This is a genomic window from Streptomyces albiflavescens (genome assembly GCF_014645835.1).
Classification (GTDB): Bacteria; Actinomycetota; Actinomycetes; order Streptomycetales; family Streptomycetaceae; genus Streptomyces; species Streptomyces albiflavescens.
In genome coordinates this window covers 2,490-117,832 of sequence record NZ_BMMM01000023.1, presented here as the reverse complement: position 1 = coordinate 117,832, position 115,343 = coordinate 2,490, and the positions used below count along the sequence as shown (strand labels likewise).

Below are 115,343 nucleotides of genomic sequence, written 5' to 3'. Positions count from 1 at the left end.
TCGCGGGGCGCTACCGCCTGCTGTCGCCCTTGGGCGAGGGCGGCATGGGAACGGTGTGGCGCGCCCGCGACGAAGTGCTGCAGCGCGAGGTCGCCGTCAAGGAGGTCCGCGCCCCGGCCGGGCTTCCGGCGCACGAGGTCGAGCGGATGTACGCGCGGCTGGAACGCGAGGCCTGGGCCGCCGCCCGTGTCTCGAACCGCAATGTCGTGACGGTGTACGACGTGGCCACCGAGGAGGGCCGGCCCTGGATCGTGATGGAGCTGATCCGTGGCCTCGCCCTCTCCGATCTGCTGGACGCCGAGGGCCCGCTGCCTCCGCAGCGCGCCGCGCACATCGGCGCCGAGGTGCTCGCCGCACTGCGTGCCGCGCACGAGGCGGGGGTCCTGCACCGCGACGTGAAGCCCGGCAACGTCCTGATGGCGAACGACGGACGGATCGTCCTCACGGACTTCGGTATCGCGATGGTCGAGGGAAGTTCCGCGCTGACGATGACCGGCGAGGTCATCGGCTCGCCCGAATTCCTGGCTCCGGAGCGTGCATTGGGCCGCACGCCCGGACCCGAGTCGGACCTGTGGTCCCTCGGGGTGCTCCTGTACGCGGCCGTCGAGGGAAACTCGCCCTTCCGTCAGAACACTCCGCTGAGCACACTGCGGGCCATCGTCGACGAGCCGCTTCCGGCGCCCCTCCGTGCGGGCCCTCTCGGCTCCGTGATCGAGGGGCTGCTCGCCAAGGACCCGGCTGAGCGGCTGGGCGCCGAACAGGCCGAGCACGAACTGCGGATCATCGCCGCGGGCGGCACGCCGCCGACCTCGACCGTGGGCGTGCCGTCCCCCGCCCCCTTCGACGCGGAGACGCGCGCGGCTTTCCCCCAGCCTCCGCCCCGACCCACGCCGCAGCCCGGATTCGGGCCGGCCTCGGCCACCCTGCCCGCGACCACGACCACCTCCGAGCCCGCCCGCAACCGCCGCGCCGCAGTCGTCCTGATCGCGGGCATGCTCGCGCTCGCGCTCGCCCTCGGCGGACTGACGTACGCCCTGCTGAACCGCGACAGCGGAGGCGGCGGCAACAGCGGGAGCGGCAGCACCGGCAACAGCGGCGGCACCAACAACGGTTCCAGCGGTGGCAATTCCGGTGGAGGACACACCAACAGCGGGAGCGGCAACACCGGTACGGTCGGCGGAACTCCGTCCACCACCCGTCCCGGCGGGGGGCATTCGACCACCACCCCACCCGCACAGTCCGTGCAGGTCACGGTCACGGGTCAGCGCACCGACTACTCCGGTGCCTGCCCACCGCCCGCCGCCCAGGCGCCCGCCTTCACCGCGACCTTCACGGTGGGCCGCGTACCGGTGGACGTCGAGTACCGCTGGGTGACGAAGACGGGGGATGTCACCGACCCGGGCTGGAAGACGCTCTCGTTCCCCGCCGACGGCGGCAGGACCCAGCAGAAGACGGTCGTGGCGACGACGTACGACACGAGCGGGACCTTCGAGAACGAGATCAGCGTGGAGGTCCGCAGTCCCGTCCACGTGACGTCCAACTCCGTGCCGTTCACGATCACTTGCGCGACGGAGACCCCGACGGACGAGGCCTCCGCCTCCACGTCACCCTAGGTGGATGATCAGGCCGTGCCGCTGAAGACCGGCAGATACCCGCCGGAATGGCCGGCCGCGGTCGGGTGGTACGACTCGCCGATGTTCAGCCAGTTGAGGCTGTGCAGCCAGGCGTTGCTGGAGCAGATCTCATGGCCGGTGAAGGTACCCCTGACGTCGCCGAAGGTGAAGCCGTGGTCGGCGGCGCGCTTGGCGATCGCGCTGTCCAGGTAGTCGGCCGCACCGTTGATCGCGGACCGTTTGGTCTCCGAGAGGCCTGCCACGCAGGAGCCGCTCAGCTTGTAGAAGCGGGGGTAGCCGATGACGACCACATGGGCGGCCGGGGCTTTGGCGCTGATCGCCGAGTAGACGGTGTCGAGTTGGCCGGGGAGCGTCGAGTCGACGTATGCCTTCGCCGTGGCGATCCGCGCGAGGCAGGAGCTGTCGGACTGGAGCACACACGTCGTCATGACGTCGGAGAAGCCGGCGTCGTTGCCGCCGATGGTGATCGAGACGAGGCCGGTGGAGGAGCTGAGCGGGCCCAGCTGGTTCGCCATGACATCACCGGTACGAGCGCCCGAGCAGGCGGTGAAGTCGAAGGACGAGGGCGAGTGGGCGGCGGCCCAGAGGTAGGGGTAAGCCTTCGTGCTGCGCTTGCAGTCGCCGCTGGAGCTGAGATAACTGCCCGCGCCGACACCGGAGGAGTAGGAGTCGCCGAGGGCCACATAGCCGGTGGCCGCGGCGGTTTGGGACGCCTGCGCCGTCGCCGCCCCGGTGAGGGCGAAGCCGACGGCGAGGAGGAGTGAGGTCACGTATGCCGTAATTCGGGAACGTCTCATGGAACCTCCCTTTAGCAGGATCTCTGCCACAACTGTCGTAGCAGCTACGCGTGTTGACAGGAAGTGTCCATGCCAAGACTTTCGGCCCTCACCGGTTCCCACCCTGCGCATTGGTCATGGATTTACTGACGCGTTCATGACAGCGCAGCGCCAAGGCGAACAGGCTGCTGAAGATCGTGTCGGAATGCGCGAACTCGCTTGATCTGGACGACAGTTCCCCGGAGGCAACCGGTGCCTCCGCGGAACACACGTTCAAGGAAGGCCATGAACCCGCAAGAGCGTCATCCGCGTCTTGACTACCCCGGACCGCTGCGCGACATTGAAGCCTGGCATCCGGCGCTTCAGGGGGCAAAGTCGCCAATGCAGACCATACGTATCAAGACACCTTCATCAGGCGAGGGGGAGCGGTCGGGACAGGATCCGGGGAGGGACCTGTTGCCGCTGCTCGCGGGCGCCGCGACCGTGGTCGCGGTGGTCGGCGCGGTCCTCGCACTCGCCGACGTGGACTCACCGCTGCGCGCACCGTTCACGCTGTTCTTCCTGCTCGCGGCGCCGTCGGTCGCCATCGCGGCCGCGCTGCGCGGGCTGGAACCGTTCGGCCGCAGCCTGGCATCGGTCGCGGGCGCGGTCGTCGTCAACATGCTGGTGGCCCAGGGCATGCTGGCCGTGCACCGCTGGTCGGCCCGCGGCGGGATCGCGGCCGTGACCGCGATCAGCTCCGTCATTCTCCTGCTGGTGCTGGTACGGCGCATGCGCGGCCGGACGGCGGGAACACGGGCCTCCTGAGGTGGACATCAGCGTGTACCGCCCCGGCGAGCTGAGCGCGGCCGACCGGGCGGCCTGGACCGCTTTCCAGTCGAAGGCCCATCTGAACGGCTCGCCCGGGCTGGCGAACCCGTTCCTGTCCCCCGAGTTCACGCTCGCGGTGGGCCGCTGCAGACGCGGCGTGCGGATCGCAGTCGTGCGCGAGGACGACGAGCCCGCTGCCTTCTTCCCGTTCCGGAGAACCACCACCGGCGTCGGACGGGCCGTCGGCCTCGGCATCTCCGACTGCCAGGGTCTTGTGCACCGCCCCGGTTTCACCTGGGAAGCGCACGACCTGCTGCGGGCCTGCGGGCTCGCCGTCTGGGAGTTCGACCATCTGGTGGAAGGCCAGGAGCCGTTCGAAGCGGGAGCCTCCGGCACCTTCCCGTCCCCGGTCGTGGATCTCGACCAGGGCTACGAAACGTATCTGCGCCGGCTGCGCGCCAAGTCGCCGAAGTTCACCCGGACGACGCTCGCCAAGGAGCGCAGGCTCGGCCGGGACGCCGGCGGGCTGCGCTACGTGCACGACGAGCGCGACCCGGCGGTGCTGCGCACGCTGACCGACTGGAAGTCCGCGCAGTACCGCAGGACCGGGCGCAGCGACCGCTTCGCGCACTCCTGGATCAGCCACCTGGTCCAGCAGCTCTACCACACCCGCCGCGAACCCTTCGCGGGGATCCTGTCGGTGCTGTACGCGGACGGCAAGCCGGTCGCCGCACACTTCGGGCTGCGGACCGAAAGGGTCATGGCGTGCTGGTTTCCGGCGTACGACCCGTCGTTCGCGAAATACTCCCCCGGCCTGATCCTGCATTTACGCATGGCCGAGGCGGCCGCTGCCGACGGAATTGCGTACATGGATCTTGGGCGGGGCCGGAAGGATTACAAGGACTCCCTCAAGACACGGGATCTCTCCGTGTCCGAGGGGTGGGTGACACGACGTCATCCCGTCGCATTCGGGCACCGGGCGCACCGCGCCCCTGCCCGGGCACTGCGCAATGCGGTGCTGTCTCGGCCGGAGCTGTTCGAGCCGGCCGACAGGATCCTCAAACGGATGGGGAAAATCCGTTCGAGGCGAGAGGTAACGGCCATACCAACAAAAACGTGAGGGCTCGTTCCAGGTCTTGCCATAGGGACGCAATCGTCAATACCGTCATACATCTCACCCGCATCGGTCCATCTTGCTCGTGCGATCTAGGGGAGGGCTCAAGATCGCGAAGACGGTCCGGCGCGGGGCGCGGTAGGGGGGTGCCGTGCTCGGTGACCACATCTGTGCCGAGTCGTGCCGCGTGACCGGCTTCCGCTTTCCCGAAAGCCGGCCAGCTTTGCCAGCTCACCCGGCAGACACGGAGATCCATTTCGTCATGCCGTAAGTGAGAACCCCCCTTTCGAACCGGACAAAGAGCCGGACTGCCCAGGGGCGGGCGGTCCGCCGGACGAGAGGGACCAGACTCATGAGCTCAGTCCTGCGCCCAGCCATTTCGGGCCAAGATCCGTTAATGGCCAACAAGTACCGGCCCATCTCCTCTCACCTGGCCATTACGCCACCGGTGAGTGTCGTGATTCCTGCCATGAATGAGGCCGAGAATCTCCCGTACGTCTTCAAGACCCTTCCCGGCTGGATTCACGAAGTGGTTCTTGTGGACGGCAATTCCACCGACAACACCGTCGAAGTGGCCCGCGAACTGTGGCCGGACGTCAAGGTCGTCGAACAGCGCGGAAAGGGCAAGGGCGACGCCCTGATCACCGGATTCGAGGCGTGCACCGGCGACATCATCGTGATGGTCGACGCGGACGGCTCGGCCGACGGCAACGAGATCGTGTCGTACGTCTCCGCGCTGGTGTCCGGGGCGGACTTCGCCAAGGGCTCCCGCTTCGCCAACGGCGGCGGCACGTCCGACATGACGCCGATCCGCAAGCTCGGCAACCACGTGCTGTGCGCGGCCGTCAACGCCAAGTTCGGCGCCCGCTACACCGATCTCTGCTATGGATACAACGCGTTCTGGCGGCACTGCCTCGACAAGATCGACCTCGACTGCACCGGCTTCGAGGTCGAGACCCTGATGAACATCCGGGTGGTCAAGGCGGGCCTGAAGGTGCAGGAGATACCCAGCCACGAGTACCTCCGCATCCACGGCACCAGCAATCTGCGTGCCGTGCGGGACGGGTTCCGGGTGCTCAAGGTGATCCTCAAGGAGCGCTCCAACCGGCGCGCGCTGCGCCGCAGGCCGCACGCCGCGCAACTCGACTCGGGCCAGGGAGAGGTGTCTTGAGCAAGCCGGACATCTCCGTGGTGGTCTGCGTCTACACCGAGGACCGCTGGGAGGACATCCTCGCGGCGGTCTCCTCGGTGCGGGCGCAGTCCCTGCCCGCCCTGGAGACGCTCCTGGTCGTGGACCACAACGCCACGCTCCTGGAGCGGCTGACCAGGGAGTACAAGGAGACCGACGGGGTGCGGGTGCTCGCCAACGCGGGCCCCCGTGGTCTGTCCGCGGGCCGCAACACCGGGATCGCCGCCTCGCGCGGCGAGATCATCGCGTTCCTCGACGACGACGCCGTGGCCGAGCGGGACTGGCTGCGGCACTTCGCCGCGGGGTACAGGGACCCGCGGGTCATGGCCGTCGGCGGCCGCACGATGCCGATCTGGGCGTCGGGCCGCCGCCCGGCCTGGTTCCCCGAGGAGTTCGACTGGGTGGTGGGCTGCACGTACAAGGGGCTGCCGCCGGGCCGCGTGCAGGTCCGCAACGTCCTCGGCGGAAACGCTTCCTTCCGTCGTACGGCGTTCGACGCGGCGGGCGGCTTCGCGACCGGCATCGGCCGCGATGGCGACAAGCGCCCGCTCGGCTGCGAGGAGACGGAGCTGTGCATCCGCCTCACCCGCGCCCGACCGGACGCGATCCTGCTGATCGACGACCGTGCGGTCATCCATCACCGGGTACCCGAGGTGCGGGAGCACTTCGGGTACTTCCGCACGCGCGCGTACGCCGAGGGCCTGTCCAAGGCGCTCGTCGCCCGAAGTGTCGGCTCCGACAAGGGACTGGAGTCGGAGCGCCGCTATGCGACCCGCATCCTGCCCGCCGGGGTCGCGCGCGGGCTGCGTGACGCGGTGCTCGCCCGTCCGGGCGGCGCGGGCCGCGCGGGCGCCATCGTCGCCGGGGTTCTCACGGCGGCCGGTGGGTACGTACTCGGGAGCGTCCGGGCACGCAGGGGTGGCGCCACCTTCTCCGTGGTGGAGATCGAGGGGGTCCCGGACGACGAGGGGGCTTCAGCATGAGCGAACCTGTGCCGATTCTCATGTACCACTCGATCGCGACCGCGCCCAATGACGCGACCCGCGCACTCTCCGTCGCGCCCGAGGCCTTCGCCGAGCAGATGGCGCTGCTCGACGACAGGGGCTTCACCCCGGTCGACACGGCTCGGCTGGCGGCCGGTTGGCGATCCGGGGGCCCGCTGCCGACGCGTCCCGTCCTGATCACCTTCGACGACGGCTACGAGGGCGTGCACCGGCACGGCCTGCCCGTGCTCGCCAAGCACGGCTTCGCCTCCACGCTGTTCGTCTCGACGGGGTGGATCAAGGGCGCGAACGACACCGGGGGCGGCCTCGACACCATGCTGGACTGGGACCAGGTGCGCAAGCTCGCCGAGGAGCAGGTGGAGATCGGCGGGCACAGCCACACGCACCCGCAGATGGACCAGCTCGCCGACGACGCGCTCTGGTTCGAGCTGCTGCGCTGCAAGGAGATCATCGCCGACGAACTGGGCGCCCGCCCCATGTCGTTCGCGTACCCGTACGGCTACTCCAGCCGCCGGGTGCGCCGTACGGTGCGCGAGGCGGGGTTCGCCCAGTCGCTCGCCGTCGGCAACGGTCTGGCACGGCGCCGTCAGGGCCCGTACGCCCTGCAACGCGTCACGGTGCGCCGCAGCACCGGTATCGAGGAGTTCTCGCGCCTTGTCGAAGGCCGCGGGATCGCCCGCAACTTCGCCCGGGACCGCGCCCTCACCAAGGGGTACGCCATGGTCCGAAGAGCACGACAGGTCCGCCGGAAGGCCATCCGTTCCCGTGTCTGACACGACGACCACAACCCAGGCTTCCACACCCACGACCGAGGCACCCGAGCAGCGGTCGGGGCGCCGCCTCCGCCTGCCCGGCAGGAGCCGCAAGGGTGCCGGAGGGGGCAACCAGCTGTTCCGCAACGCCTACGCCCTGATGCTCAACACCGGGATCTCCGCGGTGCTCGGGCTCGGCTACTGGCTGGTCGCCGCCCGCTACTACTCCGAGTCGGCGGTCGGCCAGGGTTCCGCCGCGATCGCCGCGATGAAGCTCCTCGCGGGCCTCACCGCGGTGACGCTGACGGGCGCCCTGGCCCGCTTCATCCCCGTCGCAGGGCGCGCCACCGGACGCCTCATCTTCCGTACGTACGCGGGCAGTTCGGTGGTCGTGGCACTGGCCGCCGTGGTCTTTCTGCTCACCCTGAACCTGTGGGGACCCTCGTACCGCTTTCTGCACGGCCCGCTCAACGGCCTCGGCTTCGTCCTCGCCGTCGTCGCCTGGTCGCTGCTGACGCTCCAGGACGGTGTACTGACCGGGCTGCGCAGCGCGCTGTGGGTGCCGGTGGGCAACACCGTGTTCTCCGCCGTCAAGCTGATGCTGCTCGTGGGTCTCGCCGCCGCGATCCCCACCACGGGCGTCTTCGTGTCGTGGGTCGCGGCGATCGCCCTGTCGGTGGTCCCGCTCGGCCTGCTGGTCTTCCGACGGCTGGTCCCCCGGCACATCAAGGCGACCGAGGGGCACGCGAAACCGCCCTCCTTCAAGGAGATCGGGCGTTTCCTCGCCGGCGACTACACCGGCTCCCTCTTCTCGCTCGCCGTGGTCTATCTCGTCCCGGTGATCGTCGCCTCACAGGTCAGCTCCACCGACAACGCGTACTTCTACATCACCACCACGATCGGCGGCACGGTCAACCTGCTCGCCATCAACATGGGCGCCTCACTGACCGTCGAGGGCTCGCACGACCCGGCGCGCCTGGCCGCCAACACCCGGGCCGCGCTCAAGCGGATGGCCCGGATCATGCTGCCGGTGTGCGGGCTGCTGTTCCTCGGCGCCCCGTTCATCCTGCACGTCTTCGGCGACGGCTACGCGCACGCGGCGACCCCGCTGCTGCGCTGGTTCGCCGTCGGCGCGGTGCTTCGGGTCGTCATGGAGACGTACTTCGCGGTGCTGCGCGCCCAGAGCCGCACCTCCGGACTCGCCTATCTGCAGGGCCTGTTGTGCGTGCTGGTGCTGGGTCTCACGGTGATCCTGCTGCCGCGCATGGGCCTGACCGGCGCGGGCGTCGCCGAGATCTCCAGTCTCGCGGTGATCGTGGCGATCGCCGCGCCCAAGCTGTACAAGATCGTGCGGACCGCGCCGCCCGCGAATGTCCCCGAGGACGCGGCGCCGGACGGGGACCTCGCCGACCTGGGGGCGCGCGAGGTCCCCGCCACGAAGAGCGGTCCTTCCTGGGCGAAGAAGCTGGACGCCGACACCCTCGCACTCGGCATCCACGTCGACTTCGACCACCTGGAGCGCAGGCCGGACGTACGACCGGGACCGGGCACGCCGCCCACCGGGACACCCGCGGTACGGCCGGACCACCGCCCGACATGGGCGCTGCGGCCGCAGGTGGGACTGCCGGTCGAGGCGCGGGAGCCCGGTTCGGAGGCCAGCCTGGGCCCGTCCGAGGCGCCGGAGGTGGACGCTCCCTTTGAAACCGGCGACCGGGAGAGCGCTCCCACAGGGGCGTGGGCCGTGACATCAAGCGGCTCCGCCGCGGGGGCGCAACCGGCCACCGAGCAGCCGCAGCCGACCATCGACACACCCCTGTCCTTCCGCGAACGCCTACGGCACCCGTCCAAACCGGGTGTCGTCCTCGGCTGTCTGCTGATCTCCGCACTCCTCCTCTACTGGGTCCCCGCGCTGGGCCTCGACGACGGCTCCCTCGCCCGCATGGGCGGCCTCGGCCTGATCTCGGTCCTGCCGTTGCCGACCCTGGTCGGGGCCGCGTTGCTGATCACGGTCTTCGCCTCGCTGCTCTGGATGAACCGCGAGCACAAGGGACTCCTGCTCATCACCCTGCTCGCCACCGTGGTCTCGCTGCACGCGCTCCCGGCGGTGATCGAGACCGAGCCACGGTTCGCCACGGCCTGGCAGCACCTCGGGTTCCTCGACTACATCGACCGGACGGGCTCGGCCGTACCCGACCTGGACGCCCGCTGGAGCTGGCCCGGCTTCTTCGCCGCGGCCGCGTTCATCGCGAAGGCCTGCGGAGTCACCGACCTCACCGAGGTCATCCGCTGGTGGCCGCTGGCCATCCAGCTCCTCTACCTGGCTCCCCTGTTCCTGCTCGTGCGCTCGATGCGGGCGAGCTGGCGGGCCAAGTGGACCGGCATCTGGATCTTCGTGCTCAGCGGCTGGGTCGGACAGGACTACTTCTCGCCGCAGGGCTTCACGTATCTGCTCTATCTGGTCTTTGTGGCGATCCTGCTCGTGTGGTTCCGGGCGCCGCGCGTGCTGTGGACGAAGGCGCGCCCCGGCGAAGTGGAGGTCGAGCCGACGAACCGCCGTCAGCGGGCCGTCCTCCTCATGATCCTGACAGGGCTGTTCGCGGCGACCGTCCCGGCACACCAGCTCACGCCGTTCGTGATGCTGGGCGTCCTCACGGTCCTCGTCCTCATCGGCCGCTCCGAACTGCGCGGTCTGCCGATCCTGTTCGCCGTGCTGGTCTCGGTCTGGATCTCTTTCATGGCCGAGCCGTACTGGTCGGGGCACTTCGACGACCTGTTCGGCGGAGTCGGCGGAGTCGGCGGCAATGTGTCGTCGTCCGTCTCCGGCCGCATCCAGGGCGGCAGTTCCACTCACAAGCTCGTGCTCTACACGCGCGTGCTGCTGGCCGGCGGCGTGATGGCCTTCGCCTGCTGGGGCTGGTGGCGCCGACGCGACCACAAGTACCGCGAGCGCTCGCTGCTCGTGCTCACCTTCGTCCCGTTCCTGGGCTTCGGCATGCAGTCCTACGGCGGCGAAATGGCCCTGCGCGTCTTCATGTTCGCGCTCCCGGGTGCGGCCCTGCTCGCCGGTCTCGCCCTCTTCCCGCGCACCGGCGTCACCGCGAAGGAGCGCGAGAAGGACCGGGTGAGTCTCGCCCCACTCGCGGCCCTCATGGCCGGGCTGCTCCTCATGGGCGGCTTCCTGGTGGCCCGTTGGGGAAACGAGCCGTTCGAGCGGATCAGGCCCGGCGAGGTCACGGCCATGAACTACGTGTACGAGCACGACGATCCGACCGTACGGCTGCTGTGGCTGAGCAACGACACGGTCAACAACGTGACGCCCGCGATGCCGTGGGGCGCCAAGGACATGGAGAAGGTGCAGTACGTGCCCACGCTGGCGCCCGCCGACCCGGTCCTGGTGTCCGGGCTCGTCAAGGCGCTCAAGGACGCGGGCCCGAACTCGTATCTGATGATCAACCGCAGTCAGGTGGTCTACCTCGAAATGGACGTGGGCTATTCGGCGAGCTGGGAGCCGAGGCTGATCACCAATCTCGACGACCGGCAGGAGCTGAAGAAGGTCCTCGTCAACGACGACGTGACGATGTACACGCTGCGCAAGCAGCCCGCGGGCAAGGTCCCGAAGGCCGATCCGGGGGCCATCGGACCCCAGGTGACCTGGACGCCGTGGTCGGTCGTCGGCGGTCTGGCGGCGATCGCGCTCATCGTGCTGCTGACGGCACGCGAGGTCGTACGGGTCGCGGTGCGGCCGAGCGTGCGGCAGCTGCGCTGGCTGCAGAGCAGCTTCTGGTTCTCGCTGCCGCTGCTGGCGGTGTTGCTGGCATCGATGGTGCAGCGGTTCCTGACGATGAAGTAGGGCGCACTGCCCGAGTACCGAAGTGGCTCACCCGGTGACCCCGCTCACCGAGTGAGCCACTTCACCTCGTACGCCCGCATCTCGAACCGCTTGCCGTCCACCTTGGCGCTGATCGAGCGGTCCAGGGTGTTGACCACGAGGGCGACCTTGTCGGTGGCGAGGACGCGGACGTTGGGCACGTCGTCGGCGGCGACGGGCACGGTCTCGTACGTGGTCCCGGGCAAGAACTCCTTGCTGAAGCGGGACACCAGGTCGTACATGGGGAGTGTCGTCCCCCCGTCGGCGCTGTCGGTCGGTGTCCACAGGCAGCCCGCGCAGTCGGAGCCCTTCTCCTCCTCCGGGTTCCAGTAGAAGCCGGAAGAGGCGCCGCCCTTGACCATCGCGATCATTCCGGCGGCCTGCACGGCGGCACGACGGGTCTCGGACCAGCCCTTACGGTCGTCGTTGCCGTCGGCCGGTTCGACGTAGTACTCGGCCCACCACAGCGGCAGGTCGTGCGTCTGCTCGCGCACCCACTTGCCGACGGCCGTGAGCTTGTCGGTGGCCGCGAACTCGTTGGGCAGCATGTCGTCGTCGTTGGTGTAGCTGGAGCCGTCCACGACGACGAAGTCGGCGCCCGCCTTGTTCTTGTTCCAGTACGCGAAGGCGTCGAGGACGCGCTGGTCCATGGCACCCCAGGTGCCCTTCACGGTGGTGGACGCGTTTTCCGTCTGGCGCGGGTCGAAGCTGTCCATGACCAGGTAGGGGCCGCCCACCATGATGTCCTTGTTGACCTTCTTCAGCGCCTTGTAGACCAGGTTGTAGAGCTCGGTGTAGCCCTCGTAGTCCCAGCGGGCCTTGCTGTCGTTCCAGAAGCCCTTGAACTCGTTCCAGACGATGAAGTGCCGTACGTCCGGATAGCGCTTGGCGACGGTCGCGGCGAGCGCGGCGAAGTCCTTGTAGTGGGCGCGGTCCGGGGCGGTCTCCAGGGCGGCCTGGCTCCAGTCGGTGACGCCGGACTTGCCGCCCTTCATCCAGTCCGGGGAGCAGCACAGGGTGACGGTCGGGGTGCCGCCGGACTTGCGGATGAAATCGATACGGCGGTCCATCTCGGAGAAGTCGTAACGCCCCTTGGACGGCTCGGGGTTGCCCGCGCCCCAGCCCATGATGTGCTGGTTCTGCGGCAGCGACTGCTTCTCCAGCAGCCCCTCGACGCGCTCGGTGGCGGCGTCGGCGCCCTCGTCGGCGCTGAACTGGGTGTGGGTGAAGCCCCAGCCCACCTCCGGCCGCGGTGTGTCGGGCGGGGTGACCGGTGTGCCGTGCACCTTGTCCCCGTCGCGGGTCGTGCCCGCGGTGCTCCCGCCGTCTCCCGGCAGGGTGTTGAGCAGGGTCACGACCAGGGCCAGAGCGGCCACACCGACACCGAGCAGCGCGGTGAGCCGCCACCGTCGCGCCCCCGAATTCCACCCATGACGTCCCATCATGGGCAACAGTAACGGCGGGGATCGGCCGTAGGACAGAGCCCGTAACACCACAGCCCTGTAACAGGACGGAGGGGATACACCGGAATCGGTGGACGACAGCCGACACACGGGACGCACTGCGGAAACCGGGTGCACGGGGCGCCCGCGTGACGGATCATGGCGACATGTCTGCGAACCCACACGACGCTCTGCCGATCCGGCTCAACGTCGACGACAGCGACTCGCCGTCGGACGTCGTCGACGCGCTGTTCCTCGGCCGCTTCGCGACGGGCGAGCAGCCGCACTCGCACGCGGCGAACATCGACCGCGTACGGTCCGGGGCGACCCTGCTCCCGCCGGGCGCACGCGTGCTGCGCTCCGCCCGTGACGACGACCGCAGCGCGACCCTCGCCGAGGGCGACGGCTGGACCCTCCTGGTGTCCCGCTGGAACCGCGGCGCCGACGTCACCGTGACCGCGACCAGCCAGGAGCTGGCCGAGAAGGTGCTCACCCAGGCGACCGACGGTGCGGCGGACGAGCCGGAGCCGCAGCCGGAGAACGTGACGATGGGGTTCTGGTACGTGTCGCCGCGCCGGGGCCCGCACCGCACGACACGCCAGATCTCGGCGGGTACGTGGGAAGAGGTCCGCCCCAACTACACGGCGCCGGTGGCGGACGCGATGGACCGCCTGATGAAGACGACGCCGGAGGACATCGCGGGCCGACTGCTGCTGTTGCACGGGCCGCCGGGCACCGGCAAGACCTCCGCGCTGCGGACGCTCGCCCGCTCCTGGCGCGACTGGTGCCAGGTCGACTGCGTCCTGGATCCCGAGCGGCTGTTCTCGGACGTCGGCTATCTCATGGACATCGCGATCGGCGAGGAGGACGGCAACGGGAAGGGACGCTGGCGACTGCTCCTGCTCGAGGACTGCGACGAGCTGATCCGCGGTGAGGCCAAGCACACCGCCGGTCAGGCGCTCTCGCGCCTGCTCAACCTCACGGACGGGCTGCTGGGCCAGGGCCGCAATGTGCTGGTGGGCGTCACCACCAACGAGGACCTGGAGCGGCTCCACCCGGCCGTCGTCCGCCCCGGCCGTTGCCTGGCCCGCATCGAGGTCGGCCCGCTGACCCGTCGCGAGGCGGTGAACTGGCTTGGCACCGAAGAGGGCGTCTCGCGCGAGGGCGCGACCTTGGCGGAGCTGTACGCGCTGCGCCGGGGGACGACTCCCACGTCGGTACCGGACCAGCGCGAGGGTGCGGACGCGGGGTTGTATTTGTAGCCTCGCGTCCGATCCATGGCGCCGCGTCCGATCCATGGTCCCGCGTCCGATCCATGGTCCCGCGTCCGATCCATGGTCCCGCGTCCGATCCGTGGCTCCGCGTCCGATCCGTGGCCCCCGTCCGCCCGCCTCCGGTGCTTTGATGGAGGTATGACCCTGTACGTGGGCACGTCGGGGTGGCAGTACAAGGACTGGCGCGGTGTCCTCTACCCGGACCGGCTGCCCCAGCGGCTCTGGCTGGAGGAGTACGCGGCGCGATTCGCGACCGTCGAGATCAACAACGCCTTCTACCGGCTGCCGTCGCGGCAGAACTTCGAGGTCTGGCGGGAGCGCACGCCTCCGGACTTCGTCGTCGCCATCAAGGCGAGCCGTTATCTGACCCACATCAAGCGGCTGCGCGACCCGGCGGAGCCGGTGAACCGCCTGATGACCCACGCGGCCGGGCTGGGCGACCGGCTCGGCCCGGTGCTGCTCCAGCTCCCGCCCACGCTGCGCGCCGACCCCGCGCTTCTCGACGACTGTCTCGCCCAGTTCCCGTCCGGTACGCGGATCGCGGTCGAACCGCGCCACGACTCCTGGTGGACGCCCGAGGTGCGCGAGGTGCTGGAGTCACGGGGCGCCGCCCTCTGCTGGGCCGACGTTCTGTCCCGCCCGGTGACCCCCCTGTGGCGGACCACCGACTGGGGCTACGTCCGCTTCCACCAGGGCCGCGCCCTGCGGTGGCCGCATTACGGCCTGCGGTCCCTGACGACCTGGATACAGCGCATCGCGGACACCTGGCCGGACGACCACGAGGTCTACACGTACTTCAACAACGATCCGCATGCGGCGGCCGTCCAGGACGCGGTGACGTTCGCCCGGGCGGCGAGGGCGGCGGGCCTGACGGTGACGCGCACGCCGGGCCACATGCCGGCGTCGTGAGGTGACGCCAGCCCTTCACTCGGCGCGAGTCTTCTTCCGCCTCTTTCCGCCCCTTTCCGTCTCTCCGTCTCTCCGCCTCTTTCCGCCTCGACGGCGTTCCCGGCACGGCGGCGTTCCCGGCACGGCGGCGTTCCCGGCGGTGCCGACATCGGTGTCGGCATCGGTCCGGCCGAGGCGGCAACACCCTCCTATCCCCCGTAAACCGCCCGCAGGGCATCCCGTACGGCGTCGAGCGCGGCCGACTCGGTGAGGCCGAGACGGCGCGCCCGCTCGGCGTAGGCCTGTGCGGCGGTCGCGGCCTCGCGTGACGCGGCGTCGCCGGCGGCGGCCACGAACGTTCCGTTGCGCCCCCGCGTCTCGATCACCCCGTCCGCCTCCAGGGCCCGGTACGCCTTGGCGACGGTGTTGGCCGCGAGGCCGAGCGACTCGGCAAGGCCGCGCACCGTGGGCAGCTTGTAGCCGACCGGCAGCACGCCGGACCGGGCCTGCTCGGAAATCTGGGCGCGCACCTGCTCGTACGGTGCGGCTCCCTCAGCGATGTGGATCTTCAGGGTCACGCAGCGATTGTCCCGTACCCAACGGAAAATGAGAGGCATCCGCACACGACCCACGCGTAGCGTGCGGCTCCATGACAGTGATCGTTCGCGAACTGCGCCGCGGAGACCGGACGGACGCCGAGGCCTTCGCCCGCATCCGTCACCTGGCCCTCCCCTTCATGCTCTTCACCGCCGAGTCCGTCGCCTACGACCTGGAGCACGCCCACCCCGACTCCCACTACCAGCCACTGCTGGCCGAGGAGAACGGCGAGCCCGTCGGCACGGCGCAGGTGGGCGTCGTGTACGACAGCCCGGAGTCCGGCCAGGCGTACGTCAATGTCTATGTGCACCCGGAGCGGACGGGACGCGGCGCGGGCACGCTGCTGGCGCGGGCCGCCGAGGAGCGGCTGAGCGCCCTGGACGCGACCAGGCTGCACGCCTGGGTCCTGGACGAACCCGGGAACCGTGCCTTCGCGGAGAAGCACGGCTACCGCTCCGCCCGCTCCGCGCACTTCCTCCGTCTCGACCTGGCGAACGGCACCCTGCCGCCCCTCCAGTCCCCGCCGCCCGGCGTGGAGCTGCGCACCGCCGCGGACTTCGCCGACGATCCGCGCCCGCTGTTCCATCTGGACGCGGAGACGCTGCTGGACGAACCGAGCGATGTCGACCGCGAGTTCACGGACTACGAGGCCTGGCTGACGGAAACCTGGCGCCACCCCCTCCTGAGCCATGAACTGACCTCGGTCGCCGTGGTCGACGGCCGACCCGCCGCGTTCAGCGCGGCCCGTACCGACGGCGGCACCCGCTATGGCACGGTGATGACGGGCACCGCGCGCGCCTTCCGGGGCCGCGCCCTCGCCAAGCTCGCCAAGAACGACTCCCTGCACCGCGCCCGCTCGGCCGGCTTCACTGAGGCGTTCACGGGCAACGACACCGGAAACGGGCCGATGCTGGCGATCAACAAGTGGTTCGGATACGAGATCTGCGCGACGGAGGTGAAGTATGTCCGCGACCTCGGCTGACACCCCGGCCTCGTGGGAGGTCGTCCTCGTCAAGTACGGCCGTACCAAGATCAGTTACCCCGCCGAGCTGCTCGCCGACGACGGGACGCGGGTCACCGTACGTGCGCCATGGGCGGGCGAGGGCGCACGCGACTTCGGCTTCGTACGGTTCGAACGGGGCGATGTCTTCACCGAGTACTACTGGCGGGACCGGTGGTACTCGGTGAAGGAGGTCCGTGACAGCGAGGGCGTGCTGAAGGGCTGGTACTGCGACGTCACCCGACCGGCCACCGTCTCCGGTGGCGAGCTGGTCGTGGAGGATCTCGACCTGGACCTGTGGCGCTCGGCCGACGGCAGCACCGTACTCCGCCTGGACGAGGACGAGTTCGCGGCGAGCGGCCTGGCGACGACCGATCCGGAGGCCGCGACCGCCGCCGAGAACGCCCTGGACGAACTCGAACGGCTGGCCCGCGAGGGCGACTTCGAGGCGCTGCTGACCTAGGGGTTTCTGATGGGTGCCCACCTTCCCGCCGTACGCGGGGCGGGGGGAAGGTGCCGACGGGCCCCGGACCCCCGTCGTGTCACTCGACGGTGGCCACCACCGCGTACCGCTCGTCCTCGACCTCCCGGCCCCACAGCCGCGCGTCGGCCGACAGCGGCTCCACACGGAGGTGGGACACCAGAGGGTCGAGGAAGGCGGTCAGCCGGTCGGCCGGTATGCCGACCGGGCTCACAGTCCCCCAGACGCCCTCGACGAGGACGAGTCGCCCTCCTGGACGGAGCAACTCGCGCCAGTGCCGCAGGACGCGCTCGGGGTCCGGCAGTGCCCACAGCACATGGCGGCAGAGCAGCAGGTCGAACCGTTGCTCACCGATGGGCGGTGTCACCGCGTCACCGACCAGGAACACCGCGTCACGGCCGGCCAGCTTCGCGCGCGCGAGGTCGACCATGCGCGGCGAGCGGTCGACCCCGGTGACCCGGTGGCCCCGCTCGGACGCGAGCAGCGACAGGCTGCCGGTGCCGCAGCCCAGGTCGAGGACGTCGGCCGGACGCTCCGGCAGCCACGCCCGCATCCGGGCCGCCCAGGCCTCCCTCACAACGGGGTCGCGCAGGCCGTGGTCGGGCTCCTCGTCGAACGTGACGGACTCCGCGTCCCAGTTGACGCCGACCCCCGGATTCATGTCACTGTTACTCGCCATGCGCCCCAGGGTGACACCCGCCACTGACAGTCGATTCGTGACAGCCGCCACAGACAGATCCCGACCGATGAGGAACTCTCCCGGAAAGGGTCTACCTCCGTACACAACGGAACCCGGTAGGCACAAGGAGGCAGCCATGCGCCGCGTGACCGTGCAGAAGCCCCTGAGGAAGTCGGACTCCCGCCGTGTGCGGGACAAGGCCGACGAGCGTCCGGCCGAGCGCCCGGAGGTCCGAAAGGACATCGCGCGAACGTGGTGGCCGGACGGCTGAGCCGCCACGACCACCACCGGAACCAGGACCAGAGCCGGAACCGGAACGGTCAGACCAGCCGCTTGCGATAGTGGATCCGGTCGTAGGGACCGTCGACGCGCCGCTCGACCACCTCGTACCCGTACCTCGGGTAGATCTTCTGGTTCTCCCACATCAGCGCGTTCGTCAGGAGCCTGATCTCGGGCAGTCCGAGCGCACGCGCGCGTGCGTCCACGAAGTGCAGCAGCCGGCGCCCGATGCCCGTGCCATGGGCGTCGGGGTGGACGGCGATGATGTCGAGGTACAGGTGATCCTCGCGCTCCTCGACCACCACGAGCCCCGTCACCGGCTCCCCCGTCACGAACACGTGCCCCGCGGCCACGTTCGCCGCGTGATCCGCCTCCATGGGCGCCGGAACAAGCCCGATGCGCGCGATGTAGGGATGGAACGCGGCGTCGATCACGGCCTTCACGACCGACACATCGGCGGCGGCGGCCGACCGGATCTCCTCGTCTGTCATACCGCGAACGCTACCTACCTGATCGACGTGCGGGCGACGTACTGCCGTCGCTACCGCCCCGCCGCCCGCGTCCCCGCGGCGGGACAACGTCCGATGTCCCGGGTCCGGCTGGTGTCCGGCCACGCATCCGTGTTCCACCAACAGCGCAGTTGCGCTGCTCACCCGGCCACGGGGCGCAGGACCGGCCCCGTGATGGACATGTCCCCGCCGAACTGGACGACCTGTGAAACGGTCACGTCCTCGAAGCTGATCGTGCGGGTGGGAACAGCGGGGTGGGAGAGCCACGAGGGAAGCGCGTCGGGGGTGACGGTGACGCTGCGGTCCGCCGGGAGTGGGGCGCCGCCCAGGCCGGTGACTGTGCCGGACAGCTTCCGCATGTACAGGGTCACCACGCCCTCGCCGCTGACCGTGGATGTGCTCCCGGGCTTGGTCCGCAGGCGCGTCGCCGCGCCGCGGCGGCCCGCCGTCAGATCGAGGCCGCCGATGTCCAGCGAACGTGCGGTGAACTTCAGCATCCGCTCGGCCCCGGCCCCGGTCCGCACGGTGACCACGCCGCGGAAGGTGCTGTCGTGGAGCACGAGTCTGCCGGCGCGCAGTACCGAGGGGACGCCCGCCGGGCGGGCCGGCGGGCGGTCGACCGGCGTGCCGGGGACTGCTGATGCCTGGGAGGTGCGGACGGTGCCCGAGATGAGCAGCGTGTTCGAGGCGACGGGTGCGGAGAGGTGCAGGATCACAGGCAGGGCGGTCACTGCCAGCGCACCGGCGAGGGGCCGCTTCAGGCGGCCGACCATGCGGGTCCGAGGCACGGTGCTGCTCGCGTGACAGGGCCCTGGCTCCTGTCCACCCGCGGTATGTCCGGTCGGGTCGTCACTTCCCACTCTGGTCCTCACTCACCGGGACGGCTGTGGATGCACGGTTCACTGCGGGCGGCGCCTCGGCGGTGCCCGTGGGCGGAGTCCAGGCGCAGGCCAGGGAGCCGCCGATCAAGCCGGAGAGCAGACCGAAGAACAGGCCCCCGAAGTTCGCGACGGGAAACGAGATGAGGGCGAGCAGCAGGGCCGCGACCCCCGCGAACACGCGCACCTGCTGGTGGAACCAGAGACACATGCCCAGGACCACGAGCAGAGTCCCAATGATCACGGAGCCGGCGCCGGCCGTGGTCGACAGTGCCAGTGGGATCCCCCCGAGATGCAGGTGCGCGTACGGGAAGTACATGATGGGCAGGCCCGCCACGGAGGTGAACAGCCCTGCCCAGAAGGGTCGTTCACCCCGCCATCTCCTGAATCTCCGTCGGGAGCCGGTGGCGATGACGCGCAGTTCGGGACGTCTGCCGAAGAATTCGAAGAACACGTACGTTTTCCTGATGAGCGGCGGGCGGAAGCATACGGTCAGTGGGTACGCACGCGCGTGCACCCTGGCAATGGGTCAGAAGCATTCGTGCCGGCCTTGCTTGACCTGCACATCGAGGTCAGGAAGGTTGAACGTACTGGCCGCAACCGCGACCTCGGTCGCGCGCACGTCGATCAGGGTTGCCGACACCGCCTGCTGTGCGAAGACATTGGGATCGAAGAACCGCGAGTCCCTGTCCCCAGGGCTGATCGGTCCCTTGCTGATCGCTCCCGCCGCCACGCCGATGTCGATGTCGTCGAAGTTCGCCTGCCCGACCGACACGGACGTCGTGTCGAGGAACAGGTTCGTCGCCCGGCTCCGTTCACCGGCGGTGGTTCTCAGCGTGTAGGGGCCCAGCAGCGGGACCGGGACCACCACGGACTGGCACAGCCCGTCGAGCGTCGCACGGCGGGCTCCAATGACCACGACCGGCACGAGGGTGCCCTTCTTGGCCACGTCCACCAAGGGGTAGATGCTCAGACCACGGATGTCCAGAGTGTCCGCGGCGACCTGGAACTTCTGGCCGGAGATGAGGAACGAAGCGGCCAGCGCTCCTTGCGCCATGCCGATACCGAGAGCCGCGGCGGCCACGATGCCCGGGGCGAGCACGGCGGCGAAACGCTTCCAGCGGGTCCTGCCGGAGCGGTACGACATCCCGTCTCCTCCACTCATGGGGTAGGCCCGCTGATGCCAGGCACGGGCAGGCCGAGCGCCTGTGTCTGGTGACGGATCCTAGGCTTCCGGGTGCGTCAAACGACGGCACGTCAGGTAAGCCATACAGGTGACGTGTGGTCCGTTGGGGCTTTCGGATGACGCGCGGTGTTGTGCCGGGGCGGTGTCCGGCCTGCCGAGCACCGCCGCGTGGGCGGACCCCCGGGAGCCCGCGGCGGACGCCAGAGGCTGTCCCAGGTCGTCGATGACCCGCACACCCCGGAAATCCTCCCGGCCCAGCGCGAGACGGCTACCTCGATACGGGCCAGTGACAGGTAGTCGACCGACGCGTCATACGCATGATCACCGATGACGAGGCCCACCGAAATGGCGCATTCTCGCCGAGGCGGATCAGACCCGCATCTTTTGTCGTCGAGGCCGGCCGACGCACGGCACTCATCACCCACGCCACCCCTGCCGAAGGGCCCCCCGAGCGAGGAGCGTCAACTGCCCTGCCCGACCGGCTCCCCAGGTCGCGCGCGATCAGCCGGCCCACGCTGGGTGACGAGCCCGCGCACAGGTCAGGGCTCAGGTGTCTGAGCTCTCTCGCCATTGCCCTTCCTGAGCCCCCCGTTAGCCCCGCCTTAGGAAGAACCTTTTCTTTCAGATTGTCGCGCAGCGCAAGATGATGGCGAGCACACCACAGGGCGGCAGACAGAGCGCGGAAGTCTATGGACGCCTCCGGAACCGTCGTCCTTTGGGTTGGTCCGCATCGCTGCCAATCACCGGCGATGCGGGCGCCGGCCCATGCTGAGCATCAGCCCACCCGTGCCTCAGCATTGCTGGGCCGGCTGCCCGGGCCCCTGTGTCGCCAGACCATCCTTGCGCCAGTCCTTCCGCGGCGGCCTGCCGGGCGGGGGGAATTGCTGGTGGCCGTCGTCCGGGAGGGGGCGTCAGGCCGCCGACCGAGTGGAGCCGAACCGGACATTGGTCCGCGCTAGTGACACTCGGCAGGCTCGCGCGCGCCTGCCGAGAGAAAGTACGGGAAGTGGCCGTCGACGGGACAACTCCCTTCCCCAGCCACGTTTTGGCGGATCTTCGGGGAGCCGCAGTTGCCCACGCCGTGCTGCCCGCGTGCGCCCAGACGCACCCGACCATCGCAGGAGGCCACGCATGCGAGGACCCGTCACCGCCCGCGCCCCAGCGGCGAGATGTCTGCACCGGACGGCACGCGTGACCGCGTCCGCCGCGCTGCTGTTACCACTGTTGAGTACGGGGCCCCTGGGCAGTTCCCAGACGGCATTCGTGACACGGCTGCAGCGCGCCTTCGCCGACGCCGCCGCCGAGTACCGGGTGCCGCAGAGCGTGCTCCTCGGCGTGTCGTACATGCAGTCCCGGTGGGACGCGCACGTCGGTGCCCCGAGCGTCAGCGGCGGCTACGGGCCGATGCACCTCACCGACACGCGCGCAGCCCTGGCCGGGGCGCCCCACGACGGCACCGCCCACGATGCGGCACGAAGGCCCACGGCGGCGGCAGGCGCGCCGACGACGAAGGGCGGACTCCCCGACCAGCTGACGACCCTGGAGCGGGCGGCCCGGCTCCTGGGTGTCCCGGCGAGTAGGCTCCGCACGGACGCCGCCGAGAACGTACGCGGTGGGGCCGCGCTGCTGGCGAAGACGCAGCGGCAGCTCGGCAGGCCGCAGGACGCCGATCCGGCCGGCTGGTGGGGCGCGGTGGCGCGCTTCTCGGGCTCGGACGACAGCCTGACGGCGGCGACGTTCGCGAACAATGTCTTCGAGGTGATCCGCGAAGGCGCCCGCCGCACCACGGACACCGGGCAGCAGGTCAGCCTCGGGGCGAGCCCCGGCGTGCGGCCCGACGCCGAGCAAGTGAAGGCGCTGCGTCTTGAGGCGAATGCCCGGAACAACGCCAAGAACGGTGTTGAGTGCCCGGAGACCCTCGCATGCGACTGGATCCCCGCCCCGCACGAGGAGTTCGCCGAGGGCCGGTTCGGCAATCACGACGTCGCCAACCGCCCACTGGACCAAAAGATCCAGTACATCATCATCCACGACACCGAAGCCCTCGGCGAATCCATGATCAAGACGGTGCAGGACCCGGCTGAGGCGTCCTGGCACTACACGATCCGCTCCCGGGACGGTCACACGATCCAGCACGTCAAGACCAAGGATGTGGGCTGGCACTCCGGGAACCAGTTCGTCAACGCCAAGTCGATCGGCATCGAGCACGAGGGATTCCTTGCGCAGCCGGACACCTGGTACACGGAGCAGATGTACCGCTCGTCGGCCCGACTGGTGCGGTACCTGGCCAAGAAATACGACATTCCACTGGACCGCCAGCACATCCTGGGCCATGACAACGTGCCCGGCCCGGTGGCCTCCACTATCCCGGACATGCACCAGGACCCGGGACCGTACTGGGACTGGCGTCACTACTTCGCGCTCCTCGGTGCGCCGCTGCGCGCCACGGCAGGAGCGAACAGCGACCTGGTAACCGTCCTGCCGGACTTCGGCACGAACCGGACGCCGTACACGGGCTGCACTGCCGACGGCAAGCCGTGCGCGCCGCACGGCTCCGCCGCGGTCCGCCTGTACACCGAGCCGAGCGAGGATGCCCCGCTCGTCCAGGACTCCGGAAGACACCCGGATGGTGAGGACTCGACGACTGGCGTCTACGACATCGGGTCGCGTATCTCCACCGGCCAGCAGTACGCGGTGGCCGAGCGGCGCGGGGACTGGACGGCCATCTGGTACCTGGGCCAGAAAGCATGGTTCAGAAATCCGTCATCACGGCCGACGGCCGTCGGCGCCGCCGGCCTGATGGTGACCCCGAAGCCCGGCCTGAGCGACGTACCGGTCTACGGGCGCGCCAACCCGGAGGAGTCGGCGTACCCCGCGGACGTCCCCTTTCAGCCCGACTCACCGCTTCCCTACGAGCTCCTCGCGGGCCAGCGATACGCCACCCAGGGCAGCACGACCGGCGCGTACTTCGACCCGTCCAACTTCGACAGCACGTCCCCCGACCGCTTCGTCAAGGGAGGCAACCTCTACTACCAAATCCAGTTCGGCCACCGCCTCGCCTTCGTCCGGGCAACGGACGTGGACGTGGTGCACGCCGGCCAGTAGAGCCACTGCTCCCTCAGCCCTGGGGCGAGCACGCGACGCCGAAGGCGGCCCCCGCCGGAACGGGCAGCGCAAAGGGTGACGGTCGGCGTTCCTACCGCGCCTGTTTCCGCTGGTCGCTGGCTGCCTCGGTGGCGGTGGTCGGGCTGCTGGTCGACGGCGCCATCGCTGGGATTGTCCTGCTGACGGGGGCAGGCGCCGCTTTCGTCGCCCTCATCTGGGTGTCACTGACGCTGCGGGTGATCCGTCTTGAGCCCGCCTGCCCGCTCCCGATGGCGGGCCCGGGTGGCCGCAGAAGTGGCACCACCAGTTATGCCCCTGCGGCCAGTGTCCTGGGCCGGCCTTCCGCCCCGTCCACATCCTGCACCGCCCGGTCGTGAACTCGCTGGGACAGGGAAGGAGCTGTCAGGCGCAGGGTATCCAGCTCCGTGGCGAACGCGCTCAGCAGTTCGCTCGTGATCAGTTCCGGATCTCCGGCGAGGGCGACTTCCATCCGGCGCCGGATACGGCCGTACTCGAGGACGGCCTGCCGGTGCTGTTCGGTTAGCTGGGGATAGCCGAGAAAGGACTGCAAAGCAGCCAGCACCGCGGCCAGCACGCTGAGCAGCCCGGCGAGAATCTGCAGCGTCAGGGCCGGCGACTCGTTAAGCGTGGCGAAGATTGCCGTCCCGACTACCGCCGAAAGCGTCAAGGAGGCGACCCCGTACTGGCGGCTGCGCTTGTGGAACGACGAAGCGGACCGCTCATGGGCGACATGGAAGATGCGGACATTCCTGTGCCAGTCCGCAAGCGTCTGACGGGCCGCCGCCCCTGGTTTCGGCCTTCTACCCAGCGCGCGCATGGGAACAACGTAGATCCGCGCCACGGCCGACGCATGCGGGCCCAGAACGCGCCGCCGTCCGCCTGGAGCCGGGCCAAGCCCTCAGCAGGGCCGGGTTGCTCCCTGCGGAGGCAACTGTGCGGGCAAGGGCCCCGTCTTCCGCTCTCAAACGCTTGACCCCGAGTGTTGCTGTCAGGCTGTTTCCCCCAGACGTCCCCCGACAGCGGGGGCTGCAGAGCAAACCGCAGGCCGCAGCGGGTGAACGGAGCCCGCTGTAAATCTGCCGACTCGGCCTCTCTCAGGCCTAGGCATGACGGGTGGGCTGCGGAGAGACCCCGCGTGGCCGACCGGGAGCCAATCCGGGAGCCATTCCGGGAGCCAACCAAGGCAACTCACCGCGGACGCTTGCGGACAACCACGGACGGTTCCGCAGCTCGCCCGCAGGTGAGACGGGACTCTGCAACCGCCCTTCCTGAGCCCCCCGTTAGCCCCGCCTTAACAGCGCCATAAGGATCTCCATCACCCGCCTCCAGCAGGCGATTTCACGGTTTCTTGGGGCTAACTTGCTGATCGCCCCCCATGGGTTCGCCGGATGCCCGAAGGACCGTTTCGAGGAGTTCCCCCATGTCTGCTCGCCGCAAGGCCGCCGCCGTCGCCGTCGGCATCGTCCCCCTCGCCCTGACCGCGCTGGCCGCCGCGCCCGCGTCCGCGCACGGCACGATGGGTGACCCGGTCAGCCGGGTGTCCCAGTGTTATGCGGAGGGTCCCGAGAGCCCCAAGTCGGACGCCTGCAAGGCGGCCGTCGCGGCGGGTGGCACACAGGCGCTCTACGACTGGAACGGGATCCGGATCGGCGACGCGAACGGGCAGCACCAGGCGCTGATACCGGACGGCAAGCTGTGCAGCGCCAACAACGACGAGTTCAAGGGGCTCGACCTGGCGCGCGCCGACTGGCCCACGACCGGCGTGAGCAGCGGCTCGTACACCTTCAAATACCGGGTGACCGCCCCGCACAAGGGCACCTTCAAGGTGTACATCACCAAGGCGGGCTACGACCCGTCCCAGCCGCTCGGCTGGGACGACCTGGACCTCGAGCACCCGGTCGCCACGGCCACCGACCCGGTCGCCTCGGGCGGCTTCTACACCTTCTCCGGAACGCTCCCGGAGCGCTCGGGCAAGCAGCTCCTGTACGCGATCTGGCAGCGCTCGGACAGCCCGGAGGCGTTCTACTCCTGCTCGGATGTGGCCTTCGGCGGAAGCGGCAACGCAGGCAGCGGCGGTACGGGGAGCAGTCCCTCCCCCGCCCCGACCGCCTCCGCACCCTCCGAGGAGCAGATCGAGGACGGTGCCGACAAGTCGACCGTCGAACACCACGGGCACGGTGACGACGACTCCAGTACATCGGCGGAGCCGACGACGGCCGCGAGCACCGAGAGCGCCGCCGCGGCCGGCACGGACACGGTGAACCGGCCGAAGACGGACGGTTCCTCGCAGAACCTCGCCGAGACGGGCGGCGACTCCTCGACGTCGTACATCGCGATCGGCGGGGCGACCGCCCTGGCGCTCGGTGCCGCGGCGCTGTTCGCCTCGGTCCGGCGGCGGGCGATGTCGGGCGGCCGCCACGGCCGCTAGCGGGCAAAACTCCGGGGTCTGTCCGGCGGCTCAGGCCGGACAGACCCCGGCGGCGTGCTCAGCTGAACACGGACGCGCAGGTGGTCGCGGTGGCATGCGCCGGATCGAGGGCGTTGGCCACCTCGTGGAACGCGATCCGGTCGAGGAGACCGATCGCCACGTGCTCGGAGAGGTCGACCGAGCACAGGTTCTGCAGCAGGACGTTGTGTACGTCGGAGCCGGTGAGGAACTGGGAGCTGTACGGCGTGGCCACCTCGTCGTACTTGGTGGCGATGACCGTGTAGTGGACGCCCGCGACGGTGTCGCCGCCGGCGTTGAGCTTGGTCAGGAACTCGGATCCGGCGATCTGGTCCGCGAGTCCCGGAGTGGCCGCCGAGAGCAGATCCTCGGCGCCCGGGAAGTACGGCAGCAGGTTGGCAAGACCGCTGAGGGTGGCGCCGTGGTTGTCGGGCGCGATGCCGACGAGCGTGTTCACCTTGGGGGCTCCGCCGAGGAACTTGAGGTAGTAGCGGGGCATCATGCCGCCCTGTGAGTGACCGACGAGGTCGGCCTTGGCGGCGCCGGTCGAGGCGAGCACCTTGTCGACGAATGTCTGGAGCTGTTCGGCCGACTTGTCGATGGGGCCGAGCCCGTTGAAGAGCGGGACGCCGGGCAGTTGCCCGTAGTCGAGGGAGTAGACGCAGTATCCGCGGTCGACCAGGTAGGGCGCGAGGGCCAGCCAGTTGTCGACGGAGTTCCCGAAGGTGCCGTGGACGAGGACGACGGGGCGGGGGTGGGTGGCGGAGGGCTTGCAGGAGTAGTTGTTCCAGCCACTGCTGGGGGCGGAATCGGCGCGGGCGGTGGCGGCGGGGACGACGGCGACTGCGGCGGTCAGGAGCAGCGCGGCCAGGGGTCTGAGCACTCGTTTCCAGGGCAGCATCGGGTGATCTCCTTGCGGCTCAAGGGAGTTGCGACGACATACGCCCTGTGATCCGGATCACGAGGATGCTGTTCACTCCTCAAGTTACGGATGAGTAGCTCAAGTGTGAAGTTACGCGTCAGTAAAAACTTCCAGTGATAGTCAAGAGTCTTGACACTTACCGCTGAACCGTCACCAGGCGGGCCTGATCGGACCATAGGGTGCAATGCGCAGCAACTGCGCTCGCAACACGCGCACTTCACCCTCACCGAGCAGCTCGACCCACGGCCGAACGGCCTCCGCCGCGGCTTCCTCCGCGGCGCGCGTGCAGGCCCACCCGAGTTCGGTGAGCACGATCAGCCGGGCACGCGCGTCCCCGGGATGCGGCCGCCGCTCGACATACCCCTTGCGCACCAGCTCATCGACGAGCTGACTCGCCGCCTGCTTGGTGACCCCGAGATGGGCGGCGAGGTCGGTGACCGTCGCACCGTCCGGGGCGAGCCGCGTGAACGCGAAGCCGTGCGCGGGCCGCACCCCCTCGAACCCCCGGGCGACCACGCCCTCGTGAATGCGTTGGGTCAGCTCACCGGCGACGGCGAGCAGCGCGGCGGACAGCGCTATGGCCTCGGAGTTCTGCACGCATGCATTGAAACACCTTGACGAATTGGTCAAGCTGCTTGACCATAGAGGCCGCAGACTTAGTCAAGCAACTTGACCATCTGTCTTGGTCATCCACCTCGGTCATCCACCTCGGCTATCCGCCTTGGCTATCCACCTCGGCTATCCGCCTTGGTCATCCACCTCGGCTATCCGCCTTGGTTGTCCACGTCGACCGTCTACGTCGGAGGCACCCTTGCCCGTCATCCGCTCGTCCGAAGCCGTCGTCCACGAGATCCACGGCGCCCGTTTCGTCTCGTACGCCACTCCGCTCAGCGGCAGCAAGGAGCTGTGCGCCTGGCGCGGTGAGATACCCGCGGGGCACCAGGCCCCCGTGCACACCGTCAACCGCGAGGAGATCTTCCATCTGCTCTCCGGCGAACTGCTGATCACGCTCGACGGCCGCGCCGAGCGCATCACCGCGGGCGACACAGTGATCATCAACCCGGGCGCCACCCTCGGCGTCGAGAACCCGACCCAGGAGACCGCGATCTCCTGGGTCACCACCTCCATCGGCCTTCAGGCGGAGCTGGCCGACGGTTCGGTCCTCACTCCGCCGTGGGCGAACTGACCGGACCGTCCTGGAGAGCGAGCTCGGAGCGGGTCAGTTCGAGCAGCCGTCCCATCCAGTTCCGTCCACGGCTGTCGCGGTCGTCTCGCCAGTGCGGCGATTCCGAGTGACTCGTGTAGCTGATCCGCGCGTCCCCCGTGCCGAGCAGGACCGCCGCGAGTTCGGGGTGCTGGGTGAACTTCGCGCGCAGCAGCCCGGCCATCACGGCGAGCCGCACCTCGGGCCAGTCGGCCCGCCGTGCGGCCCGGCCGCCGAGGTCATGGGCCTCGTCGCCCGACGCAGCCTCCCGGATACGCCTCCGGTCGGCGGCGTCGGCCGCCGACAGGGACCAGTACCCGTGCAGTACGGACGGGTACGTCTCACCGGCGAAGGCGATCTCCACGGGGTGGTCGTTGCGCAGTACGAAAAGGCCCGGCTCCGCAGGCCGGTTCCGTGGAAAGTGGACCTCGTTCGAGATGAGCGCCGGCCGCCCGGCCCCTGTCGGGTCGTCGGCGTACCGGACGACCCGCTGTTCCTTCTGGCGCCGGACACGCTCGTCCGTGCGGCGGAAGTAGTCGAGGGCCCCTTGGCGCAGTTCCGCCGTGACCACCGGGCCGTCCCCGTCGACCGCCTCGCCCATGTCCGTCACCAGGATGCGCAGCGGGCGGTCCTGGAGGTCCATGTCGCCCAGGACGTAGATGCGGAGGTGCGGCGGCACCGCCAGATAGGCGTCCCGCAGGGCGGCCCGGTGGGGTTCGGTCGGTTCTCGCTGGTAGCGCTGGATCGCGTCATGACACCGCTGGGCAGCGGTCGGCCGACCACTCAACTCCTCGATCAAGTCGGCGACTTCGAGGAGGAATCCGTCGGGGGTCAGCGGTTCGCTGCTGCGGGAGGCCCACTTGGACGGTTCGGCGGGACGGGCCGGGGCGTCGGGCCTGGTCACCGAGATTCGGCCCGAGGCCAGCAGCTTCTCCAGACCGGCCAGGTCGGTCGGTTCGTCGCAGCGGACCGCTCCGTCCGCGAAGACGACCAGATCCACGACGACGTACTCGTCGCCCCACCGCTCCCAGACGTGACACCAGGTCCCGTCGATTCTCTCTCCGTCCACGATCCGATACGTCGGTCTCCGCCAGCTCATGGCAGCACGCTATCCCCCATGCCCGTACGGACGTTCACGCGGCCAGGGTGCCCGGCCCGATCACATGCGGGCCGAACTTCGCCCGGGCTCTGTCCGCGACCTCCTCGATCCGGCGGGCCTTCTCGTCCACCGGGTCGAAGGTGAGCTGGTAAGAGGCCTGTTCGGCGGGGGTCAGGCCCTCGGCGCGCAGGGCGATCGCGCGGACTCGGGCGCGCTGGAGGCCAAGTGCCTCGTACATGCGGTACGCGGTGTCGGTGAGCGTCGACGAATGGGCGGTGGGCTCCTTGAGCGTACGGCTGCGGGTGGTGGAGGAGCGGTCGGCGTAGCGGACGGTGAGGGTCAGCGTGCGGCAGACCTTCTCCAGGGCGCGCAGCCGGGTACCCAGCTCCTCGGCGGCAGAGAGCAGGGCGCGGCGGTGCCGGGACGGGTCCAACTCATCGCGGGAGAAGGGGCGTTCGGTGGCGAGGGAGCGTGAGGTGGCGTTCGGGACCACTCTGCCCCGGTCGATGCCGGACGCCTTCTCGTGCAGCTCGCGGCCGGCCCGGGCGCCGGTGAGGCGCTGCAGTGTGGACAGAGGTGCGGCGGCGACCTTGCCGATGGTGTCGAGGCCGTACTCGCACAGGGTGCGGGCGGTGGCGCCGCCGACTCCGGGCAGCGCGGCGACGGGCCGCTCGGCGAGGAACTCCGCGACGGCGTCCGGCTCTTCGGGCACCACGCGGGTCACCCCGGGCGCGGCGTCCCGCAGGGCCATCCGCGCGAGCATCGGCCCCGGCCCGGCACCGATCACGCAGTCGATCCCGTACAGCGCGAGCGCCCGCACCCGGATCAGCGAGGCGAACTCCACGGCACCGCGCCCGAAGTACCGTTCGGCGCCGCGCAGATCCAGCAGCGCGCCGTCGGGCGGCAGCGCCTCGATGACGGGCGTGAACTCCTCAAGGAGTCCGAGGAGTTGAGGCAAGGCCGCCTCGTACATCGGAGGCAGCTGGAAACGTACGCAGAGGATGGTCATCCCGCACTCCCCGGACTCTGGTGCCACAACTTCTTTCCTCCCGCGGGCCCTTCGCCCGCGGGGCGCAGATCGGCCCAGGGGTGCATCTCGTACCCCGTGGGCATGCGGATCGTCCGGCCCGCAGCCGGATCGCCGCCATCGGGCTTCTCGGCCTTCGCCGCCTTCTCGGCCTTCGCCGCTTTCTCGGGCTTCTCGGGCTTCTCGGGCACGGGCTCCGCCAGCCGCGCCGCCACCACGTCAAGGCCGCCCTCGGCACGCAGCTCGACCAGCTCGGCGAGGTTCCAGGCCGCCGCGCCCACCACGCTGAGGCTGCGCGGGCCCCGGCGCTGCACCACCCCGCGCACCAGCAGCAGCCAGGAGTGGAAGACGGTGTGGGCACAGGCGTCGTGCGAGTCGTCGAAGAAGGCGAGGTCGACCAGGCCGGTGCCGTCGTCCAGGGTGGTGAAGATGACGCGCTTGCCGGAGCGGATCGGCGGGGTCTGGGTGGCCGCCTTGGCGCCCGCGACCAGGACCGTCTCACCGTGCCGCGCCTCCCGCAGCCTGCGCGCCGTGACCACGCCCAGCTCCCCCAGGAACTCCCGGTGGTCGTCCATCAGATTGCGCGAGGCGTCCATGGAGAGCACGCCCAGCTCGGCGCTGAGCCGCTCCGCCGAGGAGAGGTCGGGCAGCCCGGCGGAGGCGGTCTTCCGCCCTCCGGCCAGGGGGAGTTGCCCCCCGCCCGCACCCCGGGAACCCCGGTGCAGCTCGGTCAAGTGCAGTTGCAGATCACGTCGGTTGGCACCGAAGGAATCCAGCGCACCGACCTGCGCGAGCCGCTGTGCGAGCGGCCGGCTCGGCCGGGCCCGCTCCCAGAAGTCGAGCAGCGAGGCGTACGGCTGCCCGTCCGCGATCCGCGCGGCCTCGGCCTCACTGATGCCGTGCACGTCGGAGAGCGCCAAGCGCACTCCCCACACCCCGGATTCAGACACCAGTTCGATACGGTGTGCGACCGCCGACCGATTCACGTCCAACGGCAGGATCGGCACCCCCCGCCGCCGCGCGTCCGCGAGCAGCAGCCGCTTCGGGTACATCCCGGGGTCATGCGTGAGCAACCCCGCGTAGAAAGCCGCCGGGTGATGGGCCTTCAGCCACGCCGACTGGTACGTCGGCACGGCGAAGGCCACCGCGTGCGCCTTGCAGAAGCCGTACGACCCGAAGGCCTCGACGATCTCCCAGGTGCGCGCGATGGTCTCGGCGTCGTACCCCTTCGCCGCCGCGTGCTGGGCGAACCAGAAGCGGATCCGCCCCTGCGACTCGGGGTCGGAGAGCCCGCGGCGGACCCGGTCCGCCTCGTCACGCCCGCAGCCGGTCATGATGTCGACGATGTCGATGATCTGCTCGTGGAAGACGACGACTCCGTACGTCTCCCTCAGCGGCCCCTCCAGGTCCGGGTGCGGATAGCGGATCGGCGCCCGCCCGTGCCGTGCCTCGATGAACGGCCGCACCATGTCGGCGGCGACCGGCCCCGGGCGGAAGAGCGAGATGTCGACGACGAGGTCGTGGAAGGTCGCGGGCTGAAGCCGTCCGACCAGGTCCCGCTGCCCCGGCGACTCGATCTGGAAGCAGCCCAGCGTCTCGGTGGACTGGATGAGCCGATACGTCGCCGGGTCGCCCGGCGGTACCGCGTCGATGTCCGGCCGTTCCCCCGTGGCCCGCTCCACCTCGGCCACCGCGTGCGCCATCGCGGACTGCATCCGCACGCCCAGTACGTCGAGCTTGAGCAGCCCGAGGTCCTCGACGTCCTCCTTGTCGAACTGCGACATGGGGAAGCCCTCGCCGCTGGTCGGCATGACCGGCGTACGGGCGAGCAGGGAGGCGTCGGAGAGCAGCACCCCGCACGGGTGCATGGCGATGCCGCGCGGGAGCGCGTCGAGGGCCTCGACCAGCTCCCACAGCTTCCCGTACCGCTCCTTCTCCCCCGCCAGCTCTCTCAGCTCGGGCAGCTCGTCCATCGCCGCGCGGGCATCGCGGGCCCGGATGTGCGGGAAGGACTTGGCGATCCGGTCGATGTCGGCCGGGTCCATGGAGAGGGCGGCGCCCACGTCGCGGATGGCGTGCCGGACCCGGTAGGTCTCGGGCATCGAGACGGTCGCGACCCGCTCGGTGCCGAACCGGCCGATGATCGCGCGGTAGACCTCCAGGCGGCGCGCGGACTCCACGTCGATGTCGATGTCGGGCAGCACCGCGCGGCGCTTGGACAGGAAGCGTTCCATCAGCAGCCCGTGCTCGACGGGGTCGGCGTGCGCGATGCCGAGGAGGTGGTTGACGAGGGAGCCCGCACCGGAGCCGCGCGCGGCGACCCGGATGCCCATTTTCCGTACGTCGTCCACCACTTGAGCGACCGTCAGGAAGTAGGAGGCGAAGTTGTGGTGGGCGATGATGTCCAGCTCGCGATGCATCCGCTCCCAGTAGGCACGCCGGTCGGCATAGCCCCGCAGCACCATGCCCGCCGCCGCCCGGGAGGCCAGGGCGCGCTGGGCGGTGCGGCGGCCGGCGCCGACCAGGTGCGGTTCGGGGAAGTGGACGGTGCCGATACCGAGGTCGTCCTCGGGGTCGACGAGGCACTCGGCGGCGGTGGCCTGCGTCTGTTCGAGCAGGCGGTACGCGGTGTCGCGGCGGTAGCCCGCGGACTCGACGATCCGCTCGGCGGCACTGAGCATGGCGGCCTCGCCCTTGAGCCAGGCCTCGCCGGAGTCCAGCTCGCGCCGGGGGTCGACGGGGACGAGACGGCGGGCGGCGTCCAGGACGTCGGCGACCGGGCCCGTGCCGGGGTCGGCGTACCGCACGGCGTTGGTGAGCACCGGCCGCACCCGCTGCTCGGCGGCGAAGCCGACGGTGCGGGCGGCAAGGCGCAAGGAGCCGAATCCCGTACCCGTACGGCCGTGCCACACCGCTTCCAGGCGCAGGGCGTCGCCGTAGATCTCCCGCCAGGGCGCGAGCAGCTTCGCGGCCCGGTCGGGGCGCCCGGCGGCGAGCGCCCGGCCGACGTCGGAGGCGGGGCCGAGCAGGACGGTCAGGCCTTCGGCGTGGTTGTCCGACCAGGGCAGCAGCGGCTGGTCCGTGTCTCCCGCATGGACCGCCGTAACGATTCTGCAGAGGTCGGCCCAGCCGGCCGCGCCATCCCGGGCCAGGAAGGTCACACGAGGTGTCGACTCGTCGATGAAGGCGCCGCCGCGCACCGGAGTGCGGCGCCCCTCCCCCCGTACGGGCTCCCCGACCGCCACCTCCGCGCCGAACAGCGGACGGATGCCCGCCTTCGCGCAGGCCTTGGCGAACCGGACCGTGCCCGCGAGGGAGTCCCGATCGGTGAGGGCGAGGGCGTCCATGCCCCGCTCGGAGGCGCGCTCGGCCAGCCGCTCCGGGTGCGAGGCCCCGTATCGCAGGGAGAACCCGGAGGCGGTGTGCAGATGCGTGAACCCTGACACACGCACCTCCCGCACCCATGGGCTCCGACGAGCCCTCGAACACCTGTTCCCAACTACCTCACCCCCACCATAGACCAATTCTCGAACTCTTGTGCGACATCCGTTCGGGCCCGCCCCACCTGCGCAAACACCGGGTGCGGGGCGCCGGCGCCGGCCTGCCCGCGCCCCGCACATACGAAGGCCCCGCCCCCGCGCACAGCGGGAACGGGGCTCCGTCGAATGATGCCGGCGGTCAGCCGATCTGGGCGCCGAAGGTCGAGAGCGCCTCGGTGACCGGCTGGAAGAAGGTCTCGCCGCCCGAGGTGCAGTCGCCGCTGCCACCGGAGGTGAGGCCGATCGCGCTGTCACCGTCGAACAGCGAGCCGCCACTGTCACCGGGCTCGGCGCAGACATCGGTCTGGATGAGTCCGTTGACGATGTCGCCGTTGCCGTAGTTCACGGTGGCGTCCAGGCCGGTGACCGTGCCGCTGTGCACCTGGGTCGTCGAACCGCTGCGGGTCACCTTCTCCCCGACGGTCGCCTCGGCCGCCTTGGTGATGGGCTGCGAGGAACCGTTGTAGAGGTCGACCTCGCTCGGGTGGTCGACGTTCCCGGTGTACTTGACCAGGCCGAAGTCGTTGTCCGGGAAGCTGGACTGCTCGTTCGTGCCGATCTGGTTGCCGCTGGAGTCCGACCAGGTGGAGATCGCCTCGGTGCAGTGGCCGGCGGTGATGAAGTACGGCTGACCGTCCTTGACCACGTTGAAGCCGAGCGAGCAGCGCCCGCCGGAGCCGGTGATGGCGTCGCCGCCCGCGATGAAGGGCTTGAACTCCCCCTTCGTGTGCTGGAGTTCGGCCTTGGCACCGAGACCGTCGACGACCTTGGTCAGCTTCTCCAGGGCGGCACCCTTGACCGTACGGTCCGCGGTGACGACGACCTTGTTGGTCGCCGGGTCGGTCGCCCAGGACGTGCCGGGGATGGTCGCGTCCTCCTTGAGCGTGGTACGGGCGCCCTTCAGCTCGGCGAGGGAGTTCTCGACGATTCTGGCCTTGGCGCCGGCCTCCGCGACGGTCTTGGCCGCGCTCTCGTCGAGCACGTTGACGACGAGGTGCTGGGACTTCGCGTCGTAATACGTTCCCGCCGCGTCGGCGCCCAGGTCCTTGCCGAGCGTCGAGGCGAGCTTTCCGGCCGCCGCGATCGAGAGCGTGTGCGGCGCGGGAGCCTTGGGAGCCTCACTCGCGTTCGCAGTCTGGAAGGTGACTCCGGCGGCGACGAGCGCGGCGATGCCCGCACCCGTCATGACGGCACGCCTCTTGGGTATGCGTCGATGCTTCAACTCACGTCCTCCTGTGGGGGGTTGGTCACGGAGGTTGTGGGGACCCCCGTGACCGGAAGGCGTACGGACATGGACCCGGCGCACGACAAAAAGTCGCGCCGAAACGCGTCAAGCCGTGTCCATGCCAGTTGTTCGCGGCCCACTATTCCGAGGAGCACAGGGGGCACACAAGGTCGACTTCAGGACGCGCGTACGCCAACGGGCGTACGCCCCCTGCGCCTTGACTGTGCGTGGTCACACCACGTCGGTTCCCAGTGCAAACACTGCGTGCAGGTGTTCGGTGTGCAGCCCGTGAGGTCTAGTCCTGTCTGGTTTCCGATCTCTCGGTGTCCTGATCCAAGGAGGCGTCCAGCGACGGGGGTTGCTCCTGCACCGGTTGCTGAACCGCGGGCGGCGCCTGCTCGGGTACCGGGGCGACCGACTGTTGGGCCCGCTCCAGGAACCGCAGCAGCTCCACCGGGAAGGGCAGTACGAGCGTGGAGTTCTTCTCCGCCGCGACCGCCACCACCGTCTGCAACAACCGCAGTTGGAGCGCCGCCGGCTGGTCGGACATCACCCCGGCGGCCTCCGCCAGCTTCTTGGACGCCTGCAGCTCCGCGTCCGCGTTGATGACCCGGGCCCGCCGCTCACGGTCGGCCTCGGCCTGCCGGGCCATCGACCGCTTCATCGTCTCCGGCAGCGATACGTCCTTGATCTCGACGCGGTCGATCTGCACACCCCAGCCCATGGCCGGGCTGTCGATCATCAGCTCCAGACCTTGGTTGAGTTTCTCGCGGTTGGACAGCAGATCGTCCAGATCGCTCTTGCCGATGATCGACCGCAGCGAGGTCTGCGCCATCTGCGAGACCGCGAAACGGTAGTCCTCGACCTGGATGATCGCGTCGGCCGCGTCCACGACCTTGAAGTAGACGACCGCGTCGACCCGCACCGTGACGTTGTCCCGGGTGATGCCCTCCTGCGCGGGCACCGGCATCGTCACGATCTGCATGTTGACCTTACGAAGCCGGTCCACGAAGGGCACGACCATCGTGAACCCGGGCCCGCGCACCTCCGAGCGCAGCCGGCCCAGCCGCAGCACCACGCCCCGTTCGTACTGTTTGACGACGCGGGCCCCGGCCATCGCATAGACCAGCCCCACGGACGCGACGGAGACTCCCGCCGCCACCAGTTCCTCGACCATCACGGCCCCCCAGGGTCCGACGTGGGCGCATCAGGCGTGTACAGCGTGTACTTCGACGGTAACTCCGTCACCTGACCAAGGGCGAGCCCCCGCACGTCAGTTGCGTGCGGGGGCTCGCCTGCTGCCGGCTGCAGATCTGACCGTGCGGAAGCCGTGTGGGGGGTGGCAGCCCGTCGGTCAGCCGACGCTCACGCCGTAGTAGTTCAGCGCCTCGACGACCGGCTGGAAGAAGGTCGTACCGCCGGAGGTGCAGTTGCCGCTGCCGCCGGAGGTCAGACCGTAGGCGACGGAACCGGCGTACAGCGGGCCGCCGCTGTCGCCACCCTCGGCGCACACCGTGGTCTGGATCATCTGGTAGACCACGTCGCCGCCGCCGTAGTTGACCGTGGCGTTCAGGGCGGTGACCCGGCCGCTGTGCGTGCCGGTGGTCGAGCCACGACGGTAGACGGTGGTGCCCACGCTGGGCGTGGCGGCGCTGGTGATGGTCTGGCTGCCGACCGCGCTCGGGTGGGCGATCGAGGAGTTGGTGTAGCGGACCAGCGCGAAGTCGTTGGTCGGGAAGCTGTAGCTGACGTTCGTGCCCAGCGTCGTGGTGTGCCCGGAGTTGGAGTACCAGGTGGAGGCGACCTCACCGCAGTGGCCGGCGGTCAGGAAGTAGTAGGTGCTCCCGCTGTGCACGTTGAAGCCGAGCGAGCAGCGGTACTGGCCGCCGTAGATGGCATCGCCACCGGTGATCAGCTTCTTGAACTTGCCGGGGGTGTGCTTGATGGTGAGGGCGGCGGCGTTGCTGCCCGCATCCTTCTTGATCTTCGCGATCTCGGCCTTCGAGACCGTGCTGTCGACGGTGACGACCACGCGGTTCGTCTTGGCGTCGACCGCCCAGGCCGTGCCCGCGATGTCGGACTTGAGGACCGACTTGTTGACACCGCTCAGCTGAGTGGCGCTGAAGGGCTGGGCGTCGGACGCGTTCGCGCTGGGGACCGCGAACGATGCGGCGGCCACGAGGCCGGTGGTGACGGCGATCAGCCGGGTCCGTCTCGTTATGCCGCTGTGGGGAGTGGTGCGCTTGATCCTCACGTTCGTCCCTCCGAAGGGAAGTCGGGGGCCCTCGTGTCGTGGGGTAGGGGCCCGTGAGGCGCAGCCGGGGGCCGCTCATCCGGATTCCGGACAAGCCGTGCCCCTGACAAGCGCTGTGGGGGAGTATTCGGCTGCACGGCCGACCGACGCAAGAGCACCTTTCGGCCGTGCAGCGTTCAACTGACGTACTCCGCACGGAGGTTGATCTTGTGCGATCCGGTGGATCGCCGGCTTCAGCGGATCCCTAGTAGATCCGGCTTCAGCGGATCCCTAGTAGATACTGACGCCGTACGCGCTGAGCGCCTCGGTCACCGGCTGGAAGAACGTCGTGCCGCCGGTCTGGCAGTCGCCGCTGCCTCCCGAGGTGATGCCGATGGCCTTGGTTCCGTCGTACAGCGGGCCGCCCGAATCGCCGGGCTCCGCACAGACGTTGGTCTGGATCATGCCGCTCACCGTGCCGCCGCCCTGGTAGTGGACCGTGACGTTCAGCGCGGTGACGGTACCGCTGTGGGTGCCGCTGGTCGAGCCGGTGCGTTTGACCGACTCACCCACGAAAGCGTTGGCGGCGCTGTAACCGCCGGGGTGGCTGAGCGCGGTGTTGTCGTAGCGCACGAGCGCGTAGTCGTTGCCGGGGAAGCTGTAGTCGGTGGTCGGGCCGATCAGCGTGGTATGCGCCTGGTTGGTGTACCAGGTCTTGGCCACCTTGCCGCAGTGGCCCGCGGTCAGGAAGTAGTACGTGCCGCCGCTGACCACGTTGAAGCCGAGCGAACAGCGGTACCGGCCGCCGTAGATGGCGTCCCCGGCGGAGAGCAGCGGGCTGAAGACGCCCGCGGAGCGCTGGACTCTGAGAGCGCCCGCGCCGGCGCCCGCGGCCTTCTTGATCTGCGCGATCTCCGTCTTCGAGACCGTGCTGTCCGCGGTGACGACGACGTGTCCGGCGGCCCGGTCGACATACCAGGCGGTGCCGCCCACCGAGGCGCTCTGTACGGCGTCCTCGACCTGGGCGAGTTGGGCGGCGCTGTGGGGAGCCTCTGCCGCCCCGGCGCTGGGCAGGGCGGCCACGGTGGTGGCGACGAGTCCCGCGGCGACGGCGAGCAGTCGGGTGCGCTTGATCCTCACTGGTCCTCCTTGTGGGAAGCGGAAGGCCCTACGGGGTGGGGGCCCGTGAGGCGCTGCCGAGAATGGCGTGTTCCTGACATGCACCGCTGGAGAGGATGACGCCGGGCACCATCACGCACAAGAGGCTCACAGCAAAGGGAACCGGATGGGCACGAGAACGCAACGCGCGCCGACGGTCGTTCCCGTCGGCGCGCGCACGTGGAAAGTCGGCTGCCTCAGAGCAGGCTTCGCTCCCCCGCCGCGATCGCGACAGCCAGTGTGTTCCCGGGCGGCGGGAAGGGGCAGATGAAGTGGTCGGCGAATGCGCACGGCGGAAGTACGGCCCGGTTGAAGTCCACCGTCGTACGCCCCTCCTCGTCGGGCGCCGCGGGGCGCAGGAACCGGAAGCGGTAACTGCTGTCCCCGCTGGTGGCGTCGGCGAAGACGGCCCACAGCGAGCCGTCGCTCTCGACCGACACCTGGAGCGTGAGGTCCTCCTCGTCCAGGGTGAAGGCGAGGACACCGCCGAGCCCGAGGCCGCGGGAGACTCCGTCCGCGTTCTCCACGCGTACGGTGCGGTCCTCGCCGTACGGCGTGAAGTGCCCCGGCACCGACCAGCCCGGATCGTACGGGGTCGCCTCGATGCCCTGGAAGGCCTCCCGCGCCGGCGCGGCGGGGTCGTAGTCGCGTACGCCCCAGATCCCCTCGCGCACCAGGACGACGAACCGGCGCTCGCCGCGCCCGACGCGGGCCCCGGCCGCCGGCCCGAGGTCGGCGTCGAGCACGACCTCGCCGGTGAAGGGCTCCCCGTCGACGGTGAGTCCGTCCTCGGCCGTCGCCGTCAGGACGACCGCGTCGTCCTTGGCGGTCCAGTGCCCGGGGATGTCCGGAAGTCGCCCCTCCGGATAGTCCTCGACCCAGTGCGTGCCCGTCAGCGCGAGCGGTCCGTAGGGCGCGGACACCGTCTCGGTGCGGTGCTCGTGCCAGTGCTTCCAGTCCTCGGATGCGTCCGTCGTCATGTGATCAACCCTTCCATACGGGCTGCGCCAACCCGAGGTGTGAGCGCAGCGTCGTGCCCGTGTATTCCGTGCGGAACGCGCCGCGCTCCTGGAGCAGCGGCACTACCCGGTCCACGAACTCGTCGAGTCCGCCGGGTGTCAGATGCGGTACGAGGATGAAGCCGTCGGCGGCATCCGTCCGGACGAACTCGTCCAGCTCGGCGGCGACCGTGTCCGGAGTGCCGATGAAGGACTGCCGCCCGGAAGCCTCGATGACGGTCTGTCGGATGGACAGGCCCTTCTCGCGCGAGAGGGTCCGCCATTTCTCCGCGACCGCGAGGGGGTCACCGACGCGCACCCGGCCCTGCACCATGGTCGACTCGGGATCCGGGTCGATGTCGGGCAGGGGGCCGTCGGGATCGTACGAGGAGAGGTCGACGCCCCAGATCTGCTCCAGGGTGAGGATCGCGTTCTGCGGCGAGATCTGCCGCCGCCTGATCTCGGCGGCACGCTCCTGCGCCTCGGCGACCGTGTCACCGAGCACGAAGGTGACCCCGGGCATGATCTTCAGATCCTCGGGCGCCCGCCCGTACGTCGCGAGCCGCCCCTTCACATCCGCGTAGAACGCCCGGCCCTCCTCCAGGGTGCCGTGCCGCGTGAAGACGACGTCGGCGGCGGACGCGGCGAACTCACGGCCCGGGGGCGAGTCCCCGGCCTGGATGACGACGGGGTGCCCCTGCGGCGAGCGCGGCACGGTGAACTCGCCCGCGATGTCGAAGTGCCGCCCCCGGTGCGCGAACGGGCGGGGCAGGCCTTCGGGCGTCCAGGAGTCCCACAGCTCCCGTGCCGTCGCCACGAATTCGGCGGCGCGGGTGATGGGGGTCCCCCCGCTCGAGCGAAGCCGAGAGTGGGGGAGATCGGCGCGGTCGAGACAGCCCCCGCGCCGGAAGTTCTCCCCGGTGAAGGCGTCCGACGACGTCACCACGTTCCAGGCGGCCCGGCCCCCGCTGAGGTGGTCCAACGAGGCCAGCCTGCGGGCGAGTTCGTACGGCTCGTTGAACGTCGCGTTGACCGTGGCGGCGAGCCCCAGCCGCTCGGTGACGGCGGCGAGCGCGCTCAGTACGGTGAGGGACTCCGGGCGCCCCACGACGTCGAGATCGTGGATACGCCCCTTGTGCTCGCGCAGCCGCAGCCCCTCGGCGAGGAAGAAGAAGTCGAAGAGTCCGCGTTCGGCGGTACGGGCGAGGTGCTCGAAGGAGGCGAACTCGATCTGGGACTTGGCGCGCGGGTCCGCCCAGACGGTGGTGTTGTTGACACCGGGGAAGTGGGCGGCGAGGTGGATCTCCTTGCGAGGCCGTACGGTCATGACGCTCCCCCTGCCACGGCGTACTGGTTGGCGGGCCGGGCAAGACCCAGGTGCTCCCTGAGCGTGCTGCCCGGATAGAAGGTGCGGAACAGACCGCGGTGCTGGAGCAGCGCGACCGTTCCGTTGACGAGCCGCTCCAGGTCACGGCGCGGCTCGACGGGCGTGAGGTGGAAGCCGTCGGCGGCGTCGGCACCGTGCCAGGCGGCGATCAGCTCGGCGAGGTCGACGGGGCCGCCGCGGTACAGCGGGCCCTGCGCGCTCTGCCGGGACCCACCCCCGCCTCCCCCCAGTTCTCGGCTTCGCTCGAACAGGGGGGACCTCCATCCCGGCTCGGCCGCACACTCGCCGTCACCGAGGTCGACGGTGAGGCCGACGAGGACGCGCAGGTCGTCGGGGCTTCGCCCGAACTCGGCTGCCGTGTGCCGCAATTCGTCCCGTAGAGCGCGCGCCTGTGCCGGGCCGGTGACCCGGACGAGCGCCACGTCGGCGTACCGGGCGGCGATCCGCCGGGCCGGTCCGTCGGTCGCGTCGACGACTCGTACGGGGTGGCCCTGCGGGGGCCGCGGCACGATCGAGGGCCCCTTCACGGAGAAGGTGGCGCCCTCGAAGTCGACGTAGTGCAGCTTGTCGCGGTCGATGAAACGGCCCGTGGCCTCGTCGCGTATCTCGGCGTCGTCCTGCCAGCTGTCCCAGAGCCGGCCGGCCACGTCGGCGACTTCACCGGCCTCCTGCCACAGCGCGTGGAGCGAAGCCGAGGGCTCGGGGGAGGCGTGGCGCCGGCCGAACAGCCGGGCCTCGCGCTCGGTCGTCGACACGTCGATCCGCCAGCCGGCCCGGCCACGGCTGACCCAGTCGAGGGTCGCGACGGCCGCCTGGACGTGGAAGGGCTCGGTGTGCGTGACGGTGACAGTGGGCACCAGACCGATCCGGCCGGTGGCGGGCGCTACCCGGGAGAGCACGCCGAGTCCGTCGAGCCCGGGACGCGCGAAGCTGTCGCCGAGTGTCACGAAGTCGAGCGCGCCGCGCTCCGCGAGTTGCGCGAGCTCCACGTGCGAGGCGGCGTCGTAGGCCGCCTGCTGATCGAGGGCGGCGGCCAGGTGCAGAAGCGCCCGGCCGTGCGGTGCGGTCATGCGGGTGAACCTTTCTGAGGGGGGTGGCTTCGGATGTCCAAGGCGGCTGGATTCACAGGACCTTGGAGAGGAACGTGCGCGTGCGCTCGTGCCGCGGCCTGTCGAGTACGTCCCCGGGGGCGCCCTGCTCGACGACCCGGCCGTCGTCCATGAAGACCACGGTGTCGGCGACCTCGCGGGCGAACCCGATCTCGTGGGTGACGACGATCATCGTGGTGCCCCGGTGGGCCAGGTCCTTGATGACGTCGAGGACTTCACCGACCAGCTCGGGGTCGAGCGCCGAGGTCGGTTCGTCGAAGAGCAGCAGCCTCGGTTCCAGGGCGAGCGCGCGGGCGATGGCGACTCTCTGCTGCTGGCCGCCAGAGAGCTGCTTCGGGTAGGCGTCGGCCTTGTCGGCGAGCCCGACCCGGTCGAGCAGCCCGCGCGCGGTCTCCACGGCGTCCTTGCGCGGCCGCTTCAGGGCGGAGACCGGCGCCTCGACGATGTTGTCCAGCACGGTGAGGTGCGGAAAGAGGTTGAAGTTCTGGAAGACGAAACCGATCCGGGTGCGCTGCTTGAGGATCTCGCGCTCGGGCAGCTCGCGCAGCCGGTCGCCGGAGCGCCGGTAGCCGATGAGTGAGCCGTCGACACGGATCCGGCCCCGGTCGACCTTCTCCAGGTGGTTGATGGTGCGCAGCAGCGTCGACTTGCCCGAGCCGGAGGGCCCGAGGATCACGGCGACCTCTCCGGTGCGCACGGCGAGGTCGACGCCTTTGAGCACCTCCAGCGAACCGAAGCTCTTGTACACGGACTTGATGTCGACCATGGCCGACGCGGGGATCGTGGGCGCGCTCATCGGGGTTCCTCAGGGGTGGGGTGGTCTGGGGCGGGACGCGTTCAGGCGGCGGCGCGACAGGACAGCGCGCGCAGGAACGCCAGCGCGGCACGCGCCGTCGCGTCGTTCTGCCGGAAGGCGGGGCCACCGGTGCGCGGCCGGGTGAACGCGCCCGAGCCCCGGGCATCGGTGTGCGGGCCGAGCGCGAAGCGCCGGGGGTGCGGGGTGCCGGAGCGGTCCAGGACCCGCCCGTCGGCGGCATCCACGGCGAGCAGTCCCTCGGGGGTCGCGGCGGCCCCGTCGGCGTACAGCTCCCGCAGCAGTGCGTCCCGCGTGCGCTCGATGGTGGGATGCGGCAGCCGCGCCTCGACGAGTGCGCGTGCCTCGATCGTGACGCCGGGCACGGTCGCGCTGCCCGCCCGGAAGACCCCGTCCTCGGCGGTGACGGTCATGTCGGCACCTACGAACTTCAGGATCCCGGCCCGCGACAGCGCGAGCATCTGACGCAGCCGCGGGCCGGGCGGCCCCGAGGCCAGGTAGCTGAAGAACCCGTGCCACCAGGAGCCGATGTCGCCGAGCCGGACCAGCTGCCCGTAGACGGAGAGCAGACCGAGGAAGACGGCCAGGTCGGGACTGTGCGAGGGATCGTGGCGTCTTCTCAGATCTGTCTCGATGTATCCGCGCAGGCCGCTTTGGAGCTCCTCGTGCGAGGTGTACCGCACCCCGTCCAGCGGGTGGTCGAGGGCGGCCAGGTCCAGCCGGTCGGTGGGGTCCGGCACTGCGGACGCCACCAGCGCCTGGATCTCGACGCCTTCCGCGGCCGCGTACTTCTCCTCGAAGTCCGTCCAGGCGATCCGGGTGCGCTCGGGGTGGGCGGCGAAGAGCCGGTGGTAGTGCGCGAACCCCAGCTCCTTCTCGACCAGCGGCCAGACGTCCCGCCGGAAGTCGAGGCCTTCCCCACCCCCGGCTTCGCTCGAGCGGGGGGACCCCCCTGGGCGCGCGAGGAGCTGGTCGACTTCGGCGGGCCCGAAGAACCGCGGCAGCGGGGGCCGTTCGCCCTCCCAGCCGTAGCCGATCTTGGAGTGGTAGGGGACCCCGCGTCGCGAGCCGACGTACAGAATCGGCTCCCGCCCGGACGGGTGGTACGTCTGCCCGTCGTAGCGCCCGCCGCGCCCCTCCGTCAGCAGCACCATCAGGTCGACGAAGGCGAGCCCGAAGCCGCGGACGAGGACGGGTTCTCCGGGGGCCAGGGCGGACAGGTCGCTGTCGGCGGTGAAGTCCGGCGGCAGATGGAGCAGCCCGTGCTCATCTGCGTACGTGGCCAACTCTCGCTGTTCATCGTCGAGTTCGGCGTCGAGGTGGCCGACGGACAGCACCACGAGGTCGGCGAGAAGCGGGCGCGACCGGCCCTCCAGCCACACCTGCTGGCGCCCTTCGCGGGGTCCGTTGACACGCAGGGCGCGGCGCGGATGATGCCGGACCCGGATGCCTGGCGGCAGGGCGGCCACGGCACGCTCGTACACCCAGCGCAGGTACGCACCCTGTCGTGGCCGGTCCGCGAAGGTGCGCCCGCCGAGGCTCGCCCATTCGTGCAGGGTGGGGCCTTCGAGCACCGGACCGGCCATGTCCACCGTCTCGTCGGTGAACATCGTGACGTCCTGGGCCTCGGAGTTCATCCACAGCAGCGGCGACTGCTCCTCGCGCCAGATGCGTCCGGCGCCCGGCGGATAGGGGTCGACGACATGGATGTCGAAGCCTTCGATGCCGCCGGTGCCCGAATCGCCGTACAGCTCGGGCACGTTGGCGGCGATCCGCTCCAGCAGACCGGTCCCCCGCGGCCCGGCTCCCACGATCACCAGCGAGGGACGTCCGGTACTCATCGGCCGCGCTCCGAACCGCGCGCGTAGTGCTTCTCCACGTAGTGCTGGCCGACGCCGAGCACCGAGGTGACGATGACGTACCAGAGCGTGGCCACCATCAGGAGCGGCATGACCTGGTAGGTGCGGTGGTAGACGAGCTGCGCGGAGTAGAGCAGGTCCTGGACGGCGATGACGCTGACGATGGAGGTGCCCTTGAGGGTGCCGATCAGCATGTTCCCGGCCGGCGGCACGATCGAGCGCATCGCCTGCGGCAGCACGATCTTCCACCAGCGGCGCCGGCGGCTCAGGCCCAGCGCCTGCGCGGCCTCGATCTGGCCTCGGTCGACGGAGAGGATGCCGCCGCGCACCACCTCTGCGGCGTACGCGGCCTCATGCAGGGTGAGGCCGAGGACGGCGACGGTGACCGGGCCGAGCAGATTCACCGTCTTCACGCCGAGGATCTGCGGGTAGAGCGCCCCGATGTTGAACCAGAACAGCAGCTGCACCAGGATCGGCATCGACCGGAACAGCCAGACGTAACCCCAGCTCACCGCCCGCAGCACGGGGTTGGCGGACAGCCGGAACGCGGCGAGCAGAGTGCCGAGCGCGAAACCGAGCGCCGTCACGACCGCGGTCAGCCAGAGAGTGAGCCAGAGGCCGCGCAGGACGGAGGCCGAGGTGAAGTAGTCGCCGACGACGCCCCACTGGAACGCGTCATTGCGCACTACGGAGTTGAGGCCGAGCCCGAGCAGGGCCAGGACGACGGCGGCGGCTGTCCACTGGCCGGGACGGCGCTGCGGGACGATGCGCAAGGGCGTCGCTTCGTCCGGGTCTTCGGGTGCGGCCGCGGCGGCCTTGGTAAGGGTGTCGGAGGACATGCGAAGGCTCCGTGATGCGTCGGGATCGAACGCGGCTGATGCCTTCACACGGAGCGCCACGAGGCGCATACGGCCGAGCCCCTCAGCAGGACCGTCCACCGAGAGTACGGGGACGTTTCCCCTCACTGTCAAGGCTGTCCATACTGTGAGCGTTACGTCTCAACGCAGTTGACGCGGAAACGGATGCCTGTTCCACTTGGGCCCATGAATCGGCAGCAGTGGCTGGTCACGCGCTCCCACATCGACTTCGGTCGAGTGTGGTCCTCGTCCTGTTGAGCTGACCCCCTGCGCGCCCGCTTCCGACGGGCGCCTTCGCGTTCTCCCTCGCCTTCACACGCGCACCCCTCCCCTCGCGCTCCCTTTCTCGCCTTCTGCTTCCAGGAGACCGCACACCATGCGTACGCCCACGCGTGCCCGCAATCGATATTTTGCGCCCTTTGTCCTGATCACTTCGACGACTCTGCTCCTCACCGCGTGCGGCTCCGGCTCGGACGACTCCGCCGGCGGCACCGACCGAGCCGCGGCCAAGGCGGAGAAGATCCCGACCACCGACGTCGTCTCCGCCGTCAGGAAGGACGAGGCCGCCGCCGGGCTGCTGCCCTCCGGAGTGCGGAGCCTCACCCTTGCGGTCAGCGTCGGCGGTACGCCGCCCGGCACCACGTACCTGGCCGACGGCAAGACCCTGACCGGCCAGGACGTCGACTTCGCGCACGCCGTCGCCAAGGTGCTCGGCATCGAACTCACCACGGAACAGGCCTCGTTCGAGGCGATCCTGCCGGCCCTCGGCAGCGGCAAGTACGACGTCGGGGCCAGCAACTTCGGCGTGACCGACGAGCGCCGCAAGGTGATCGACTTCGTCACGTACATCAACGACGGCCAGGGCTTCGCCACCCGCACGGACAGCAAACTCACGAAGGTCACCGACCTCGAGCAGCTGTGCGGCCTGAACGTCGCGACCGCCGCGGGGACGACCTTCGAGGCGACGCTGGAGGAGAACAAGAAGGTCTGCTCCGACTCCGGCAAGAAGGCGTACCAGGTGCAGACCTACAGCGAGCAGGGCGCGATCTGGTCCTCGCTGCAACAGGGCCGCAGCGACATCGTGATGAGCACGATCAACGGCCTGCGCTACGCCGTCGCCCACCAGCAGGGCGTCAAGTTCCTCAACGAGTTCCACCGCCTCGACGTCGGCTTCGCCTTCAAGAAGGGCACGAAGCTGGCGCCCGCCTTCCAGGCCGCCGTGAACAAGCTCATCGCCGACGGGACCTACGACAAGATCCTGAAGAAGTGGGGCACGACGGGTTCGGCGATCGAGAAGTCCCAGATCTCCCCGCCGGAACTGAAGAACTGAGGCGTACGGTGCCTTCCCCGCGCCCTGTGCGGAAACGCCCCGTCAGGGGCGCGGGGCTCTGACAGCATGCGGCGCCGCCGCGTGGGCGCGACCGGCCACACAGGCCCGGCCGCCTACGCGATCCTCACAATCCGCAGTCGCAGCACGAGCAGCACTCACAGCATTCGCAACACTCGCAGGCCTCGCAGCAGTTGCAGTCACAGTCGCAGTTGCTGAGGCACCCCTCGCGCTTCCTGCGCGACCACGGGCCCTCGTACTCGTCGGCGCAGCACACCTTGCAGGTGCAGCACAGCCCGATCGCGGCCGCGCATCCGGCCCAGAAGCCGCGCTTGCCGGGCGTCGGCGGCTGGAAGGAGGGCCCGCCGCCGAAGGGGTTGCCGCCGCCGACGTACGGATTCTGGGGCGCACCGTGCTGGGGCGGCGGGCCGAAGGAAGCGTCGGGCCCGAGCGAGCCCTCCGGCGCATGCCCGCACCCCGACGTCCCGAACGCCCGGTCCACCGACCTCCGAAGCTCATGCGCGAGCAGCACATGCACCAGCTTGCTGTCGGCGCTGTGCTTCCCCGAGGAGACCCCGGACCCCCAGACCACTTCGCGCAGCGCGAGCCGTATCCCCTGCAGGGCGTCATCGGCGAGCCGACGCGCCTCGGCCGACGACGTCCCCGTGGCCGTCAGCGGGTTCCATGCCCCCGACGCGGCGTCAGTCTCCCTGTCCTCCACGGCATCCAGGAGATGCGCGAGCCGTCCGAAGAGCCGTCCGGCCTCGGCGAGCGGCTCGGCGTTGCCGGGACGCCCGGCCAGCACGGCGGTGTGCGCGAAGGCCGCGGCGGTGGCGGTCTCGGTCGGCTCGGTGACGGTCAGCAGCGGCGTTCCGAGCCCGGCCAGTGTCTCGATGCCGACCTGCCGGTCCACGGCGTCGATGAGGACGGCGGTGTCGAAGCCGACGTCGGAGCCGGTCCGGGCACCGGCCTTCCCCCAGCTCGCGGCGACCCGGCGCGCGGCGAGCGCCACCGGCTTGCGAGCCAAAAGACCGTCGCCGTCGACGACATGGTCACGCACCTTCGCCGAGGCGAGCACCAGCGAGACGGCGGCGGCGAGCCGGGCGCCCTCGCCCTGCGCGACCGACGCGGTGCGCATGCCCCGCAGCGGACAGGGGCCGGCGGTCCTTCGCCATCCCGTCGTGCGCTCGGCCTGAGCCTCCGTCAAAACCGATATCAGCAGCCCGTCGTAGTTGGTGACGACCCTGGCGAATTGACCGTGGTCCCCGCGCAGCGCGAGACACAGCCCGCACAAATGCGCCATCCATTGCGTCTTGAGTCCTTCACCGAGGCGGTGGCTGCAGGGCCTCACGATTCCGAACACGACACTCCCCCGTGACACGTACGACGTTGAGCTGCGGCATCGTATCGACCCCTCCGTTCACCCGTACGCACCGACCGTCACCCGAACGCCGTGAGAAATCATATTTCACTCTCAGTCAGCAGCCGTACACAGCACGACCCTTGGGACACGCGGGCTCTCGACGGATTCGCTGTGCACCAGTACCGTCACGAAACCCCCGCGCGGCGTCTATCCACTTGGCGCGACATCCGCATCATGGACGACCATGGGGATGCGGAAAGCAATAAGGACCGCTGTGAGAGGAGGCGTCCATGGGATCGGTGCGCAAGGCGAGTGCCTGGCTTGGCCTCGTCGACGACAACGATGACGAGCGTTACTACGACGACGACTACGCCGAGGGTCAGGAATCCGGCGATGCCTGGGTCACCGACCCGCGGGTGAAGGTCGCGTCCGAGACGGCGGAGGAAAAGGGCCGCCGGATCGGCACGGTCACCCCGGACAGCTTCCGGGACGCGCGCGGCATCGGCGAGCTCTTCCGGGACGGTGTCCCGGTCATCATCAACCTCACGTCCATGGAGCCCGCCGACGCCAAGCGCGTGGTGGACTTCGCGGCCGGCCTGACCTTCGGTCTGCGCGGCACCATCGAGCGGGTCGCCACCCGTGTCTTCCTGCTGACTCCTGCCAACACGGAGATCGTCAGCGGCGAGGCCGCGGGCCGTCAGACGGACGGTTTCTTCAACCAGAGCTGAGGCAGGGCCGCTCACCGGCCCTGCCCACTCGGGGTCCCCACCGGCCCTTACCGGAAGGCATCGAGTCCGGTGAGCGCCTTGCCCAGCACGAGTTGATGCATTTCCACGGTGCCTTCGTAGGTGAGCACCGACTCGAGGTTCGTGGCGTGCCGCATCACGGGGTATTCGAGCGAGATGCCGTTGGCACCGAGAATCGTCCGCGCGGTACGGCAGATCTCGATGGCCTCTCGTACGTTGTTGAGCTTGCCGAAGCTGACCTGTTCGGGACGGAGCCGTCCCGCGTCCATGCGCCGCCCCAGGTGATGGGCGAGCAGAATTCCCTTGTGCAGCTCGACCGCCATGTCGGCGAGCTTGGCCTGGGTGAGCTGGAAGCCGCCGATGGGTCGCCCGAACTGCTCGCGCGTCTTCGCATAGTCCACGGCGGCCTCGAAGCTGGCCCGCGCGGCGCCCATCGAGCCCCACACGATCCCGTACCGCGCGTGCGAGAGGCAGCTGAGCGGCCCCTTCAGCCCGGTCACGTCCGGCAGCACGGCGTCAGCGGGCAGCCGGACGTCGTCGAGGATCAGCTCGCTGGTGACGCTGGCCCTCAGCGACCACTTGTGCTTGATCTCGGGTGCGGAGAATCCGGGCACATCCGTGGGCACGACGAACCCGCGGATCCCGTCGTCGGTCTGCGCCCACACGACGGCGACCCCGGCGACGGAGCCGTTGGTGATCCACATCTTCCGACCGTTGAGGACCCAGTCCCCGCCGTCGCGCTTGGCGTGCGTCCGCATGGAGCCGGGGTCGGACCCGTAGTCGGGCTCGGTGAGCCCGAAGCAGCCGATGACGTCACCGGAGGCCATGTCCGGCAGCCACCGCTGCTTCTGTTCTTCACTTCCGAACCGATGAATCGCGTACATGGCGAGGGAACCCTGCACGGACACGAGCGACCGAATCCCGGAATCGGCGGCCTCGAGCTCCAGACAGGCAAGCCCGTACTGGACGGCGCTGGCCCCCGCGCAGCCATACCCCTGGAGCGACATCCCGAGCGCCCCGATCCCACCCAGCTCCCGGGCCAGTTCCCGGATTCCGGGCAGCTCCCCTTTCTCGTACCACTCGGCGATGTGGGGCAGCACCCGGTCCGCCGCCCAGGTCCGTACGGTGTCCCGGATCGCGAGGTCCTCCGGCTCGAGGAGGTCATCGATACCGAGGGGGTCGGCGGGGTCGAAGGGGGGCAGCTTGGGGGACGCGGACATGGCACAAGCCTCCGGCACACTAAAACTAGCACCGCTAGTTACGGTTGAGACCCGACGTTACGACGCAGTGTCCCGCAAGTCCAGATCCCACGGGCCGGCAGCCGCCACCGACGCACGGCTCCCCTGGGAGACCGGCACTTCTCGACACAGCGACTGAGCGAACGGGCGATGCGCGTGCGGGAGAACCAGGCGGACGGGAGAACTACGCGGAGACGCGGGACTCGGCGGCTTCCCGAGGCGCAGGAATCGCGGAACCCGCCGCAGGCGCCCCGCACTCCATGACCCGCGGCAACCGAAGCGCCATCACAGCCCCCAGCATCAACAACCCCGCGCTGACCAGCAGGGTCACATGCAGCCCGTGCACAAAGGAGTCCCGAGCTGCATGCCTCAGGGCCGCCCCGGGAGACCCCCCGAGCCGCCCGGCAACCTCGTACGCCTCCCCGAGCGAGTGCCCCGCGGCACGCGAATCGGCCGCCGGAACCCCGGGAACCGACGACAGCCCGGGCGCGTACGCCGCGTTCATCACGCTCCCCAGGAGCGCGATGCCGATACCGGCGCCCAACTGGTACGAGGTCTCACCTATCGCGGCGGCCCCACCCGCCTGCTCCGGCGGCGCCTCGCTGAGCATCGACTCGTACGCCCCGAAGAGCGTCGTCTCCAGCCCGAACCCCAGCAGCACGAACCCGAAGAGCAGCAGCCCCGTGTTGTCGTCCCCGCCCATCGCCGTGAGCGTCACCACCGCGGCCGCGGTGAGACAGAAACCGAAGCAGACCATCGCCCGCGGCCCGAACCGCCGCAGCATCTTCGCGCCGGCGAGCCCCGAGGCCATCGCCGCGACGGTGAGGGGCAGCAGCCGCAGCCCGGTCTCCAGCGGCGACAGCCCGAGCACGAGCTGCAGGTACTGCGCGGCGATCAGCTCGAGCCCGACCAGGGCGAGCATGGCGAGCACGATGCATCCCACCGACGTACTGAACGCGGGCCGCGAGAACATCCGCAGATCGACCAGCGGCTGCGCACGCCGCCGCTGCCGCCGTACGAACCCGGCCATCAGCGCACCGCCCACGAGCAGCGGCACCAGCGTGAACGGACTGAACGGCGCCTCACCACCCCCGAGCCGCTTCACTCCGAGGACGATCCCGAAGAGCCCGGCGGCGGCCATCAAAGCCCCGACCACATCCCACGGACCGTTCCGGTCGCCCCTCGACTCGGGCAGCAGCAGCCGTCCGATCGGCAGGCTGACCAGCATCAGCGGGATGTTGACGAGGAAGACCGAACCCCACCAGAAGTGCTCCAGGAGGAAGCCGCCCAGCAGCGGCCCCACCGCCGCGCCCACCGCGGCAACCGCGCTCCAGATACCGATCGCGAGCGCCCGCTCCCGGCGGTCGGGAAAGACCTGGCGCAGGATCGACAGCGTCGCGGGCATGATCATCGCGCCGCCGACGCCGAGCAGGGCGCGCGCGCCTATGAGGACCTGGGCGTTGTCGGCGAGGGCCGCGATCCCGGAGGCGACACCGAAGAGCCCGTACCCGAGGAGGAGGACACGTCTGCGACCGACGCGGTCACCCAGCGTGCCGAAGAGAATGAGGAGCGACGCGCAGACGAGCGGATAGACGTCGACGATCCAGAGCAGTTCTATCGCGCCGGGCTTGAGGTCCTCCGTGACGGCGGGCACCGCGACATGCAGCACGGTGGCGTCAAGGGCGACCAGCAGGAGGCTGACGCAGAGGACGACGAGGACGACCCAGCGGTTGGCACCGGCCCCGGCCTCCCGACGGCATCGCGCAGCGGCCGTGGTCGTCCCGGACATGTACGTACCTCCCAGATGTTCCCTCGCGTTCGGCGGAACCACAGGGTGGGGACTCCCTGGGGCTGCGGCCGGGGATGAGCGGATTTCCCGGGCCCACGCAACAAAGGCGAGTGAGCCGTCAGCGTACGCGAGATCCCGCCAATGACGCGTGGCGGACCTCTCACGTTCTTCCCGCCGAGCGTGTGGCGTGCGCCACGCTCCCCTTGGTGCACCACGCCCCGCGGGGCCGGCCGGTTCCGGGTGCCACCGATAATCGAGCCCGTGACCGATCTTGAGACGCCTGTCGCGACACCGCCCCGCACGGGCGCCCTGCGCCGGGCCGCGCCCGCCCTCCTGGGGTACGTCGGCGTCCGCGCCCTGGGCCTCATCACCCTCGCCCTGTGGAGCGCGACGAACGGTAAGAGCGCCCACACGCTGCTGACGGCGCGCTGGGACGCGCTCTGGTACACCCGGGTCGCCGAGCTCGGCTATGGCTACGAGGTCCGCCTCCCGAACGGCGACGTGCACTCGAACCTCGCGTTCTTCCCGCTGCTGCCGTGGCTCGAGCGGCTCGTCCCGGCGATCACACCCCTGTCGTACGCGGACGCGGGTCTGCTGGTCAGCATGCTGGCCTCGCTCGCCGCGGCCTGGGGAATCTTCGCGGTCGCGGACCATGTCCACGGGCCCCGTGCCGGCGTCTGCGCCGTGCTCGTGTGGGCGGTGCTGCCCGTCGGCATCGTGCAGTCGATGGCGTACAGCGAGTCCCTCTTCACGGCGCTCGCCGCCTGGTCGCTCTACGCGGTGCTGACCGACCGCTGGCTGACGGCCGGCCTGCTCGCCTCGCTCGCCGGGCTGACCCGCCCGGTGGGAGTCGCGGTGGTCGCGGCCCTGTGGGCGGCGGCGATTACGTCGTTCGCGGGAGAGCGCGTACGGGATGGGAGCGCGGCGCGGCCGGGGGGCGCATCAGTGTGGCCGCGCGCCCTCGGCATGCTCCTCGCGCCCCTCGGCGCCGTCGGCTATGTGCTGTGGGTCGGCCACCGCACGGGCAAGGGCCCGCTCGGCTATCTCGACGTCCAGGCGGGCTGGCGCAACGGCTTCGACGGCGGATACGCCTTCGCCCGCTTCATCGGCGAAAAGTTCACGTCATTTCCGTCCGCCCTGGCCGGCGTCGGGCTGATCCTCGGGGTCGCGCTGATCGTCTGGCTGTACGTGACGTGCGTGCGCCAGGGGCAGCCACTGTCACTCCTCGTGTACACGGGGGTCGTCACCGCGCTCGCCCTGTGCGCGTCGAGCTACTTCGGCTCGAAACCGCGCCTCCTGCTGCCCGCCTTCCCCCTTCTCCTGCCCCTCGCACTGGCCCTGGCCCGGCTGCGTACGTCCAGGTCAGCGCTGGTTCTCGGCGGTGCGGCGGTGGCCTCGGCGGTCTATGGAGCCTTCTGGCTGAACGGCTCCGGGCCGCCATGATCCACTCCTCGGGACCCGGTGAGCGGCCGGAAAATTCCACACCATGATTTGGTGAACGAATATATAAGCGCCATAAAACCGGCGGCTTCGCGAGATCAATGGAATTGAAGGATCCGGACGCCGATCATTAGCGATTCATTGGAAATAAACATCGTTCTGAGAGGAATCCCACATCACATCGTCATCACAAAGCGAGTGATTCGGCCTGGAACACAGCTCACTCGCTGTAGCGTCCATTGGGTGCGTACCGAACGAAACCTCACCCGTCTGGACCGGGTCTTCGCCCGGCTGGACCGTGAGCCGGAACGACCGGCCCACATCGATGTGCCGAAGATGAGCCGGCACAGGGTTGTGCTCTTCGGAGCAACCCTGGCCTTCTACGTGGCCATTGTGTGGGCCGTGGCGATCACGTCATGGCTGGTCCGGTTCGACTGGCAGGTCATGTTCTTCCGGCCCTATCAACAGTGGCCGGAGATCCACGCGTTCCTCGACTACTACGTGGTGCTCGGCCAGCGCGGCCCCACCGCCGTGATGGTCGCCGCCTGGCTGGGCTGGCGGTCCTGGCGGCAGCACACCCTGCGCCCGCTGCTCACGCTGGGCGCCTCGCTGCTGCTGCTCAACATCACGGTCGGTGCCGCCAAGCTCGGCATGGGCCGCCTCGGTCCGCACTACGCGATCACGATCGGCTCGAACGAGATGGGGCTCGGCGGCGATATATTCCCTTCGGGCCACACCGCGAACGCCGTGGTGACCTGGGGAATCCTGGCCTATCTGGCCTCGACCCCGAGAGCCAGGCGCTGGCTGTCCGCCCTCTCCGCCGTGACCTCGCTGGGCGTCGGCCTCACCACCGTGTACCTCGGCACGCACTGGCTGAGCGATGTCCTCCTGGGCTGGGCCGCGGGTCTGCTGATCCTGCTGGCGCTGCCGTGGGTCGAGCCGCTGATCGCCCGTGCCGAGGCCGAGATCTTCTCGCTGCGCGACTCCTGGCGTGCTCGTCGCGGCCGCGGCGCGCCTTCCCCCACGCTCGAACCCGCTCACGCGGGGGGACCCCCATCGGCGGCCTCGCCGGTCGGCGCGCCCGTCATGGTTCCGCACTCCACCGTCGCGGACGGGGAGGTACCGGCCCGCGAGACGGTCGGCGCCGCCCGGGTGCCCCGGGCGCCCGTCTACCTGGCCCCCGGGCCGCACACGGCCCGCTCGGAGCGCACGCCGGTCACGCCGGTCGGCAGCCGCCGTCCGCCGCACCCGGACCGTGCGGCACGCGGGACCACGACCGCATCGGCCCGCCCCCTGACCGGCGGTTGAGGGCGACACGGCGAGGGCGACAACAAGACAGCGGGGCCGGTACGCACAGCCTCTCCCCGCACCGCGAAGGCCCCCGGCTCCTGACGAGCCGGGGGCCTTCGCACATTCCGTGAGCTGCCGTCAGCCCTTCCAGCAGCGGGTCACCCTGCCGTCGGTGACCTCGAAGTTCAGCCGCCCGAAGCGGTACTCCATGGTGATGATCGCGCCGGGCGGCAGCGAACGCACCGAGGACCAGCCGTGCTCCCGGGCACGGCGCTCGGCGCTGTTCGCCTCCAGCCCGACATAGCTCTCCGGACTGTCCTGCGGCTCTGCGGGAGGGGTGGGAATGGGTGCCATGACCGCCACGTTAGGCGGCGTGCCGCGGCCGGGGAAGCCCGAACCCGCCACCAAGCGTCACCTGTCCCCCTCCGGTCACGCTTCCGTCACAGGATCACGACACGCGTTTCGGCCGAACTCCGTCACACGTACGAGGGGTTCCCTACGTGTTCCGCACGCCTTCGAACGTAATTCGGAGCTACCGTGACGCAGTCCCGAATAGCTCAATGGAATGCGCGGATCCGGGCGTGTGTCCAATCCCTTTCATTCCGATTGCGGGGCGTGCCGCAGAAGCTGACACCACATAGGAAATACACGGTTCCAGCACACGACCCCCGCACACCCCTGTCGGAGCGCGGGACCACGCGAGCATCATGGCGTGAGCTTCAGCAGGCCCAGAACGCGCGACGGCGAAGGGGCGAGCGATGGGGACGGACACCGCGCAGGCGACCGCGCGAACCGTACGGACCGATCGGCCGGGGCGACTGGTCGTCGACTGGCTGACGACCACCGATCACAAGAAGATCGGCCACCTCTACCTGATCACATCGTTCGTCTTTTTCCTCATCGGCGGCCTGATGGCGCTGGTCATGCGCGCCGAACTCGCCCGGCCCGGCCTGCAGATCGTGGACAACAACCAGTTCAACCAGCTGTTCACCCTGCACGGCACGATCATGCTGCTGCTCTTCGCGACTCCGACGTTCGCGGGGTTCGCCAACGAGATCATGCCGCTGCAGATCGGCTCCCCGGACGTCGCCTTCCCGCGGCTGAACATGCTGTCGTACTGGTTCTTCCTCTTCGGCGGTCTGATCGTGCTGGCCTCGCTGCTGGTGCCCGACGGACCGGCCGCCTTCGGCTGGTTCGCCTACGCCCCGCTCAACAGCCTGGAGCGCTCACCGGGCATCGGCGGCGACATGTGGATCATGGGCCTCGCGCTGGCGGGCTTCGGGACGATCCTCGGCGCGGTGAACTTCATTACGACCATCATCGGAATGCGCGCGCCCGGGATGACGATGTTCCGGCTGCCGATCTTCACCTGGAACACCCTCTTCACCTCGATCCTGATCCTCTTCGCGTTCCCGGTGCTCGCGGCGGCGCTGCTGGTCCTGGAGGCGGACCGGAGGTTCGGCGCGGTGGTGTTCGACGCGGCCAACGGCGGCGCGCTGCTGTGGCAGCACCTGTTCTGGTTCTTCGGGCATCCCGAGGTCTACATCATCGCGCTGCCGTTCTTCGGGATCATCACGGAGATCCTGCCGGTCTTCAGCCGGAAACCGATCTTCGGCTATCTGACGCTGGTCGCCGCGACCATGGCGATCACCGGTCTCTCGATCGTCGTATGGGCGCACCACATGTTCGCGACCGGCGCGGTGCTGCTGCCGTACTTCTCCTTCCTGTCGTTCCTGATCGCCGTGCCGACGGGCGTGAAGTTCTTCAACTGGTCCGGCACGATGCTCAGGGGGTCCCTGTCCTTCGAGACGCCCATGCTGTGGGCGACGGGCTTCCTGGTGACGTTCCTGTTCGGCGGTCTGACCGGGGTGATCCTGGCGTCGCCGCCGATGGACTTCCACGTCACCGACTCGTACTTCGTGGTCGCCCACTTCCACTACGTCGTCTTCGGCACGGTCGTCTTCGCGACCTTCGGCGGCTTCTACTTCTGGTGGCCCAAGTTCACCGGGAAAATGCTCGACGAACGGCTCGGCAAGATCCATTTCTGGACGCTGTTCGTCGGCTTCCAGACCACGTTCCTGGTCCAGCACTGGCTGGGCGCCGAGGGCATGCCGCGCCGGTACGCGGACTATCTGGCCGCCGACGGCTTCACGACACTCAACACGATCTCGACGATCGGTGCCTTCCTGCTGGGCGTCTCGACGCTGCCGTTCCTCTACAACATCTGGAAGACCACCAAGTACGCCGCGAAGGTCGAGGCCGACGACCCCTGGGGCTTCGGACGCTCCCTGGAGTGGGCGACCTCGTGTCCGCCTCCCCGGCACAACTTCGTCACGCTGCCCCGGATCCGCTCCGAGTCCCCGGCGTTCGACCTGCACCATCCCGAATACGCGGCGATCGAGCCGAAGCCCGGTCCAGAGCCCGAGACAGCCGGTCCCGGGACGTCCTGACCGCCTCGGTGAGCTCGGCCGGTTCAAGGATCTCGAACTCGAAGCCCATCAGCATCACGTGAATGACCATCACGTCGAGGCTCGCCGCTCCGGTGCGCAGAATGCAGCTGTCCGTCCCGTCGGCCTCCAGGGTGCCGGCGGAGGGCGAGATCCGCTCGGCCGCCTCGGCCAACGGCACGAGCAGCCTGACGACGGCATGCGAGGCATACGTGCGCGTGGAGACGCCCTTGGAGACGTACGCCGCCAGGTCCTCGGCCGGTGGCGTACGGGGCGTGAAGCGCGGTCCGTGCGGTGGCCTGGGCGTGATGCGGTCGACGCGAAACGTACGCCAGTCGCCGCGGTCGACGTCCCAGGCGACCAGGTACCAGCGCCGCTCGGTGCACACCAGGCGGAGCGGTTCGACCGTACGGCGTGTGGCGGCGCCACCGTGGTCGCGGTACTCGAAGCGCAGCCGCTCCGAGTCGCGGCACAGATGAGCCAGCTCGGTGAGGACGGCGGGGTCGACGGCCGAGGGCTGCGGGCCGCGCAGCATCGGCACGGTGAACTCGTTGAGGGCGCCCACGCGACGGCGCAGCCGGTTCGGCAGCACCTGTTCGAGCTTGGCGAGGGCGCGCACGGAGGTCTCGCCGATGCCCTCGATGCCCTGCCCGGCCGCCGTGCGCAGCCCGACCGCCACCGCCACCGCCTCGTCGTCGTCCAGGAGCAGTGGCGGCAGCTCGGCGCCGGCGCCGAGCTGGTAGCCGCCGCCCGTGCCGGGGCTGGCGTTGACGGGATAGCCGAGCTCGCGCAGCCGGTCCACATCGCGACGGACGGTCCTGGGCGTGACGCCGAGGCGGTCGGCCAGATCGGCCCCGGACCATTCGCGGTGGGCCTGCAGCAGCGAGAGCAGGCGCAGGAGTCGTGCCGATGTCTCCAACATGGTTCCGAGTCTGCCACCCCTTGCGGACAGTAACCGTCCGCAAGGGTTCCTACCGTAGGAGACATGGCAGACAACGCAGACACCACCGTGCATCCCTTCCGGATCGAGATCCCCCAGGCGCAGCTGGACGACCTGCGCACGCGCCTGGACCTGACCCGCTGGCCCGACGAGCTGCCGGACGCCGGCTGGGAGTACGGAGCGTCGCTGCCGTACCTCCGCGAGCTCGCGGCGTACTGGCGCGGCGGCTACGACTGGCGCAAGCACGAGGCCGCGCTCAACGAGTTCCCGCAGTACCTCACGGAGATCGACGGCGCCCGCGTGCACTTCCTGCACGTGCGCTCGCCCGAACCGGACGCCGTGCCGCTTCTGCTGACGCACGGCTGGCCCGGCTCGATCGTGGAGTTCCTCGGCCTGATCGGCCCGCTCAGCGACCCGCGCGCCCACGGCGGCGACCCGGCCCAGGCCTTCCACCTCGTCATCCCGTCCATCCCGGGCTTCGGCTTCTCCGGTCCTACCCGGGAGCGCGGCTGGAACGTCAGTCGTACGGCCCGGGCTTGGGCCGAGCTGATGCGGCGGCTCGGCTACGAGCGTTACGGCGCGCACGGCGGCGACCTCGGCGCCCTGATCTCGCCCGAGCTGGGCCGGATCGCGCCCGAGTCGGTGATCGGTGTCCATGTGAACGCGGCGTCGGTGGGCTTCATCCCGCTCGGTCCGGTGCCCGACGACGTGCAGGCCGAGCTGACGGACCAGGAGCGACGACGCCTCGCGTCCATCGCGACGTTCACGACGGACGGCTTCGGTTACAACGCGATCCAGTCGACCCGTCCACAGACCCTCGCCTACGGCCTGACCGACTCCCCTGTCGGCCAACTCGCCTGGATCTTCGAGAAGTTCAAGGAGTGGACGCACTCCTCGGCGCAGCTGCCCGAGGACGCGGTCGACCGGGACGTCCTCCTGACGAACGTGATGCTGTACTGGCTGACGGGAACGGCCGGTCCGGCGGCCCGCATGTACTACGAGAACAGCCACTCCGGCGACTGGTTCCCCGTCAGCCGCTCCGCCGTACCGACGGCCGTCGCCAACTTCGACGAGGACGTCGCGATCCGCCGCTGGGCCGAGCAGACCAACACCATTGTCCGCTGGACGGAGTTCGACCGGGGCGGACACTTCGCGGCCCTGGAGCAGCCGGAGCTGCTGACGGGGGACATCCGAGAGTTCTTCGGCACGCTGCGGTGACTGTGGGGGGACCCGGTGCTGCGCCCTGTGAAGGGGCGCGGGGAACTGGGCGACAAGCCCCCATCAATCTGCGGCAAAAGACAACCCATCGTCCCTGGGGGCTGAGCCCCCAGGGACGATGGGGGTCCCCTGCTCGAGCGAAGCCGAGAGCTGGGGGGGGAGGGCAGGGGCGGCGGGGCGAGAAGGCTCAAGGCCGATACGACAGTTGTGGCACTTCGAAGCACGTGGTGTTCATGTCCCCTTGTGAAACCCAGCCCTCGTCGTCCTCCCAACGGGCCACGGACAGACACGTCCGTCGAGTCTTCGGCGGCTCGGGCAGCCGCTCGTACGTGACGGGAACCAGCAGCCCACCAGCCGTGTAGGGCTCGCCCCGGTTCATGAAGTCGTCGACGCACGCACGCGTGACCCCCGTGCGCGCACAGGACTTCGCCGCGTCGGTGAACCACTTCGCGGCGGCCCACCCCTCCAGCTGCCACTGGGAGTGGGCGCTCAGCCCCTTGGTCGCGTCCCGGAACTCCCGTACGGCCGGATCCCCCGTGTCCTCGAAGTTGCGACTGGACCCGGTGGCCCACAGGGCGTTGCGGCACCGCGGGGAGTCCTTGTAGTCCTCGGGAACGGTCGACGCCCAGTTCTGCACATTGGTGACTTTGGCGATGACCTTGGCCCCGATGTCGTCCATCGCCTTGCACAGCTGCGCGTTCCCATGCGTGTCGAGGGCGTCGAAGACGAGATCGGCGCCCTGCTCCTTCACATCTGCCGCGGCGGCACGGAAGTTGGGCAGCGCGAAGTCGACCTGTTCGGTGACCACCTTGTAGCCCTCGGCCTTCAGCCCCTGGGTGACGAGCCGGGCGTACGCGGCGGACGCGGACTGGTTGTAGGAGACGACGGCGGCGGTGCGGGCACCCTGCGCGCGCTTGAAGTAGCGGTACACCTCGGTGCCGCCGTACAGCTTCCCGTCCCAGCCGGTCCTGCCGTTGCGCGGAGCGAGGCTGCCGTAGATGCCGTACAGGTGCGGATACGTGTCGTACGCCGGGCCGATGGGCTGGCCGCCGATGTCGGGCACGCGCGCGTGGGACACGCGAGGGGCGCCCGCGTAGTCGAGGGAGGTGGTGGCGACGAGGGCGACGACCTTGTCCTCGTCGAGGAGTCTGTGCACGCATTCGTTGTTGCCGACACCGCTGCCGCCGTCGTCGCACAGGCGCACCTCGACCGGGCGGCCTCCGATCCCGCCGCGTGTGTCGAGGCGTTCGAAGTACGCCTTCGCCCCGTCCCGTGGCCCGGTGAAGGTCGAGCCGCCGACCGGGCTCGTGGCGCTGGTGATGATGCCGACGCGGATCGGGGAAGTGCCTCCTTGCTGCGTGGGCGTGGAGCGGTTCTCGAAGTCGCTCTCGGGGAGGCGGCTGCCGCAGGCCGTGCCGAGGAGGAGCAGCAGGACCAGGGCAGCGCACTCAGCAGCCGGGGCCCGGCGACTCATTGCCGCTCAGCTGGACCAGCGCGCAGAGCGTCTTGACGGATACCTTCCAGGTGCCGTCCTGTTCGACGGCCGTCCCGGAGGCGCCCGGCAGGGCGGTCGCGCCCTTCAGGGTCAGCGAGTACGTCACGTTCGCGTCGGTCGGCGAGGTGAACTCGACCTTCTCGACCTTCGCCTGCACCTGCCGGCCGCGCTTGTCGCCGTTGAAGCTCTGCAGGACCTTGGTCATCCGGTCGCCGTTCTCCAGGACGGCCTGCTTGTCCTTCTGTGCGACGGCAGGGTCGAAGAACTTCTCCCAGTTCTGCTTGATCTCCTGCTCGGCGGCCGCCGGATCGGACGGGGCCGTGGGGCTGGGCCGGGCGCTGGTGGACTGCTGTACGGAGGGGGTGGGTGGGGCGCTGCTTCCGCCACCGCTCTCGTCGCTGCACGCCGTGAGGGCCGCGGCGAGGACGAGAACCGCCATCGCTGCCGCGCCCCGGCCGTTCCCCCGCCTGAGATCGCTCCCGAGAACCATCTGGCTCACCACCGGGTATCGGTCCGGGCCATGTGCGCCCGGAGCTTTCAGGGTCAGCTTCCAGAAGGCATAGTGCAAGCCATTGGCTGGCATGGACAGACATACGACGTCTGGGAGCCCGGATGCGGACAGCTCGACTGCGGACCGTGCACCCCGTCCTGTGGGCCGGGTGGGCCGCGCTCGCCACCGGAGCGGTGTTGTGCGTCATCGGCTGGTACGGCATCTCGGGCGAGCGGTACGCGGAGCGGCAACTGCCGTATCTCGCGTCGTGCACGGTGCCCGGCGCGGCGCTGATCATCGCGGGCGCCGTACTGCTCACGCACGGCAGGAACGCGCTGGCGGCGGCGCGCGTCGAGGAGTTGTACGGGCTGCTCGTGGCGGCCGAGCCCGCCGGCGTGGACGAGTCCCGGCAGCCGGCGGCCGCGCCCCTCGCCGTCAGCGGCGAGCTGCTGATGGTGCCGGGCGGCACACTGTGGCACCGCGCGGACTGTCCGCTGGTCGCCGGGAAGCCGGAGGCCGTGCCGGTGGACTCGCGGGTGCTGGCGAGCGGGGAGTTGGGGCCGTGCCCGATCTGTGAGCCGTCCGCCGCGGATCCGGACGACTGATGGCGTCGCTGACGTACGACCTCACGCTCGCCGGTCTCTCGGTCGGCAGTGCCGCCGCGCTCACCGGGATCGGCCTGGTCGTCACCCATCGGGCGACCGGCGTGCTCAACTTCGCGCACGGCGCGATCGCCATGGTGTGCGCGTATCTGCTGCGCCAGTTCACGGTCGAGTGGGGCTGGCCGCTCGCGGTCGGCGCCGCGGTGACCCTCCTTGTCGTGGCCCCTGCCATCGGTACGGCCCTGGAGCGCTTCGTCTTCCGCCCACTGTCCGTGCTGGGCGGCGACCCCGCGCAGACGCTCGTCGCGTCCATCGGCGTCTTCGTCCTGCTGGTCGGCGGGGCCGCCCTGGTGTGGGGCACCGGAGCGCGCGCGGACGCGCCGACGCTGGTGTCGGCGGATCCCTGGGGGCAGTTGGCGGTGGCCGTCGCGCTGACTGCCGGCGTCGGCGTGGCGACGCGCTGGACCCGATTCGGCACGGAACTGCGTGCCGTCGTCGACGACCGCTCGCTCGCCGTACTCGGCGGCATCGACGCGGACCGGGTGGCCGCGGCGGGCTGGGCCTTCGGCTCGTTCACGGCGGGTCTGACGGGCGTGCTGCTCGCGCCTTATGTGCGCCTCGACCCGTACGGCATGCCGCTGCTCGTCATGGAAGTGATGGCCGTGGCGGTGGCCGCCCGGATGCGCAGCCTCCCGGTCGCCGTCGTGGTGGCCCTCGGCATCGGGGTCGCCCAGAGCCAGCTGACGCGCCTGCACCCCTCGGGCTGGGCCGAACCGCTGCTCCAGGCGGTCGGCGCGAACCTGTTCGTGGTCGCGCTGCTGATCGCGGCGCTCGTCCTGCCCGGCATCGGCACCCGCGACGCGCTCCCCCGCTCGGCGTCGGCTCGCGTGGCGACGCCGCCGGGGGCGTGGATCGTGGCGGTCGTCCTCTTCCTGCTGCCCCTCGGATTCGCCGGCTCCGACCTGCATACGTCGGTGCAGGTCCCCGCGCTGGGTGTGGTGCTGCTTTCGCTGGTCGTCGTGACGGGCCGGGGCGGCCAGATCTCGCTCGGGCAGGCCGCGTACGCGGGTCTGGGCGCCCTCTTCACCGCGCTGCTGGCGGCGGGCCGCTTTCCCGGCCTGCCGCGCCTTCCCGAACTCGCCGCGCTGGCGGTGGCCGTGATCCTGGTCGCTCCGCTCGGCGTCCTGACCGGCTGGCCGGCCATCGGCCGCCACGGTCTTGCCCTCGCACTGGCCACCTTCGCGGTCGGCGTGGGCGTCAGCCGCTTCGTCTTCGCCCAGCCGTACGCCACGTCGGGGCTGTCCCTCGACCGTCCGGCCGGCTTCGACGGCGACCGCGCCTACTACCTGCTCGAACTGGCCCTGCTGGCGGCCGCGTTGCTGGCCGCGCACGCCTTGCGCCGGGGCCGTACGGGCCGGGCCCTGGCCGCCATGCGCGACCACGAGTCGGGCGCCTCAGCGGCGGGCGTCCGCGTCCCGACCCTCAAACTGACCGCGTTCGTGGCGGGCGCCGCCCTGGCCGCGCTCGGCGGCGGCATGCTCGGGATGGGTCTGCGCGCCTTCGACGCCACGGCGTACGACCCCGTACGCGGGCTGCTCTGGTTCGCGGCGGTCGTCGTCCTCGGTGCCGACAGCGTCCTGGGCGCCCTGGCCGCCGCGGCCCTCCTGGTGGGGCTCGACGCGGGGGCCCGCGGCGGCGTGGCGGCCGCCCTGATCGGCGTACTGGCCGTCCTCGTCGGCCGCTTCCCCGGGGGGCCCTACGAAGCGCTGCGCACGGCGGCCTCCCGACTGCGACTGCGCCGCCGGGCGACGCTGACATCCCTGGGGGCACGGGTCCGGCGCCACCTGCTGCCGGTGGAGCCGAGGAGAGCCGGAGCGCTTGTGCCCACGAGGGCGACCGCGACGGCGAACGCGGGGAGGAGCACACCGGGAGCATCGGGACGGCGCCCGGGAGCACCCGAACCACCTGCGTCCGGTCCGTACGAGCCCGGCCGGACAGGCGGCCCTGCACCGCGGACGCCCGTGCGGCGCCACCCCAAGACGCCCGAACCGCGAAGCGCCCGACACGCCCCGACCGAGTCCGCCCGCCCGAGCGACACGCCGCTGGAGCCCGCCGCCCCGGTGCCCAGCACCACCGGATGGGCCGGCATCGGCCGGACGGCGCGGGACAGCGAGCGGCCGGGCAGCACGGCACAGCCGCTGAGCGGGACTCCCGCCCGGGAGCCGGACGAGCTCGCGGACCACCCGGACGACGCCACACCACCACGCGGCGCAGATCCGGACGGTCCCCCGAACCCAACGGCCAACACCCCACATCCACACGACGACACGGCCGACCAAGATCCCCACGCACCGCCCGACGGCCCCCGGACGATCCCCGGTGCGGCACGTTCACCCGAAAACGCCGCACCGGGGCCCGGTTCCACGGGACCGGGTTCCACGGGACCGGCTCCGGCATCGCGCCCCGCGGTCGGCGCGCCCCGCCGTTCACGCCCCCCTGCCGAATCCCCCCACCAGCACCTGACCGCCCGCCGACTCCACGTCACCTACGGCGGCTTCACCGCCCTCGACAGAGTCTCCCTCGACCTCCGGCCGGGTCGCGTCACAGCGGTCGTGGGACCCAACGGCGCCGGAAAGAGCACCCTCTTCCACTGTCTCGCCGGGACGCAGCGCCCCTCGGGCGGGCAGGTACTGCTCGGGGGGCGGGACATCACCCGGATGGCCGCACACGCCCGCACCCGGCTGGGGGTCGCGCGGACCTTTCAGCAACTGGCGGTTTTCCCCTCGTTGACCGTGGCCGAAAATGTTCGCGTGGGCGCCGAACAGGGACGAATCGCCGATCCCGGGGCGGTGAAGGGGGCGTTGCGACTGCTCGGGCTCGACGGACCGGTGCGGGCGCTGCCCGCGGCGGGGCTGCCGACCGGCACGCTCCGGCGCGTCGAGCTGGCGCGGGCGCTCGCCGGGAGTCCCCGCGTGCTGCTGCTCGACGAGCCCGCGGCCGGACTCGACACCGGCGAAGTGACCGCGCTGGCCCGCGTGCTGCGGGCCCTCGCCGCGGACGGCATGACCCTGCTCGTCGTCGAGCACGACCTCGACCTGGTCGCCGACCTGGCCCATACGGTCCATGTCATGGCGGCGGGGCGGATCGTCACCTCCGGCCCCGCCGACCGCGTGCTGGAGACGAGGTCCGGCGGATGAGCATCGCCCTGCGCCACGCGCGCGTGCGCTACGGCCCCCTGGAGGCCCTGCACGGCGTGACCCTCGTAGCACCGGGCCCCGGCCTCACCGTGCTGCTGGGCCGCAACGGCTCCGGCCGTACGACCGTGCTGCGCGCCCTCGCGGGAACCCTGCCGCTGTCCGGCGGCGCCGTCGTCTGGGACGGCATCGACGTGACGCGCATGCCCGCGTACGAACGCGCCCGGCGCGGACTGTGCCTCGTCCCGGAGCGCCGGGCCGTCTTCGGTTCGCTCACCGTCCGCCAGAACCTGGAACTGGCCGCGGGCGACTGCAGCGCCGCCCTCGACGCCTACCCACAGTTGGAGCCCCTCCTCCCCCGCCGCGCCGGCACCCTCTCCGGCGGCGAGCAGCGCATGCTCGCGGTCTCCCGCGCCCTGCTGGCACGCGCGCGCGTGGTGCTCGTCGACGAACCCGCACAGGGCATGTCGCCCTCGGTCGCGGCACGGACGTACGCATTGCTGAGCGGCCTCGACGCGTGCGTGGTGGTCGCGGAACAGCGGCTGCCGCCCGGCCTGCGCGAGCCCGCGGGCCGGACGACCTACGTCCATGAACTGCGACGCGGCGCGGTCGCGTTCAGTGGAGAGGCGGCCGAGGTCGCGCGGGGAACGTGGGGGACAACGGGGCGAGGGGCGGACCGAACAGGACACCCTCCGCGTTCCGGCCCCCGCCCGAACCCTTCGGGATGACGAGCAGCGTGCCCACGCTCAGCCGACCCGGATCGCTGCCGATCATCTGCTTGTTGGCCTTGTACAGCGCCTTCCAGCCGCCCTTGACCTGATACTTGCGGGCGATGGACGAGAGCGTGTCGCCGGCCTTCACCACATGCATACGGCCCTTGAGTTCGTACCTCTTGGCACAGACGGGCCAGGCCTCCCACCCCTGGATGGCGACCACCTTCTCGGCGACCTTGATCTGCTCCGCGCGCGTGGCGAGATCGGCCCGCGGGGCGTACACGAGCCCCCCGAAGTCCTTCCAGGTCGGCTGCCGGAACTGCAGCCCTCCGTAGTAGGCGTTCCCGGTGTTCGCGTCCCAGCGTCCGCTGCTCTCGCACTCGGCGATGCAGGCCCAGGGCCACTGGTCCTTCGCACAGTCGTACGTCACTCGCACCGAAGGGGTGCCGGGAAGCGGGGGCGGCGGCGCGGCGGCCGCCCCCGAAGGAGGGACGAGGGCGGCCAGGACGGCGGCGACCACGGCCGCGTAGCGCACACGCCTGGTCGACACGATCGGCACGATCCGCGTGGTCGGCATCAGGAACATCCGGCCACGCTAAGCAGCGTGCCCGGCACGCCCGTTGAGCCGCGCCCGGCGCGACCGGGGCCCCACCCGGTCGGAGGACCGGGTGGGGCCCCGTGCCCGGGACCGGGGTGAGCGGGACTCAGAAGTCGAGCCGCTGCCCGGGCACGATCAGATCGGGATCACCGCCGATGACCGCCCGGTTGGCGGCGTAGATCTCCCGCCAGGTGGTCCCGTGCCGTGCGGCGATACCGCTCAGCGTGTCTCCGCTGCGGACGGTGTAGTCGCCTCGGGAGGAGCCGCGGTTGGTGTGGCCCGACGGACGTGCCGGCGCCTTCGACGGCTTCGACTTCGACGGGGCCGACTTGGGTGTTGACTTCGTGACGGCCGACTCTACGGCCGACCCGGTGCCCGAGGACGCCGGCGCGTTGCCGTACGCTCCGGCGCGCGCCGAACAGGTGGGCCACGCGCCCCACCCCTGGGCGCGCTGGACCTTGGTGGCGACGGCGATCTGCGCGGCCTTGGAGGCCTTGTCGGCGGTCGAGGCGTAGGCGGAGCCGCCGTACGCGCGCCAGGTGCCGGCGGAGAACTGGAGTCCTCCGTAGTAGCCGTTGCCGGTGTTGATGTGCCAGTTCCCGCCGCTCTCGCACTTCGCGATGCGGTCCCACACTCCACTGTCGGCCGCTGCGGCGTTGCCGGTCGCGGCGAGCAGTCCGAGCGGGGCGAGCAGTGCCGCCCCGGCGAGGACCGCCGTCGTACGAGTCCTGGTCGTCGTACGCGCCTTATGAGTGTTCTCGGCACATGCGGACATGTATTTCCCTCTCGAAACACCCGGGATCCCCCAAGGCGGGGCACGATTCCCTGCGCATAGGACGCGGTCGTCGCGCTCCGCCCCGTCCGCCGGAGGCTGTGCTGTGAGCTGGCTTGGTGCGGCCGGCGGACGTACCCGAGCGGTGCTCGTTGCACACGGCCGAGAAATCTAGGGAGCTTGGCGCCCCGATATCAACCAACTCCTTGTCATTCGAGGCCAGTTCGCCGTTACCGCGAGTATCGTCGATTTTCGGCCACCCACTTCATTGGGTGATTTCCTGATTTGTCGACCTGTCGTCCTGGTGATCTGTGACCCACTTCACCGCCTCAACTTGCTTGGTAGTCCGAGAAGTTGACTTGGAGTAACCGATTCCGCAGGTCACCTCACCCTGCGCGTCGGATGGTTCGATTCCGTTCGCTCTCGGGCGTGACTCCGGCCACAGATCGCCCGTTGTCATCTGCATGAGCCGGACCCCCCGGCCTCATGGGCCGGGAGCCACCCGGCACCGCCACGCACCGCATCCCGAGGAGCCACCGTGCCGCGCATGCTCGACGTCAGCGACGACGTACGCGCCGAGATCGGCGACGAAGAAGCCGACCGGCTGCTCGCCGGAGAGAACGCCCCCGGCAGTTACGACTGCACGTCCTGCCGCACCCCGGGCGACTCGGAACAGGAGCGCACCAGCACCGTCCTGTTCATCGGCGACGAGACCGCCGTCCTCGCCTTCGCCCACGCCACCTGCCTGCCCTCACAGGTCGTGCAGGTCACCGAGGAGCAGCTGCAGGGCGCCGTCCGCTCGATCAACCCCGACGGCCCGCCCGTCGAGTCCGCGCCCGAGCAGGCCGTGCTCGGTGTCACCAGCGGACTGGTCCTGATCAACGGCGAGTTGCACCCGGCGCTCGTCGTCGAGCCGACCGGCCCCATCGTGCGCCCCGGCTCGACCGACGTCGGCGACGACTTCCTGCCCCTCCTCATCGAGCAGGGCTTCATGCCGGTGACCGAGCTGAACTCGGTGCCGCCGGTGCTGCGCGGCTGGTCCGTACTACTCGCCATGGGCCAGCTGCACGCCGTACTGCAGCCCGGCACCGGCGGCGGCTCGCCCGTCGCCTGGTGGCAGGCGCACCAGGCGCTGCAGGTCGCCGAGAGCTGGCGGGCGGCCGCCAACAAGCACCAGCAGGTGCTCCTGTTCGCCGCCCCGGTCGGCTCGATCGGCCGCCAGCCCCGCGAGGACCTGCTGCGCGACGCGCTGGACAAGGCGGCGGCCAACGGCAAGCTCGTCGCGGCCGCGATGCCGCTCGCGGGGACCTGAGCCGGACCGGACCGGCGGCCGGAGCCCGGAGGGCCCGAAAGTGCGCCGGGCACACTCCGGTTGACCTGCGAAAGCGACGCGGTGGCCGCATCCGTTGGGCGGCGGGGTCGTTGGCACATACGTGCACACCTACGAAGTCCCCCGCCGCCAGCCCTTCCAGGCGAGCCCTCCCTCACCGCTTCGTTCGAACAGGGAGGTACCCGCAGCGCGACCGGCTCAGGATCCTCCGGGCGGCCGTTCGGCCACGCCGATCTACGACGCGCTCTACGCCGAGTGGGTCAGATCCTTCAAAGCCCTGCCCGGCGACCGGCACGGCGAAGAGAACCTGGGCTTCACGGCTTTCGGGAGCCTCCCGCGCGGCATGAGTTCGTACGGGACGTCGAGTGCGCACAACTCCTACAGCTCGTACAGCGCGGGGGCGCACTACGCACGTCTGAATGGAGCGCAGCACGGTCACACCACGACGGCGACCGCCATCTGGCAGACGAGCGGGCGGCAGCACAGCACGGGGATGCACCACATTCCGGCGGCGCTGCCGCCCGCACCCCGCAGGGGGCTCTGACGCACGTACGGGTAAGGGGCGGCTCCTCAAGGAGCCGCCCCTTACCCGTTGTTGCCCTTACCCGTTGTTGCTATGTCACTTCTTCTTGGCGCCGCGCTTCTCGCGCACCCGCACCGAGATGTGGATCGGCGTGCCTTCGAAGCCGAACTGCTCGCGCAGTCGGCGCTCGATGAAGCGCCGGTAGCCGTGCTCGATGAAGCCGGAGGCGAAGAGCACGAAGCGCGGGGGCTTGGTGCCCGCCTGCGTACCGAAGAGGATGCGGGGCTGCTTGCCGCCGCGGATCGGGTGCGGGTGGGCGGCGACGAGCTCGCCGAGGAAGGCGTTCAGCCGACCGGTCGGGACGCGGGTCTCCCAGCCGTCCAGGGCTGCCTCGATCGCCGGGACGAGCTTCTCCATGTGCCGCCCGGTGCGCGCCGAGACGTTGACGCGCGGCGCCCACGCCACCTGGAGGAGCTCGGTCTCGATCTCGCGCTCCAGGTAGTAGCGGCGCTCCTCGTCGAGGGTGTCCCACTTGTTGAAGGCGAGGACGACCGCGCGCCCGGCCTCGACGGCCATCGTCACGATGCGCTGGTCCTGGACGGAGATGGTCTCGGACGCGTCGATCAGGATGACGGCGACCTCGGCCTTCTCGACGGCGGCGGCCGTGCGCAGCGAGGCGTAGTAGTCGGCGCCCTGCTGGAGATGGACGCGCTTGCGGATGCCCGCCGTGTCGACGAACTTCCAGGTGACACCGCCGAGTTCGATCAGCTCGTCGACCGGGTCGCGGGTGGTGCCCGCGAGCTCGTTGACGACCACGCGCTCCTCGTTGGCCACCTTGTTCAGCAGCGACGACTTGCCGACGTTCGGGCGGCCGATGAGGGCGATGCGGCGGGGGCCGCCCACCGCGGCGCCGAAGGTCTGCGCCGGGGCCTCGGGCAGCGCCTCCAGCACGGCGTCCAGCATGTCGCCGGTGCCGCGGCCGTGCAGCGCGGAGACGGGGTGCGGCTCGCCGAGGCCGAGGGACCAGAGGTACGAGGCGTCGGCCTCGCCGCTCGGACCATCGACCTTGTTGGCGCACAGCACGACGGGCTTGCCGGCCTTGCGCAGGAGTCGTACGACCGCCTCGTCGGTGTCGGTGGCGCCGACCTTGGCGTCGACGACGAAGACGACCGCGTCGGCCGCCTCGATCGCGTACTCGGCCTGTGCGGCCACGGACGCGTCGATGCCGAGGACGTCCTGCTCCCAGCCGCCGGTGTCGACGACCTTGAAGCGGCGGCCGGCCCACTCGGCCTCGTAGGTGACACGGTCGCGGGTGACGCCGGGCTTGTCCTCGACGACGGCCTCGCGGCGGCCGATGATCCGGTTCACCAGGGTCGACTTGCCGACATTGGGACGGCCGACGACCGCGAGGACGGGCAGCGGGCCGTGGCCCGCCTCCTCGATGGCGCCCTCGACGTCCTCGATGTCGAAGCCCTCTTCGGCGGCGAGCTCCATGAACTCCGCGTACTCGGCGTCGCCGAGCGCCCCGTGGTCGTGCTCTGCCGAGCCCTCGGGCTGGATGTCGTCGTTCATGAAGTCCGTACCTCGTCGTTCATTCGTGGTGATCGGTGGACCGCCCGCATATCGGGTGATCCACTACTCAAGTGTCGCCTAGTGCCCGGTGGGGCGCCCGGCGTTTTCCCGGCGTCCGGTCAGACGCCTGGCGTGGTCCAGGTGGGCGCTCAACTGCTTCTGGATGCGCGTGGTGGCCTCGTCCAGCGCCTTGCGCGTACGCCGTCCACTGCCGTCGCCCGCCTCGAAGGGGTCGCCGAAGACGACGTCGACCCGGCTGCGCAGCGGGGGCAGCCCCTTTATCAACCGGCTGCTCTTCTCCGAACTTCCCAGCACGGCCACCGGGACGATCGGCGCCCCGCTGCGTACGGCGAAGTACGCGAGCCCGGCGCGCAGCGAGGCGAAGTCGCCCTCGCCGCGGGTGCCCTCCGGGAAGATGCCCAGGACGCCGCCGTTGTCCAGGACGCCCAACGCCTGGGTGATCGCCGTGCGGTCGGTGGTCTCGCGGTCCACCTTCAGCTGGCCGATCCCGAGCAGGAAGGGGTCGAGCGGGCCGATGAACGCTTCCTTCTTGATCAGGAAGTGTGTGGGCCGGGGCGCCACACCCATGACCATCGGGCCGTCGATGTTGTGCGAGTGGTTCACGGCCAGGATCGCCGGGCCGGTCGCGGGGACCTTCCAGGCGCCGAGCACTCGCGGCTTCCACAGCCCGTACATCAGGCCGACGCCGATACGGCGCCCTACCTCGGCGCCCCTCTCGGAGGGTGCGGTCACTTGGCGGCTCGCTTCTCCTCGACGAGGGTGACGACGCACTCGATGACCTGCTGGAGCGTGAGGTCGGAGGTGTCCACCTCGACCGCGTCGTCCGCCTTGGCGAGCGGGGAGGTCTTGCGGTTGGAGTCGGCCGCGTCGCGCTTGAGCAGGGCCTCGCGCGTCTGGTGTATGTCGGAGCCCTTCAGTTCACCGCTGCGGCGGGCGGCACGCGCCTCCGGGGAGGCGGTGAGGAAGACCTTCAGGTCGGCGTCCGGCAGCACGGTGGTGCCGATGTCACGGCCCTCGACGACGATCCCGTGCTCGGCGGACCCGGCGAGCGAGCGCTGAAGCTCGGTGATCCGGGCGCGCACCTCGGGCACCGCGCTGACCGCGCTCACCTTGGAGGTGACCTCCTGCGTACGGATCGGGCCCGCGACGTCGGCCCCGTCAACGGTGATCGTCGGCCCGGTCGGGTCGGTGCCCGAGATGATCTCCGGCTTCTCGGCCGCGGCGGCGATCGCCGACGGGTCCGTGATGTCGATCCCGTTGTTGACCATCCACCAGGTGATCGCGCGGTACTGGGCACCCGTGTCCAGGTAGCTCAGTCCGAGCTGCGCGGCGACGGCCTTCGAGGTGCTCGACTTGCCCGTGCCGGAGGGGCCGTCGATGGCGACAATCACAGCCGGGGCGGTCCGGGCGGCCTTTTCCACGGTGACGGACACCTTCCTGGTACGGGGTGGTGGGTATGTGCGGGACGCGAACGCGCCCCGCACAAGGTTACTGGGTACGCCGAGCCGCCCGGCACGGCGCTGCGTCTCCCGCGTCCCCACCGCCGCGGCGCGGCTCCCGGTACCTACTGCCGCAGCGCCCAGCCCCGCTCCCGCAGCGCCGCGCTCAGCACCGGCACCGCCTTGGGCTCCACCATCAGCTGCACCAGACCGGCCTGCTGCCCGGTCGCGTGCTCGATCCGTACGTCCTCGATGTTGACCCCGGCCATCCCCGCGTCGGCGAAGATACGGGCCAGCTGCCCGGGCTGGTCGTCGATGAGAACGGCCACGACCTCGTACATGCGCGGAGCGGAGCCGTGCTTGCCGGGGACGCGGACCTGCCCCGCGTTGCCGCGACGCAGCACGTCCTCGATGCCGTCGGCACCCTCACGGCGCTTCGAGTCGTCGGAGGACTGGAGGGCACGCAGGGCCCGTACGGTCTCGTCGAGGTCGGAGGAGACGTCCGCGAGGAGGTCGGCGACCGGCCCCGGGTTCGCGGAGAGGATGTCGATCCACATCCGGGGGTCGGAGGCCGCGATACGGGTCACGTCACGAATGCCCTGACCACAGAGCCGTACCGCCGCCTCCTCCGCGTGCTCCAGGCGCGCGGCGACCATGCTGGACACCAGGTGCGGCATGTGCGAGACGAGCGCGACCGCACGGTCGTGGGCGTCCGCGTCCATGACGACGGGTACGGCACGGCAGTGCGAGACCAGCTCCAGAGCGAGGTTGAGGACCTCGGTGTCCGTGTCCCGGGTGGGCGTCAGGACCCAGGGACGGCCCTCGAAGAGATCACCGGTGGCGGCGAGGGGACCCGACTTCTCACGGCCGGACATGGGGTGCGAGCCGATGTACGAGGAGAGGTCGAGGCCGAGCGCCTCCAGCTCGCGGCGCGGGCCGCCCTTGACGCTGGCCACGTCGAGGTAGCCGCGGGCGACCCCGCGCCGCATGGCGTCCGCGAGCGTCGCGGCCACGTGCGCGGGTGGGGCTGCCACGATCGCGAGGTCGACGGGCCCCTCGGGCGCCTCGTCCGTGCCGGCGCCGAGCGCCGCCGCCGTACGGGCCTGCTCCGGGTCGTGGTCGGCGAGGTGCACGATGACGCCGCGCGCTGCCAGCGCGAGCGCCGCCGACGTACCGATCAGCCCGGTTCCGATGACGAGTGCGGTCCTCATTGGGCGATGTCCTTGCGCAGCGCGCCCGCGGCGCCCAGGTAGACGTGCACGATGTCGGCGCGCGACCGGTCGGACGCGATGTGCGCGAGGACCCGCACGACACGGGGCATCGCGCCCTCGATGTCCAGCTCCTGCGCGCAGATCAGCGGTACGTCGACGATGCCGAGCTTGCGCGCCGCGGCCGCCGGGAAGTCGCTGTGCAGATCGGGCGTCGCGGTGAACCAGATGCTGATCAGGTCGTCCGTGGTGAGCTCGTTCCGCTCCAGGATGGCGGTGAGCAGCTCGCTGACCTGCTCGTCCATGTGCCCGGCCTCGTCCCGCTCCAGTTGGACGGCACCCCGGACCGCTCGTACCGCCACGGTGAAACTCCTCGTTGATCTGTCTGCACGTCTTGTCACACCAGCGTAGTCAGCTCGCGACGCGCAGGTGCGCGGCGCCCGCCTGACGAGACGGCCGCCGCGCACGCACCACTCGGCGTCAGACCAGCTGCGCCTTGATGAGGTCCTCCAGGGAGGCGGACGGCATTTCGCCGTTCGGGGTCACCTTGTCGACGACCTTGGGCAGGGTCTCGGCGATCTGCGTCGCGGCCTGGTCCGGAGTGACACCGGCGTGCTCGGCGACCTGCTTGAGGGTGCCGTCGGGCAGCGCCTGCTGGATCTGCGCGCCACAGCCCAGCCTCAGACCCTGTCAATGTCACTCGAATCGCTCTATCTCGCCACTTGTAGTGAGAACACGCCCGTGCGCCTCTGGACGCGCGGGCACGGGTCCGCTCTCATGGCAGGAGACCCGCCTCGGGGGAGGCCCCTATGAAGCGTCCAGGACCACTTCTCACCCTTCTCGCGGGGCTGCTGCTCGGCGTGTTCATGCTGTCGCTCGACGCGACGACGGGGACGAAGGGCACGTCGTACCGGAACGAGTCGCCGGGCGTCTCCGTGTCGCCGAGCTCACCGCCCAGTCCGTCGCCGACGAGGACCACACCGTCACCGACTCCTTCGAAGAGCGCTCCGCCCAACGCCGACTACGCGGGCCGCACCGACGACAACTCCTCCGCGGTCGCCGTCTCCCTGCGCGACGGAAAGGCGATCGCCTACTTCTGCGACGGGCGCGACAAGGAATCGTGGCTGAGGGGCGACGTCAAGGACGACGGCACCATGAAGCTCACCGGCAAGCACGGCGCCGAGCTGAACGGCACGCTCCAGGAGGGCAAGACCATCCGCGGCACCGTCGACCTGGGCGGGCAGCGCTACGGCTTCACCGCCGACAAGGCGGTCAGGCCGTCCGGGCTGTACCGGGCGACGGCCACCGTCAGGGGCGCCAAGCTCGAGGGCGGCTGGATCGTGCTGCCCGGTGGGGGGCAGGTCGGCATCCTCGACCGCGACGGCAAGCCCTCGGCGGCGCCCCGGATCGACCCGGAGACCGGCGCCGTGACGATCGACGGCGAACAGCTCACCGCACGGCCCGTCACCCCCTGACCCAGCCCCCGTCCCCCGTTCCGACCCCCTCCTCCGCAGGGAGCCGATCATGACCGTGGACCCGAACGCCGCCACCCAGGGCTCCCCTTCGCCCCAACCCGCCAACGGCCGCGCGAGCGCCGCCCGCTATCTCGTCCCGGCCCTGGTCGCCGCCGCGGTCGCGGTCGGCCTCGGCGTGTACGGCAAGGTGCACGAGCCGACGGGTATCGCCTTCGATCTCGCCGGCTTCAGCAGCACGGGCGCCGTGAAGTCGTGGCTGGCGACGACGGCGTTCGCTTTCGCCCTCGTCCAGCTCGTCTCGGCGTTCATGATGTACGGGAAGCTGCCGGGGCCGAGCTGGGCGCCGGTGCTGCACCGCTGGTCGGGGCGGATCGCTTTCCTGGTGTCGGTGCCTGTCGCGGTGCACTGTCTGTACGCGTTCGGCTATCAGACGTACGAGCCGCGCGTGCTGTGGCACTCGCTTCTGGGTTGCTTCTTCTTTGGGGCATTTAGTGCAAAAATGCTCTTGCTCCGCTCGGAGCGACTGCCCGGCTGGCTGCTGCCGTTCGTCGGGGGACTCGTCTTCGTCGTCCTCACGGCCGTCTGGCTCACGTCGGCTCTCTGGTTCTTCCGCACATTCGGAGTGAAGACATGACCAACCCCCCTGCGCGGCGCACGGTTCTGGGAACGGGCGCGGCCGCCGTCCTGCTCGCGGGGTGCAGTAAGTACGGCGACAACAACAGCAGCAGTAGCAGCGCCTCTCCGGCGGCGGCCGATGGTGGCGTACTGGCCAAGACGTCCGACATCCCGGTCGGCGGGGGCAAGATCTTCAAGGACAAGAAGGTCGTGGTCACCCAGCCCAAGAAGGACGAGTTCAAGTGCTTCTCGGCCATCTGCACCCATCAGGGCTGCACGGTGAACAAGGTGGCGGACGGCACCATCGACTGCCCCTGCCACGGCAGCAAGTACCGCATCACCGACGCTTCGGTGGTCCATGGGCCCGCCACGCGCCCGCTGCCCGCGAAGAAGATCACGGTGGAGGGAAATTCGATCCGCCTGGCCTGACCGGGCACGTACGCTCCCGGGCATGGATTCCGAGGCTCTGGAGCCAGACCACGAGGCGCTGGTGCGCGACCACACGATCTACTCCTGCGTGATGGGTTCACGCGCTTTCGGTCTGGCCACGGACACCAGCGACACGGACCGCCGGGGCGTGTTCCTCGCCCCGACACCGCTCTTCTGGCGCTTCGACAAGCCACCGACTCATGTCGAGGGCCCGGCCGAGGAGCAGTTCAGCTGGGAGCTGGAGCGCTTCTGCGCCCTCGCGTTGCGCGCCAACCCGAACATCCTGGAGTGCCTGCACTCCCCCCTCGTCGAGTACGCCGACGACACGGGCCGCGAGCTCCTCGCCCTCCGTGAGGCGTTCCTCTCCCGCCGGGCCCATGACACGTTCGCCCGTTACGCGCTGGGCCAGCGCAAGAAGCTGGAAGCCGACGTACGCCGGCACGGCGCGCCCCGCTGGAAGCACGCCATGCACCTCCTGCGCCTCCTCATGAGCTCCCGCGACCTCCTGCGCACCGGCGCCCTGACGATCGACGTCGGCGAACAGCGCGCGCCGCTGCTCGCCGTGAAGCGGGGCGAGGTCTCCTGGCCCGAGGTCGAGACCTGGATGTCCCGCCTGGCGACGGAGGCCGACGAGGCGGCCTCGCGGAGCCCCCTCCCACCCGAGCCGGACCACGCCCGCGTCGAGGACTACCTGATCCGCGTACGCCGCGCCTCAGCGCTCCAGGCCGCCCCGCAAGCCCTCCAGACGGACCCGTACGACGAGCGCGTGCAGGGCGTCGTACACGGTCGGGGCGTCGGGCAGCGCTGAGGCGCCCTGCGCCTCGTCCAGCAGGGTGTGCAGCCGCTCCACGTCGTCCCGCACGCGCGCGTGGTCGACGTCCGCGTCTCCATGCTCCTGCTCCGCCTTCGCGGCGATCAGCTCCGGCAGATACGCGGGAGCCTCGACCTGCCCGATCAGCGTGGGGAGATCGGCCTGCACCTCGCCGCTGCGCATCAGGTGTACGCCGGTGAGCAGCACGCGGAACGTGTAGAGCAGCGGCTTCAGTTCGCCGGTCTTCTCGAACAGCCGCCACTGCGTCGCCGCGAACCCCCGGTAGTGGTGGGCGTGATGGCTGGTGAGAACGCCGGGGGCGAGCGAGACCAGCTCCCGGTGTGCCTCACCGGTGTGCACGACCAGCGGCGAGAGCAGCTGCTCCAGCACATAGCCGTTGCGCCGCAGCATCAGCCGTACGAACTTGCGCAGGTCGTGCGTGACCAGGTCCATCTCGACCCCGTCCCGGTCCCACATCCGGGACCGGGTCTCCTCGGGCTCCCGCAGCCCCACCAGGGCGGCGGTCGGCAGCAGATGGACGCCGCGCAGGTCGACGTCCGAGTCACGCGAGGGGAAGCCGTACAGGTGCGCCCCGGAGACGGTGGCGAACAGCAGCGGGTCGGGCTGTTCGGCCACCACGGCCGCGAGGTCGATGTCCAGGACGTCGTCAGTCATCCCTCAAGCGTCCCAGAGCGCCCCCAGCGACATCAGGTCGCCCTGGTACTCGATGCGGTCGGCCCACTCCGTCGGCCAGGCGTCCGAGCCGTGGTAGGCGCCCGCGAAGGCGCCCGTCAGACAGGCGATGGAGTCGGAGTCGCCGGAGGTGCAGGCGGCGCGACGCAGCGCGGTGACGGGTTCGTCGACGAAGAGCAGGAAGCACAACAGGCCGGTGGCGAGCGCCTCCTCGGCGATCCATCCCCCGCCGGTGGCCAGGCACGGGTCGGTCTCGGGCGAGGCGGTGCGTACGGCGTGCCGGAGGTCGTCCAAGGCGCCCAGGCACTCGTCCCAGCCGCGGGCGATGAACGCCTCCGGTGTGGCGTCCTCGCTGAAGGTCCACAGGTCGCCGAGCCAGCGGGAGTGATAGCGGTGGCGGTTCTCGTACGCGTACGACCGCAGCCGGCCGACCAGGCCCATCGGTTCGGCGCCCTGAGTGAGGAGCCAGATCGCGTGGGCCGTCAGGTCGGCCGCGGCGAGCGCTGTGGGGTGCCCGTGGGTGAGCGCGGCCTGGAACTGCGCGGCGCCCGCGCGCTGTTCGTCGCTGAGCCCGCGTACGAGCCCGACGGGCGCCACACGCATGTTGGCGCCGCAGCCCTTGGAACCGATCTGGCTGGCCTCCTGCCAGCGGCGCTTCTCGTTCTTCAGGAGGTTGCAGGCGACGAGGCAGGTGCGGCCGGGCGCACGGTTGTTGTCGGGCGACTGGTACCAGTTCACGAACTCCTCGCGGACCGGCCGCTCCATCCGCAGCGGGCCGAGCAGGCCGCGGTCCATCGCCGTGCGCAGCCCCCGCGCCAGCGCCAGCGTCATCTGTGTGTCGTCGGTGACCGTCGCCGGCCTGGGCAGCTTCATCTGCCGCCAGGGACCGCACTTGGCGAGGATCGCCGGCACGGAGTTGAATTCGGTCGGGAACCCGAGCGCGTCGCCCAGCGCGAGTCCGATCAGGGAACCGGTGGCGGCGCGCTTCGCGAGCGTCGTGGTGGTCATGAGGGCCGTCCTTCCGAAGTGGGACGCAGCAAGGGTGGGTGCAGGGCTTTGGCACCGCCCGCCCGGTAGAGCGCGGCGGGCTTGCCGCGGCCTCCGGTGAGGCGCGCGGCACCGGGGATCTGTTCGACGAAGCCCGGCGTGGCGAGGACCTTGCGCCGGAAGTTGGGCCGGTCGAGGGCGGTGCCCCACACGGTCTCGTAGACCTGCTGCAGCTCTCCGAGAGTGAACTCGGGCGGGCAGAAGGACGTGGCGAGACAGGTGTACTCGAGCTTGGCACCGACGCGTTCGTGGGCGTCCGCGAGGATCCGGTCGTGGTCGAAGGCGAGCGGACCGAGCGCGTTGTACCGCAGCCACTGGGCCTGCGCCGCGTCACCACCGCCGCGCGGCTCGGGAGGGTCCGGGAGCAGCGCGGCGTACGCGACGGAGACGACCCGCATCCTGGGGTCCCGATCGGGTTCCGTGTAGGTCCGCAGCTGTTCCAGATGGAGTCCGGAGACGTCCGACAGGCCGGTCTCCTCGGCGAGTTCACGCCGGGCCGCGGTCTCCGCGGACTCGTGCGGCAGCACGAAGCCGCCGGGCAGTGCCCAGCGGCCCGCGTACGGCTCCTGGCCCCGCTCGACGAGCAGCGCCTGAAGCACGCCCCCGCGCACCGTCAGGACGGCCAGGTCGACGGTGACGGCGAAGGGCTCGAACGCGTACTTGTCGTAGCCCTCGGGTGCCTTGCCGCCGGGTGCACGGCCTTCCCGTGCGAGCACGCCCACCCACCTCCTATTAATAGTCAGATCGACTAATAGTCATTACGACTATAAAGAGGTGGGCGGGCGTCTACAAGCCCCTGAGCGTGAGGAATTGACGGTTTTTCGAGCCCAGTGCGCGAAAATTGTCAGCCCCTGAGGTCGGGGCGGCGGAAGGTGTCAGTCCGAAGCCCGGGCGTGGGACACATCCGGCTTCCGAGCCCCGGCGCGGGGAGCATCCGGACTCTGCGCCCGGGCGCGCGCCGGTGCGAACGCCGCCACCACCGCCCCCGCCGCAGCGACCCCCGCCGAGACCCACAGCGCGGGCCCGCACCCGTCGACGAAGGACTCCGCCGAGCCGTAGCCCCCGTACCGTGTGAACACGGCCGCGGCGACGGCGACACCGAAGACACCGCCCAGCTCGCGCAGCGCGTTGTTGACGCCGGCCGCGACACCCGCGTCGCCGGGCGGCACCGACGAGGTCACGGAGTTCGCGACGGTCGGGAAGACCATGGAGATGCCGATGCCGGCGACGATCAGCGGCACGACCAGGCTGCCGTAGCCGACGCCGGGCTCCACCTGCCGGGCCAGCAGCCCGAGGCCGACCGCCTGCAGGACGAGGCCCGTCAGCATGAAGGGCCGGTTCCCGAACCGGTCGGCGAGCGCGCCCGCGACCGGCGCGACCAGCAACGGCATGCCGGTCCACACCAGGATCCGGACGCCCGTCTGCAACGGGGACTCGCCCAGGCCGAGTTGGAACAGCTGCGTGATCATGAAGAGGGAGCCGAGCAGCGACGTGAAGGTCAGGAACGCCACCCCGTTGGCGGTGGCGAAGCCGCGCCTCCTGAAGTGCGCGAGCGGCAGCATCGGGTAGCGCGCCCGCGACCGCTCCCAGCCGAGGAAGGCCGCCACGAAGACGACGCCGACGGTCAGCGCGCCCAGCACCTCGGCGCTCCCCCAACCCGCCTCCGGGGCGCGCACCGGCGCCCAGGCGAGACCCGTCAGCCCCACGGCCGCCAACAGCAGCCCCACGACGTCGAGTTGAGGACGGGGACCATAGCTCTCGCGCAGCTTGAGGGCGGCAAGCGGCAGCATCGCGAGCCCCGTCGGCACATTCAGCCAGAAGATCCACTGCCAGGACAGGCCCTCGGTGACAGCGCCGCCGAGCACGGGTCCCGCGGCCACGCCGAGCCCGGTCACCCCACCCCACACGCCGATCGCCACGCCCCGCTTCTCGGCCGGGAACGCCTCGCTGATCAGGGTCAGCGTGAGCGGCAGCAGGACGGCCGCTCCGGCGCCCTGGACCACGCGCGCGGCGATGAGCTGCCCCGGACCGCCCGCGAGCGCCGCCAGCGCCGAGGCCAGCGTGAAGACGGCGAGCCCGACGACGTACATGCGGCGCCGCCCGAAGCGGTCACCGAGCGCCGCGCCGGTCAGGGTGAGGCAGGCGAAGACGAGGTTGTACGCGTTGATCGTCCACTCCAGGTCGGACAGGCTCGCCCCGAAGTCGGCCCGCAGCGCGGGCAGCGCGGTCGCGACGACGACCACGTCCAGGGAGCAGAGCAGTGCCCCGAGTCCGGCCAGTACGACGGTCCACGCGCGGTGTGGCGGCGCGGCACCGGCAGCCGGTGCGCGGACCGGGGCACGCAGGGTGTCAGCCATGACGGTTCCTTCCGTGAGGTCGAGGGATCACTCACGGAAGGCAGACCGGGCCCGGTCCTGAAAGGAATCGCGGCGCCTCGGGAAGCCGTCCCAGGAAGGCGAGCAACCGGTCACGGGGCGGGGCGGACGGCGACACGGCGACCGGCTCCGCGAAGCGGACGCCGCGATCCTCGTCCGCGACCACGCACCGTGCCACGGGCAGCAGTTCGACGGCGAGCGCGGAGGGAATCGGCCGCGCCCGACCGCAGGCCTGGGACACGTCCCACCCGTGCACGGCGATCTCCACGGCGCCCACGGCGGTCATCACCCGGGCATCCAGCGGCCGGTCACCCACCACCACGGTGTCCGGGTGTCCCGCGGCCCAGGCGCCGAGCACGGCGCAGGCACGCCTGCGAAAGCCACAGACGGGATCGGAGGCCGCTTCCAGGAAGAGCCCTGCGGGGAAGGTGCCTTTGGGGAAGAGCCCGATGGGCCTGCCCGTGAGTCCCTCGTACAGGGCGTCCAGCGAGTCGTCGAGGTGCCCGAGAAGCTCCCCCAGGTCCCACTCCGCGCAGGGTGTGACCCGCTCCAGACTCCCGGGCGGGACGGCGGAAACGCTTCCCAGGGCGTACGCGAGGGAACGCTCCAGCAACTCCCCGGTGTTCACGACAGCACCGCCGGCATCCCGAAGCGTGCGAACAGCCCCGGGCCCAGGAAGACGGTGATGCGCGCGATCGCCGGGTCCTCGGGCGCTCGCCCGACCGGCCCTTCGACCGCTCGGCCGACGGTGAGCACCTGCAAGGAGTGGGCCCTGAAGACGCCGTCGGCGCCGCGCAGGTACATGGCCGCGGTCGGCTGCCCGTTCGCGCGCGTGGGAAGCGTCCGCAGCCCTCCCTTGACGTGTGCCCGGGTCTCCAGGAACCGCAGCACGTCCTTCTTGCCTCTGAACCACTCCAAGTAGGGAGGCATTTCCAGTTCGACACCGTCCTGGAGGAGTCCGAGGAGCGCGTCCATGTCGGCGTCTTCGAAGGCCGCCATGTAGCGGTCGATCAGCTCGCGGTCCCCGGGGACGTCGGGCTCGGTCACCAGTTCCTCGTCGGGCGCCACCTCGTCGAGCCGGGCACGCGCGCGTTGCAGGCTGCTCTTGACGGCCGCCGTGGAGGTGCCGAGCAGGGCGGCGACCTCGGGCGCCCGCCAGGCCAGCACGTCCCGCAGGATGAGCACGGCCCGCTGCCGCGCCGGCAGGTTCTGCAGCGCGGCGACGAGCGCGAGCCGCAGACTCCCCCGGGCCGCCACCACCGTCGCCGGGTCGATGAGCGCGTCGGGCAGCGGCTGCAGCCACGGCACATCCGTCGCAGGGGCCCTCAGAAGCTCCTCAGGCCCGTCCGAGGGCCCGCCGAGCCCCGTGGGCAGCGGACGGCGCACACGGCCCTCCAGAGCCGTCAGACACGTATTCGTGGCGATCCGGTGCAGCCAGGTGCGCAGGGACGCCCGGCCCTCGTACCCCTCGTACGACCGCCAGGCCCGCAGATACGTCTCCTGGACGAGGTCCTCGGCGTCGTCCACCGACCCGAGCATGCGATAGCAGTGGGCGAGCAGCTCCCGCCGGTACGGATCGGTCAGCCGGACGAATTCGTCGCGGTGCGTCGTGATGGCCATCCCCGCTCCCTTCGTCCACCGGCACGCACCGATGGATCGTTCACCGGTACAGACCGGCGCAGCGGCGAAAACGAATCGGCCGGTCCCGGAGAAGTTCCGGGACCGGCCGTCGTACACGCGAGACCAGGGGTCCGTGAGGCTAGAGGCCGACCTCGGCCATGAGCATGCCGACCTCGGTGTTCGACAGGCGGCGCAGCCAGCCCGACTTCTGGTCGCCCAGGGTGATCGGGCCGAAGGCCACGCGGACGAGCTTGTCCACCGGGAAGCCGGCCTCGGCGAGCATGCGGCGCACGATGTGCTTGCGGCCCTCGTGGAGGGTCACCTCGACCAGGTAGTTCTTGCCGGTCTGCTCGACGACCCGGAAGTGGTCCGCCTTGGCGTACCCGTCCTCCAGCTGGATGCCGTCCTTGAGCCGCTTGCCCAGGTCGCGCGGGATCGGGCCCACGATGTGCGCGAGGTAGACCTTCTTCACGCCGTACTTGGGGTGGGTCAGGCGGTGGGCCAGCTCACCGTGGTTGGTGAGCAGGATGACGCCCTCGGTCTCGGTGTCGAGCCGGCCGACGTGGAAGAGCCGCGTCTCTCGGTTCGTCACGTAGTCGCCGAGGCACTGACGGCCCTCGTTGTCCTCCATGGTCGAGACGACACCGGCGGGCTTGTTCAGCGAGAAGAACTGGTACGACTGCGTCGCGACCGTCAGCCCGTCGACCTTGATCTCGTCCTTCTCCGGGTCGACGCGCAGACCCTGCTCCAGGACGATCTCGCCGTTGACCTCGACCCGGGCCTGCTCGACCAGTTCCTCGCAGGCACGCCGGGAACCGTAGCCCGCGCGCGCGAGCACCTTCTGCAGGCGCTCGCCCTCCTGCTCGGCGCCCGGGAAGGTCTTGGGCAGCTTGATGTCCTTCTTGCCCGCGTACCGGTCCCGGTTGCGCTCCTCGGCCCGCGTCTCGTACTCGCGGGAGCGCGCGGGCTCCGTACGGCCGCCACGCTGCTGGCCCTGCTTGGGTCCGCCCTTGGCGCCGCCGCGGGCAGCGCTGCCGCGCCCGGACTTCGGGCCGTCCTTGGAGGCGCCGGGGCCCACGTCGTAGCGGCGCTCCTCGGGGCGGGGCTTGCTGGGGCGGCCCTGCCCCTGCTTCTGGTCCCTGCTGTTGCCGGCACCGCGGTAGTTACCGCGCCCACCGCTCTTGCCGCTACCGCTGCCGCTGCTTCGCATCAAAGTTCCGTCTAGTCGTCTGCGTCGTCTGTCCCCGGAGCGTCAGGAGCATCCGGATCGAACGACGGAACCCCTTCCTGCGTCTCGGCCTCGATCGCGTCCGCCTCCGGGAGGAAGGGCGCGAGCTCCGGGAGCTCGTCCAGACCGCGCAGGCCCATCCGCTCCAGGAAGTAGTTCGTCGTCGTGTACAGGATCGCACCTGTTTCAGGTTCCGTGCCCGCCTCCTCGACCAGACCGCGCTGCAACAGGGTGCGCATCACACCGTCACAGTTCACTCCGCGGACCGCCGAGACCCTCGAACGGCTGACCGGCTGACGGTACGCGACCACCGCGAGCGTCTCCAGAGCCGCCTGCGTGAGCCGGGCCTGCTGCCCGTCCAGGACGAAGCGTTCGACGGCCGCCGCGTACTCGGGCCGCGTGTAGAACCGCCAGCCACCTGCGATGAGCCGCAGTTCGAAGCCGCGGGCCTGCACGGTGTACTCGTCGGCCAGCTCGCGCAGCGCGTCCGCGATCTGCCGCCGCGGCCGCTCCAGGATCTTCGCGAGGTGCTCCTCGGTCGCGGGTTCGTCCACGACCATGAGGACGGCCTCCAGGGCGGGTTTGAGATCGAGGTCGGCGACGGTGCGCGGCCCCGCCGGGATCTCGGTGGTCTCCTCGCTCACGCCTTCTCCTTCTTGGCGTCGTCCTTGGGTTCCTCGGGCGGCCGGTCGAACTCGTCCGTGACGGTCGGCTGCTCGTCCCCGTCCCCGCCCGTCCAGCGCACCACCAGGTCCCCGAGTGCCTCCTCCTGGTCGAGCGCGACGGCCTTCTCCCGGTAGAGCTCCAGAAGCGCCAGGAACCGGGCCACGACCGTGAGGGTGTCATCGGTGTCCTCGACGAGCACGCGGAAACTGGCCTCCCCGAGCTCCCGCAGCCGCGCCACGACGATCCCGGCCTGCTCCTGCACGCTGACCAGCGGTGCGTGGATGTGGTCGACGTACACCTGCGGCTTGGGCCTCGGCTGCATCGCCTTCACGGCGAGCTTGGCGAACCCCTCCGCCCCGATGCTGATGACCACCTCGGGCAGCAGCTCGGCGTGATGGGCTTCGAGCCCGACGGTACGGGGGTAGCGGCGGCCCTCTTCTTCCAGCCGCGCGTTGAAGATGTCCGCGATCTGCTTGTACGCGCGGTACTGCAGCAGCCGCGCGAACAGCAGGTCCCGCGCCTCCAGCAGCGCGAGGTCGGCCTCGTCCTCGACCTCGGCGGAGGGCAGCAGCCGAGCGGCCTTGAGATCGAGCAGCGTCGCCGCGACGACGAGGAACTCGGTCGTCTGGTCGAGGTCCCAGTCCGGCCCCATGGCCCTGATGTGCGCCATGAACTCATCGGTGACCTTGGACAACGCCACTTCGGTGACATCGAGCTTGTGCTTCGAAATCAGCTGAAGCAGCAGGTCGAAGGGCCCCTCGAAGTTCGAGAGCCGCACCTTGAAGACACCGTCACCGGCCTCGGCAGGGGCTTCGGCCTCGGCAGGGGCTTCAGGCCCGGCGGGAGCCTTAGCCCCGGCGGGAGCTTCAGACCCAACAGGAGCTTCAGGCCCGACTGGAGCTTCGGCCCCGGCGGGGGCTTCAGGCCCGGCGGGAGCTTCAGCCCCAACAGGAGCCGCAGACCCGACGGGAGCTTCAGCCCCGGCGGGAGCTTCGTACTCGGCGGCGAGGGGTTCCTCGGCAGCTCCGCCCGCGGTGTGGGCAGGCGCTCCCTCGGCCTCGACAAGGGATTCGCTCTCCGCCGCAGGCGAAACGGCCTCAGGCTCCCCCGCAGGCGAAGCAGGCTCCACCGGGGGCGGCGGAACCTCGACGGGCGGCTCAGGCGGCGCAGCTCCCGGCCCCCGCCCCAGGACACGCCGACGACCGGCGGAGCCACCGGCGGGGACAGGGACGTCGTTCGAGGTCATAGCCGTCGCAGGCTACCGCTACCGCCCACGCAGCCGTCGAACGAGGATGCTCGCGTCCCCCCGGGACTCAAGATCCGCGAGCACCACGGCAACCGCCTCGCGGACGATCCGCCCACGGTCGACCGCGAGCCCGTGCTCCCCGCGGAGCACCAGCCGGGCGTGCTCGAGATCCATGAGCTCCTCGGCGGACACGTACACCGTGATCTTCTCGTCGTGCCGCTCCCGCCCGCTGGGCCGGCGGTTGGCGGCACGCCCCCGCTTGCCGCGGGAGGACTGCCCGGCGGGGGCAGAACCTTCCTGCGCCGCCTGGCGTCGCCCGGAGCGCTCCGGAGCGGCGCCCCGGCTGCGGGACTCCCCCGCGTCGGACTCGGCGTCGGCCGCGACGTGTTCGTCGCCCTCGCCGTCACCGCCCTGGACGGGCACCGACGGGGGCGCGTCGTCCCCGGCGGCCGCCGCATCGCTCTCGCCCGCGGGAGCCGGCACCCGGGCCTCGCCGTTGGTCCGGCGTGAGGGCGTGGACGCCTGGAGCGCCATTCCCCCGGTGGTACGGAACAGTTCGTCGGCCCCCGGCAGACTCACTCGGCGTGACACCGGGCGAGCACCTCCCTGGCGAGCTGGCGATAGGCGGCGGCACCGACGGAGTTGGAGGCGTACGTGGTGATCGGCTCACCGGCGACCGTGGTCTCCGGGAAGCGGACGGTCCGGCCGATCACCGTGTGGTAGACGTGATCGTCGAAGGCCTCGACCACGCGCGCGAGCACCTCACGGCTGTGCACCGTACGGGAGTCGTACATCGTGGCGAGGATGCCGTCGAGCTCCAGCTCGGGGTTGAGCCGCTCCTGGACCTTCTCGATGGTCTCGGTGAGCAGCGCGACACCACGCAGCGCGAAGAACTCGCACTCGAGCGGCACGATCACCTTGTGAGCCGCCGTCAGGGCGTTGACGGTGAGCAGGCCGAGCGAGGGCTGACAGTCGATCACGATGTAGTCGTAGTCGGCCATTAGCGGCTTCAGGGCGCGCTGCAGCGTGGACTCACGGGCGACCTCGCTCACCAACTGCACTTCGGCGGCGGACAGGTCGATGTTGCTGGGCAGCAGGTCCATGTTCGGGACCGCCGTCTTCAGGAGTACCTCGTCGGCCGCCATGCCCCGCTCCATGAGCAGGTTGTAGACGGTGAGGTCGAGCTCCATGGGGTTGACGCCGAGACCCACGGACAGCGCGCCCTGCGGGTCGAAGTCGACGAGCAGGACCCGGCGTCCGTACTCCGCGAGCGCGGCACCCAGGTTGATGGTCGACGTGGTCTTGCCGACGCCGCCCTTCTGGTTGCACATCGCGATGATCTTCGCGGGGCCGTGGTCGGTCAGCGGGCCCGGGATCGGGAAGTACGGCAGCGGTCGGCCGGTCGGGCCGACGCGCTCGCGGCGCTGACGGGCAGCGTCGGGCGCGAGCGTGGCCGCGTACTCCGGATCGGGCTCGTACTCGGCGTCGGGGTCGTAGAAGTGCCCCTCGGGCAGTTCGTCGTAGTCGGCGAAGTGGGTGCGGTTCTCGCCACTTCCGTTGCCGGCCATGGCGTTCACGTGATGGCCATCCATGCTCTGGTGTGCTGTCTGAGTCATCCGGGGACTCTTTTGGGCTGCGAAGGTTCGGACAGCGACGGAGCCGACAGCCTCGAGCCCCGTGGGGCTCTGGCCCCGCGCCGGCATTCCTGGTTGACCACCCCCGGGAGAAAATGTCGACTCATTCACAAGTCGTCTTACCTCCTTGGTGACCAGGAAACTTCTAGATAGGTCAGCGTGGCACCATGCCGACGGTTGGCGACTCTATGGCGTGTCACCGGTCCGCAGCAACACAATCCGCCGGACCCGACCCGATGTGTCGGCAACCGAACACCCCGCTGTCAAGGGCGTAAGGCCGTCGCACGGTAGGTTTCACCGGTGTGCGAATCGGTCGAAGGGTTACGTTCGCGGCGAGTTGAACGAGTGTCGCAAAGTGACCCGACACACATCCGGCCGGACCCTGTCGAGCAAGGTCCGGCCGGGTGCGCTGGGTTGACGACCTGTGTTGACGTATCGCCTTTTACCCGTTGATGACTTAACCGAGCAGGGTCTCCAGCTCGACGTGCTCGAGGCCGAGCGCATCGGCGACCTCGCGGTAAACCACCTTGCCGTCGTGGGTGTTGAGACCCTTGGCGAGCGCGGGGTCACGGCGCAGCGCCTCGACCCAGCCGTTGTTGGCCAGCGACACGATGTAGGGCAGCGTGGCGTTGGTGAGGGCGTTGGTGGAGGTGTTCGGAACAGCGCCCGGCATGTTGGCGACGCAGTAGAAGACCGAGTTGTGGACCCTGAAGGTCGGCTCGGCGTGCGTGGTGGGGCGCGAGTCCTCGAAGCAGCCGCCCTGGTCGATCGCGATGTCGACAAGGACACTTCCCGGCTTCATGCGCGACACGAGCTCGTTGGTGACCAGCTTCGGAGCCTTGGCACCCGGGATGAGGACGGCGCCGATGACGAGGTCGGCGTCGAGGACGGCCTTCTCCAGCTCGAAGGAGTTGGACATGACGGCCTTGACCTTCGTGCCGAAGACCTTGTCGGCCTCACGCAGCTTGTTGATGTCGCGGTCGAGCAGGGTCACGTCGAAGCCCATACCGATGGCGATCTGCGCGGCGTTCCAGCCGGAGACGCCACCGCCGATGACGACGGCCTTGGCCGGGACAACGCCCGGGACACCGCCCGGCAGGACACCGCGGCCGCCGGCCGCGCGCATCAGGTGGTACGCGCCGACCTGCGGGGCCAGACGACCCGCGACCTCGGACATCGGGGCGAGCAGCGGCAGCGCGCGGTTCGGCAGCTCGACCGTCTCGTAGGCGATCGCCGTGGTGCCGGACTCGAGCAGCGCGTCCGTGCACTCCTTGGATGCGGCCAGGTGCAGGTAGGTGAAGAGCGTCTGATCCTTGCGAAGGCGGTGGTACTCCTCCGCGATGGGCTCCTTGACCTTCAGCAGCAGGTCGGCGGTGGCCCAGACCTCGTCGGCGGTGGGAAGGATCTGCGCACCGGCGGAAACGAACTCGTCGTCCGTGATCGAGGAGCCGACGCCGGCGTTCTGCTCGATGAAGACCTGGTGGCCGTTGCGCACCAGCTCATGCACGCCGGCAGGGGTGATGGCCACCCGGAACTCGTTGTTCTTGACCTCGCGGGGGATACCGACCTTCACGTCGATCACGGTCCTTGGCTCAGGGGATGTGGTGCATTACAAGACATACCCACATGTGCGGGGGCACATCGGGAGACACCGCGGGAGAAGGTGCGGCAGAGCCAGTTTAATGAAGGCGTTCTCTCTGTCTAGCCTTTCATTGCATCAATCTTCTGCGGATGCACTGCGGATTTCGTAGGTGTTAGCGTCTTGTTCCCTGGCCGTAGCGGTCTTAGGGAGCTCATCACCCAGCATTCGCTCGGCCGCGCCGCGATGCAGCCGGGCGGCCGCCGGGTCGCCGAGCCGCTCCAGGGTGTCGGCCAGCCTGAGCTGCAGTGCGGCCTGCAGCCGTACCTCGTCGGCGCGGCGTGCCCACTCGACCGCCTCCTGGCAGGTGCGCAGCGACTCCTCGGGCCGCCCCGCGTACTCCTGGACCCGCGCCAGCTCGCTCAACGCCCGGGCCTGGGCTGCCACATCACCGTTCTTGCGGTGACCGCTGACGGCGGCGCGCCAGTTGCGCAGCGCCTCGCCGTAGCGGCCCGCGTAGGTGTGCGCGGTGGCGATACGGCCGTACAGGCGGGCCGCGTCCACCCGCTCGTCGCGGGCGAGCCGCTGAGCGAGCGCTCTGCCGTACCAGTCGGCGGCCCGGTCGTAGTCCCCCAGCTCCTGGTGGGCGCCGCCTACGGATTCCATCGCGCGGCCGGTCGCATACGGGTCATGTGCTTCGCGCCCGGCGTCCAGGGCGGCCCGGTAGCGGGCCAGCGCCTCGCTCGTACGTCCGGTCTGCGCGTCCAGGTCCGCGAGGTTCAGCAGGGCCGCGGCCTTCTCGCGGGGCAGGTTCCGGCGCTCGGCGACGTCCAGGACGAGCCGGTGGATGCCGTACAGCTCGGGCGCCGCCGCCCGGGTGCCGACGTGCGCCACCATCGCCCTCACCAGCGCGGCCATGAGCCGGCGCGCCAGCGTGTCCAGCTCGCCGTCGGCGACGGCGAGCCGGGCGGAGGCCAGCAGTGCGGGCTGCCGGATGCGCAGCCAGTCGGCGGCGGCCGCGGGATTCGGGAAGCGCAGGGCGCGCGGCATGCCGGCGAGCTTCTCGCGGGCGGGCGAGCTGTCGGTCTCGGTGATGGCGCGGCAGGACACCAGCAGCCGTACGGTCCGCTCCAGCATCCGGGCGCGGGCCAGCTGCAGCTCGGCCGGGCGGTCGTGGGTCTCGGCGAGCACGCGCAGCAGCGGCTGCAGACAGCCGGGCACCTCGTACTGGGGCAGCGGGGACTCGACGGACCGGATCAGACCGAGCGCGGCGAAGTCGTCCAGCGCCGTGTGCGCGGTGCTCACCGAGCAGCCGGCCAGCGCGGACGCGGTGTGCGGATCGACGAGGCCGGCGGGGGCCAGCGAGAGCAGTCGCAGTATCCGCGCGGCGGTGCTCGGCAGTGAGGCGTAGCTGAGCCGGAAGACACGGGCCAGCGGCGAGCCCTCCTCGCCGTCGCTGCGCAGATGCTTGGTGAGGTCGGCGACAGCCGACTGCGGGCGGGCCGCGAGCCAGCCGCCCGCGAGCATCAGGGCGGCGGGCTGGCCCGCGCACAGCTCCACCAGGCCCTCCGCGGCGAGCGGGTCGACGGTGATGCGCACCGAGCCGGTGAAGCGGTCGAGGAGTTCCAGGGCGGACTTGGTGTCCAGACCGCCCAGGGTGCAGGGGCGAACGTCCGCGATGCCGGTGAGGGGGCCTCCGGAGACGGCGACGACCAGGCACTGAGGGGTGTCGGGCAGCAGCGCGTCGACCTGCTCGGCGTCGGCCGCGTCGTCGAGCAGGAGCAACACACGACGGGGGGCGAGGGCCTCGCGCACCGCCTCGCTCAGGTCGTCGGCGGCGGCCCCGGGCGGTGCGGGCCGCTGCAGGGCTGAGAGGAGCTCCCGTGCGGTGCGTTCGGTGGGCACCCGGGTACCGTCGGGCTCGGTGAGCCGGGCGCGCAGCACACCGTCGGGGTAACTCTCGGCAACCTGCCGTACGAGCTCCTCGGCGAGCGCGGTGCGGCCCCAGCCCGGCTTGCCCGCGATGAGAAGCACGCGCGCGCGTGGCGCCTTCCTGCCGGAGAGGGTGTCCAGGCCCGCGCGCTCGATGTCGGCCCGGAGTTCCTTCAACTCTCTTGTACGGCCGAGGAACTGACCCACCGTAGGAGCGGACCCGGCAGCCGGGCGCTGCCCCTTGGCCGACACCTTCGTGCCGCCGTTGTCCACCGCCTGATCCGCCACGGGCCACGCTCCCGTCCCACTGCACGCTGGGGCCCGCCGGGACTCCGGTTCGGGCGTTTCCAGAGCCTAGTTCACGCTCTGCGACGATCTGGGAGGAGCGCGGCGGGCACGTCCCCCGATCGGATCAGGCGATCGTAGGACTGATGGCGTCGGGGTGGCGTCCGAGGTGGGTCAGACCTCGAAGGGCCGCGCGGGCCACGGCGCCTCCGCCGGGCGCAGAGCGTCGAGGCCGTCGCCGTGCCGCGCGGCGACCAGCGAAAGGACACCGACGACGAGGCAGTTGTTGTGCAGGTCACCGGCGAGCACGCCCTGTACGAGCTCGTCGACGGAGACCCGGGCCAGCTCCATGTCGGCCTCTTCGTCCTCCACCTCGAAGCGCTGCCCCTCGGCTTCGGAGAGGTCGCGGGCGAGGAAGATGCGCACAGCCTCGTCGCAGCCGCCCGGCGTCGTGTAGACGTCGGTCAGCACGCGCCAGTCCTCGGCCTTGACGTGCGCCTCTTCGTAGAGCTCGCGCTGGGCGGCGTGCAGCGGGTTCTCGCCCGGGATGTCGAGCAGGCCCGCGGGGATCTCCCAGAGCTTGTGGCGTACAGGGTGGCGGTACTGGCGGATGACCAGCACACGCCCCTCGTCGTCGAGGGCGAGGACGGCCACGGAGCCGGGGTGGACCTGGTAGTCGCGGCGGGCGACCGATCCGTCGGGCATGACCACGTCGTCGGTGCGCACCGAGGTCTTGTTGCCCTTGAAGGGGGTCTCGGTCGCCCGGACCTCCCACTCCTCGGCGGTGTCCTTGAGCGTCATGGTCTGTCCTTCCCACACGTACAAAAGATCCGGTCACGGCCGAAAGAAATCGGCCACAGCGAGGCTGCGACGAAGACCGGGGCACGCACCTCGAAGACGCGCACCCCGGCCACCGTACAACCCTTGTGCTACTTGCCCGTCTTGCGCTCCACCGCGGCCTTGACCAGGCCGGCGAAGAGCGGATGCGGGCGGGTCGGGCGGGAGCGCAGCTCGGGGTGCGCCTGGGTCGCGACCAGGTAGGGGTGGACGTCGCGCGGGTACTCGACGTACTCGACGAGCTTGCCGTCCGGGGAGGTGCCGGAGAACTGCAGACCGGCCTTCTTCTCCAGCTCGGCACGGTAGGCGTTGTTCACCTCGTAGCGGTGACGGTGGCGCTCCTCGACGTACTCCTTGCCGTCGTACACCTCGCGCACGATCGAACCGTCGGCGAGCTTGGCCGGATACATACCCAGGCGCATCGTGCCGCCCATGTCGCCCTCGCCCGCCACGATGTCGAGCTGCTCGGCCATGGTGGAGATGACCGGATGGCCGGTGGCGGAGTCGAACTCGGTGGAGTTGGCGTCCGGGATGTCGGCCAGGTTGCGCGCGGCCTCGATCACGATGCACTGCAGGCCCAGGCACAGGCCGAGCAGCGGGATCCTGTTCTCGCGGGCGTACTGGATGGCGCCGACCTTGCCGGAGACACCGCGGTCGCCGAAGCCGCCGGGGATGCAGATCGCGTCGACGTCGCCGAGCTGCTTGGCCGCGCCCGCCGGAGTCTTGCAGTCGTCCGAGGTGACCCACTTGATCTTCACGCGGGCCTTGTTGGCGAAGCCGCCCGCGCGCAGGGCCTCGGTCACGGACAGGTAGGCGTCGGGCAGGTCGATGTACTTGCCGACGAGCGCCATGTTGATCTCGTGCTGCGGGTTGTGGACGCGGTCGAGCAGGTCGTCCCAGCTCGTCCAGTCCACGTCGCGGAAGGGCAGGTCCAGCTTGCGCACGACGTACGCGTCGAGCCCCTCGGTGTGCAGGACCTTCGGAATGTCGTAGATCGACTTGGCGTCGATGGCCGCGACCACGGCCGCCTCGTCGACGTCGCACATCAGCGAGATCTTGCGCTTGATCGCGGTGGGCACCTCGCGGTCGGCGCGCAGCACGATCGCGTCCGGCTGAATACCGATGTTGCGCAGCGCCGCAACCGAGTGCTGCGTCGGCTTCGTCTTCAGCTCCCCGGACGGGCCGATGTACGGGAGGAGCGAGATGTGCACGACGAACACGTTGTCACGGCCGACCTCGTGACGGACCTGGCGGACCGTCTCCAGGAACGGCAGGGACTCGATGTCGCCGACCGTGCCGCCGACCTCGGTGATGACGACGTCCACGTCGTCGGTGGCCATACGGCGGATGCGGTGCTTGATCTCGTTGGTGATGTGCGGGATGACCTGCACGGTGTCGCCCAGGTACTCGCCGCGCCGCTCCTTGGCGATCACCGTCGAGTACACCTGGCCGGTGGTGACGTTGGCCGAGCCGTCCAGGTCCACGTCGAGGAAGCGCTCGTAGTGACCGATGTCCAGGTCGGTCTCGGCGCCGTCGTTGGTGACGAACACCTCGCCGTGCTGGAACGGGTTCATGGTGCCCGGGTCGACGTTCAGGTACGGGTCGAGCTTCTGCATCGTGACCCGCAGACCCCGCGCCTTGAGCAGCGCGCCCAGGCTGGAGGCGGTCAGGCCCTTGCCGAGGGAGGAGGCGACACCCCCGGTGACGAAGATGTGCTTGGTCGTCGTGGCTGTGCTGTTTCGAAAAGCAGCGGGCGGCATGGCCAAGAGGGGGCTCCCGTGGTCGCGGTCTGGGGTGCGTACCGGCGTGGTGTCCGGAGATTTCCGGAGGCGCCGTCGCTGCGGTTCGGGGGTTTCTTGCCCACCGGTCCACGGGCTACCAGGGTATCAGCGACGGGACGAGGCCGCTTCCGGCCACGCTCCGCACACACGTGGGCACAGACCTCACACGGTGCTCACTCGATCGGCCCACCCGGGTTGACGGGAGCGGCACGCGGATCTTCCACGTGCGTCGTATCCTGCTCGGACACTCGCTGCCGAGCCCGGCCGGCACACGGCACCATCCCCGCCCGTACCCCGGAACAACGAGAGCTCGTCAGTTCGTTTCGAAACGACAATCGCAACGACAATCGAACCAAGAGTTGACGTTTCGCAGCGACACATGACCATCGTTCCGCACAACTGACGTTCCCCATCAACCGACGTTCCGCATTACAACGTTCCCTGACCGCAGAGCGACCGCCCCCCGGGGGCGACGTGGCCGTTCGACTGGAGATGCACGTGGCCGGGCGCATCGAGGACTACGCACTCATTGGAGACATGCAGACAGCCGCACTGGTCTGCCGGGACGGCACAGTCGACTGGCTGTGCCTGCCCCGCTTCGACTCCCATGCCATCTTCGCTGGGCTGCTCGGCACGGAGGAACACGGATTCTGGCGGCTCGGCCCGGCGCACGCGGCCGACGCCGAACCGCCGTCCGCGGCACGCCGCAGGTACCGCGGCGACTCGCTGATCCTCGAATCCGAGTACGACACCCCGCGCGGCACGGTCCGAGTGACCGATTTCATGCCCCCGCGTGATGGCGCGCCGCAGCTGATCCGGATCGTCGAGGGCGTCACCGGCCGGGTGCCGATGCGCTCCGCGCTGCGCATGCGTTTCTCGTACGGCCGCGTGGTGCCCTGGGTGCACAAGCACGAGGGGCGGACGGTCGCCGTCGCAGGGCCCGACTCGGTGTGGTTCGACACCGCCTGCGAGACCTACGGCAAGGCGCTGACCACGTACGCCGACTTCACGGTGGCGCCCGGTGACCGTCTCGCCTTCACCATCTCGTGGGAGCCCTCGCACAAGGAGCCGCCCGCGCTGCCCGAGCCGGAGCAGTCGTTGGAGGCCACGGAGGACTTCTGGCGCGAGTGGGTCGAGCAGTGCACGTATCACGGCCCCTACCGCGAGGCCGTCGTCCGCTCGCTGATCACGCTGAAGGCCCTGACGTACGCGCCCACGGGCGGCATTGTCGCCGCCCCGACGACCTCGCTGCCGGAGGAGATCGGCGGCGTACGCAACTGGGACTACCGCTACACCTGGCTGCGCGACGCAGCGATCACCCTCTCCTCGCTGCTGCGCACCGGCTACCGCGAGGAGGCCCGCGCCTGGCGCGAGTGGCTGCTGCGCGCCGTCGCGGGCGACCCGGAGAACCTGCAGATCATGTACGGCATCGCGGGCGAACGGGAGTTGGGCGAGGCGGAGCTCGACTGGCTGCCCGGATACGAGAATTCCACTCCCGTGCGCGTCGGGAACGGCGCCGCGCACCAGCTCCAGCTGGATGTGTACGGCGAGGTCACCGAGGCCCTGCACCTCGCCCACATGACCGGCCTGTCGCGCAACGACTACGCCTCGCTCCTCCAGTTGAAGCTGATCCGCTACCTGGAGGACCACTGGGACCAGCCGGACGAGGGCATCTGGGAGGTCCGCGGCCCGCGCCGCCACTTCGTGCACTCCAAGGTGATGGCCTGGGTCGCCGTCGACCGCACGATCAAGCTCATCGAGTCCGGTGACGCGGACGGCCCGCTGGAGAAGTGGCGCGAGCTGCGCGACGACATCCACCGGGACGTCTGCGAGAAGGGCTACGACAGGGAGCGCAACACGTTCACGCAGTCGTACGGCTCCAAGGAGCTGGACGCCTCGCTGCTCCTCATCCCGCAGATGGGCTTCCTGCCCCCGGACGACAAGCGCGTGATCGGCACCATCGAGGCGATCCAGCGCGAGCTGTCCACCCCGGACGGCTTCATCCTGCGCTACCCGACCATCGGTGAGAAAGCGGGCGTGGACGGTCTGGAGGGCGACGAGGGCGCCTTCCTCGCGTGCTCGTTCTGGATGGCGGACGACCTCGCGATGATCGGCCGCGTGGACGAGGCCCGCAAGCTGTTCGAGAAGCTGCTGGCGCTCCGCAATGACCTCGGTCTGCTGGCCGAGGAGTGGGACCCGCGGCTGCAGCGCCAGGTCGGTAACTTCCCTCAGGCGTTCAGCCACGTGCCCTTGATCGACACGGCACTGCGGCTGACGGCGAGCGGCGCGTACGGCGGCTGACGGCGAGCGGCGCGTACGGCGGCTGACGGCGCGTGATCGTTCCCCGCGCCCCGTGAGGGGCGCGGGGAACCGCGCGACCGGCCATGGACGACCCACGGCTTGGCACGGCGTCCGTCCAGAAGACCGCCTACGCTGAAAACAGGTCCTGTCCCCTGCTGAAAGGGGGCGGCTTCCATGGCTCCCCTTTCGAAGGCGGGTGCGGCGCTCGCCGCGCTCCGCGCGGATCTGGTCGGCGACGTGTTCGCCCCGGACGATCCGGGGTACGACGAGGCTCGGACGATCTTCAACGCGATGATCGACCGACGCCCCGCCGTGATCGCGCAGTGCGAGGGCGAGGCCGATGTGGTCCGTTCGGTGCGCTTCGCGCGCGAGCTTGACCTGAAGATCGCGGTGCGCGGCGGCGGCCACAGTGTGTCGGGCATGTCGCTCAACGACAACGGCCTGGTCATCGACCTGCGACGGATGCACACGGTGACGGTCCATCCCGGTTCCGAGACGGTACGGATCGAGGGCGGGGCCGTCATGAGCCACCTCGACCGCGCCACCCAGCCGTACGGCCTGGCGACCACCGGCGGCCGCGTCTCGACCACCGGCGTCGGCGGCTTCGTACTCGGCGGAGGGAACGGCTGGCTCGACCGGACGTTCGGCCTCGCCGTCGACAACCTGCTCGGCGTCGAGCTGGTGACGTCCGACGGCTCGACGGTTCTGGCCACCGACCGTGAGAACCCCGAGCTGTTCTGGGCGCTGCACGGCGGCGGCGGGAACTTCGGTGTCGCGACCGCGCTGACCCTGAAGCTGCACCCGCTTCCCGAGATCTCGTTCGCCCTGCTGATGTACCAGCCGGATGCCGGCCCGGACGTGCTCCGCATCTACCGCGAGGTCATCGAGAACGGTTCGTCGGAGGTGAGCGGCGCCGTCATGTATACGACAGGCCCGCCCGAGGAATTCGTCCCGGAGCACATGGTCGGGAAGCGGCTGGTCCTCGCTCTCCTCACGTATGTCGGCGGCGAGGAGGCCCTGCGCAAACTCGCCCAGCCGCTGGTGGCGCTGGAGCACGAGGCCGAGATCCTCGCCGCCATCCCCTACGCCGACCTCCAGTGCATGCTCGACGACCCGCCCGGTATGCGGAACTACTGGTCGGCGGAGTTCATGACCGGCCTGCCCGACGACCTCGTGGACGTCTTCTGCGAGCTTGGCGATTCCGTGCCCGTGCCCACGGGAACCCAGCATGTGCTGTTCCCCGAGGGCGGCGCGATCGCCTCGGGCCCGGCCCGGTTCCCGGTGCCCTACCGGGACGCGCCCTGGGCCGTGCACCCCTTCGGGGTCTGGGAGGACCCGGCCGACGACGAGCGGTGCATCCAGTGGGTCAAGAGGGTCCGCGCCGAGGTCCGGCCCTGGAGCACCGGAGCGGTGTACCTCAACTTCATCGGAGACGAAGGCGGCGACCGGGTCGTGGCCGGCCTCGGCGCCGAGAACCTTCGGCGCCTTTCCGCCGTGAAGGCCGAGTACGACCCGGACAACGTCTTCCGCTTCAACCACAACATCAAGCCGACCTGAATCGGGCTACGTGGTGACCGGTCGGACGGCCGGCACGACGTCGTCCATGCCCGCCGCTTGTCCATGCCCGCCGCTTGTCCAGGCCTGCCGATTGCCCAGGCCTGCCGATTCAACGAAATCCGAAGATCATTCGCTGTTTCCCTGCGGATACGACAGTGTGGCGGGGTGGTGACGAACGCCACAACAGACACGAGGTCGCGCAATTTCGGGGTGGGGGCGACGCAACGTCGCGCCCATGCCGCCCGTGCCGACTCCCGTAACCGGTCGGAGATGTCCCGCGAACGCGACCGCGGGTAGCGTCCGCTGCATGGACAGCCGTTTGGACAGCCGTTACGACACCCAGGGCGCCGGAATCACCGTGCAGCGGGCGCTGGAACTTCCCGGGCTGCGCAGCGGGCTGCCGGAAATCCTCGCGGGGGCCGACCGGCTGCAGCGCACCGTGCGCTGGGTGCACGCGGGCGAGGTCCCGAACATCGCCTCACTCCTCAAAGGCGGCGAACTCCTGCTGACCACGGGCTACGGCCTCGGCACCCGCCCGGCCGAACAGCGCGCCTTCGTCCGCACCCTCGCCGAGCGGGGCATCGCGGCGCTCGTCGTGGAGCTCGGGCCGCGCTTCACCCGGCTGCCCGCGGCGCTCGTGGAGACGGCACGCAGCGCCGGCCTCCCGCTGGTGCAGCTGCACCGCGAGGTGCCCTTCGTGACGGTCACGGAGGAGATCCACACCGAGATCGTCAACGGCCACTACGCACTGCTCCAGCAGGCCGAGGAAGTGCACCGGCGATGTACCGAAGCCCTCCTCGGCGGCGGCGGAGTCCCCCAAGTCCTCGGCATCCTCGCGGACTTCAGCGGCAACCCCGTCTTCCTGGAGACGGCGGAGGGTCAGCTCCTGTACGCCGCCGGGGCCGGTTCCGCGGGCGCCGATCCGCTCCAGGTGTGGGAGGGGCTGCGCGGCCAGCACAAGGAGCAGCCGCCCGCCGGAACGACCCTCGTGGACGTGCCCGGCGGCGGCCCCGGCACCGGCTCGGTACGGGCCCGGCTGGTCCTTCTGCCCGTCAGCTCCTCCGTCGCGCCGGTGCACCGGATCGCCGCCGAGCGGGCCGCGGGCATCCTGGCCGTCGTCCTGATGCAGGCCCGCCAGGAGGAGGAGCTCGCGGCGCGCGGACGCGGCGACTTCCTCACCGACCTCGCGGAGGGCCGCATCGAGGCCGAGGACGCGCCCGCGCAGGCCCGCGTGCTCGGCTTCAAGCCCGGCTCCAGCCCGCTCCTGCCGGTCGTGATGCGGCTCGCCGACGGCCTGTCCCCCGGCGGCGGCTGGGCGGTCCTGGCCCGCGCGGTCGCCGAAGAGCTGGCCTCCGTGGGAGTCCCGGTCCTGCTGGGCGTACGTCCGGTCGAGGGCCGTGTCCCGCTGCTCCTGGGCCTGCGCTCGGAATCCGAACGCGCGGCCGTGGCGGACCGGGTCGCGGCGGCGCTGCGCGCGGGCGTCGAGCGCGCGGGCATGCAGCGGCCCGGTGCGCAGCCGCCGGTGGTGGTGGTCGGGGTCGCGGGCGGCTGGGCGGCCGCGTCGGCGGGCCTGCGGCACGCGGCGGAGACAGCGGCGGCGGCACAGGGTCTCTCGGACCGCCCGTGGTACGACGCGCGCCGCCTGGACATCGACCTGCTCCTGTGGCGCCTTCGCGACCACCCGGACCTGGCCGCCTTCGTGGACCGCGCGATCGGCCCCCTCCGCGACCACGACAACCGCTCCAAGCCACCGCTGCTGCCCACCCTGGAGACGTACTTGGCCCACGCGGGCCGCAAGGCGGAGACGGCCCGCGAGCTGCATCTGAACCGGCAGACCCTCTACAACCGCCTCGCCCGGATCGGGGAGTTGCTGGGCACGGACCTGGACGACCCGCAGACAGTCCTGGCGTTGAGCCTGGCGCTGCGGGCGCGCCGACACGTCCCCTAGCCCGGACGTCCCCTAGCCAAGGGGCTTGGACTGGGTCAACTCGTCGTAGACGCTCAGTACTTGAGCAACGGTCTCGTCCTCGGTGGGCCAGGCGGCGGCCTGTCGAGCGCCCTTCGCCTTGAGGAGTTCCCGGTGCCCGGGGTCGCCGAGGAGGCGTACGACCGCGTCCGCGAGCGCCTGGGCGTCGCCGTACGGGACGAGTTCGGCTGCGTCGCCGACCAGTTCGGGGATGCCGCCGACCGCGGTCGCGACCAGCGGCACGCGCGCGTGGAGGGCCTCTTGCGCGAGTACCGAGCGGGATTCCCAACTGCTGGTCAACAGTGCGAGATCGGCGGCCGCGAGGAGCTCCGTGATGTCCTCGCGCCGGCCGATCAGCCGGGCGGGCAGCCCTTCGTCCTCGATACGGCGCTGCAGAACCGTCCGCAGCGGCCCCTCCCCCGCGATCACGAGCAGCGGCAGGGGATCGAGGCGACGCCAGGCGCGCGCGGCGTCCAGCAGGGTGTCGTAACCACGATGCCGGTCGAGCGAGCCGACGGCCATGAGCAACGGCCGGTCGGTGGCGCCGAGTTCGGCCAGCGCCTTGTGCCGCAGTCGGTCGGGGTCACCTTGCTCGAGGGGCGTGCGCGGGGCGGGGAACGCGACGGCGGCGAGCCGTGCGTCGCGCGCTCCCCTGCTGCGAGCGCGGTCCACGAGGTCGGACGAGGTCCCGAGCACCACGGCGGCGGCCCTGGCGACCCGCCGCTCGAGGAGCCGCAGCAGATGGGCCCGCGCCCCCTCCGCGTGTGAGCGCGTGTGCCAGGTGACGACGAGCGGCACGCGCCGCCCGCTCAGCGCGAGCGCGGCCCGCAGCGCCGCGTGCAGCCCGTGCGCGTGCACCAGGTCGGCGTCCGCGCAGGCGGTCCGCAGCGCGGCCACGGAGGCCGGGTCGCTGCTGCGCGGCACCGCAACGTGCTGCGCGCCCACGCCGGTGAACCCGTACACCCGATCGGCCTCGGCGGGGGCGCACACAGTCACCCGCACACCCCGGGCGACGAGCCCCGAAGCCAGCGACCGCACATGCGCACTGCTGCCCGCGCTGCCGCCGCCGAGCACCTGCACGGTGCGCAGCGGCAACTGGCCGTGCGGTGAGTGGCTGCTCACGTGGCTCACGTGGCCGGGGCTCCTGATTCGGCGTCGGACGGTCACGAAGAAACTACAGAAGGATCGCGCAGGGGGGTGTACCGCACGTCGTGCTCCGCGTACTCCGCCAAGGATGCCAGGCCGCACGGGTGTTCCGGGACCGCCGCCGGACGATGGTCGCGAAGACTGGGGCAACTCGCCGGGGGTAGTCACTCACACGAGTGAGAAGTGCGGTCGTTTTGGGTGGAGTTCGAGGGTTGGGCACTGGAGGGCGCGTGCTTACCGTCGTCAACGCGCCGGGGCGCGTGATGGCAAGCTTCCGACCTGGTCGGCGGGCCGGCCGGGTGGGGTGGGGTGGGGTGGGGTGGGGTGGGGTTGCCCGGCCCTCAGAGGCGCCGCCCGCGGTCAGGGGCACGCCCGGAACGGAGCCCGGGTGCACGCACGGAGCCCGGGTCCATGCACGGAGCGCGGAGACCGTACAGAGCGCCGCGCTCGTACAGTGCACGCCGGTCGCACAGGTCATCACCCGCGACGCTCCTACAGAGCACACCGCTCACACAGACCATCACCCCCGCCCCAGCGAGCGCGCCGCATCACTGGCCTTCTCCCCGTATGCCGCCGCGGCCACCAGTGCCGCGGCGTGGGCGATGAGCCCCGCGCGGCCGTTGCCCGCGGCGATGGCGGTGCCCAGGGCGGCGCCGAGCGCGTGTGCGCCGGTGTCGCCGATCATCGCGCGCTCACCGAGGTCGTCGGGGAGCACAGCCGCGGCGGCCCCCATGGCCGCGGCGGACAACTGCCCGGCGGTTTCGCCGCGCAGCACCCCGGGCGCGCCCAGGGCGAGCACGGCACCGGCGGCCCGCCCGGGCCGCACATCCACAAGGTTGACGAAGTGCGCGGTCCCGGCGATCACGACACCCGCGAGCAGCTTGTCCAGGAGCCGCTCCTTGAGCATCGCCCCCGCCACCAGCCCGGCTGCCGAGATCCCGAACAACTTGACCGCCCCCCTGGTCACTTCAGTCAACCGCCGTTCAAGCAGTAATAACTTCGCAGGTCAGGGCGCTGGATGAGGTCATCCCGTTGACTGCGGCGTCGCCCCTCGCCGTGCGTGCTCGGTTCGGCCTACGGCGCCATCGACAGGGAGCGTTCCAGCAGGAGGCGACTTCTGCGCGGCCGACTCACGCGCCTGGCGATTCTTCCCGGTCTGCGGGGGCGGGTCCCTTCGAGACCGGGAGGTGGCCGTGCAACAGGAGGCTGACAAGCTGGCCCACCACCGCCTCGCCCGGCGGTATGCGGTTCACCGCGGCCAGGTACACGACGGTTCCGGAGTAGATGTCGACCATCAGTGAGGTATCGGTGTCCGGCGGCAACCGGCCTTCGAGGCGGGCCCGCTCCAGCAGCTTCACGACCGACGCGCGGCGGGGTTCGATGAGCTCGGCGAAGGCTCCGGTGCCGGTGGGATCCTCGATCACGTCGGCGAGCAGCGCCGGGAGTATCAGGCAAGTGGGCATGGCGGAGACGAGCTCGATAGTGAGACGGACGGCCGTGCGGAGGTCGGCTTCGAGGTCGCCGGTCTCGTGGATGGGAGGCAGGGGGACTTCCCCGCTGAGGGCCTCGATCACGAGTGCGGCCTTGTTCGGCCACCACCGATAGATGGTGGCCTTGCTGACTCCGGCCCGCCGGGCGATGCCTTCGAAGGTTAGCCGCTGGTATCCGACCTCGCTGAGGAGGTCTTTCGTGGCTCGGAGCACGGCTTCGTGAGATTCCCGGCGACGCCGACGCGAGTCAGGCGCGATGTGGTCGGGCTGGGCGGCGTACTCAGGAGCCAAAGCGCTCTGGCGGCCGTCTTGCCGCCTGGGAGTGTCCACCGCATGTCTCCCTTGTGAGCCACTGGCGCCCCGTTGATTTTGCCCTGAAAGTGGCCCTATATTGGCGAAACGGTGCGTTTCGTACTGTATGCTCCGTCTTGTACTCAATAGTAAGATCCGTAAGCCTGCTTGGAAAATGCTGGGACGTGGTTCAGCAGGTCCGGCGGGTGGATCACCACGCGTCAGACCCGCGCGCAGGATCTGGCGCCTATGGGCGTTCCCCCCTGAGCGCCCGAGATCCCTGTTGCGACCCCCGGAAGGGGGACATCATGCGCGCAACTACGGGCAGGATGCGGCGGATAGCCGCTGTGATCTGCACGGCACCCATCTTTGCCATCGCGGCCGGAGCCGGCGCTGCCAGCGCGGCCGCTTTCCCCTCGTCGTCCCATGTCGCTTCGGCTCCCTCCCACGACAGCAAGGGCCTGGGAGATCGCTGCTTCTACGGTGACGGCTGGGGCTGGGGTTGGGGAGACCGCTGCTTCTATGGTGGCGGCTGGGGCTGGGGAGACCGCGGCCACTCCGGTGACGGCTGGGGCTGGGGAGACCGCGGCCACTCCGGTGACGGCTGGGGCTGGGGAGATCGCGGCCACTCCGGTGACGGCTGGGGCTGGGGAGACCGCGGCGGTGGCGGGTACGGCGGTGGTGACCACGGCGGTGGCGGGTACGGCGGTGGTGACCACGGCGGTGGCGGGTACGGCGGTGGTGACCACGGCGGTGGCGGGTACGGCGGTGGTGACCACGGCGGTGGCGGGCACGGCTACTGACGCTCCAGCGCAGTGAGCTCGCGATCAACGTTCGGCAGTTTCGTGAGTGCCGAATCCGGATGCCCGGACACCTCGGGCATCCGGACCCGTCTGAAGCGGCAGGCCTCCCATCCGACTGATAGTCGGGGCGGTGGGTAGCGGTGAGGATCGTGTGCGTCGGTGCGGGGCCTGCGGGGCTGTACTTCGCGATCTCGGCCAAGTTGCGCGATGCCGGGCACGAGATCACCGTGTACGACCGTGACCCGCCGGCGGCCACCTACGGCTGGGGCGTCGTGTACTGGGACGACCTGTTGGACGTCCTCTATCGCAACGATCCCGAAAGCGCGCGGGAGGTCACCGCCAGGTCCGTGCTGTGGCAGGACCAGGAGGTGCGTGTGCGCGGCTCGGGCGGCGAGCAGACGGCGCACTTCGGGGGTTACGGATACAGCATCAGCCGATCTGCGTTGCTCGACGTCCTGGCCCGGCGTGCCTCGCAGCTCGGCGTCGACGTCCAGTATGGCCACCGCGTTGCAGATCACTCGACGCTTCCCGAAGCGGACCTTCTCGTTGCCGCCGACGGTGCGAACAGCGGGATCCGGGGACAGAGCGCAGCGTTCGGAACTCGCATTGAAGTCGGTCTCAATCCCTACATCTGGCTCGGCACGGACCAGGCGTTCCGCAGCTTCGTGTTCAGCTTCGAGCAGACGTCCGCGGGATGGATCTGGTTTCACGCCTACCCCTCGGTCGCGGGAATCAGCACCTGCATCGTCGAATGCTCACCGCAGACCTGGCACAGTCTGGGACTCGACGTGCTCGGCCGCGACCAGGGAGTGCGACTGCTGGAGGACACCTTCAAGCGCGCACTCGACGGCCACCGCTTGATCAGTCGATCACGGGGCGCGCCGGCGCACTGGCAGCGCTTCGCGCACGTGACCAACGAGACCTGGTACCACGGCACGACGGTGCTCGTCGGCGACGCTGCCCACACCACCCACTTCACGCTGGGGTCGGGCACCAGACTGGCGATCATCGACGCGATCGTCCTTGCACACAGCCTGCAGAAATACCTTGACGTGGAGGACGCCTTGCGGGAGTACGACCGCCATCGCCGCGTGGAACTCCATCCGGTGCAGGCGGCCTCGCGTACGAGCATGGCGTGGTTCGAGCACTTGGACCAGTACATCGACCGCGACGCTGTGGCGTTCGCGCACGCCATGTCGGTACGCCACGGCGGCCAGAGCCCCTGGCACCACCAACTCCACATTGCCACCCAGATCGCTGCCGTACGCACGGCACGGCGCGCCTTTGCCACTGGCCGACGTTGGTACCTCGCCCGCCGACGAGGCGAAGGGAAAGACGCCCAGTCACGTCAAACTGGCCGACTACCGTGCCCGCCCGGACTTGATCAGCCGGGAAACCGTGACGGGTAGACAGCGGGGGCATGGGCCTTCGACGCCGCCTTGCAGATCTCCTGCCGACGCGGTCCTGCGCGACGACGTGGCCATGATGGTGAGTCAATCCTTGCTCATGCGGTAATAACTTCGCTGTTCAGGGGGCTAGATGAGGGTTTCGTACACCCGTTCGCGTCTCGCGCCATGAATCCTCGGTACAGCCTGCGGCAACATCGAGACGGAGATCCTTCCCGCAGGGGGCGCGGCTTCTTCGCGGTCGAGTGCTACCGACGCTTGGCTGCGCAAGACGTCACCGTCCCGCAGAGCCCCGAAGTGCGCCCGGAACCCACGCCGGGGGTCATCCACGCCCACGACATCGTCGTACGCGCCACACGCACCGGCGGCCGCGACCGCGAACCCGGCGGCAGGCCGGACCCGCGCGGCCCCGAGCGCCGCTCCCACAGCCGCCGCGGGGCCCGCGTACAGCTCGACGGTGCGCCCGGCGAAGTTCTTGCGCTCCCAACGGGCGGGCCCGCCCGGCGCCTTGGAACGCAGGGCGGCGATTCCCGCTCGGGTGACCGCCGCAGCCGTGCTGAATGCGGCACCCCGGCCCACAAATATGCTCATCCCGGAAACCCTAAGGGGCCCACGGAGCGGGCCGGATACAGGGACTGCGGAACGGTCGACGGGAGCCGGGCGGGAAACCCGCCGCGGACCGACGGAGATCAGACCACGGAGCGGCGGAGACCAGACACAGACCGGCGAAGACCAGACCACAGGACCGGCGGAGACCAGACACAGACCGGCGAAGACCAGACCACGGAGCGATCAAAGCCGCACCGTGAAGCGGTCGAAGCCCCGTCGCGGAGCGGCGCAGAAGAAGGCCCGCCGACGGCTACCCGTCGGCCCGAGCCGTAGCCAGCAACTCCTCCGCATGCGCCCGAGCCGTCTCCGAGTCCTCCTGCCCCGCAAGCATCCGGGACAGCTCACGGATCCGTTCCTCGCCCTCCAGGACCTTGACCCCGGACCGGGTCACCGACCCGTCGTTGGTCTTCTCGACGAGCAACTGCCGGTCGGCGAACGCGGCCACCTGCGGCAGATGCGTCACCACGACCACCTGCGCGGTCTTCGCCAGCCGCGCCAACCGCCGTCCGATCTCGACCGCGGCCTTGCCGCCGACCCCCGCGTCGACCTCGTCGAACAAATACGTCGGCACAGGATCCGTACCCGCGAACACGACCTCCACCGCCAGCATCACACGCGACAGCTCACCGCCGGATGCCCCCTTGGCGATCGGCCGCGGCGGCGCCCCGGGATGCGGGGCGAGCAGCAGCTCGACCTCGTCGACGCCGGCGGGCCCGTACGCGACCGTGCGCCCGCCGACGCCCACACCCTCCGGGTCGTCGGTCTGCCGGATCTCGAACGACACGCGCGCGTGCGGCATGGCGAGCGAGGCCAGCTCGGCGGTCACGGCGGCGGCGAACCGCTCGGCGGCCTCCGTGCGCGCGTCCGTCAACGCCTGGGCCAGCCCGCCCAGTTCGGTCCGCAGCGCGTCCCGCTCGGCGGTCAGCTCGTCGATCCGCTCGTCGTCGCCGTCGAGTTCGGTGAGCCGCGTGGCACTCTGCTCGGCCCACGCCAGTACGGCGTTGATGTCCTCGCCGTACTTCCGGGTCAGCTGGGTGAGCGCGGCGCGGCGCTCCTCGACCGCCGCGAGCCGCAGGGGATCGGCGTCGAGGTCGTCGGCGTACCCCGCCAATTCGCCCGCCACATCGCCCAGCAGAATGCCGATCTCCCCGATCCGCCCGGACAGCGCGGCCAGGGCGGAGTCGTGCGACCGGACGGCCTCCAGGGCCCGGTGCGCCCCCGCGACGAGCGTGGTGGCGTCGATGCCCTCCGGGTCCTCGGGATTGCCCGCGAGCGCGGCGTGCGCGGCCGTGGCGGCCGACGCGAGCGCCTCCGCATGGCCGAGACGCTCGGCCTCGGCGGCCAGCTCCACGTCCTCGCCCGCCCGCGGCTCGACCGCCGCGATCTCGTCGAGCCCGAAGCGCAGCATGTCGGCTTCCTGAGCCCGCTCACGCGCGCGCGTGGTGATCTCGTCCAGCTCGGCCGAGATGGCGCGCAGCCGCCGGTAGGCGCCCGAGTACTTGGCGAGCGGCCCGGCGACCGCGTCGCCCGCGTACCGGTCGAGCGCCTGCCGTTGCCGGGACAGCTTGAGCAGCCCCTGCTGGTCGGTCTGCCCGTGCACGGCGACGAGCTCGTCGGCGAGCTCGGCGAGCACACCCACCGGTACGGAACGCCCGCCCAAGTGCGCCCGCGACCGCCCCTCTGCCGAAACGGTACGGCTGATCAGCAGCGCCCCGTCGTCGAGCTCGGCTCCGGCCTCCTCGGCCCGTACGACGGCCGTCCCGCCCGTGGGCAGGGCGATCCGCCCCTCCACGACGGCGTTCTTGGCGCCGATCCGTACGAGGGCCGGGTCCGCGCGCCCGCCCAGCAGCAGCCCGAGGCTGGTGACCACCATCGTCTTGCCCGCGCCGGTCTCACCGGTCACGGCGGTGAAGCCGGGCGACAGCTCGACGACCGCGTCGTCGATGACTCCGAGCGACCGTATCCGCATCTCCTCCAACACGGACACGACCTTACGAGGTCGGGACCCGGCTGTGCGACGGGCCCCGCCTCGCCGCAGCGAAGGCGCAGGTGACAAGGCCCCACAAAGAGGCCCTTGTCACCCGCGGGAGTGGGCTGCCGTACAAGCCGTCGTACGTCTGGTGCGGCGCCCCGCCGTCTAGTGCGGCGCCCCGCGCCACCCGGAAACCGGCAGCGCGAACTTCGCCACCAACCGATCGGTGAACGACGCGTGGTGCAGTCGGGCCAGCCGCACCGGCACAGCCCCCCGCCGCACCTCCACCCGCGCCCCCGGCGGCAGCTCCAGCGTCCGCCGCCCGTCGCACCACAGCACACCCGGCGGAATGTGCGGCAGCACCTCCACCGCGAGCACGGAGTCCGGCGACGTCACCAACGGCTTGGCGAAGAGCGCGTGCGCACTGATCGGCACCATGAGCAGCGCCTCGACCTCCGGCCACACCACGGGCCCGCCCGCGGAGAAGGCGTACGCCGTCGAGCCGGTCGGGGTCGCGCAGACGATGCCGTCGCAGCCGAAGCCCGTCACCGGTCGCCCGTCGATCTCCAGCACCACTTCGAGGAGCCTCTCGGCGGACACCTTCTGCACGGCCGCCTCGTTCAGCGCCCAGTCGGTGTGCACGATGTCGCCGTTCTGGTGCACGACGACGTCGACGGTCATGCGCTCCTCGACCTCGTAGGCCTTGGTGACGACCCGGTCGACCACCTTGTCGAGGTCGTCGCGCTCGGCCTCCGCGAGGAAGCCGACGCGGCCGAGGTTGACGCCGAGCATCGGCACCCCGGAGGCGCGGGCGAACTCGGCGCCGCGCAGCAGCGTGCCGTCACCGCCCAGCACGATCAGCAGTTCGCAGCTGTCAAGGCACTGGGGAGTCGCCTCCTTGACCAGCTCCACCTCGCCCGGTAGCGGCAGGTCGGCCGCCTCCGCCTCCAGGACCCGTACGCCGATCCCGGAGCGCAGCAGCCCCTGGACGACCAACTCGGCGCTGCGGATGGCTGCCGGCCGCCCGGTGTGGGCCAGCAGGAAAACAGTACGAGCTCGGGTCTGTGTCAACGCGGCCCCTCCGCCACTGCACGGTCAACGTCGGCCGGGTCGAGTTCGGGTGCCCCGGCACGCAGCCACAGAAAGTACTCGACGTTGCCCGAGGGTCCGGGCAACGGGCTTGCGGTCACACCCTGCACTCCGAGCCCCAGTTCCCGGGCTCGTCCGGCCACTCCGCGCACAGCCTCCGCGCGCAGTTCGGGGCTGCGTACGACACCGCCGCTCCCCAACCGTTCCTTCCCCACCTCGAACTGCGGCTTCACCATCATCACCAGGTCGGCATCCGGCGCCGCGCACCGCACCAGAGCGGGCAGCACCAGTCCGAGCGGGATGAAGGACAGATCCCCGACGACAAGATCCACGGGCTCCCCATCGATCGCCTCCAACGTCAACTCGCGTACGTTCGTACGGTCCTTGACGGTGACGCGTTCATCGCTCTGCAGAGACCAGGCGAGTTGTCCGTAACCGACGTCCACGGCGACGACATGGGCGGCGCCCGAGCGCAGCAGTACGTCGGTGAAGCCTCCGGTGGACGCTCCGGCGTCCAGCGCGCGCCGGCCCTCGACCTTCAGCCCCTGGGGCACGAAGGCCGCCAGGGCACCCGCGAGCTTGTGCCCGCCGCGCGAGACGTAGTCGGGGTCGCTGTCGTCCTGGGTGACCACGATCGCGGCCGCGGTCTCCACCTGCGTGGCGGGCTTGGTCGCGAGGGTCTTGCCGACGGTGACCCGTCCCGCGGCGATCAGCTGGCTGGCGTGCTCGCGCGAGCGGGCGAGCTTCCGGCGGACCAGCTCGGCGTCGAGGCGGCGTCGTGCCACTCCTGCCACGTTCGGTTCAGCTCCTGCGGTCGTACGGTGCGGGGGGCGCCGGAGGTCCCGGGCGGGCGTCGAGCGCGGTGAGCGCGTCGCGCAGCCCCCGATGTACATCCTCGTACACCTCGACGTGTCCGTCCGTGGCGAGGTGGTCGGCATCGGCCAGCCGGTCGAGCTGGGCGTCGACATCGGCGTTGCCGGTGGGGGTCCGGTCCAGGTTGAGTGGAGCAGGGGCGGCGGGGTCGTACGAGGGTTCGATCGTGAGCCCGGCGCCCGGCTCACCGTCCGGCCCCGGCCCGGCCCCGGGTTCGAGTTCGTACACGGGCCCGGTCTCGGGTCCGGGTCCGGCCACGGGCCCGGCGTCCGGTCCGGAGGAAATGCCGGGCTCCGGTGCCCGCACGTCCTGCCGGACTTCGGTCTCCGGCGATGAGTCGCTCATGCCCCGACGCTACCGCGAAGCGCTGCGGTACCGTCGATCACGATGGCGACGATTGAGGAGTGCCGCACCGCACTCGACAAGCTCTCGGACAACCTTGCGGGCGCCGAAGGGGACGTACGCAGCGCTGCGGCCCTGGACCGCTCGCTGAGCTGCCGTATCACCGACCTGGACATCACCTTCGTGGGCCGGCTCAAGGACGGCCGGATCGAGGTGGTCGACACGCTCCAGGGCCCGCCCCTCGAGAAGGCCCAGATCCGGCTCACGATGAAGGGCGACGACCTGGTCTCGATGGTGAACGGCGACCTGAACTTCGCGAAGGCCTGGGGCTCGGGCCGGGTGAAGCTTGAGGCGGGCCTGCGGGACCTGTTCCGCCTCAGGACCCTTCTGTAGCCGATACGGCCGATCCGGATACAGCTGATGACGACGCTGCCGATACAGCCGATATCGAGGCGGCCGCACGCGCCTTGCGTGCCGCCGGCACCACCAGCGGCGTCCCCGTCTCCGGGTCGTCGATGACCTGGCAGCGCAGGCCGAAGACCCGCTCGACCAGTTCGGCCGTGACGATGTCGTTCGGCGCGCCCTCGGCGATGACCTCTCCGTCGCGCAGGGCAATGAGGTGGGTGGCGTACCGGGCGGCGTGATTGAGGTCGTGCAGGACCGCGACCAGCGTCCGCCCCTGCTGCTCATGAAGCTCCGCACACAGGTCGAGCACGTCGATCTGGTGCTGGATGTCGAGATACGTCGTCGGCTCGTCCAGGAGCAGCAGCGGGGTCTGCTGGGCGAGAGCCATCGCGATCCACACGCGTTGCCGCTGACCGCCCGACAATTCGTCGACATAGCGATCGGCGAGCTCGGCGACCCCGGTCGAGGCCATCGACTCCCGCACCACCCGCTCGTCCTCCGTCGACCACTGGCGCAGCAGCCCCTGGTGCGGATAGCGGCCCCGGCCGACGAGGTCGCCGACCGTGATCCCGTCCGGCGCGATCGACGACTGCGGCAGCAGTCCGAGCGTGCGGGCCACCTTCTTGGCCGGCATCGACTGGATGACCTGCCCATCGAGCAGCACCCTCCCCTCGGAGGGCTTCAGCATCCGCGACAGGGCACGTAGCAGCGTGGACTTGCCGCAGGCGTTCGGGCCGACGATCACGGTGAAGGAGTTGTCGGGGATCTCCACCGACAACTTCTCCGCGATGACGCGCTGGTCGTAGCCGAGAGTGACGTTGTCGGCGGACAGGCGGTTCACAGTCGTAGCGCTCCTCTTGGTGTTCAAATCCGGCCTGCCTTGCGCTCGGTGACAAGGAGCCACAGCAGATAGACCCCGCCCAGGACTCCGGTCACGACGCCTACGGGCAACTGGTCGGCGCCGAAGGCCCGCTGGGAGGCCCAGTCCGCGACGATCAGCAGGGTCGCGCCCATGCACATCGACGGCACCAGGTTCGGTCCGGGCGACCGGGTCAGCCGCCGGGCCAGCTGCGGCGCGGTGAGCGCCACGAAGCCGACGGGACCCGCGGCGGCGGTGGCGCCCGCGGTGAGCAGCACCGCGGCCAGCATCAGCAGCAGCCGCGTCCGCTCGACCCGCACTCCGAGGGCGTACGAGACGTCGTCGCCCATCTCCATCATGCGCAGCCCCCGCGCATGGCCCAGGACGAGCGGCACGAGGACGGCGCACATGACGAGCAGCGGCCAGACCTGCTCCCAGTCACGGCCGTTGAGCGAGCCGGTCATCCAGACGACCGCGCGGGCCGCGTCGACGATGTCGGCCTTGGTGAGCAGATAGCCGTTGACCGCCGTGACGATCGCGGAGACACCGATACCGACAAGGACCAGCCGATAACCGTGCACACCCCGCTTCCAGGCGAGCAGATAGATGGCGAGTCCGGTCATGAGGCCGCCGACGAGCGCCCCGAGGGCGACCTGGTTGGCGCTCCCCGAGAACAACACGATCATCACGAGCGCGCCGGCCGTCGAGCCCTGCCCCAGGCCGAGCACGTCCGGACTGCCCAGCGGATTGCGGGAGATGGACTGGAAGAGCGCCCCTCCGAGACCGAGCGAGGCCCCCACGAGCAGCCCGACGAGAACCCGCGGCAGCCGCAGGTCGTTGACGATGAACTCCTGGCTCGCACTGCCGTCGCCGACCAGCGTCTTGAGGACGTCGACGGCCGGGATCGGGAAGTCGCCGGTGCCGATCAGCACCACACTGGCGGCGAGCGCGGCCACCAGCAGCAGCACGACGACGGTGAACGCCCGGACGTCGAGCCGGACGGAGAGACCGCCGGGTGTGCGGACCGACCGAGTGACGGGGGCCGGCTTACCTGTGGTCGTCCGTGTGGTCACAGCTGCGCCGTCCTCCGCCGTCGTACGAGATAGATGAAGACCGGGCCGCCCAGGACCGCGGTGACGATGCCGACCTGCAGCTCCGCGGGCCGGGCGACCATCCGCCCGAGCACATCGGCGCCGAGCAGCAGCACGGGCGACAGGACGGTGGCGTACGGCAGGATCCAGCGCAGGTCGGGCCCGGTGAAGGACCGCACGACGTGCGGGACCATCAGCCCGACGAAGACGATCGGCCCGCAGGCGGCGGTCGCGGCACCGCACAGCACGGTCGCGGCGGCCATGGACAGCGCGCGGGTGCGGTTCAGGTTGGCGCCCAGCGCGCGGGCGGTGTCGTCGCCCATGGCCACGGCGTTCAGCGGCTGGGCGAGGGCCAACGCGACGAGTGTGCCGACCGCGAGGAACGGCACGACCTGCTTGATGGTCGTGTCGGTGGCCGACGCCAGCGAACCGACGGTCCAGAAGCGCATCTTGCCGAGCGCCGCGTCGTCCATGATCATCACGGCCTGGAGGTAACCGTAGAGAGCGGCGCTGATCGCGGTGCCCGCGAGCGCGAGCCGCACCGGCGTCGCACCCCGGCTGCCGCCCAGGAACCAGACCAGGGCGCCGACCGCCGCCGCCCCGAAGAAGGCGAACCAGACGTAGCCGCTCAGACTCGTCACGCCGAAGTACGTGATGGCGGTGACGACCGCGGCGGACGCACCCGCGTTGATGCCGAGCAGTCCGGGGTCGGCCAGCGGATTGCGGGTGAGCGCCTGGAGGACCGCACCGGACAAGCCGAGCGCGGCGCCGACCAGCAACCCGAGGACGGTTCGGGAGACCCGGTCGGCGACCACGACGTCGGCGTACGTCCCCGAGTCGTGGAACAGGCCGTGCCAGACCTGGTCCAGCGGCAGCGCCTTCGCACCGATCGCGATACTCGCCAGGGCGACGAGCACCAGGACACCCACGGACGCGAGGAGCCCAAAGGCACGTATCGCCCGGCGGGTTGGGGGCGCGGGGGCGATCTCCGCGCGCTGTTCGGGAGGACTGTCGACCAACACGAGGTTAGGTTAGCCTACCCTCGCATTCCGGCCCGATGCCCCGTCACCGCTGATGAGCCACCGAGTCTCCGAGCGGGTCACTGGTGAGGAGTCGATGGCCGGAGCAGTCGCTGACGAGTCGCCCGGGTGCCCGAGCACTCGGCGATGAGCCGTCGCTGATGACTCACCCGAATGTCCGAGCCCACGCCGACGAGCTGCCCGAGTGGCCGAGCAGCCGCTGATGCGTCGCCCAAGAGCCCGAGCCGTCGCCGACCAGCCGCCCGGGTGCCCGAGCAGTCGCCGACGAGCCGTCGACAGGCCTGTTGCCGGATATCCGGGTGTGCTCAAAGCCCCAGCCGCGCCAGCGCCTTCCCCCCGTCCAACTGGCAGGTGCCCTCCCCGGCCGCCGTCCACGCCGCCGCGCAGAGCGCCCGCAGCCCGTCGAGGGCCTCGCCGTCACCCTCCAGCTCCAGCCTCCCCCAAGCTCTCGACTTCGCTCGAGCAGGGGGGAGCCCCACGCCGTCGGCCGTCGCCGTCCAGCCGCCGCAGCGGAACCCGTCGCCCGCCTCCACGACCTCCGGCTGCCCGGTGAGCAGACCGCGCAGATCCGCGTCGACGTACGTCGGCCGGTGCTGCGGCGGGGCCGCGAGGAGCTGCGCGCCGTCCGTCACGCCGGTGAGCACGAGCAGCGAGTCCACCTCTCCGTTGAACGCGCCCTCGATGTCCGTGTCCAGCCGGTCGCCGACCACCAGCGGCCGCCTCGCCCCGGTCCGCAGGATCGTCTCGCGGTGCATCGGGGGCAGCGGCTTGCCCGCCACCTGCGGCTCGGCGCCTGTGGCGATGCGGACGACCTCCACCGCCGCGCCGTTGCCCGGAGCGATCCCCCGTGCGCTCGGGATCGTCAGATCGGTGTTGGAGGCGAACCATGGCACCCCGCGCGCGATGGCGTAGCACGCCTCCGCGAAGCGCCCCCAGGCCAGGTCGGCGCCGCCGAACCCCTGGACGACCGCCGCCGGATCGTCGTCGGCCGACTCGACCGGTTCGAGCCCGCGCTCGCGCAGCGCGACCCGCAGCCCCTCCCCGCCGACGACCAGCACGCGCGCGCCCGCGGGTACCTGCTCGCTGATGAGCCGGGCGGCAGCCTGCGCCGAGGTGATGACGTCGGAGGCCTCTGTCGGTATCCCCAGCTCCGTCAGGTGCTCTGCTACCACGTCCGGAGTACGCAGCGCGTTATTTGTGACGTAGGCGAGATGCATACCGCCGGAGCGGGCCGTGGCCAGGGACTTCACGGCGTAGGCGATCGCGTTGCCGCCCGCGTACACCACCCCGTCCAGATCGAGCAGCGCCGTGTCGTACGCCTCGCTCAGGGCCTGACCACTGCCCTCGGGCCGCGTCCTGACGGTCTGGCTCATTGCACATCGCTCCTCGTTCGATCCCTTTCCCCCGATCATCGCGCATGCCACTGACACACTTACGATGCATCAATGAACTATGCAGGTCCCGAGGAGGAGACACCGGCGGGCACCGGCCTCGAACTGACCGCGTTCCGAGGCCTGCGCTACGACCCCGACCGGGTCGGCAGCCTGGCCGCCGTGACATCCCCGCCGTATGACGTCATCGTGCGGCCCGACGGCCTGCTCGAACTCGAATCCGCCGACCCGCACAACATCGTCCGGCTGATCCTCCCCCAGGACGGCACCCCGACCGCCCGCAACCGACAGGCGGCCGAAACCTTGAGCCGCTGGCTGTCGGAAGGCGTCCTGACGACCGATCCCGAGCCGGGCCTGTACGTGTACGAGCAGTGCGATGGCGACCTACTGCAACGCGGCGTCATCGGCGCTCTGCGCCTGTCGGAGCCGTCGGACGCCGTCGTCCTCCCGCACGAGGACGTGATGCCGCACATCGTCGCGGACCGCGCGGCCCTGATGCGCGCGACGTGCGCCAACCTCGAACCCCTGCTGCTGACCTATCGAGGCAACGGTTCCCGGGTCGGCACGGCCGCCGTCATCGAACGCACCGCCGAACGTACGCCGCTGCTGTCGACGACCACGGAGGACGGCTTCAGCCACCGCCTGTGGGCGGTCACCGATCCGGCCGAGCTGGCCGAGATCCAGACAGATCTCCTTCAACACCAGGCGCTCATCGCCGACGGCCACCATCGCTGGGCGACATATCTGCGTCTACGCGCGGAGCACCCGTCTCCCAGTCCCTGGGACTACGGCCTGGTCCTCCTGGTCGACACCGTGCGCTTCCCGCTCCGCGTCCGCGCGATCCACCGCCTGCTGCACCGGCTGCCGGTCGCCGAGGCGCTGGCCGCCCTCACGGACTCCTTTCGGGTACGCCACCTCGACCTTCCGCTCTCCGAGGCCCTGGGGGCCCTCTCCTTGGCGGCCGCCGAGGGAAACGCCTTCCTCCTTGCCGGCGACGGCACGTTCCATCTGCTCGACCGCCCGGACAAGGACCTCCTCGCTCGCACGATCCCGGCCGACCGCCCCGAGGCCTGGCGCACCCTGGACGCGACGGTCCTGCACGCCACGCTCCTCGACCACATCTGGGGCATCCCGGAGGACTCGCCCGAGCACATCGCGTACATCCACGACACCACCGCCACGGTCGAGAAGGCGGAGCGTGACGGCGGCACGGCCGTCCTGATGCACCCGGTCCACGAGGAAGTCGTACGCGACCTCGCCCGCCAGGGCGTCACGATGCCCCGCAAGTCGACGTCGTTCGGCCCCAAGCCGGCGTCCGGCCTGGTGCTACGGGGTCTCGCG

General features: G+C 70.4%; 101 protein-coding genes and 2 pseudogenes (1 of these 103 only partly in view). 37 read left to right on the top strand and 66 right to left on the bottom strand.

Features of this window, described 5'->3' with window-relative positions; all coding sequences use genetic code 11:
* Window positions 1-1,613 carry the 3' portion of a serine/threonine-protein kinase gene (locus IEY95_RS42095; RefSeq protein WP_189191540.1) on the top strand. Its footprint begins 31 nt before the window's first position, so 1,613 of the gene's 1,644 nt are visible here — the last part of the coding sequence; its start codon lies beyond the left edge, outside the window; the stop codon is at window positions 1,611-1,613.
* A gap of 8 nt (window positions 1,614-1,621) precedes the next feature.
* Here the strand turns inward: IEY95_RS42095 and IEY95_RS42090 are convergent, their stop codons facing one another.
* Window positions 1,622-2,431, bottom strand: a complete 810-nt coding sequence (locus tag IEY95_RS42090; protein WP_189191539.1) for an SGNH/GDSL hydrolase family protein — start codon at window positions 2,429-2,431, stop codon at window positions 1,622-1,624.
* A 435-nt stretch (window positions 2,432-2,866) separates the two neighbouring features.
* Here IEY95_RS42090 and IEY95_RS42085 point away from each other — a divergent pair, with 435 nt between their 5' ends.
* From IEY95_RS42085 to IEY95_RS42060, 6 genes are all read left to right on the top strand, one after another.
* Window positions 2,867-3,217, top strand: a complete 351-nt coding sequence (locus IEY95_RS42085) for a hypothetical protein (RefSeq protein WP_229703726.1) — start codon at window positions 2,867-2,869, stop codon at window positions 3,215-3,217.
* 1 nt (window position 3,218) lies between these two features.
* Window positions 3,219-4,340, top strand: a complete 1,122-nt coding sequence (locus IEY95_RS42080) for a GNAT family N-acetyltransferase (protein ID WP_189191538.1) — start codon at window positions 3,219-3,221, stop codon at window positions 4,338-4,340.
* Window positions 4,341-4,686: 346 nt separating this feature from the next.
* Window positions 4,687-5,505 carry a glycosyltransferase family 2 protein gene (locus tag IEY95_RS42075; protein WP_189191537.1) on the top strand — a complete coding sequence of 273 codons (819 nt, stop codon included), beginning with the start codon at window positions 4,687-4,689 and terminating at the stop codon, window positions 5,503-5,505.
* Window positions 5,502-6,506, top strand: a complete 1,005-nt coding sequence (locus IEY95_RS42070) for a glycosyltransferase family 2 protein (RefSeq protein ID WP_189191536.1) — start codon at window positions 5,502-5,504, stop codon at window positions 6,504-6,506. The genes IEY95_RS42075 and IEY95_RS42070 overlap by 4 nt, the downstream gene beginning before the upstream one ends.
* Window positions 6,503-7,300: a polysaccharide deacetylase family protein gene (locus IEY95_RS42065; RefSeq protein WP_189191535.1), complete on the top strand. Its 798-nt coding sequence runs from the start codon at window positions 6,503-6,505 to the stop codon at window positions 7,298-7,300. The genes IEY95_RS42070 and IEY95_RS42065 overlap by 4 nt, the downstream gene beginning before the upstream one ends.
* On the top strand, window positions 7,293-11,129 hold the full coding sequence (locus IEY95_RS42060) for a lipopolysaccharide biosynthesis protein (RefSeq protein WP_189191534.1): 3,837 nt from the start codon (window positions 7,293-7,295) through the stop codon (window positions 11,127-11,129). Before IEY95_RS42065 ends, IEY95_RS42060 begins: the two co-directional genes overlap by 8 nt.
* Window positions 11,130-11,173: 44 nt before the next feature.
* Here the strand turns inward: IEY95_RS42060 and IEY95_RS42055 are convergent, their stop codons facing one another.
* Entirely contained in the window at window positions 11,174-12,589 is a 1,416-nt protein-coding gene (locus IEY95_RS42055; RefSeq protein ID WP_189191584.1) for a GH39 family glycosyl hydrolase, read from the bottom strand.
* 167 nt (window positions 12,590-12,756) lie between these two features.
* Between IEY95_RS42055 and IEY95_RS42050 the strand changes: the two genes are divergently transcribed.
* Window positions 12,757-13,851: a DUF5925 domain-containing protein gene (locus tag IEY95_RS42050; RefSeq protein ID WP_189191533.1), complete on the top strand. Its 1,095-nt coding sequence runs from the start codon at window positions 12,757-12,759 to the stop codon at window positions 13,849-13,851.
* Window positions 13,852-14,001: 150 nt separating this feature from the next.
* The gene (locus tag IEY95_RS42045) at window positions 14,002-14,772 is read left to right on the top strand and encodes a DUF72 domain-containing protein (RefSeq protein ID WP_189191532.1); all 771 of its coding nucleotides are present in this window, start codon (window positions 14,002-14,004) and stop codon (window positions 14,770-14,772) included.
* 188 nt (window positions 14,773-14,960) lie between these two features.
* On the opposite strand, the gene IEY95_RS42040 is transcribed toward IEY95_RS42045, so the two are convergent.
* A complete protein-coding gene (locus IEY95_RS42040; protein ID WP_189191531.1) occupies window positions 14,961-15,329 on the bottom strand; it encodes a GntR family transcriptional regulator in 369 nt (122 codons plus the stop codon).
* Window positions 15,330-15,400: 71 nt separating this feature from the next.
* On the opposite strand from IEY95_RS42040, the gene IEY95_RS42035 reads away from it, so the two are divergent.
* On the top strand, window positions 15,401-16,330 hold the full coding sequence (locus IEY95_RS42035; RefSeq protein ID WP_189191530.1) for a GNAT family N-acetyltransferase: 930 nt from the start codon (window positions 15,401-15,403) through the stop codon (window positions 16,328-16,330).
* Complete coding sequence (locus IEY95_RS42030; protein WP_189191529.1) at window positions 16,311-16,811, top strand: ribonuclease FAU-1 family protein; 501 nt, start codon at window positions 16,311-16,313, stop codon at window positions 16,809-16,811. Before IEY95_RS42035 ends, IEY95_RS42030 begins: the two co-directional genes overlap by 20 nt.
* A 79-nt stretch (window positions 16,812-16,890) precedes the next feature.
* Here the strand turns inward: IEY95_RS42030 and IEY95_RS42025 are convergent, their stop codons facing one another.
* The gene (locus IEY95_RS42025) at window positions 16,891-17,508 is read right to left on the bottom strand and encodes a class I SAM-dependent methyltransferase (protein WP_189191528.1); all 618 of its coding nucleotides are present in this window, start codon (window positions 17,506-17,508) and stop codon (window positions 16,891-16,893) included.
* A 136-nt stretch (window positions 17,509-17,644) separates the two neighbouring features.
* Here IEY95_RS42025 and IEY95_RS50290 point away from each other — a divergent pair, with 136 nt between their 5' ends.
* Entirely contained in the window at window positions 17,645-17,779 is a 135-nt protein-coding gene (locus IEY95_RS50290; RefSeq protein WP_268240548.1) for a hypothetical protein, read from the top strand.
* Between the two features lie 49 nt (window positions 17,780-17,828).
* Here IEY95_RS50290 and IEY95_RS42020 read toward each other — a convergent pair whose 3' ends face one another.
* From IEY95_RS42020 to IEY95_RS42005, 4 genes are all read right to left on the bottom strand, one after another.
* A complete protein-coding gene (locus tag IEY95_RS42020; RefSeq protein WP_189191527.1) occupies window positions 17,829-18,278 on the bottom strand; it encodes a GNAT family N-acetyltransferase in 450 nt (149 codons plus the stop codon).
* Window positions 18,279-18,436: 158 nt separating this feature from the next.
* On the bottom strand, window positions 18,437-19,084 hold the full coding sequence (locus tag IEY95_RS42015) for a hypothetical protein (RefSeq protein ID WP_189191526.1): 648 nt from the start codon (window positions 19,082-19,084) through the stop codon (window positions 18,437-18,439).
* 61 nt (window positions 19,085-19,145) lie between these two features.
* Window positions 19,146-19,628, bottom strand: a complete 483-nt coding sequence (locus IEY95_RS42010; RefSeq protein ID WP_189191525.1) for a DUF6114 domain-containing protein — start codon at window positions 19,626-19,628, stop codon at window positions 19,146-19,148.
* Window positions 19,629-19,703: 75 nt separating this feature from the next.
* The gene (locus IEY95_RS42005; RefSeq protein ID WP_189191524.1) at window positions 19,704-20,321 is read right to left on the bottom strand and encodes a DUF6230 family protein; all 618 of its coding nucleotides are present in this window, start codon (window positions 20,319-20,321) and stop codon (window positions 19,704-19,706) included.
* Between the two features lie 1,170 nt (window positions 20,322-21,491).
* Between IEY95_RS42005 and IEY95_RS42000 the strand changes: the two genes are divergently transcribed.
* A complete protein-coding gene (locus tag IEY95_RS42000; RefSeq protein WP_189191523.1) occupies window positions 21,492-23,465 on the top strand; it encodes an N-acetylmuramoyl-L-alanine amidase in 1,974 nt (657 codons plus the stop codon).
* A 307-nt stretch (window positions 23,466-23,772) separates the two neighbouring features.
* On the opposite strand, the gene IEY95_RS41995 is transcribed toward IEY95_RS42000, so the two are convergent.
* Window positions 23,773-24,303, bottom strand: a complete 531-nt coding sequence (locus IEY95_RS41995) for an SLATT domain-containing protein (protein WP_189191522.1) — start codon at window positions 24,301-24,303, stop codon at window positions 23,773-23,775.
* A 603-nt stretch (window positions 24,304-24,906) separates the two neighbouring features.
* Here IEY95_RS41995 and IEY95_RS41990 point away from each other — a divergent pair.
* Window positions 24,907-25,914 (top strand): lytic polysaccharide monooxygenase auxiliary activity family 9 protein, encoded by a 1,008-nt coding sequence (locus IEY95_RS41990; protein WP_189191521.1) that lies wholly within the window; start codon window positions 24,907-24,909, stop codon window positions 25,912-25,914.
* A gap of 58 nt (window positions 25,915-25,972) precedes the next feature.
* Here the strand turns inward: IEY95_RS41990 and IEY95_RS41985 are convergent, their stop codons facing one another.
* Together IEY95_RS41985 and IEY95_RS41980 are read right to left on the bottom strand one after the other, a co-directional pair.
* Window positions 25,973-26,833 carry an esterase/lipase family protein gene (locus tag IEY95_RS41985; protein ID WP_189191520.1) on the bottom strand — a complete coding sequence of 287 codons (861 nt, stop codon included), beginning with the start codon at window positions 26,831-26,833 and terminating at the stop codon, window positions 25,973-25,975.
* Window positions 26,834-27,004: 171 nt separating this feature from the next.
* On the bottom strand, window positions 27,005-27,451 hold the full coding sequence (locus IEY95_RS41980; RefSeq protein ID WP_189191519.1) for a MarR family winged helix-turn-helix transcriptional regulator: 447 nt from the start codon (window positions 27,449-27,451) through the stop codon (window positions 27,005-27,007).
* A 214-nt stretch (window positions 27,452-27,665) separates the two neighbouring features.
* Between IEY95_RS41980 and IEY95_RS41975 the strand changes: the two genes are divergently transcribed.
* Window positions 27,666-28,040, top strand: coding sequence for a cupin domain-containing protein (locus IEY95_RS41975; RefSeq protein WP_189191518.1), 375 nt, complete (start codon window positions 27,666-27,668; stop codon window positions 28,038-28,040).
* On the opposite strand, the gene IEY95_RS41970 is transcribed toward IEY95_RS41975, so the two are convergent.
* The 13 genes from IEY95_RS41970 to IEY95_RS41910 form a co-directional block, all read right to left on the bottom strand.
* On the bottom strand, window positions 28,018-29,157 hold the full coding sequence (locus IEY95_RS41970) for an NADAR family protein (protein ID WP_189191517.1): 1,140 nt from the start codon (window positions 29,155-29,157) through the stop codon (window positions 28,018-28,020). The two genes, IEY95_RS41975 and IEY95_RS41970, sit on opposite strands and share 23 nt — an antisense overlap.
* Window positions 29,158-29,191: 34 nt before the next feature.
* A complete protein-coding gene (locus tag IEY95_RS41965) occupies window positions 29,192-30,166 on the bottom strand; it encodes a DNA polymerase Y family protein (RefSeq protein ID WP_189191516.1) in 975 nt (324 codons plus the stop codon).
* Window positions 30,163-33,630: a DNA polymerase III subunit alpha gene (locus IEY95_RS41960; RefSeq protein ID WP_189191515.1), complete on the bottom strand. Its 3,468-nt coding sequence runs from the start codon at window positions 33,628-33,630 to the stop codon at window positions 30,163-30,165. The genes IEY95_RS41965 and IEY95_RS41960 overlap by 4 nt, the downstream gene beginning before the upstream one ends.
* A 232-nt stretch (window positions 33,631-33,862) precedes the next feature.
* The gene (locus IEY95_RS41955) at window positions 33,863-34,945 is read right to left on the bottom strand and encodes a S1 family peptidase (RefSeq protein ID WP_189191514.1); all 1,083 of its coding nucleotides are present in this window, start codon (window positions 34,943-34,945) and stop codon (window positions 33,863-33,865) included.
* Between the two features lie 298 nt (window positions 34,946-35,243).
* Window positions 35,244-36,125, bottom strand: a complete 882-nt coding sequence (locus IEY95_RS41950; RefSeq protein ID WP_189191583.1) for a slipin family protein — start codon at window positions 36,123-36,125, stop codon at window positions 35,244-35,246.
* A gap of 177 nt (window positions 36,126-36,302) precedes the next feature.
* The gene (locus IEY95_RS41945; protein ID WP_189191513.1) at window positions 36,303-37,202 is read right to left on the bottom strand and encodes a S1 family peptidase; all 900 of its coding nucleotides are present in this window, start codon (window positions 37,200-37,202) and stop codon (window positions 36,303-36,305) included.
* A gap of 270 nt (window positions 37,203-37,472) precedes the next feature.
* Window positions 37,473-38,321: a S1 family peptidase gene (locus tag IEY95_RS41940; protein ID WP_189191512.1), complete on the bottom strand. Its 849-nt coding sequence runs from the start codon at window positions 38,319-38,321 to the stop codon at window positions 37,473-37,475.
* Between the two features lie 215 nt (window positions 38,322-38,536).
* A complete protein-coding gene (locus IEY95_RS41935) occupies window positions 38,537-39,319 on the bottom strand; it encodes a DUF1684 domain-containing protein (RefSeq protein ID WP_189191511.1) in 783 nt (260 codons plus the stop codon).
* A gap of 4 nt (window positions 39,320-39,323) precedes the next feature.
* A complete protein-coding gene (locus tag IEY95_RS41930; RefSeq protein ID WP_189191510.1) occupies window positions 39,324-40,664 on the bottom strand; it encodes an NtaA/DmoA family FMN-dependent monooxygenase in 1,341 nt (446 codons plus the stop codon).
* Window positions 40,661-41,794, bottom strand: a complete 1,134-nt coding sequence (locus tag IEY95_RS41925) for an LLM class flavin-dependent oxidoreductase (protein ID WP_189191509.1) — start codon at window positions 41,792-41,794, stop codon at window positions 40,661-40,663. The genes IEY95_RS41930 and IEY95_RS41925 overlap by 4 nt, the downstream gene beginning before the upstream one ends.
* A gap of 52 nt (window positions 41,795-41,846) precedes the next feature.
* Window positions 41,847-42,629, bottom strand: a complete 783-nt coding sequence (locus IEY95_RS41920) for an amino acid ABC transporter ATP-binding protein (protein ID WP_308429405.1) — start codon at window positions 42,627-42,629, stop codon at window positions 41,847-41,849.
* A 41-nt stretch (window positions 42,630-42,670) separates the two neighbouring features.
* Entirely contained in the window at window positions 42,671-44,488 is a 1,818-nt protein-coding gene (locus IEY95_RS41915) for an FAD/NAD(P)-binding protein (RefSeq protein ID WP_189191508.1), read from the bottom strand.
* Window positions 44,485-45,345 (bottom strand): amino acid ABC transporter permease, encoded by an 861-nt coding sequence (locus tag IEY95_RS41910; RefSeq protein ID WP_189191507.1) that lies wholly within the window; start codon window positions 45,343-45,345, stop codon window positions 44,485-44,487. Before IEY95_RS41910 ends, IEY95_RS41915 begins: the two co-directional genes overlap by 4 nt.
* Window positions 45,346-45,739: 394 nt before the next feature.
* Between IEY95_RS41910 and IEY95_RS41905 the strand changes: the two genes are divergently transcribed.
* The gene (locus IEY95_RS41905; RefSeq protein WP_189191506.1) at window positions 45,740-46,693 is read left to right on the top strand and encodes an ABC transporter substrate-binding protein; all 954 of its coding nucleotides are present in this window, start codon (window positions 45,740-45,742) and stop codon (window positions 46,691-46,693) included.
* A 124-nt stretch (window positions 46,694-46,817) separates the two neighbouring features.
* Here IEY95_RS41905 and IEY95_RS41900 read toward each other — a convergent pair whose 3' ends face one another.
* Window positions 46,818-48,053 (bottom strand): DUF5685 family protein, encoded by a 1,236-nt coding sequence (locus IEY95_RS41900; protein ID WP_189191505.1) that lies wholly within the window; start codon window positions 48,051-48,053, stop codon window positions 46,818-46,820.
* 290 nt (window positions 48,054-48,343) lie between these two features.
* Here IEY95_RS41900 and IEY95_RS41895 point away from each other — a divergent pair, with 290 nt between their 5' ends.
* Window positions 48,344-48,781, top strand: a complete 438-nt coding sequence (locus tag IEY95_RS41895; RefSeq protein WP_189191504.1) for a cell division protein SepF — start codon at window positions 48,344-48,346, stop codon at window positions 48,779-48,781.
* A 47-nt stretch (window positions 48,782-48,828) separates the two neighbouring features.
* On the opposite strand, the gene IEY95_RS41890 is transcribed toward IEY95_RS41895, so the two are convergent.
* Both IEY95_RS41890 and IEY95_RS41885 read right to left on the bottom strand, forming a co-directional pair.
* On the bottom strand, window positions 48,829-50,019 hold the full coding sequence (locus IEY95_RS41890; RefSeq protein ID WP_189191503.1) for an acyl-CoA dehydrogenase family protein: 1,191 nt from the start codon (window positions 50,017-50,019) through the stop codon (window positions 48,829-48,831).
* Window positions 50,020-50,221: 202 nt separating this feature from the next.
* Entirely contained in the window at window positions 50,222-51,826 is a 1,605-nt protein-coding gene (locus tag IEY95_RS41885; RefSeq protein ID WP_189191502.1) for an MFS transporter, read from the bottom strand.
* Window positions 51,827-52,087: 261 nt separating this feature from the next.
* Here IEY95_RS41885 and IEY95_RS41880 point away from each other — a divergent pair, with 261 nt between their 5' ends.
* Window positions 52,088-53,269: a glycosyltransferase family 39 protein gene (locus IEY95_RS41880; protein WP_229703725.1), complete on the top strand. Its 1,182-nt coding sequence runs from the start codon at window positions 52,088-52,090 to the stop codon at window positions 53,267-53,269.
* Window positions 53,270-53,509: 240 nt separating this feature from the next.
* Window positions 53,510-54,574, top strand: coding sequence for a phosphatase PAP2 family protein (locus tag IEY95_RS41875; protein WP_189191500.1), 1,065 nt, complete (start codon window positions 53,510-53,512; stop codon window positions 54,572-54,574).
* 120 nt (window positions 54,575-54,694) lie between these two features.
* Here the strand turns inward: IEY95_RS41875 and IEY95_RS41870 are convergent, their stop codons facing one another.
* Window positions 54,695-54,910: an I78 family peptidase inhibitor gene (locus IEY95_RS41870; protein ID WP_189191499.1), complete on the bottom strand. Its 216-nt coding sequence runs from the start codon at window positions 54,908-54,910 to the stop codon at window positions 54,695-54,697.
* A 404-nt stretch (window positions 54,911-55,314) separates the two neighbouring features.
* Between IEY95_RS41870 and ctaD the strand changes: the two genes are divergently transcribed.
* Window positions 55,315-57,006, top strand: coding sequence for an aa3-type cytochrome oxidase subunit I (ctaD, locus tag IEY95_RS41865; RefSeq protein ID WP_189191498.1), 1,692 nt, complete (start codon window positions 55,315-55,317; stop codon window positions 57,004-57,006).
* On the opposite strand, the gene IEY95_RS41860 is transcribed toward ctaD, so the two are convergent.
* Window positions 56,888-57,925, bottom strand: coding sequence for a helix-turn-helix transcriptional regulator (locus tag IEY95_RS41860; RefSeq protein WP_189191497.1), 1,038 nt, complete (start codon window positions 57,923-57,925; stop codon window positions 56,888-56,890). The genes ctaD and IEY95_RS41860 overlap by 119 nt on opposite strands.
* A gap of 63 nt (window positions 57,926-57,988) precedes the next feature.
* On the opposite strand from IEY95_RS41860, the gene IEY95_RS41855 reads away from it, so the two are divergent.
* Complete coding sequence (locus IEY95_RS41855; protein ID WP_189191496.1) at window positions 57,989-59,161, top strand: epoxide hydrolase family protein; 1,173 nt, start codon at window positions 57,989-57,991, stop codon at window positions 59,159-59,161.
* 187 nt (window positions 59,162-59,348) lie between these two features.
* On the opposite strand, the gene IEY95_RS41850 is transcribed toward IEY95_RS41855, so the two are convergent.
* Together IEY95_RS41850 and IEY95_RS41845 are read right to left on the bottom strand one after the other, a co-directional pair.
* Window positions 59,349-60,635 (bottom strand): ABC transporter substrate-binding protein, encoded by a 1,287-nt coding sequence (locus tag IEY95_RS41850; RefSeq protein ID WP_189191495.1) that lies wholly within the window; start codon window positions 60,633-60,635, stop codon window positions 59,349-59,351.
* Window positions 60,610-61,146, bottom strand: coding sequence for an MTB12 C-terminal domain-containing protein (locus IEY95_RS41845; RefSeq protein WP_189191494.1), 537 nt, complete (start codon window positions 61,144-61,146; stop codon window positions 60,610-60,612). The genes IEY95_RS41850 and IEY95_RS41845 overlap by 26 nt, the downstream gene beginning before the upstream one ends.
* A 122-nt stretch (window positions 61,147-61,268) precedes the next feature.
* On the opposite strand from IEY95_RS41845, the gene IEY95_RS41840 reads away from it, so the two are divergent.
* From IEY95_RS41840 to IEY95_RS41830, 3 genes are read left to right on the top strand one after another with little or no spacing between them, the layout of a single operon-like run.
* Window positions 61,269-61,751 carry a hypothetical protein gene (locus IEY95_RS41840; RefSeq protein WP_189191493.1) on the top strand — a complete coding sequence of 161 codons (483 nt, stop codon included), beginning with the start codon at window positions 61,269-61,271 and terminating at the stop codon, window positions 61,749-61,751.
* Window positions 61,751-64,945: a branched-chain amino acid ABC transporter permease/ATP-binding protein gene (locus tag IEY95_RS41835; RefSeq protein ID WP_189191492.1), complete on the top strand. Its 3,195-nt coding sequence runs from the start codon at window positions 61,751-61,753 to the stop codon at window positions 64,943-64,945. The genes IEY95_RS41840 and IEY95_RS41835 overlap by 1 nt, the downstream gene beginning before the upstream one ends.
* Window positions 64,942-65,670 (top strand): ATP-binding cassette domain-containing protein, encoded by a 729-nt coding sequence (locus tag IEY95_RS41830; RefSeq protein ID WP_189191491.1) that lies wholly within the window; start codon window positions 64,942-64,944, stop codon window positions 65,668-65,670. The genes IEY95_RS41835 and IEY95_RS41830 overlap by 4 nt, the downstream gene beginning before the upstream one ends.
* Here the strand turns inward: IEY95_RS41830 and IEY95_RS41825 are convergent.
* Both IEY95_RS41825 and IEY95_RS41820 read right to left on the bottom strand, forming a co-directional pair.
* Complete coding sequence (locus tag IEY95_RS41825; RefSeq protein ID WP_308429404.1) at window positions 65,558-66,241, bottom strand: LysM peptidoglycan-binding domain-containing protein; 684 nt, start codon at window positions 66,239-66,241, stop codon at window positions 65,558-65,560. The two genes, IEY95_RS41830 and IEY95_RS41825, sit on opposite strands and share 113 nt — an antisense overlap.
* Window positions 66,242-66,359: 118 nt before the next feature.
* Window positions 66,360-67,028: a LysM peptidoglycan-binding domain-containing protein gene (locus IEY95_RS41820; RefSeq protein WP_189191490.1), complete on the bottom strand. Its 669-nt coding sequence runs from the start codon at window positions 67,026-67,028 to the stop codon at window positions 66,360-66,362.
* A 535-nt stretch (window positions 67,029-67,563) separates the two neighbouring features.
* Between IEY95_RS41820 and IEY95_RS41815 the strand changes: the two genes are divergently transcribed.
* A complete protein-coding gene (locus IEY95_RS41815) occupies window positions 67,564-68,337 on the top strand; it encodes a DUF8842 C-terminal domain-containing protein (RefSeq protein ID WP_189191489.1) in 774 nt (257 codons plus the stop codon).
* Window positions 68,338-68,698: 361 nt separating this feature from the next.
* Complete coding sequence (locus IEY95_RS50490) at window positions 68,699-68,899, top strand: hypothetical protein (protein ID WP_308429403.1); 201 nt, start codon at window positions 68,699-68,701, stop codon at window positions 68,897-68,899.
* Between the two features lie 75 nt (window positions 68,900-68,974).
* Here IEY95_RS50490 and der read toward each other — a convergent pair whose 3' ends face one another.
* The 6 genes from der to IEY95_RS49735 form a co-directional block, all read right to left on the bottom strand.
* Window positions 68,975-70,450: a ribosome biogenesis GTPase Der gene (gene der / locus IEY95_RS41805; RefSeq protein WP_189191487.1), complete on the bottom strand. Its 1,476-nt coding sequence runs from the start codon at window positions 70,448-70,450 to the stop codon at window positions 68,975-68,977.
* Between the two features lie 78 nt (window positions 70,451-70,528).
* Window positions 70,529-71,242 carry a lysophospholipid acyltransferase family protein gene (locus IEY95_RS41800; protein WP_189191486.1) on the bottom strand — a complete coding sequence of 238 codons (714 nt, stop codon included), beginning with the start codon at window positions 71,240-71,242 and terminating at the stop codon, window positions 70,529-70,531.
* Window positions 71,200-71,892, bottom strand: coding sequence for a (d)CMP kinase (gene cmk, locus IEY95_RS41795; RefSeq protein ID WP_229703724.1), 693 nt, complete (start codon window positions 71,890-71,892; stop codon window positions 71,200-71,202). The genes IEY95_RS41800 and cmk overlap by 43 nt, the downstream gene beginning before the upstream one ends.
* Window positions 71,893-72,035: 143 nt before the next feature.
* Window positions 72,036-73,121, bottom strand: coding sequence for a prephenate dehydrogenase (locus IEY95_RS41790; protein ID WP_189191485.1), 1,086 nt, complete (start codon window positions 73,119-73,121; stop codon window positions 72,036-72,038).
* The gene (aroH, locus tag IEY95_RS41785; protein ID WP_189191484.1) at window positions 73,118-73,480 is read right to left on the bottom strand and encodes a chorismate mutase; all 363 of its coding nucleotides are present in this window, start codon (window positions 73,478-73,480) and stop codon (window positions 73,118-73,120) included. Before aroH ends, IEY95_RS41790 begins: the two co-directional genes overlap by 4 nt.
* A 118-nt stretch (window positions 73,481-73,598) precedes the next feature.
* Entirely contained in the window at window positions 73,599-73,778 is a 180-nt protein-coding gene (locus IEY95_RS49735; protein WP_268240549.1) for a YidB family protein, read from the bottom strand.
* A gap of 149 nt (window positions 73,779-73,927) precedes the next feature.
* Between IEY95_RS49735 and IEY95_RS41780 the strand changes: the two genes are divergently transcribed.
* The 4 genes from IEY95_RS41780 to IEY95_RS41765 are packed head-to-tail and all read left to right on the top strand — an operon-like array spanning window position 73,928 to window position 76,445.
* Window positions 73,928-74,593 carry a hypothetical protein gene (locus tag IEY95_RS41780; RefSeq protein WP_189191483.1) on the top strand — a complete coding sequence of 222 codons (666 nt, stop codon included), beginning with the start codon at window positions 73,928-73,930 and terminating at the stop codon, window positions 74,591-74,593.
* Between the two features lie 49 nt (window positions 74,594-74,642).
* Window positions 74,643-75,227 (top strand): DUF6529 family protein, encoded by a 585-nt coding sequence (locus IEY95_RS41775; RefSeq protein WP_189191482.1) that lies wholly within the window; start codon window positions 74,643-74,645, stop codon window positions 75,225-75,227.
* Complete coding sequence (locus IEY95_RS41770) at window positions 75,224-75,637, top strand: Rieske (2Fe-2S) protein (protein WP_189191481.1); 414 nt, start codon at window positions 75,224-75,226, stop codon at window positions 75,635-75,637. The genes IEY95_RS41775 and IEY95_RS41770 overlap by 4 nt, the downstream gene beginning before the upstream one ends.
* Window positions 75,638-75,659: 22 nt before the next feature.
* Entirely contained in the window at window positions 75,660-76,445 is a 786-nt protein-coding gene (locus tag IEY95_RS41765; protein WP_189191480.1) for a nucleotidyltransferase domain-containing protein, read from the top strand.
* Here the strand turns inward: IEY95_RS41765 and IEY95_RS41760 are convergent.
* The 15 genes from IEY95_RS41760 to pyrG all read right to left on the bottom strand — a co-directional run bounded on the left by IEY95_RS41760 (window position 76,350) and on the right by pyrG (window position 93,350).
* Window positions 76,350-77,123, bottom strand: coding sequence for a nucleotidyltransferase domain-containing protein (locus tag IEY95_RS41760; protein WP_189191479.1), 774 nt, complete (start codon window positions 77,121-77,123; stop codon window positions 76,350-76,352). The two genes, IEY95_RS41765 and IEY95_RS41760, sit on opposite strands and share 96 nt — an antisense overlap.
* A gap of 3 nt (window positions 77,124-77,126) precedes the next feature.
* A complete protein-coding gene (locus IEY95_RS41755; RefSeq protein WP_189191478.1) occupies window positions 77,127-78,149 on the bottom strand; it encodes an ADP-ribosylglycohydrolase family protein in 1,023 nt (340 codons plus the stop codon).
* Window positions 78,146-78,904 (bottom strand): NUDIX hydrolase, encoded by a 759-nt coding sequence (locus tag IEY95_RS41750; protein WP_189191477.1) that lies wholly within the window; start codon window positions 78,902-78,904, stop codon window positions 78,146-78,148. Before IEY95_RS41750 ends, IEY95_RS41755 begins: the two co-directional genes overlap by 4 nt.
* A gap of 159 nt (window positions 78,905-79,063) precedes the next feature.
* Window positions 79,064-80,545, bottom strand: coding sequence for an MFS transporter (locus IEY95_RS41745; RefSeq protein WP_189191476.1), 1,482 nt, complete (start codon window positions 80,543-80,545; stop codon window positions 79,064-79,066).
* A 31-nt stretch (window positions 80,546-80,576) separates the two neighbouring features.
* Entirely contained in the window at window positions 80,577-81,191 is a 615-nt protein-coding gene (locus IEY95_RS41740; RefSeq protein WP_189191475.1) for a TIGR03086 family metal-binding protein, read from the bottom strand.
* Window positions 81,188-82,183 (bottom strand): sigma-70 family RNA polymerase sigma factor, encoded by a 996-nt coding sequence (locus tag IEY95_RS41735; RefSeq protein ID WP_189191474.1) that lies wholly within the window; start codon window positions 82,181-82,183, stop codon window positions 81,188-81,190. Before IEY95_RS41735 ends, IEY95_RS41740 begins: the two co-directional genes overlap by 4 nt.
* Window positions 82,184-82,322: 139 nt before the next feature.
* Window positions 82,323-83,393 carry a pseudouridine synthase gene (locus tag IEY95_RS41730; protein WP_189191473.1) on the bottom strand — a complete coding sequence of 357 codons (1,071 nt, stop codon included), beginning with the start codon at window positions 83,391-83,393 and terminating at the stop codon, window positions 82,323-82,325.
* A gap of 11 nt (window positions 83,394-83,404) precedes the next feature.
* Window positions 83,405-84,055 carry an SMC-Scp complex subunit ScpB gene (gene scpB / locus IEY95_RS41725; protein ID WP_189191472.1) on the bottom strand — a complete coding sequence of 217 codons (651 nt, stop codon included), beginning with the start codon at window positions 84,053-84,055 and terminating at the stop codon, window positions 83,405-83,407.
* Window positions 84,052-85,323, bottom strand: a complete 1,272-nt coding sequence (locus IEY95_RS41720) for a segregation and condensation protein A (RefSeq protein WP_189191471.1) — start codon at window positions 85,321-85,323, stop codon at window positions 84,052-84,054. The genes scpB and IEY95_RS41720 overlap by 4 nt, the downstream gene beginning before the upstream one ends.
* An 18-nt stretch (window positions 85,324-85,341) precedes the next feature.
* The gene (locus tag IEY95_RS41715; RefSeq protein WP_189191470.1) at window positions 85,342-85,914 is read right to left on the bottom strand and encodes a hypothetical protein; all 573 of its coding nucleotides are present in this window, start codon (window positions 85,912-85,914) and stop codon (window positions 85,342-85,344) included.
* Window positions 85,899-87,026, bottom strand: a complete 1,128-nt coding sequence (locus tag IEY95_RS41710; RefSeq protein ID WP_189191469.1) for a ParA family protein — start codon at window positions 87,024-87,026, stop codon at window positions 85,899-85,901. Before IEY95_RS41710 ends, IEY95_RS41715 begins: the two co-directional genes overlap by 16 nt.
* A 388-nt stretch (window positions 87,027-87,414) precedes the next feature.
* Entirely contained in the window at window positions 87,415-88,530 is a 1,116-nt protein-coding gene (ald, locus tag IEY95_RS41705) for an alanine dehydrogenase (protein WP_189191579.1), read from the bottom strand.
* Window positions 88,531-88,674: 144 nt separating this feature from the next.
* Entirely contained in the window at window positions 88,675-90,756 is a 2,082-nt protein-coding gene (locus tag IEY95_RS41700; protein ID WP_189191468.1) for a tetratricopeptide repeat protein, read from the bottom strand.
* A gap of 171 nt (window positions 90,757-90,927) precedes the next feature.
* Window positions 90,928-91,554: an NUDIX domain-containing protein gene (locus tag IEY95_RS41695; RefSeq protein WP_189191467.1), complete on the bottom strand. Its 627-nt coding sequence runs from the start codon at window positions 91,552-91,554 to the stop codon at window positions 90,928-90,930.
* A gap of 128 nt (window positions 91,555-91,682) precedes the next feature.
* On the bottom strand, window positions 91,683-93,350 hold the full coding sequence (gene pyrG, locus IEY95_RS41690; protein ID WP_189191578.1) for a CTP synthase: 1,668 nt from the start codon (window positions 93,348-93,350) through the stop codon (window positions 91,683-91,685).
* A gap of 513 nt (window positions 93,351-93,863) precedes the next feature.
* Between pyrG and IEY95_RS41685 the strand changes: the two genes are divergently transcribed.
* From IEY95_RS41685 to IEY95_RS41675, 3 genes are all read left to right on the top strand, one after another.
* Window positions 93,864-95,672 (top strand): glycoside hydrolase family 15 protein, encoded by a 1,809-nt coding sequence (locus IEY95_RS41685; protein ID WP_189191577.1) that lies wholly within the window; start codon window positions 93,864-93,866, stop codon window positions 95,670-95,672.
* 174 nt (window positions 95,673-95,846) lie between these two features.
* Window positions 95,847-97,229: an FAD-binding oxidoreductase gene (locus tag IEY95_RS41680; protein ID WP_189191466.1), complete on the top strand. Its 1,383-nt coding sequence runs from the start codon at window positions 95,847-95,849 to the stop codon at window positions 97,227-97,229.
* 307 nt (window positions 97,230-97,536) lie between these two features.
* Window positions 97,537-99,177 carry a PucR family transcriptional regulator gene (locus IEY95_RS41675; protein WP_189191465.1) on the top strand — a complete coding sequence of 547 codons (1,641 nt, stop codon included), beginning with the start codon at window positions 97,537-97,539 and terminating at the stop codon, window positions 99,175-99,177.
* Window positions 99,178-99,189: 12 nt separating this feature from the next.
* On the opposite strand, the gene IEY95_RS41670 is transcribed toward IEY95_RS41675, so the two are convergent.
* The 3 genes and pseudogenes from IEY95_RS41670 to IEY95_RS41660 form a co-directional block, all read right to left on the bottom strand.
* Window positions 99,190-100,326, bottom strand: a complete 1,137-nt coding sequence (locus tag IEY95_RS41670) for a glycosyltransferase family 4 protein (RefSeq protein WP_189191464.1) — start codon at window positions 100,324-100,326, stop codon at window positions 99,190-99,192.
* Window positions 100,327-100,861: 535 nt separating this feature from the next.
* Window positions 100,862-101,311, bottom strand: a pseudogene (locus IEY95_RS41665) (hypothetical protein); the annotation flags it as partial.
* Window positions 101,312-101,471: 160 nt separating this feature from the next.
* A complete protein-coding gene (locus tag IEY95_RS41660) occupies window positions 101,472-102,044 on the bottom strand; it encodes a TetR/AcrR family transcriptional regulator (protein WP_229703723.1) in 573 nt (190 codons plus the stop codon).
* Window positions 102,045-102,430: 386 nt separating this feature from the next.
* On the opposite strand from IEY95_RS41660, the gene IEY95_RS41655 reads away from it, so the two are divergent.
* The gene (locus IEY95_RS41655) at window positions 102,431-102,925 is read left to right on the top strand and encodes a hypothetical protein (protein ID WP_189191463.1); all 495 of its coding nucleotides are present in this window, start codon (window positions 102,431-102,433) and stop codon (window positions 102,923-102,925) included.
* Between the two features lie 140 nt (window positions 102,926-103,065).
* Window positions 103,066-104,334 carry an FAD-dependent monooxygenase gene (locus tag IEY95_RS41650; RefSeq protein ID WP_189191462.1) on the top strand — a complete coding sequence of 423 codons (1,269 nt, stop codon included), beginning with the start codon at window positions 103,066-103,068 and terminating at the stop codon, window positions 104,332-104,334.
* 267 nt (window positions 104,335-104,601) lie between these two features.
* Here the strand turns inward: IEY95_RS41650 and IEY95_RS41645 are convergent.
* From IEY95_RS41645 to IEY95_RS41625, 5 genes and pseudogenes are all read right to left on the bottom strand, one after another.
* Window positions 104,602-104,922: pseudogene (locus IEY95_RS41645) on the bottom strand (hypothetical protein); the annotation flags it as partial.
* A gap of 268 nt (window positions 104,923-105,190) precedes the next feature.
* Complete coding sequence (gene recN, locus IEY95_RS41640) at window positions 105,191-106,921, bottom strand: DNA repair protein RecN (protein ID WP_189191461.1); 1,731 nt, start codon at window positions 106,919-106,921, stop codon at window positions 105,191-105,193.
* A gap of 156 nt (window positions 106,922-107,077) precedes the next feature.
* Complete coding sequence (locus IEY95_RS41635; protein ID WP_189191460.1) at window positions 107,078-107,983, bottom strand: NAD kinase; 906 nt, start codon at window positions 107,981-107,983, stop codon at window positions 107,078-107,080.
* Window positions 107,980-108,795: a TlyA family RNA methyltransferase gene (locus IEY95_RS41630; protein ID WP_189191459.1), complete on the bottom strand. Its 816-nt coding sequence runs from the start codon at window positions 108,793-108,795 to the stop codon at window positions 107,980-107,982. Before IEY95_RS41630 ends, IEY95_RS41635 begins: the two co-directional genes overlap by 4 nt.
* A 7-nt stretch (window positions 108,796-108,802) precedes the next feature.
* Entirely contained in the window at window positions 108,803-109,039 is a 237-nt protein-coding gene (locus IEY95_RS41625) for a hypothetical protein (protein ID WP_189191575.1), read from the bottom strand.
* A 222-nt stretch (window positions 109,040-109,261) separates the two neighbouring features.
* Between IEY95_RS41625 and IEY95_RS41620 the strand changes: the two genes are divergently transcribed.
* On the top strand, window positions 109,262-109,609 hold the full coding sequence (locus IEY95_RS41620) for an SCP2 sterol-binding domain-containing protein (protein ID WP_189191458.1): 348 nt from the start codon (window positions 109,262-109,264) through the stop codon (window positions 109,607-109,609).
* On the opposite strand, the gene IEY95_RS41615 is transcribed toward IEY95_RS41620, so the two are convergent.
* The 4 genes from IEY95_RS41615 to IEY95_RS41600 form a co-directional block, all read right to left on the bottom strand.
* A complete protein-coding gene (locus IEY95_RS41615) occupies window positions 109,593-110,462 on the bottom strand; it encodes an ABC transporter ATP-binding protein (protein ID WP_373294655.1) in 870 nt (289 codons plus the stop codon). The genes IEY95_RS41620 and IEY95_RS41615 overlap by 17 nt on opposite strands.
* A 23-nt stretch (window positions 110,463-110,485) precedes the next feature.
* Window positions 110,486-111,553: a FecCD family ABC transporter permease gene (locus tag IEY95_RS41610; protein WP_189191456.1), complete on the bottom strand. Its 1,068-nt coding sequence runs from the start codon at window positions 111,551-111,553 to the stop codon at window positions 110,486-110,488.
* Window positions 111,550-112,593 carry a FecCD family ABC transporter permease gene (locus IEY95_RS41605; protein WP_189191455.1) on the bottom strand — a complete coding sequence of 348 codons (1,044 nt, stop codon included), beginning with the start codon at window positions 112,591-112,593 and terminating at the stop codon, window positions 111,550-111,552. The genes IEY95_RS41610 and IEY95_RS41605 overlap by 4 nt, the downstream gene beginning before the upstream one ends.
* A 323-nt stretch (window positions 112,594-112,916) precedes the next feature.
* Window positions 112,917-113,984, bottom strand: a complete 1,068-nt coding sequence (locus tag IEY95_RS41600) for an HAD hydrolase-like protein (protein WP_189191454.1) — start codon at window positions 113,982-113,984, stop codon at window positions 112,917-112,919.
* 72 nt (window positions 113,985-114,056) lie between these two features.
* On the opposite strand from IEY95_RS41600, the gene IEY95_RS41595 reads away from it, so the two are divergent.
* Window positions 114,057-115,343, top strand: a 1,287-nt coding sequence (locus IEY95_RS41595) for a DUF1015 domain-containing protein (RefSeq protein WP_189191453.1), incomplete at its 3' end; no start/stop codon positions are given.

Coding starts and splice junctions, on each gene's coding strand:
- IEY95_RS42090 (WP_189191539.1), bottom strand. CDS start 2,431: ATGAGACGTTCCCGAATTACGGCATACGTGACCTCACTCCTCCTCGCC.
- IEY95_RS42075 (WP_189191537.1), top strand. CDS start 4,687: ATGAGCTCAGTCCTGCGCCCAGCCATTTCGGGCCAAGATCCGTTAATG.
- IEY95_RS42065 (WP_189191535.1), top strand. CDS start 6,503: ATGAGCGAACCTGTGCCGATTCTCATGTACCACTCGATCGCGACCGCG.
- IEY95_RS42055 (WP_189191584.1), bottom strand. CDS start 12,589: ATGGGACGTCATGGGTGGAATTCGGGGGCGCGACGGTGGCGGCTCACC.
- IEY95_RS42050 (WP_189191533.1), top strand. CDS start 12,757: ATGTCTGCGAACCCACACGACGCTCTGCCGATCCGGCTCAACGTCGAC.
- IEY95_RS42045 (WP_189191532.1), top strand. CDS start 14,002: ATGACCCTGTACGTGGGCACGTCGGGGTGGCAGTACAAGGACTGGCGC.
- IEY95_RS42035 (WP_189191530.1), top strand. CDS start 15,401: ATGACAGTGATCGTTCGCGAACTGCGCCGCGGAGACCGGACGGACGCC.
- IEY95_RS42030 (WP_189191529.1), top strand. CDS start 16,311: ATGTCCGCGACCTCGGCTGACACCCCGGCCTCGTGGGAGGTCGTCCTC.
- IEY95_RS42025 (WP_189191528.1), bottom strand. CDS start 17,508: ATGGCGAGTAACAGTGACATGAATCCGGGGGTCGGCGTCAACTGGGAC.
- IEY95_RS50290 (WP_268240548.1), top strand. CDS start 17,645: ATGCGCCGCGTGACCGTGCAGAAGCCCCTGAGGAAGTCGGACTCCCGC.
- IEY95_RS42020 (WP_189191527.1), bottom strand. CDS start 18,278: ATGACAGACGAGGAGATCCGGTCGGCCGCCGCCGCCGATGTGTCGGTC.
- IEY95_RS42005 (WP_189191524.1), bottom strand. CDS start 20,321: ATGTCGTACCGCTCCGGCAGGACCCGCTGGAAGCGTTTCGCCGCCGTG.
- IEY95_RS42000 (WP_189191523.1), top strand. CDS start 21,492: ATGCGAGGACCCGTCACCGCCCGCGCCCCAGCGGCGAGATGTCTGCAC.
- IEY95_RS41995 (WP_189191522.1), bottom strand. CDS start 24,303: ATGCGCGCGCTGGGTAGAAGGCCGAAACCAGGGGCGGCGGCCCGTCAG.
- IEY95_RS41990 (WP_189191521.1), top strand. CDS start 24,907: ATGTCTGCTCGCCGCAAGGCCGCCGCCGTCGCCGTCGGCATCGTCCCC.
- IEY95_RS41985 (WP_189191520.1), bottom strand. CDS start 26,833: ATGCTGCCCTGGAAACGAGTGCTCAGACCCCTGGCCGCGCTGCTCCTG.
- IEY95_RS41970 (WP_189191517.1), bottom strand. CDS start 29,157: ATGAGCTGGCGGAGACCGACGTATCGGATCGTGGACGGAGAGAGAATC.
- IEY95_RS41965 (WP_189191516.1), bottom strand. CDS start 30,166: ATGACCATCCTCTGCGTACGTTTCCAGCTGCCTCCGATGTACGAGGCG.
- IEY95_RS41950 (WP_189191583.1), bottom strand. CDS start 36,125: ATGGTCGAGGAACTGGTGGCGGCGGGAGTCTCCGTCGCGTCCGTGGGG.
- IEY95_RS41935 (WP_189191511.1), bottom strand. CDS start 39,319: ATGACGACGGACGCATCCGAGGACTGGAAGCACTGGCACGAGCACCGC.
- IEY95_RS41930 (WP_189191510.1), bottom strand. CDS start 40,664: ATGACCGTACGGCCTCGCAAGGAGATCCACCTCGCCGCCCACTTCCCC.
- IEY95_RS41925 (WP_189191509.1), bottom strand. CDS start 41,794: ATGACCGCACCGCACGGCCGGGCGCTTCTGCACCTGGCCGCCGCCCTC.
- IEY95_RS41920 (WP_308429405.1), bottom strand. CDS start 42,629: ATGAGCGCGCCCACGATCCCCGCGTCGGCCATGGTCGACATCAAGTCC.
- IEY95_RS41915 (WP_189191508.1), bottom strand. CDS start 44,488: ATGAGTACCGGACGTCCCTCGCTGGTGATCGTGGGAGCCGGGCCGCGG.
- IEY95_RS41910 (WP_189191507.1), bottom strand. CDS start 45,345: ATGTCCTCCGACACCCTTACCAAGGCCGCCGCGGCCGCACCCGAAGAC.
- IEY95_RS41905 (WP_189191506.1), top strand. CDS start 45,740: ATGCGTACGCCCACGCGTGCCCGCAATCGATATTTTGCGCCCTTTGTC.
- IEY95_RS41895 (WP_189191504.1), top strand. CDS start 48,344: ATGGGATCGGTGCGCAAGGCGAGTGCCTGGCTTGGCCTCGTCGACGAC.
- IEY95_RS41890 (WP_189191503.1), bottom strand. CDS start 50,019: ATGTCCGCGTCCCCCAAGCTGCCCCCCTTCGACCCCGCCGACCCCCTC.
- IEY95_RS41885 (WP_189191502.1), bottom strand. CDS start 51,826: ATGTCCGGGACGACCACGGCCGCTGCGCGATGCCGTCGGGAGGCCGGG.
- IEY95_RS41870 (WP_189191499.1), bottom strand. CDS start 54,910: ATGGCACCCATTCCCACCCCTCCCGCAGAGCCGCAGGACAGTCCGGAG.
- ctaD (WP_189191498.1), top strand. CDS start 55,315: ATGGGGACGGACACCGCGCAGGCGACCGCGCGAACCGTACGGACCGAT.
- IEY95_RS41860 (WP_189191497.1), bottom strand. CDS start 57,925: ATGTTGGAGACATCGGCACGACTCCTGCGCCTGCTCTCGCTGCTGCAG.
- IEY95_RS41855 (WP_189191496.1), top strand. CDS start 57,989: ATGGCAGACAACGCAGACACCACCGTGCATCCCTTCCGGATCGAGATC.
- IEY95_RS41850 (WP_189191495.1), bottom strand. CDS start 60,635: ATGAGTCGCCGGGCCCCGGCTGCTGAGTGCGCTGCCCTGGTCCTGCTG.
- IEY95_RS41845 (WP_189191494.1), bottom strand. CDS start 61,146: ATGGTTCTCGGGAGCGATCTCAGGCGGGGGAACGGCCGGGGCGCGGCA.
- IEY95_RS41840 (WP_189191493.1), top strand. CDS start 61,269: ATGCGGACAGCTCGACTGCGGACCGTGCACCCCGTCCTGTGGGCCGGG.
- IEY95_RS41835 (WP_189191492.1), top strand. CDS start 61,751: ATGGCGTCGCTGACGTACGACCTCACGCTCGCCGGTCTCTCGGTCGGC.
- IEY95_RS41830 (WP_189191491.1), top strand. CDS start 64,942: ATGAGCATCGCCCTGCGCCACGCGCGCGTGCGCTACGGCCCCCTGGAG.
- IEY95_RS41825 (WP_308429404.1), bottom strand. CDS start 66,241: ATGTTCCTGATGCCGACCACGCGGATCGTGCCGATCGTGTCGACCAGG.
- IEY95_RS41820 (WP_189191490.1), bottom strand. CDS start 67,028: ATGTCCGCATGTGCCGAGAACACTCATAAGGCGCGTACGACGACCAGG.
- IEY95_RS50490 (WP_308429403.1), top strand. CDS start 68,699: ATGAGTTCGTACGGGACGTCGAGTGCGCACAACTCCTACAGCTCGTAC.
- der (WP_189191487.1), bottom strand. CDS start 70,450: ATGAACGACGACATCCAGCCCGAGGGCTCGGCAGAGCACGACCACGGG.
- IEY95_RS41790 (WP_189191485.1), bottom strand. CDS start 73,121: ATGAGGACCGCACTCGTCATCGGAACCGGGCTGATCGGTACGTCGGCG.
- IEY95_RS41780 (WP_189191483.1), top strand. CDS start 73,928: ATGAAGCGTCCAGGACCACTTCTCACCCTTCTCGCGGGGCTGCTGCTC.
- IEY95_RS41775 (WP_189191482.1), top strand. CDS start 74,643: ATGACCGTGGACCCGAACGCCGCCACCCAGGGCTCCCCTTCGCCCCAA.
- IEY95_RS41770 (WP_189191481.1), top strand. CDS start 75,224: ATGACCAACCCCCCTGCGCGGCGCACGGTTCTGGGAACGGGCGCGGCC.
- IEY95_RS41765 (WP_189191480.1), top strand. CDS start 75,660: ATGGATTCCGAGGCTCTGGAGCCAGACCACGAGGCGCTGGTGCGCGAC.
- IEY95_RS41760 (WP_189191479.1), bottom strand. CDS start 77,123: ATGACTGACGACGTCCTGGACATCGACCTCGCGGCCGTGGTGGCCGAA.
- IEY95_RS41755 (WP_189191478.1), bottom strand. CDS start 78,149: ATGACCACCACGACGCTCGCGAAGCGCGCCGCCACCGGTTCCCTGATC.
- IEY95_RS41745 (WP_189191476.1), bottom strand. CDS start 80,545: ATGGCTGACACCCTGCGTGCCCCGGTCCGCGCACCGGCTGCCGGTGCC.
- IEY95_RS41735 (WP_189191474.1), bottom strand. CDS start 82,183: ATGGCCATCACGACGCACCGCGACGAATTCGTCCGGCTGACCGATCCG.
- IEY95_RS41730 (WP_189191473.1), bottom strand. CDS start 83,393: ATGCGAAGCAGCGGCAGCGGTAGCGGCAAGAGCGGTGGGCGCGGTAAC.
- IEY95_RS41720 (WP_189191471.1), bottom strand. CDS start 85,323: ATGACCTCGAACGACGTCCCTGTCCCCGCCGGTGGCTCCGCCGGTCGT.
- IEY95_RS41710 (WP_189191469.1), bottom strand. CDS start 87,026: ATGCCGGCGCGGGGCCAGAGCCCCACGGGGCTCGAGGCTGTCGGCTCC.
- IEY95_RS41695 (WP_189191467.1), bottom strand. CDS start 91,554: ATGACGCTCAAGGACACCGCCGAGGAGTGGGAGGTCCGGGCGACCGAG.
- pyrG (WP_189191578.1), bottom strand. CDS start 93,350: ATGCCGCCCGCTGCTTTTCGAAACAGCACAGCCACGACGACCAAGCAC.
- IEY95_RS41685 (WP_189191577.1), top strand. CDS start 93,864: ATGCACGTGGCCGGGCGCATCGAGGACTACGCACTCATTGGAGACATG.
- IEY95_RS41680 (WP_189191466.1), top strand. CDS start 95,847: ATGGCTCCCCTTTCGAAGGCGGGTGCGGCGCTCGCCGCGCTCCGCGCG.
- IEY95_RS41675 (WP_189191465.1), top strand. CDS start 97,537: ATGGACAGCCGTTTGGACAGCCGTTACGACACCCAGGGCGCCGGAATC.
- IEY95_RS41655 (WP_189191463.1), top strand. CDS start 102,431: ATGCGCGCAACTACGGGCAGGATGCGGCGGATAGCCGCTGTGATCTGC.
- IEY95_RS41620 (WP_189191458.1), top strand. CDS start 109,262: ATGGCGACGATTGAGGAGTGCCGCACCGCACTCGACAAGCTCTCGGAC.
- IEY95_RS41600 (WP_189191454.1), bottom strand. CDS start 113,984: ATGAGCCAGACCGTCAGGACGCGGCCCGAGGGCAGTGGTCAGGCCCTG.